The sequence below is a fragment of the Sulfuritalea sp. genome (assembly GCF_031426875.1).
GTDB lineage: Bacteria > Pseudomonadota > Gammaproteobacteria > Burkholderiales > Rhodocyclaceae > Sulfuritalea.
In genome coordinates, this window is the sequence record NZ_JASJPC010000033.1 from 65,269 (window position 1) to 180,611 (window position 115,343).

At 65.5% G+C, this 115,343-nt stretch carries 96 protein-coding genes (1 of these 96 running past the window's edge); 68 read left to right on the forward strand and 28 right to left on the reverse strand.

Annotated elements, in window-relative coordinates; translation table 11 throughout:
* The 3 genes from RMO95_RS14935 to RMO95_RS14945 form a co-directional block, all read right to left on the reverse strand.
* Nucleotides 1-2,272, reverse strand: a 2,272-nt coding sequence (locus RMO95_RS14935) for an Ig-like domain-containing protein (RefSeq protein ID WP_310451437.1), incomplete at its 3' end; no start/stop codon positions are given.
* Between the two features lie 123 nt (nucleotides 2,273-2,395).
* On the reverse strand, nucleotides 2,396-8,449 hold the full coding sequence (locus tag RMO95_RS14940) for a putative Ig domain-containing protein (protein WP_310451438.1): 6,054 nt from the start codon (nucleotides 8,447-8,449) through the stop codon (nucleotides 2,396-2,398).
* A 94-nt stretch (nucleotides 8,450-8,543) separates the two neighbouring features.
* Nucleotides 8,544-8,795, reverse strand: a complete 252-nt coding sequence (locus RMO95_RS14945; protein WP_310451439.1) for a hypothetical protein — start codon at nucleotides 8,793-8,795, stop codon at nucleotides 8,544-8,546.
* Between the two features lie 113 nt (nucleotides 8,796-8,908).
* On the opposite strand from RMO95_RS14945, the gene RMO95_RS14950 reads away from it, so the two are divergent.
* From RMO95_RS14950 to RMO95_RS14990, 9 genes are read left to right on the forward strand one after another with little or no spacing between them, the layout of a single operon-like run.
* Complete coding sequence (locus tag RMO95_RS14950) at nucleotides 8,909-9,733, forward strand: undecaprenyl-diphosphate phosphatase (protein ID WP_310451440.1); 825 nt, start codon at nucleotides 8,909-8,911, stop codon at nucleotides 9,731-9,733.
* Nucleotides 9,730-10,299 carry a YqiA/YcfP family alpha/beta fold hydrolase gene (locus RMO95_RS14955; RefSeq protein ID WP_310451441.1) on the forward strand — a complete coding sequence of 190 codons (570 nt, stop codon included), beginning with the start codon at nucleotides 9,730-9,732 and terminating at the stop codon, nucleotides 10,297-10,299. The genes RMO95_RS14950 and RMO95_RS14955 overlap by 4 nt, the downstream gene beginning before the upstream one ends.
* Before the next feature lie 8 nt (nucleotides 10,300-10,307).
* The gene (rarD, locus tag RMO95_RS14960; protein ID WP_310451442.1) at nucleotides 10,308-11,228 is read left to right on the forward strand and encodes an EamA family transporter RarD; all 921 of its coding nucleotides are present in this window, start codon (nucleotides 10,308-10,310) and stop codon (nucleotides 11,226-11,228) included.
* Nucleotides 11,225-12,031: a class I SAM-dependent methyltransferase gene (locus tag RMO95_RS14965; RefSeq protein ID WP_310451443.1), complete on the forward strand. Its 807-nt coding sequence runs from the start codon at nucleotides 11,225-11,227 to the stop codon at nucleotides 12,029-12,031. Before rarD ends, RMO95_RS14965 begins: the two co-directional genes overlap by 4 nt.
* 44 nt (nucleotides 12,032-12,075) lie before the next feature.
* A complete protein-coding gene (locus tag RMO95_RS14970; RefSeq protein ID WP_310451444.1) occupies nucleotides 12,076-14,106 on the forward strand; it encodes an RNB domain-containing ribonuclease in 2,031 nt (676 codons plus the stop codon).
* A gap of 13 nt (nucleotides 14,107-14,119) precedes the next feature.
* Nucleotides 14,120-15,049 carry a TonB family protein gene (locus RMO95_RS14975; RefSeq protein ID WP_310451445.1) on the forward strand — a complete coding sequence of 310 codons (930 nt, stop codon included), beginning with the start codon at nucleotides 14,120-14,122 and terminating at the stop codon, nucleotides 15,047-15,049.
* Between the two features lie 2 nt (nucleotides 15,050-15,051).
* Nucleotides 15,052-15,888 carry a shikimate dehydrogenase gene (gene aroE, locus RMO95_RS14980; protein ID WP_310451446.1) on the forward strand — a complete coding sequence of 279 codons (837 nt, stop codon included), beginning with the start codon at nucleotides 15,052-15,054 and terminating at the stop codon, nucleotides 15,886-15,888.
* Between the two features lie 4 nt (nucleotides 15,889-15,892).
* Nucleotides 15,893-16,588 (forward strand): monofunctional biosynthetic peptidoglycan transglycosylase, encoded by a 696-nt coding sequence (mtgA, locus tag RMO95_RS14985; protein ID WP_310451447.1) that lies wholly within the window; start codon nucleotides 15,893-15,895, stop codon nucleotides 16,586-16,588.
* Between the two features lie 32 nt (nucleotides 16,589-16,620).
* Nucleotides 16,621-17,991, forward strand: a complete 1,371-nt coding sequence (locus tag RMO95_RS14990; protein ID WP_310451448.1) for a magnesium and cobalt transport protein CorA — start codon at nucleotides 16,621-16,623, stop codon at nucleotides 17,989-17,991.
* A 19-nt stretch (nucleotides 17,992-18,010) separates the two neighbouring features.
* Here RMO95_RS14990 and sugE read toward each other — a convergent pair whose 3' ends face one another.
* From sugE to RMO95_RS15010, 4 genes are all read right to left on the reverse strand, one after another.
* Nucleotides 18,011-18,349 carry a quaternary ammonium compound efflux SMR transporter SugE gene (gene sugE, locus RMO95_RS14995; protein WP_310451449.1) on the reverse strand — a complete coding sequence of 113 codons (339 nt, stop codon included), beginning with the start codon at nucleotides 18,347-18,349 and terminating at the stop codon, nucleotides 18,011-18,013.
* A 45-nt stretch (nucleotides 18,350-18,394) separates the two neighbouring features.
* Nucleotides 18,395-19,672 carry a glutamate-1-semialdehyde 2,1-aminomutase gene (hemL, locus tag RMO95_RS15000; protein ID WP_310451450.1) on the reverse strand — a complete coding sequence of 426 codons (1,278 nt, stop codon included), beginning with the start codon at nucleotides 19,670-19,672 and terminating at the stop codon, nucleotides 18,395-18,397.
* Nucleotides 19,673-19,756: 84 nt separating this feature from the next.
* Nucleotides 19,757-20,380: a thiamine phosphate synthase gene (thiE, locus tag RMO95_RS15005; RefSeq protein WP_310451451.1), complete on the reverse strand. Its 624-nt coding sequence runs from the start codon at nucleotides 20,378-20,380 to the stop codon at nucleotides 19,757-19,759.
* Nucleotides 20,381-20,410: 30 nt separating this feature from the next.
* Entirely contained in the window at nucleotides 20,411-21,262 is an 852-nt protein-coding gene (locus RMO95_RS15010; RefSeq protein ID WP_310451452.1) for a hydroxymethylpyrimidine/phosphomethylpyrimidine kinase, read from the reverse strand.
* Nucleotides 21,263-21,399: 137 nt separating this feature from the next.
* Between RMO95_RS15010 and RMO95_RS15015 the strand changes: the two genes are divergently transcribed.
* The 7 genes from RMO95_RS15015 (at nucleotide 21,400) to RMO95_RS15045 (ending at nucleotide 31,376) form a co-directional block, all read left to right on the forward strand.
* Complete coding sequence (locus tag RMO95_RS15015) at nucleotides 21,400-21,582, forward strand: rubredoxin (protein WP_310451453.1); 183 nt, start codon at nucleotides 21,400-21,402, stop codon at nucleotides 21,580-21,582.
* A gap of 195 nt (nucleotides 21,583-21,777) precedes the next feature.
* Entirely contained in the window at nucleotides 21,778-22,134 is a 357-nt protein-coding gene (locus RMO95_RS15020; RefSeq protein WP_310451545.1) for a response regulator, read from the forward strand.
* Between the two features lie 34 nt (nucleotides 22,135-22,168).
* Nucleotides 22,169-22,534: a PleD family two-component system response regulator gene (locus tag RMO95_RS15025; RefSeq protein WP_310451454.1), complete on the forward strand. Its 366-nt coding sequence runs from the start codon at nucleotides 22,169-22,171 to the stop codon at nucleotides 22,532-22,534.
* A gap of 173 nt (nucleotides 22,535-22,707) precedes the next feature.
* Nucleotides 22,708-23,250, forward strand: coding sequence for a chemotaxis protein CheW (locus RMO95_RS15030; protein ID WP_310451455.1), 543 nt, complete (start codon nucleotides 22,708-22,710; stop codon nucleotides 23,248-23,250).
* Nucleotides 23,251-23,271: 21 nt separating this feature from the next.
* Nucleotides 23,272-25,314: a methyl-accepting chemotaxis protein gene (locus RMO95_RS15035; RefSeq protein ID WP_310451456.1), complete on the forward strand. Its 2,043-nt coding sequence runs from the start codon at nucleotides 23,272-23,274 to the stop codon at nucleotides 25,312-25,314.
* 41 nt (nucleotides 25,315-25,355) lie between these two features.
* Entirely contained in the window at nucleotides 25,356-30,860 is a 5,505-nt protein-coding gene (locus tag RMO95_RS15040; protein ID WP_310451457.1) for an Hpt domain-containing protein, read from the forward strand.
* Nucleotides 30,861-30,896: 36 nt separating this feature from the next.
* On the forward strand, nucleotides 30,897-31,376 hold the full coding sequence (locus tag RMO95_RS15045) for a VOC family protein (protein ID WP_310451458.1): 480 nt from the start codon (nucleotides 30,897-30,899) through the stop codon (nucleotides 31,374-31,376).
* Between the two features lie 64 nt (nucleotides 31,377-31,440).
* Here the strand turns inward: RMO95_RS15045 and RMO95_RS15050 are convergent, their stop codons facing one another.
* A complete protein-coding gene (locus RMO95_RS15050) occupies nucleotides 31,441-33,276 on the reverse strand; it encodes a diguanylate cyclase (protein WP_310451459.1) in 1,836 nt (611 codons plus the stop codon).
* Nucleotides 33,277-33,402: 126 nt separating this feature from the next.
* Here RMO95_RS15050 and RMO95_RS15055 point away from each other — a divergent pair, with 126 nt between their 5' ends.
* The 10 genes from RMO95_RS15055 (at nucleotide 33,403) to RMO95_RS15100 (ending at nucleotide 44,412) form a co-directional block, all read left to right on the forward strand.
* The gene (locus RMO95_RS15055) at nucleotides 33,403-34,521 is read left to right on the forward strand and encodes an alkene reductase (RefSeq protein WP_310451460.1); all 1,119 of its coding nucleotides are present in this window, start codon (nucleotides 33,403-33,405) and stop codon (nucleotides 34,519-34,521) included.
* A gap of 38 nt (nucleotides 34,522-34,559) precedes the next feature.
* Entirely contained in the window at nucleotides 34,560-35,855 is a 1,296-nt protein-coding gene (locus RMO95_RS15060; protein ID WP_310451461.1) for a carbohydrate porin, read from the forward strand.
* A gap of 69 nt (nucleotides 35,856-35,924) precedes the next feature.
* Nucleotides 35,925-36,305 (forward strand): hypothetical protein, encoded by a 381-nt coding sequence (locus RMO95_RS15065; protein WP_310451462.1) that lies wholly within the window; start codon nucleotides 35,925-35,927, stop codon nucleotides 36,303-36,305.
* A 103-nt stretch (nucleotides 36,306-36,408) separates the two neighbouring features.
* A complete protein-coding gene (locus RMO95_RS15070; RefSeq protein WP_310451463.1) occupies nucleotides 36,409-37,542 on the forward strand; it encodes an efflux RND transporter periplasmic adaptor subunit in 1,134 nt (377 codons plus the stop codon).
* A complete protein-coding gene (locus tag RMO95_RS15075; RefSeq protein WP_310451464.1) occupies nucleotides 37,542-40,625 on the forward strand; it encodes a CusA/CzcA family heavy metal efflux RND transporter in 3,084 nt (1,027 codons plus the stop codon). Before RMO95_RS15070 ends, RMO95_RS15075 begins: the two co-directional genes overlap by 1 nt.
* Nucleotides 40,618-40,920, forward strand: a complete 303-nt coding sequence (locus RMO95_RS15080; RefSeq protein ID WP_310451465.1) for a DUF3240 family protein — start codon at nucleotides 40,618-40,620, stop codon at nucleotides 40,918-40,920. Before RMO95_RS15075 ends, RMO95_RS15080 begins: the two co-directional genes overlap by 8 nt.
* Nucleotides 40,917-42,155 carry a TolC family protein gene (locus RMO95_RS15085; RefSeq protein WP_310451466.1) on the forward strand — a complete coding sequence of 413 codons (1,239 nt, stop codon included), beginning with the start codon at nucleotides 40,917-40,919 and terminating at the stop codon, nucleotides 42,153-42,155. Before RMO95_RS15080 ends, RMO95_RS15085 begins: the two co-directional genes overlap by 4 nt.
* A 66-nt stretch (nucleotides 42,156-42,221) precedes the next feature.
* Nucleotides 42,222-42,644, forward strand: coding sequence for a hypothetical protein (locus RMO95_RS15090; RefSeq protein WP_310451467.1), 423 nt, complete (start codon nucleotides 42,222-42,224; stop codon nucleotides 42,642-42,644).
* Nucleotides 42,645-42,748: 104 nt separating this feature from the next.
* Nucleotides 42,749-43,309: an ankyrin repeat domain-containing protein gene (locus tag RMO95_RS15095; RefSeq protein WP_310451468.1), complete on the forward strand. Its 561-nt coding sequence runs from the start codon at nucleotides 42,749-42,751 to the stop codon at nucleotides 43,307-43,309.
* 56 nt (nucleotides 43,310-43,365) lie between these two features.
* Entirely contained in the window at nucleotides 43,366-44,412 is a 1,047-nt protein-coding gene (locus tag RMO95_RS15100; protein WP_310451469.1) for a DMT family transporter, read from the forward strand.
* A gap of 76 nt (nucleotides 44,413-44,488) precedes the next feature.
* Here the strand turns inward: RMO95_RS15100 and accC are convergent, their stop codons facing one another.
* The 4 genes from accC to scpA all read right to left on the reverse strand — a co-directional run bounded on the left by accC (nucleotide 44,489) and on the right by scpA (nucleotide 51,312).
* Nucleotides 44,489-46,474 carry an acetyl-CoA carboxylase biotin carboxylase subunit gene (gene accC, locus RMO95_RS15105; protein WP_310451470.1) on the reverse strand — a complete coding sequence of 662 codons (1,986 nt, stop codon included), beginning with the start codon at nucleotides 46,472-46,474 and terminating at the stop codon, nucleotides 44,489-44,491.
* 97 nt (nucleotides 46,475-46,571) lie between these two features.
* A complete protein-coding gene (locus RMO95_RS15110; RefSeq protein ID WP_310451471.1) occupies nucleotides 46,572-48,104 on the reverse strand; it encodes an acyl-CoA carboxylase subunit beta in 1,533 nt (510 codons plus the stop codon).
* A 23-nt stretch (nucleotides 48,105-48,127) separates the two neighbouring features.
* On the reverse strand, nucleotides 48,128-49,204 hold the full coding sequence (gene meaB / locus RMO95_RS15115; protein ID WP_310451472.1) for a methylmalonyl Co-A mutase-associated GTPase MeaB: 1,077 nt from the start codon (nucleotides 49,202-49,204) through the stop codon (nucleotides 48,128-48,130).
* Nucleotides 49,147-51,312, reverse strand: a complete 2,166-nt coding sequence (gene scpA / locus RMO95_RS15120; protein ID WP_310451473.1) for a methylmalonyl-CoA mutase — start codon at nucleotides 51,310-51,312, stop codon at nucleotides 49,147-49,149. The genes meaB and scpA overlap by 58 nt, the downstream gene beginning before the upstream one ends.
* 62 nt (nucleotides 51,313-51,374) lie before the next feature.
* Between scpA and RMO95_RS15125 the strand changes: the two genes are divergently transcribed.
* Together RMO95_RS15125 and RMO95_RS15130 are read left to right on the forward strand one after the other, a co-directional pair.
* The gene (locus tag RMO95_RS15125) at nucleotides 51,375-52,049 is read left to right on the forward strand and encodes a GntR family transcriptional regulator (RefSeq protein WP_310451474.1); all 675 of its coding nucleotides are present in this window, start codon (nucleotides 51,375-51,377) and stop codon (nucleotides 52,047-52,049) included.
* Nucleotides 52,050-52,169: 120 nt separating this feature from the next.
* On the forward strand, nucleotides 52,170-53,714 hold the full coding sequence (locus tag RMO95_RS15130) for a glycosyltransferase (RefSeq protein ID WP_310451475.1): 1,545 nt from the start codon (nucleotides 52,170-52,172) through the stop codon (nucleotides 53,712-53,714).
* Here the strand turns inward: RMO95_RS15130 and RMO95_RS15135 are convergent.
* On the reverse strand, nucleotides 53,698-54,387 hold the full coding sequence (locus RMO95_RS15135; protein WP_310451476.1) for a DapH/DapD/GlmU-related protein: 690 nt from the start codon (nucleotides 54,385-54,387) through the stop codon (nucleotides 53,698-53,700). The two genes, RMO95_RS15130 and RMO95_RS15135, sit on opposite strands and share 17 nt — an antisense overlap.
* A 40-nt stretch (nucleotides 54,388-54,427) precedes the next feature.
* Entirely contained in the window at nucleotides 54,428-55,327 is a 900-nt protein-coding gene (locus RMO95_RS15140; RefSeq protein WP_310451477.1) for a dienelactone hydrolase family protein, read from the reverse strand.
* Nucleotides 55,328-55,477: 150 nt separating this feature from the next.
* Between RMO95_RS15140 and RMO95_RS15145 the strand changes: the two genes are divergently transcribed.
* Nucleotides 55,478-56,062, forward strand: a complete 585-nt coding sequence (locus RMO95_RS15145) for a peroxidase-related enzyme (protein ID WP_310451478.1) — start codon at nucleotides 55,478-55,480, stop codon at nucleotides 56,060-56,062.
* A gap of 37 nt (nucleotides 56,063-56,099) precedes the next feature.
* Complete coding sequence (gene cysC / locus RMO95_RS15150; protein WP_310451479.1) at nucleotides 56,100-56,669, forward strand: adenylyl-sulfate kinase; 570 nt, start codon at nucleotides 56,100-56,102, stop codon at nucleotides 56,667-56,669.
* Here cysC and RMO95_RS15155 read toward each other — a convergent pair.
* The 5 genes from RMO95_RS15155 to RMO95_RS15175 all read right to left on the reverse strand — a co-directional run bounded on the left by RMO95_RS15155 (nucleotide 56,653) and on the right by RMO95_RS15175 (nucleotide 67,834).
* On the reverse strand, nucleotides 56,653-57,492 hold the full coding sequence (locus tag RMO95_RS15155; protein ID WP_310451480.1) for a sulfotransferase: 840 nt from the start codon (nucleotides 57,490-57,492) through the stop codon (nucleotides 56,653-56,655). The two genes, cysC and RMO95_RS15155, sit on opposite strands and share 17 nt — an antisense overlap.
* Before the next feature lie 53 nt (nucleotides 57,493-57,545).
* Nucleotides 57,546-58,259 carry a FecR domain-containing protein gene (locus RMO95_RS15160; protein WP_310451481.1) on the reverse strand — a complete coding sequence of 238 codons (714 nt, stop codon included), beginning with the start codon at nucleotides 58,257-58,259 and terminating at the stop codon, nucleotides 57,546-57,548.
* Nucleotides 58,260-58,272: 13 nt separating this feature from the next.
* The gene (locus tag RMO95_RS15165; protein ID WP_310451482.1) at nucleotides 58,273-64,890 is read right to left on the reverse strand and encodes a filamentous hemagglutinin N-terminal domain-containing protein; all 6,618 of its coding nucleotides are present in this window, start codon (nucleotides 64,888-64,890) and stop codon (nucleotides 58,273-58,275) included.
* A gap of 67 nt (nucleotides 64,891-64,957) precedes the next feature.
* Nucleotides 64,958-66,649, reverse strand: a complete 1,692-nt coding sequence (locus RMO95_RS15170) for a ShlB/FhaC/HecB family hemolysin secretion/activation protein (protein WP_310451483.1) — start codon at nucleotides 66,647-66,649, stop codon at nucleotides 64,958-64,960.
* 186 nt (nucleotides 66,650-66,835) lie between these two features.
* Entirely contained in the window at nucleotides 66,836-67,834 is a 999-nt protein-coding gene (locus RMO95_RS15175; protein WP_310451484.1) for a hypothetical protein, read from the reverse strand.
* A gap of 89 nt (nucleotides 67,835-67,923) precedes the next feature.
* Between RMO95_RS15175 and cutA the strand changes: the two genes are divergently transcribed.
* The 19 genes from cutA (at nucleotide 67,924) to RMO95_RS15270 (ending at nucleotide 84,020) form a co-directional block, all read left to right on the forward strand.
* On the forward strand, nucleotides 67,924-68,292 hold the full coding sequence (cutA, locus tag RMO95_RS15180; RefSeq protein ID WP_310451485.1) for a divalent-cation tolerance protein CutA: 369 nt from the start codon (nucleotides 67,924-67,926) through the stop codon (nucleotides 68,290-68,292).
* Nucleotides 68,286-70,046 (forward strand): protein-disulfide reductase DsbD, encoded by a 1,761-nt coding sequence (gene dsbD / locus RMO95_RS15185; protein WP_310451486.1) that lies wholly within the window; start codon nucleotides 68,286-68,288, stop codon nucleotides 70,044-70,046. Before cutA ends, dsbD begins: the two co-directional genes overlap by 7 nt.
* Nucleotides 70,047-70,061: 15 nt before the next feature.
* The gene (locus RMO95_RS15190; protein ID WP_310451487.1) at nucleotides 70,062-70,667 is read left to right on the forward strand and encodes a riboflavin synthase; all 606 of its coding nucleotides are present in this window, start codon (nucleotides 70,062-70,064) and stop codon (nucleotides 70,665-70,667) included.
* Between the two features lie 33 nt (nucleotides 70,668-70,700).
* Complete coding sequence (gene ribBA / locus RMO95_RS15195; RefSeq protein WP_310451488.1) at nucleotides 70,701-71,807, forward strand: bifunctional 3,4-dihydroxy-2-butanone-4-phosphate synthase/GTP cyclohydrolase II; 1,107 nt, start codon at nucleotides 70,701-70,703, stop codon at nucleotides 71,805-71,807.
* 2 nt (nucleotides 71,808-71,809) lie between these two features.
* Nucleotides 71,810-72,274: a 6,7-dimethyl-8-ribityllumazine synthase gene (gene ribH / locus RMO95_RS15200; protein WP_310451546.1), complete on the forward strand. Its 465-nt coding sequence runs from the start codon at nucleotides 71,810-71,812 to the stop codon at nucleotides 72,272-72,274.
* Nucleotides 72,274-72,708 (forward strand): transcription antitermination factor NusB, encoded by a 435-nt coding sequence (gene nusB, locus RMO95_RS15205; RefSeq protein WP_310451489.1) that lies wholly within the window; start codon nucleotides 72,274-72,276, stop codon nucleotides 72,706-72,708. Before ribH ends, nusB begins: the two co-directional genes overlap by 1 nt.
* 83 nt (nucleotides 72,709-72,791) lie before the next feature.
* Nucleotides 72,792-73,793, forward strand: coding sequence for a thiamine-phosphate kinase (gene thiL, locus RMO95_RS15210; RefSeq protein WP_310451490.1), 1,002 nt, complete (start codon nucleotides 72,792-72,794; stop codon nucleotides 73,791-73,793).
* Nucleotides 73,786-74,283: a phosphatidylglycerophosphatase A gene (locus RMO95_RS15215; protein ID WP_310451491.1), complete on the forward strand. Its 498-nt coding sequence runs from the start codon at nucleotides 73,786-73,788 to the stop codon at nucleotides 74,281-74,283. Before thiL ends, RMO95_RS15215 begins: the two co-directional genes overlap by 8 nt.
* Nucleotides 74,283-74,774 (forward strand): CinA family protein, encoded by a 492-nt coding sequence (locus tag RMO95_RS15220; RefSeq protein WP_310451492.1) that lies wholly within the window; start codon nucleotides 74,283-74,285, stop codon nucleotides 74,772-74,774. Before RMO95_RS15215 ends, RMO95_RS15220 begins: the two co-directional genes overlap by 1 nt.
* A gap of 69 nt (nucleotides 74,775-74,843) precedes the next feature.
* A complete protein-coding gene (gene recA / locus RMO95_RS15225; RefSeq protein ID WP_310451493.1) occupies nucleotides 74,844-75,869 on the forward strand; it encodes a recombinase RecA in 1,026 nt (341 codons plus the stop codon).
* Nucleotides 75,870-75,948: 79 nt separating this feature from the next.
* Nucleotides 75,949-76,398, forward strand: coding sequence for a regulatory protein RecX (locus RMO95_RS15230; RefSeq protein WP_310451494.1), 450 nt, complete (start codon nucleotides 75,949-75,951; stop codon nucleotides 76,396-76,398).
* Between the two features lie 65 nt (nucleotides 76,399-76,463).
* Nucleotides 76,464-77,207: an LPS export ABC transporter ATP-binding protein gene (gene lptB, locus RMO95_RS15235; protein WP_310451547.1), complete on the forward strand. Its 744-nt coding sequence runs from the start codon at nucleotides 76,464-76,466 to the stop codon at nucleotides 77,205-77,207.
* Nucleotides 77,207-78,658, forward strand: a complete 1,452-nt coding sequence (locus RMO95_RS15240; protein WP_310451495.1) for an RNA polymerase factor sigma-54 — start codon at nucleotides 77,207-77,209, stop codon at nucleotides 78,656-78,658. Before lptB ends, RMO95_RS15240 begins: the two co-directional genes overlap by 1 nt.
* A gap of 26 nt (nucleotides 78,659-78,684) precedes the next feature.
* Complete coding sequence (gene hpf / locus RMO95_RS15245) at nucleotides 78,685-78,999, forward strand: ribosome hibernation-promoting factor, HPF/YfiA family (RefSeq protein WP_310451496.1); 315 nt, start codon at nucleotides 78,685-78,687, stop codon at nucleotides 78,997-78,999.
* 138 nt (nucleotides 79,000-79,137) lie between these two features.
* A complete protein-coding gene (ptsN, locus tag RMO95_RS15250) occupies nucleotides 79,138-79,596 on the forward strand; it encodes a PTS IIA-like nitrogen regulatory protein PtsN (protein ID WP_310451497.1) in 459 nt (152 codons plus the stop codon).
* A complete protein-coding gene (gene hprK, locus RMO95_RS15255; RefSeq protein ID WP_310451498.1) occupies nucleotides 79,581-80,534 on the forward strand; it encodes an HPr(Ser) kinase/phosphatase in 954 nt (317 codons plus the stop codon). Before ptsN ends, hprK begins: the two co-directional genes overlap by 16 nt.
* Nucleotides 80,535-80,598: 64 nt before the next feature.
* Nucleotides 80,599-81,027, forward strand: coding sequence for a hypothetical protein (locus tag RMO95_RS15260; protein ID WP_310451499.1), 429 nt, complete (start codon nucleotides 80,599-80,601; stop codon nucleotides 81,025-81,027).
* Between the two features lie 271 nt (nucleotides 81,028-81,298).
* Entirely contained in the window at nucleotides 81,299-81,871 is a 573-nt protein-coding gene (locus tag RMO95_RS15265) for a PadR family transcriptional regulator (protein ID WP_310451548.1), read from the forward strand.
* Nucleotides 81,872-81,989: 118 nt separating this feature from the next.
* Nucleotides 81,990-84,020, forward strand: a complete 2,031-nt coding sequence (locus RMO95_RS15270) for an NADPH-dependent 2,4-dienoyl-CoA reductase (RefSeq protein WP_310451500.1) — start codon at nucleotides 81,990-81,992, stop codon at nucleotides 84,018-84,020.
* Nucleotides 84,021-84,034: 14 nt separating this feature from the next.
* Here RMO95_RS15270 and RMO95_RS15275 read toward each other — a convergent pair whose 3' ends face one another.
* Nucleotides 84,035-85,264 carry an acyl-CoA dehydrogenase family protein gene (locus RMO95_RS15275; protein ID WP_310451501.1) on the reverse strand — a complete coding sequence of 410 codons (1,230 nt, stop codon included), beginning with the start codon at nucleotides 85,262-85,264 and terminating at the stop codon, nucleotides 84,035-84,037.
* Between the two features lie 239 nt (nucleotides 85,265-85,503).
* Between RMO95_RS15275 and RMO95_RS15280 the strand changes: the two genes are divergently transcribed.
* The 3 genes from RMO95_RS15280 to RMO95_RS15290 are packed head-to-tail and all read left to right on the forward strand — an operon-like array spanning nucleotide 85,504 to nucleotide 88,119.
* Nucleotides 85,504-86,409: a LysR family transcriptional regulator gene (locus RMO95_RS15280; protein WP_310451502.1), complete on the forward strand. Its 906-nt coding sequence runs from the start codon at nucleotides 85,504-85,506 to the stop codon at nucleotides 86,407-86,409.
* Entirely contained in the window at nucleotides 86,406-87,488 is a 1,083-nt protein-coding gene (locus tag RMO95_RS15285) for a PAS domain-containing sensor histidine kinase (RefSeq protein WP_310451503.1), read from the forward strand. Before RMO95_RS15280 ends, RMO95_RS15285 begins: the two co-directional genes overlap by 4 nt.
* Nucleotides 87,481-88,119 (forward strand): response regulator transcription factor, encoded by a 639-nt coding sequence (locus RMO95_RS15290; protein WP_310451504.1) that lies wholly within the window; start codon nucleotides 87,481-87,483, stop codon nucleotides 88,117-88,119. The genes RMO95_RS15285 and RMO95_RS15290 overlap by 8 nt, the downstream gene beginning before the upstream one ends.
* Nucleotides 88,120-88,229: 110 nt before the next feature.
* Here RMO95_RS15290 and RMO95_RS15295 read toward each other — a convergent pair whose 3' ends face one another.
* Both RMO95_RS15295 and RMO95_RS15300 read right to left on the reverse strand, forming a co-directional pair.
* Nucleotides 88,230-89,285: a phosphotransferase family protein gene (locus RMO95_RS15295; RefSeq protein WP_310451505.1), complete on the reverse strand. Its 1,056-nt coding sequence runs from the start codon at nucleotides 89,283-89,285 to the stop codon at nucleotides 88,230-88,232.
* Nucleotides 89,282-90,427, reverse strand: a complete 1,146-nt coding sequence (locus tag RMO95_RS15300; RefSeq protein ID WP_310451506.1) for an ABC transporter substrate-binding protein — start codon at nucleotides 90,425-90,427, stop codon at nucleotides 89,282-89,284. Before RMO95_RS15300 ends, RMO95_RS15295 begins: the two co-directional genes overlap by 4 nt.
* A 183-nt stretch (nucleotides 90,428-90,610) precedes the next feature.
* Between RMO95_RS15300 and RMO95_RS15305 the strand changes: the two genes are divergently transcribed.
* Nucleotides 90,611-92,275 (forward strand): AMP-binding protein, encoded by a 1,665-nt coding sequence (locus tag RMO95_RS15305; protein WP_310451507.1) that lies wholly within the window; start codon nucleotides 90,611-90,613, stop codon nucleotides 92,273-92,275.
* Nucleotides 92,272-93,111, forward strand: a complete 840-nt coding sequence (locus RMO95_RS15310) for an SDR family NAD(P)-dependent oxidoreductase (protein ID WP_310451508.1) — start codon at nucleotides 92,272-92,274, stop codon at nucleotides 93,109-93,111. Before RMO95_RS15305 ends, RMO95_RS15310 begins: the two co-directional genes overlap by 4 nt.
* A gap of 16 nt (nucleotides 93,112-93,127) precedes the next feature.
* Here RMO95_RS15310 and RMO95_RS15315 read toward each other — a convergent pair whose 3' ends face one another.
* A complete protein-coding gene (locus RMO95_RS15315) occupies nucleotides 93,128-94,216 on the reverse strand; it encodes a substrate-binding domain-containing protein (protein ID WP_310451509.1) in 1,089 nt (362 codons plus the stop codon).
* A 74-nt stretch (nucleotides 94,217-94,290) separates the two neighbouring features.
* On the opposite strand from RMO95_RS15315, the gene RMO95_RS15320 reads away from it, so the two are divergent.
* From RMO95_RS15320 to RMO95_RS15330, 3 genes are all read left to right on the forward strand, one after another.
* A complete protein-coding gene (locus RMO95_RS15320; RefSeq protein WP_310451510.1) occupies nucleotides 94,291-94,995 on the forward strand; it encodes an ABC transporter permease in 705 nt (234 codons plus the stop codon).
* A gap of 151 nt (nucleotides 94,996-95,146) precedes the next feature.
* On the forward strand, nucleotides 95,147-95,833 hold the full coding sequence (locus RMO95_RS15325) for an energy-coupling factor ABC transporter ATP-binding protein (protein ID WP_310451511.1): 687 nt from the start codon (nucleotides 95,147-95,149) through the stop codon (nucleotides 95,831-95,833).
* Complete coding sequence (locus RMO95_RS15330) at nucleotides 95,830-96,651, forward strand: extracellular solute-binding protein (RefSeq protein WP_310451512.1); 822 nt, start codon at nucleotides 95,830-95,832, stop codon at nucleotides 96,649-96,651. Before RMO95_RS15325 ends, RMO95_RS15330 begins: the two co-directional genes overlap by 4 nt.
* A 73-nt stretch (nucleotides 96,652-96,724) precedes the next feature.
* Here RMO95_RS15330 and RMO95_RS15335 read toward each other — a convergent pair whose 3' ends face one another.
* Nucleotides 96,725-98,647 carry a sigma-54-dependent Fis family transcriptional regulator gene (locus RMO95_RS15335; protein ID WP_310451513.1) on the reverse strand — a complete coding sequence of 641 codons (1,923 nt, stop codon included), beginning with the start codon at nucleotides 98,645-98,647 and terminating at the stop codon, nucleotides 96,725-96,727.
* A 280-nt stretch (nucleotides 98,648-98,927) separates the two neighbouring features.
* Here RMO95_RS15335 and RMO95_RS15340 point away from each other — a divergent pair, with 280 nt between their 5' ends.
* On the forward strand, nucleotides 98,928-100,445 hold the full coding sequence (locus RMO95_RS15340; RefSeq protein WP_310451514.1) for an aldehyde dehydrogenase family protein: 1,518 nt from the start codon (nucleotides 98,928-98,930) through the stop codon (nucleotides 100,443-100,445).
* 198 nt (nucleotides 100,446-100,643) lie between these two features.
* A complete protein-coding gene (locus RMO95_RS15345; RefSeq protein WP_310451515.1) occupies nucleotides 100,644-100,958 on the forward strand; it encodes a DUF779 domain-containing protein in 315 nt (104 codons plus the stop codon).
* A 174-nt stretch (nucleotides 100,959-101,132) separates the two neighbouring features.
* Here RMO95_RS15345 and hcrB read toward each other — a convergent pair whose 3' ends face one another.
* Genes hcrB through hcrC form a run of 3 tightly spaced genes read right to left on the reverse strand, consistent with a single transcriptional unit; the run spans nucleotide 101,133 to nucleotide 104,946 of the window.
* Nucleotides 101,133-102,113, reverse strand: coding sequence for a 4-hydroxybenzoyl-CoA reductase subunit beta (hcrB, locus tag RMO95_RS15350; protein WP_310451516.1), 981 nt, complete (start codon nucleotides 102,111-102,113; stop codon nucleotides 101,133-101,135).
* Nucleotides 102,110-104,476, reverse strand: coding sequence for a 4-hydroxybenzoyl-CoA reductase subunit alpha (gene hcrA, locus RMO95_RS15355; RefSeq protein ID WP_310451517.1), 2,367 nt, complete (start codon nucleotides 104,474-104,476; stop codon nucleotides 102,110-102,112). Before hcrA ends, hcrB begins: the two co-directional genes overlap by 4 nt.
* Nucleotides 104,473-104,946, reverse strand: coding sequence for a 4-hydroxybenzoyl-CoA reductase subunit gamma (gene hcrC, locus RMO95_RS15360; protein ID WP_310451518.1), 474 nt, complete (start codon nucleotides 104,944-104,946; stop codon nucleotides 104,473-104,475). Before hcrC ends, hcrA begins: the two co-directional genes overlap by 4 nt.
* A gap of 196 nt (nucleotides 104,947-105,142) precedes the next feature.
* Between hcrC and RMO95_RS15365 the strand changes: the two genes are divergently transcribed.
* The 8 genes from RMO95_RS15365 (at nucleotide 105,143) to RMO95_RS15400 (ending at nucleotide 113,146) form a co-directional block, all read left to right on the forward strand.
* The gene (locus tag RMO95_RS15365) at nucleotides 105,143-106,774 is read left to right on the forward strand and encodes an ABC-F family ATPase (RefSeq protein ID WP_310451519.1); all 1,632 of its coding nucleotides are present in this window, start codon (nucleotides 105,143-105,145) and stop codon (nucleotides 106,772-106,774) included.
* 167 nt (nucleotides 106,775-106,941) lie between these two features.
* Entirely contained in the window at nucleotides 106,942-107,199 is a 258-nt protein-coding gene (locus RMO95_RS15370; protein WP_310451520.1) for a hypothetical protein, read from the forward strand.
* Nucleotides 107,196-107,612: a type II toxin-antitoxin system VapC family toxin gene (locus RMO95_RS15375; RefSeq protein ID WP_310451521.1), complete on the forward strand. Its 417-nt coding sequence runs from the start codon at nucleotides 107,196-107,198 to the stop codon at nucleotides 107,610-107,612. Before RMO95_RS15370 ends, RMO95_RS15375 begins: the two co-directional genes overlap by 4 nt.
* Complete coding sequence (locus RMO95_RS15380; protein ID WP_310451522.1) at nucleotides 107,609-108,169, forward strand: lysophospholipid acyltransferase family protein; 561 nt, start codon at nucleotides 107,609-107,611, stop codon at nucleotides 108,167-108,169. Before RMO95_RS15375 ends, RMO95_RS15380 begins: the two co-directional genes overlap by 4 nt.
* The gene (locus RMO95_RS15385) at nucleotides 108,166-110,103 is read left to right on the forward strand and encodes an ATP-binding cassette domain-containing protein (protein WP_310451523.1); all 1,938 of its coding nucleotides are present in this window, start codon (nucleotides 108,166-108,168) and stop codon (nucleotides 110,101-110,103) included. The genes RMO95_RS15380 and RMO95_RS15385 overlap by 4 nt, the downstream gene beginning before the upstream one ends.
* Nucleotides 110,104-111,294: a polyphosphate kinase 2 gene (gene ppk2 / locus RMO95_RS15390; RefSeq protein ID WP_310451524.1), complete on the forward strand. Its 1,191-nt coding sequence runs from the start codon at nucleotides 110,104-110,106 to the stop codon at nucleotides 111,292-111,294.
* 14 nt (nucleotides 111,295-111,308) lie between these two features.
* Nucleotides 111,309-111,944: an FMN-binding negative transcriptional regulator gene (locus RMO95_RS15395; RefSeq protein ID WP_310451525.1), complete on the forward strand. Its 636-nt coding sequence runs from the start codon at nucleotides 111,309-111,311 to the stop codon at nucleotides 111,942-111,944.
* Nucleotides 111,941-113,146 carry an SAM-dependent methyltransferase gene (locus RMO95_RS15400; protein ID WP_310451526.1) on the forward strand — a complete coding sequence of 402 codons (1,206 nt, stop codon included), beginning with the start codon at nucleotides 111,941-111,943 and terminating at the stop codon, nucleotides 113,144-113,146. Before RMO95_RS15395 ends, RMO95_RS15400 begins: the two co-directional genes overlap by 4 nt.
* Before the next feature lie 260 nt (nucleotides 113,147-113,406).
* Here RMO95_RS15400 and RMO95_RS15405 read toward each other — a convergent pair whose 3' ends face one another.
* Complete coding sequence (locus tag RMO95_RS15405) at nucleotides 113,407-114,129, reverse strand: LuxR family transcriptional regulator (protein ID WP_310451527.1); 723 nt, start codon at nucleotides 114,127-114,129, stop codon at nucleotides 113,407-113,409.
* 212 nt (nucleotides 114,130-114,341) lie between these two features.
* Here RMO95_RS15405 and RMO95_RS15410 point away from each other — a divergent pair, with 212 nt between their 5' ends.
* Nucleotides 114,342-115,343, forward strand: the 5' portion of a protein-coding gene (locus RMO95_RS15410; protein WP_310451528.1) for a HAMP domain-containing sensor histidine kinase. The gene runs 312 nt beyond the window's last position; 1,002 of the gene's 1,314 nt are visible here — the first part of the coding sequence; its start codon is at nucleotides 114,342-114,344; the stop codon falls past the right edge of the window.

Here is a 115,343-nt window from a genome sequence, read left to right on the forward strand (position 1 = left end):
TCACCGCATTGGTCGCGCTGTTCGTCAGCACCGCAAAGTCGCTCGCCGCCGGCGTGCCCGCCACCGTTTCGCTCATGGTCAGCGTCACGGTCTTGGTTCCCGCCGTCGCCGCCTGCGCCGTTATGGTCGGGGCTACCCCGTCGATCACCAGGGCTGCATTGGCCGCCAGCGACCCCGTCGCTCCCGGCGTCGGCAAGGTCAGCGTGGCATTGTTGCCCGCTTCGTCCTTGATCGTGCCCCCGCTGAGCGCCAGCGCCGTGGTGCCGGTATAGTCCAGGTCGGACGAACTGTCCCCAGCCTGCACCGTATAGTTGAAGGTCAGCGTGTTCGTTCCCGATCCACTCGCGTAGCTCGCCGTCCGGTCCACCGCGCCCGTCTCCAGCGTCAATTGCGGGGTGCCCGTCACCGTCACCGCTTCGCTGAACTGGATCGTCACGGGGATTACGTCTGCCACGTTGTAGGTCCCAGCTCCTGCCGTCGAGGAGAGACCCGCCACCGTCGGCGCAACCGTGTCGTTCGCCACGGTCACCGTCAAGGCGTCGCCCACGCTCGCTACGGCATTGCCCGCCGCGTCCGTCAGCTTGTTGGTGCCTTGCGTGTAGTCCACCGTCAGCGTGGCATTGTTCGGGATGGTGTTCGTCAGGGTCAGGGTCACCGTGGTACCGCTAGCGCTCACCGCCGTCACCGTGTTGGTCGCGCTGTTCATCAGCACCGCAAAGTCGCCCGCCGCTGGCGTGCCCGCCACCGCTTCGCTCAGGGTCAGCGTCACGGTCTTGGTCCCGACTGACGCCGCCTGCGCGGTGATAGTGGGAACGACGGTGTCGACACTAACGGGACGCGTAGCCGCCGCGCTGGCATTGCCGGCGGCATCGGTCTGGGTGGCGGAGAGCGTTTCCGCTCCTTCGCCCATCGCGGTGATATCGCCGGCCACCAAGGTGTAGGTCCAGTTGCCGGAACCGTCGGCGGTGACGCTGCGGGTGTTGCCCGTGCCCAGGGTCAGGGCAATCGTTGCGCCGGCTTCGGCGGTGCCGGTAATGGCGCCGCCAGCTTCTCCGGCGTTGACGACGTCGTCAGTCGCGACGGCGTTGATAGTTGGCGCTGACGGCACGGCGGTATCTACCGCCAGAACGAGCGAGCCGGCGGAATTGTTCTGCGCCTCCGCGTTGGTGAATGTCCCCGCCGCAACACCGATCGTGGCCGTCGTTGCCTCCGTATTGAGCGGAGGCGTATAGGGTGCGGTATAGGTTGTTCCGCTACCGCTTAATGGACCGAGACTGCCCACGCTTGCCGTGATGTCGGCGGCGGTGAAGTCGGTCGCCGCTGCGCTGAGAGTGAAGGTGATCGTGGCAGTTTCGCCGACCGTGAGGCTGCTGTCGTTGCTGGTGATGGTGACGGTGGGACCGGGCAGCGGGGTGGTTTCGGTGTTGCTGTAGCCGGTGATAGCGGCAATCGCGACGCTGGCGTTTGCTGTCAATGCGGCCTTGGCGTCGTTTGACATGACATAGCCATCGGCAAAGATCAGACGGTCGTTACTGGCCCCGGTTGACGCGGCCACCTTGACGAATTCGGTGTCTGTACCGACAGTTCGCTGGAATATCAGCGTCGTCCCTGCAACAGTCTTGCTGTAGTCGGCCCAGTTACCGGTGAGGTAAATCTTGTCGCCGCCAGTAGCGGCCCCTAAAGAGGAGGCGTCGACATTCGATCCGGCACGGATATAAACGGCATCCACCCCGCTGCTGCCGATGGCTACTAAGCTCGTCCCTGGCCCGACCGGAGCGAAGGTCTCGCCGGAAGAGTCGACCGCGTAGGCCTTCACGGTGGCTTGAAGCGTTGTCGGCAGTGACGGTGCCGCGGAAGTCTCGCCCGCCGGCACCGGCGCTGCCGCACCGGTGCTTAGATGGGCGAAGAGATCGAAGCTGCTCACAGTGCCATTGGCGAAGACCAGTTTGTCACTGTTGGCCAAGCTGGTGAGCTTGGAGACCTTTACCGTTTCAATCTGCTGGCCAACCGTGCGCGTCAGCGTCATGATGGTGCCGGCAATCGATCCGGTGTAGTCGGCATAGTTGCCAGTGAGGTAAATTCTGTCGGCACTGGCGCCGCTACCGGTGAAATCGAACACGATGCCGGGATGGACAAACACCAGATCAACCGCCGTCGTCCCCGAGTACTGGTACTCCTGACCAACCAGACTGAGTGTGCCGAAGGACAGATCAAAATCAAGGAGGTTCTGTCCTGGGGATGCCGTAACGTAATACTTCGATGTAACTGCCATGGCGTCGTACCCTCTATCTCAAGCTTGCGATGCAAAGTCTTGCAAAAAACGCGCCTCCTGCACTAGGCGGACGCGCGGTCTCAGTGTTTCTCTTTGTCTTTCAGTGAAAACGATAGGATTCGGTCAGGCGCTCGCGATCGGAACGTAGGTGGTTATTTGAAGCAACGTTGTTAATGCAGCGACGCTATCGAATGCCGAGGTTCCTTGCGTCGTGGTGATATCTACCCAGATTGGTTGGCCACCATTCGGCGTAAATCCGTCGAACTGCAGCTGAACCGGTGCTGTACCGCTGTGAAGAATAGCCGTCTGCGCAAGGTCGTTGGCAGCGGTGTTGGTCTGGTTGTCGATATACAACAAGTCTCCAGCACCGAAATTCAACAGGCTGATGTAGTCGTCGCCCGGGGAACCGATACCGGTGTAGCCTGCATTGGCATCGCCGGGCAGCGGATCGTAGTCCTTGAATACGGCCGCGATATTGCCCGAACCCAAATCGCCGCTGACCGACCCGGTAACCGTGGAACCAAGCGTTTCGATGTCCCACCAACTGTAGCTGCCAACCATTGCATCGCTTCCATCCATTTTTTGCGATGCAACCGCGCCGGCTACGCCGCCCGCTGCACTTCCTGGCGTCACTGTCGCGAAATTCATCGCGGCGGCATCAGCCGTGGCGACGCTGCCTTGTCCGCTGGAAACGCCAAGGAAAGCACCGGCATCGATCATGATGTGATAGTCGTTGTTGAAGTCCAGATCGAAACTGGGATTGATGGTGATGGTGTTATTGACTATGGTGACCTTGGTGGTGTCGGTGACCAGAATGTCCTGGGTGTTGACTATCGCCTCGCCATGGAATCCGGTGCCGCCGTCATTGATGATATGGATGTACTTCGCGGCAACGGCCGTCACGTTTTCCGTTGCCGTCAGCACGATGTTGCTGGTGACATCGAGGTTGGTGACATTGTCGATGCTGCTCGATATGGTTGGCGCGGTGACGACATTGACCGTAACCGTATGGCTGACCGCCAGACCGCCAGCGTCCGTCGCGGTGAAGACCACTTCGGCAGTGCCGGTCGCCGGGGGGGTGCCGCTCAGAGCCCCGGTGGACGAGGTCAGTGTCATCCAGGCGGGCAGGCCGGTTGCCGAGTAGGTCAATGTGTCGCCCGCATCGACGTCGCTGAATAGGCCAGAAACATTGCTGCTGTGTGCCTGATCGACAACCAGGACAGCCGAGGAAGTCGCGCCACTGGTCAAGGTTGGCACCTCATTGACGTTGGTGACGGTGATGGCCACCGCATGGGCGGCCGTGGTGATGCTGCCGTCCGAGGCGGTGACCGTGATGCCGTAGACGTTGTCGGCGCCGGCATCGGCCGGGGCTTCCCGGTTGGGGGCCGTGGCGAAGGTGACCACACCGCTGCCGGCGTTGATGCTGAACAGCGCCGCGTCGGTGCCGCCCAGCGCATAGCTCAGCGTCGTGGCCGCATCCGGATCGGTCGCCGTCACCGTATACGCGGTGCCCGTGCCGTTCTCGGCAAAGTTCGTGCTCGCGGCGCTGGTGATCACCGGCGTTTCGTTGACGTTGGTGACGGTGATGGCCACGGCCTGGGCCGCCGTAGTGTTGGTGCCGTCCGAGGCCGTGACAGTGATGTTGTACACGTTGTCGGCGCCACTGTCGGTGGCCGCCTCGAAGTTAGGCGTCGTGGCGAAGGTCACGGCACCGCTACTGCTGTTGATGGCAAAGCGCGCGGCATCGGTGCCGCCCAGGGCGTAGCTCAAGCTCGCGCCCGCGTCCGGATCGGTCGCCGTCACGGTATAGACCGTGCCCGCGGCGTTCTCGGCAAAACTCGCCGTCGCGCCGCTGGTCAGGGTCGGCGCTTCGTTGGCGTTGGTCACCGTGATCGCGACGTTGTGGTTGCTTGCATGACCCAGTGCGTCGGTCGCGGTGACGGTGATGTCGTAGACGTTGTCGGTACCGACATCGGCAGGTGCTTCGAAGTTCGGCGCCGTCGCAAAGCTCACGGCACCGGTACTGCTGTTGATGTTGAACAGCGCCGCATCCGCGCCGCCCTTGGTATAGACCAGAGTCGTCGCGTCGGTGGTCGCCGTCGCGTAGGCCGTGCCCGTGCCGTTCTCGGCAAAGTTCGCGGTAGTGGCGCTGGTGAAGACCGGATTGCTGTTGTCGATGATGAAGCTTGCCACCGCCGTGCCCACCGGCGTCACCATTGCCTGGTTGCTGACATTGCCCATGATCGCGCCGCCACCGAGGCTGAAGGCGGATACCGCGACGCTGGTGTCATCGCCGGCCGAGGTCGTGGCGGTGAAGGTCAGCGATGCGGTCCCGTCGCCGCCGGTATAGGTGGCGGTCATCGCTGTTCCGCCGACGTCAAAAGTCAGCGTTGGCGTGCCGGTGACGGTGACCGCCTCGCTGAGGGTCGCCGTCAGGGTCAGGGCATCGCCGCTCTTGGCTTGCGCGACGTTGGCGGCGAGGGCGGTAACCACCGGGGCGGTCACCACGGCAAGATTGAAGCTTTGACTGGTGGTCAGGCCGCCGCCGTCGGTCGCCGTGACGGTGACGGCATTGGTCAGGGCCTGGGTCGTCGCCGTGCCGCTGATGATGCCGGTGCCGCTGTTGATGGCTAGGCCGGAAGGCAGGCCGGTCGCCGCATAGCTCAGGCTGTCGCCGGCATCGACGTCGGCGAAGTTGCCGGAGGCATTGAAGCTGTAGGCCTGATTGACGACCGCGGGAACCGAGGTCACGGCCGTGGAGGTCGGCGCCTCATTGACGTTGGTGACGGTGATGGCCACCGCGTGGGCCGCCGTGGTGATGCTGCCATCCGAGGCGGTGACCGTGATGTCGTAGACGTTGTTGGCGCCGGCATCGGCCGGGGCTTCCCGGTTGGGGGCCGTGGCGAAGGTGACCACACCGCTGCCGGCGTTGATGCTGAACAGCGCCGCGTCGGTGCCGCCCAGCGCATAGCTCAGCGTCGTGGCCGCATCCGGATCGGTCGCCGTCACCGTATACGCGGTGCCCGTGCCGTTCTCGGCAAAGTTCGTGCTCGCGGCGCTGGTGATCACCGGCGTTTCGTTGACGTTGGTGACGGTGATGGCCACGGCCTGGGCCGCCGTAGTGTTGGTGCCGTCCGAGGCCGTGACAGTGATGTTGTACACGTTGTCGGCGCCACTGTCGGTGGCCGCCTCGAAGTTAGGCGTCGTGGCGAAGGTCACGGCACCGCTACTGCTGTTGATGGCAAAGCGCGCGGCATCGGTGCCGCCCAGGGCGTAGCTCAAGCTCGCGCCCGCGTCCGGATCGGTCGCCGTCACGGTATAGACCGTGCCCGCGGCGTTCTCGGCAAAGCTCGCCGTCGCGCCGCTGGTCAGGGTCGGCGCTTCATTGGCGTTGGTCACCGTGATCGCGACCGCATGCGCAGCGGTGGTGTTACCGGCGCCATCGGTTGCGGCAATAGTGAGGTTATAGACATTGTCGCCGCCGGCGTCGGCGGGCGCTTCAAAATTCGGCGCCGTGGCGAAGCTCACGACACCGGTCGTGGCATTGATGTTGAACAGCGCTGCGTCCGCTCCCCCGCTGATGGCATACGAGGTAATGAGGTTCGTGTCGCTTGCCGCCGCGGTGTAGGCGGTCCCAGTCCCGTTTTCGGCGAAATTCGCGGTGGTGGCGCTGGTGAAGACCGGGTTGGTGGTGTCGCGCGTGAAACTCAGCGTTGCATTTGCGGTATTGCCTGCCGTGTCGGTGTCGGTCACCACGACGGTGTAGGAACCGTCCGTCGTCGGCGCCGTGTAGGTGCCGCTGGCCGTGCCGCCGTTGATCGTAATGCTGCGCGTGACGTCGCCGGCAGTTGCGCTCAAGGTAAGTGCGGCGCTGTTGCTGATCGAGTCGGTGGTACTACCGCTGTTGGTCGTCAGGGAGACAGTCGGGGTGGCGATGGTCGTGTCATAGGTGAAGGTCAGGCTTGCCGTCGGGCTGCCGTTCCCCGCGGCGTCTATCTGGCGAACGTCGACATTATTGACGCCGGCGGCAGCGGTAAAGCTGGATGTCCACGTCGTACCGCCGTCGATGCTGTACTGCGCGGTGTTGCCGGCACCTATACCGCCGACCACGAGCGTGCCGACCTTGGTGATGCCATCGGAACTGCTGCTGCCCGTGTCCGAAGTCAGGGCGACAGTCGGCGCCGTGGTCGGAGCCACGGTGTCCAGGGCCAGGGTGTAGGCGGTGGACGCCGCGGAGGTATTGGGGACGATGTCATCGATCTTGGCAGTCAGGGAATGGCTGCCATCACCGGCCAGGACGGTGGTGAGCGTGACGTCGATGTAGCCGTTGGCAACGTCGGTCGCGGTGAGCGTGGCGGTGCCGACCTGGGTCGCAGCTTCATAAACCTTTACCGTGTTGCCAATGACGGCAGCAGTGCCGTCGGTGGCCGTGCTGTTGAAGTTGACGCGCACCACCGGCGTCGAATCATTGGTCATGTTGTCGCCGGTAGTGCCGGTATCGGACACGGTACCCGTCAAAGTAAGCGACGTCGGTGCCGCGGGAGGGGTGGTATCCAGCGCGGCGGCCTGCGCGTTCGTCACGGCACCGAGGTTTACGGCGGTGTCGATCGTCGTCAGTTGCGTGTCGATGGTTGCGGCGCTGGCGGTCGATACCGTTCCCAGCGCCGCGGTAATCACCGCGACGTCGGTCAGGCTGATGACGGTCGGCGCAGTGGGATCGCCGATCTGCGTGACGATATTGCTGATCACCGCTGCCGCCGTTTGCGTGCTGGTGCTGCCCACGGCTGGCGCGTCCGATGCCAGGTCAACCAGGGTGGCTATCTGGGCAGCCGCTTTCTGGATCGTCAGGGCCGCTGCGTCACCCGCGTTGGCTGCCAGGGCCGCAAGCGGATCATAGGTCGTCAGGTCAGTACCACCCGCCAGCCCAAGCGCCGTAACGACAGCGGCCGAGGCCGTTGCCACACTGGTGCCCGGGTTCTGGGCAATCATGGTCTGCACGAGGGTCGTCAGCGGCGAAATCACGGTCGACCCGGCCGGCGCCTTGAACACCATGGTATTGGGCACACCGGTATCGATGTTGACGCCGCCGGTAGCCAGGATGACACCGGCCGGCGTACCCGCCGGCAGAATGAAGTTGCCGTTGCCATTGGTCACGACACCGGCCAGCGCCTCGCCGGCTTCGGCCAAGCCGTTGTTGTTGGTATCGATGTAAATTTGCGCGCCGCGGATATAACCGTCGGCGACCACGCCCGTGGTGAAGCCGATTGCATCATTGCCGGCAGCATCCTGGATTGCGGCGACATCGTTGGCGCCGGTCGGGTCCGTGTAGGTCACGTTCACGGTATCCCCGGTAACGACGGGAACCGTCAGGGTCAGGATAAGCTTGGTGTTGCCCACCCCGCCCACCGCTACGCCGGTCACGGCATTAGGAACCCCATTGACGGTCACCGCGAAGTCGCCGGGAACGGGGACATTCACGGTATCCAGTGCCTCGTTGTAAGTCAGCACCACCGCGCCGGCCTGAGCGCTCATGGACTGTATGACCGGGGCGGTCGTATCGGGGCCGGGCGCGGGCGCAGGAGTTGACGAGGTGCTACCGCCACCACCGCCCGCGCCGGCTGCCACACCGACGGCGACGGCAGCTACCGCCAGCATCCCAGCCGTCGACATACCCGCTGCCGTGGTTGCAGTTGCCCCCGCTGCTTCGGTGCCCGCTGCAGCACCCGTGCCTGCTGCCGACCCAGTACCGCTCGCGGTGGCGCCACCACCGGTGGCGGCTGTTCCCGCACCCCCACCCGTGTCTGCCTGGGCGAGCAAAAGCACATCATCAGAAAGTGTTGCGGCGGGATCGACGCTGTCGCCGGATTCCGCGACGGCGCTGTCCGCCGACCGATCGGCCTGCTGCTCCTCTTCCTCCTTCTTTTTGCGCCTGGCAATTCGGGTCGGCGTCTCGCCGTTCTTTGGGAGAAGCAAGGCCGCCTCGCTGGGAGCGCCCAGTCCCGCCGCATCCCCCGGTCCGGCAACCACCTTCGCCGGCGGAGCGGATTGCGCAGCCTTGCCTGCCGCGTGTGGCGCCCTGCCGGAAATATTCACCGAGGGATCGCCCCCGCCCGCTCCGCCACTCTTGGTTACAACAACGTCATTGTTCGAGGAGTTGGGGTTGTTTGCGGTGCTCATATGCGGACTCCGACAGAATTAGGGAAGCAGGAAAGGGAAGAACAACAAGTTTAATGCAACAGCGTAATCCTCTACACAGCTACAGCGTAATCCTCTACATGCAAAAAGGGCAATACGGTGATCGCGGTATCGCGGTGATCGCGGTGATCGCAGTGATCGCAGTGATCGCAGTATAAGAATAATTTTTTATTTTATAAATCAACAAGTCGGAGAAGGTTTTCGGCGACCTTCGAAGAATAGCATCATCCAGACTAATGGCAACACCTCCTACCCAGTTTGGGTTTGAATGATTTCGGATGTCGTAGACCGGCTGACGCGGCCGGCAGTTACCGCGCATCGCGCTCATGATGTCCCTTTCCGTTGCGTGCGGACCCACGATTTGTCGGCAAGACCGCCATGCTAGACTTCGCCCCCTTAACTCCTGCCGCACCAAGTCATCACTGGCGCCCGGCCTAATCCATGGACTTCCACCCGCTGCTGCAGGCGCTGATTCTCGGCCTGGTCGAAGGTTTTACCGAATTCCTCCCGGTCTCCTCGACCGGCCACCTGATCCTCGCCGGCGATCTGCTCAAATTCAACGACGAGCGCGGCAAGCTGTTCCTTATCGTAATCCAGGCCGCGGCCATGCTGGCCATCTGCTGGGAATACCGCGCCCGCTTCGGCCGCGTGCTGGCCGGACTCGGCAGCGACCCGGTGGCGCAACGCTTCGTGCTCAACATCGCGGTCGCCTTCATGCCGCTGGCGGTACTTGGCCTGCTGTTCGGCAAGGCGATCAAGTCCACGCTGTTCAACCCGGTGGCAGTGGCGGCGGCCTTCATCGTCGGCGCCTTCATCATCCTCTGGGCCGAAAAGCGCCAGCACACGGTGCGCATCGATAGCGTCGATCAACTGACCGCGGTGGACGCGTTCAAGCTCGGCCTGGCCCAGGCCGCCGCGCTGATCCCGGGCACCTCGCGCTCGGGCGCGACCATTATCGGCGGCCTGCTGTTCGGCCTTTCGCGCAAGGCGGCGACCGAGTTCTCCTTCTTCCTCGCCGTGCCGACGCTGATGGCCGCCAGCGCCTACCAGCTCTACAAGGAACGCCACCTGCTGGCCATGGACGACCTCGGCCTGTGGCTGGTCGGCTGCGCCGCCTCCTTCGTCTCAGCCTTTCTCTGCGTGCGCTGGCTGCTGCGCTTCATCTCGACCCACGACTTCACGGTTTTCGCCTGGTACCGCATCGCCTTCGGCATCCTGGTACTGGCGACCTGGCAGATGGGCCTCGTGGATTGGTCCTCGCCGTGATCCTCTACCTGCATGGCTTCACCAGCGGCCCGCAGTCGCACAAGGCGCAGGCACTGGGCGCGCGCATGGGCGAACGCGGCCTAGGCAACAAGTTTCTTTCGCCCCAGTTGCCGGCCTCGCCGCGCGCGGCGATCGCGCTGGCGGAAAGTCTGATCGCCCGCCATGGCGTCACTACCGTGGTCGGTTCCTCGCTCGGCGGCTATTACTCGACATACCTGGCCGAGACCTTCGACCTCAAGGCGGTGCTGGTCAATCCGGCGGTGGTCGCCCACCTCTCCCTGCAAGCCTATATCGGCCCGCAGCAATGGCTGTACACCGGCGAAAGCTTCGAGTTCACGCGGCAGCACATCGAGGAACTGCGCGCCATCGAAGTCCCGGTGCTGAGCAAGCCCGGGCGCTTCTGGCTGCTGGTCGAGGAAGGCGACGAAACGCTCGATTACCGCCATGCCGTCGCCCGCTATGCCGGCGCGCGACAGACCGTGCTGCCTGGAGGCGACCACAGTTTCACGCGCTGGGGCGACTATCTCGATCCGATCATCGCCTACGCCGGACTGGCCCAGGGGTAGCAGGCAACATGCATCCGGCGCTCACGCGCGAAAACACCCGGCGCGGCGTCGTCGCCGGCATCGTCGCCTACATCACCTGGGGCCTGGTGCCGATCTTCTTCAAGCAGATCGCCGAGGTGCCGGCCGGCGAAATCATCGCCCACCGCGTGGTCTGGGCCATGCTGCTGATGACCCTGATCATCGGTTTCGGGCGCGGCTTCGGCGATGCCTTGCGCGTCGCCCGCCTACCGAAGCAGTTGGCGCGGATTGCGCTGGCCTCGGCGCTGGTGATCAGCAACTGGCTGACCTTCGTCTGGGGCGTGAACAACGGCCATATCCTCGAAACCAGCCTCGGCTATTTCATCCTGCCGCTGTTCAATGTCGCGCTGGGCGTGCTGGTGTTGAAGGAACGCCTGCGTCCGCTGCAATGGCTGGCCGTGCTGCTGGCGACGACCGGGGTCGCCGTCGAAGCCGTGCGCGCCGGCGGCCTGCCCTGGATCGCCCTGGTGCTGGCCGGCACCTTCGGCATCTACGGCCTGCTGAGGAAACAGTTGCCGCTCGATGCCGCCAGCGGCCTGTTTCTCGAAACCGTATGCATGACGCCACCGGCGCTGGTCTGGCTGGCCTGGCTGGCGTACTCCGGACAAAGCCATTTCGGCGCTGGGCCCGGGCTGTTGCCTGCGCGCGACCTGATGCTGATCGCCACCGGCGCCGTCACGGCGATCCCGCTGCTGCTGTTCGCCGTCGCGGCGCGGCGGCTGCCGCTCAACCTGCTGGGCTTCCTGCAATACCTGGCGCCCACGATCACTTTCCTGCTCGCCGTGCTGGTTTATCACGAGCCGCTGGACCTGACCCGTACGCTGGCCTTCGCCGTAATCTGGATCGGTCTGGCGGTGTATAGCTTCGATCTGTTCAGCACTGCCGCCGCCAGGGCGGCGGCAGTGCCATGAATTTCGATTCCGCCCAGTTCAAGCGCCTCGAACGTGCCGGTTACAACCGCATCGGATCACGTTATCTCGCCGCCGCCGGCGCCCGCGGCGAACTGGCCACGGCGCTGCTGGCCGCCGCCCGCATCGAGCCGGGGCAGCGCGTGCTCGACCTGGCCAGCGGCCCCGGCCTGCTGGCGCAAGGCGCGCAAGGTATCGTCGGCAGCCACGGACTGACGATCGCCAGCGACATCAGCGAGGGCCAGCTCGCCTGCTGTCCCGATCTGCTGCGCGTCGCCGCCGACGGCGAGGCGCTGCCCTTCGCCGCCGGCAGTTTCGACCGCGTGCTGTGCGGCCTGGGCCTGATGTTCTTCCCCGACGAACTGGCCGCCTTGCGCGAAATTCGCCGCGTGCTGCGTCCGGACGGACTGCTCGCGCTGTCGGTCTGGGGCGCTGCCTGCGAGGTGCCGCTGGTCGAGACCGCGCTGGCCTGCATGCGCCGCCTGCTGCCGCCGCCCAAGATCGCGCGGCCGTCGATATTCCGCTTCGGCGACCCGGACGAACTGAAGCGCCGTCTCGCCAGCGCCAACTATTGCGACATCGGGATCGAGCCCCATCGCTTGACGCTCGATTTTGCCGATGCCGCCGCCTACTGGCAGGGCTTTCTCGACCTCGCCGGCGGCGCCGCGGAAAGCCTCTCGCGCCTGCCCGCCGAAAAGCAGCAGGCGCTCGCCGCCGCGGTCGGCGCAGAACTGGCGCCGCATGCCGTGACGGACGGCTACCGGCTGAGCAGCACGGTCCTGATGGTCACCGCCAGACCGGTATAATCCGCCCCCTCGTTTCCCCTCCCCCGCCCGGGGTGTTCCCCTCCATGAATGTCCTGTTTGAAGAGGACGGCGCTTTCCGTGCCGGCAGCGTGCTGGCCGACAATGTGAGCTCGCTGCAGATCGAGCTTGCTTCCGGCAAGCGCTCCAAGGTCAAGGCGACCAATGTGCTGCTGCGCTTCGCCGCCCCGACGGCTGGCGAATTGCTGGAGCGCGCGGAACAGGACGCGGCAGGCATCGACGTCGATTTCCTCTGGGAAGCCTGCGGCGAGCAGGAATTCGGCTTCGAGGAACTTGCCGCCGAATACCACGGCGCCAAGCCCGATGCGGTGCAGTCGGCGGCGGTATTGCTGCGCCTGCATGCGGCACCGATCTATTTCCATCGCAAGGGCCGCGGCCGCTTCCGCAAGGCGCCGCCCGAGATCCTGCAGGCGGCATTGGCCGGCCTGGAGAAGAAGCGCCTGCAGGCCGCGGCCATCGAACGTATGGTCGAGGAACTCAAGAGCGGTCGCCTGCCCGCCGAATTCGCCCCGCTGCTGCCGCAACTGATCTACAAGCCTGACCGCAACCGCCCTGAGACCAAGGCGCTCGAAGCCGCCTGCAATGACACCGGCAAATCCGCGGCGCGCCTGCTGTTCGATTGCGGTGCACTGCCCTCGACCCACGACTACCACCTCGGCCGCTTCCTGTTCGAGTTCTTCCCCGAAAGCAAGGGCGGCACCGGCTTTCCGGAATACACTCCGCCCCGTCCAATTGGCGCGCAGCGCCTGACTAGTAGCCCCCTTCCCGGGGAAGGGGGACGGGGGGATGGCCCACCAGATGGCGATGCTGAAGGCATTGAACTTGCGCTCGCGCAAGTTCAAGCCTTCAGTATCGACGATGCGCATACGACCGAAATCGACGATGCGTTTTCGGTCACGCCCAAGCCGGATGGCGGCTGGCACATCGGCATCCACATCGCCGCGCCGGGGCTCGGCTTCAGTCCTGACTCCGACCTCGGCCGCATCGCCCGCGAACGCCTGTCCACGGTGTATATGCCGGGGCGCAAAATCACCATGCTGCCGCAGGACATCGTCGAGCATTTCACGCTGGCCGCGGGCCAGACCGTGCCGGCCATTTCGCTCTATCTCGACGTGGCGTCCGACTACCGCCTGCTCGGCCACGAGACGAAGATCGACCGCGTGCCCATCGTCGCCAACCTGCGCCACCACGACATCGAGCCGCTGTTCAACGCCGAGACCCTGGCCGCCGGCCTGCCCGAGTTTCCCTACCGCGACGAACTCAAGCTGCTCTGGGAATTCGCCCAGGTGCTCGAAGCCGGACGCGGCAAGCCTTCGGACAACGGCAACCGCAAGGACTACAACTTCGTCGTCGACTGGGAAGCCGACAGCGGGATTGCGACGGAACCCGGCAAGGGCGTGGTCTGCATCGAGCAGCGCGAACGCGGCAGCCCGCTCGACACCCTGGTCGCCGAACTCATGATCATGGCCAACGCCACATGGGGCGCGATGCTGCGCGATGCCGGCATCCCCGCCCTGTACCGCGTGCAGACGGCGGGCAAGGTGCGCATGAGCACGGTCGCCGCCGCGCACGAAGGCCTCGGCGTCGAGTGCTATGCCTGGTCCTCGTCGCCCTTGCGGCGCTATTGCGACCTGCTCAACCAGTGGCAGCTGATCGCGCTGCTGCAGGGCCAGCCGCCCGCATTCCCACCGAAGTCCGCCGAGCTGCTGGCCGCCATGCGCGACTTCGAACTGACCTACGCCGCCTATGCCGAATTCCAGCGCGGCATGGAACGCTACTGGTGCCTGCGCTGGCTGCTGCTGCAGGGCGAGCAGACCGTACTGGCGCAAGTGCTGCGCGAATCGCTGGCTCGCCTCGACGCGATTCCGCTGGTCGCGCGGGTGCCCTCGCTGCCGGAATTGCCGCGCGGCGCGCACGTGCTGCTCAGCGTGGAGGGCATCGACCTGCTCGAAGCGGAACTGCGCCTGCGCTATCTCGAACTGGCGCCCGAATTGGCGTCCAATAGCAGCCCTGATGCGGCCATTGCCGACGACGAGGGCGACGAGGTCGCGGGGTAAAATCAGCGAGGTCATGCCCATCTCGCCCAGCCCGTCGCGCTTTTCCTGGCCGGCCCTGCCACCGCTGCCGATGCCGGCGTTTCTCGCCGCCATGGATGCGCCGCAACGCAATCTGACGCTGGCGATCGGCGCTTCGCTGCTGATCCATGCCCTGGCGCTGGCGGTGCGCTTCACGCCGCCGGACTTCATCGACAAGGCGCGCGAGCGGGCGCTCGACGTGATCCTGGTCAACAGCAAGAGCAAGAGCCGGCCCGACAAGGCGCAGGCCAAGGCGCAGGCCAATCTCGACGGCGGCGGCAACGTCGATGAGGATCGCCGGGCCAAGACGCCCCTGCCGCCTTCGCCGCGGACCAAGGAAGGCGACCGCCTGATCGAGGCCAAGCGCCGCGTCGCCGAGCTCGAAGCCCAGACAAAGGCGCAGATGCTGCGCCTCAAGAGCGAAAGATCGGTCAGCGCCGAAAAGTCGAAAATCGATCCGCTGCCCGCGCCCGAACCGAATCTTTCCGGCGCTGATCTCGCCAGCAGCGCGCTGGCCATCGCCCGCCTGGAAGGTCAGATCGCCCGGCAGATGGAGGAATACAACAAGCGCCCGCGCAAGAAGAACATCGGCGCACGGGTCGAGGAATACCGCTTCGCCCAGTACGTCGAAGACTGGCGGCAGAAAATAGAGCGCATCGGCAACCTGAACTACCCGGCCGCCGCCAAGGGCCGGCTCTACGGCAGCCTGCTGCTGACCGTGACCATCAAGGCCAACGGCGACCTCAAGGAAGTCGAGATCGACCGCTCCTCGGGCCAGACCCTGCTCGACGAAGCGGCGCGGCGCATCGTCAGGATGGCGGCGCCCTACTCGGTCTTCCCCGACTCGATCCGGCGCGACACCGACGAAATCGTGATCACCCGCACATGGACCTTCACCAATGCCGATCGACTGCGTGCGGATTGAGCATGACTGACCGCTACGCCGTGTTCGGCAACCCCATCGGCCACAGCAAGTCGCCTCGCATCCATGCCCTGTTCGCCGCGCAAACCGGGCAGGACCTCAGCTACCAGGCGATTCTGGCGGCAAAGGACGGCTTTGCCGCCGCGGTCGGCGCCTTCATCGCCGCCGGCGAGGGCCCGGCCAAGGGCGCCAATGTCACGGTGCCGTTCAAGGAGGAAGCCTTTCGCCTCGCCACGCGGCGCACGGCCCGCGCCGCGGCGGCCGGGGCGGTGAACACGCTGAGCTTCGAACAGGACGCCCTGATCGGCGACAACACCGACGGCGCGGGGCTGGTGCGCGACCTCAAGCACAATCTCGGCTGCGACCCGGGCGGGCGCCGCATCCTGCTGCTGGGCGCCGGCGGTGCGGCACGCGGCGTGATCCTGCCGCTGCTGCTGGAGCGCCCCGCCGAACTGCTGATCGCCAATCGCACCGAGGAAACCGCGGCGCGCCTGGCCCTGGAATTTGCCCGCCTGCCGGACTGCGCCGGCGGGCCCAAACCCGACAGCGCAGGCTTTGCAGGCCTTGCCGGACGGCAATTCGACCTGGTGATCAATGCCACCTCGGCCGGGCTCAGCGGCGCCAGCCTGCCGCTGCCGCCTGGTGTATTCGGACCGCGCTGCGTCGCCTACGAGATGGTCTATGGCCGCGAAACGCCTTTCATGGCCCAGGCGCGGGCCGCCGGCGCCCGGGTTGCCGACGGCCTGGGCATGCTGGTGGAGCAGGCCGCCGAAGCCTTCTTCATCTGGCGCGGGGTGCGCCCGCGCACCGCGCCGGTGCTGGCCGCACTGAAGGGCAACTGAAGCAATGCGTCCCGCACCTCGCTGGCTGAAATTCGGGCTGGCCGGTTTGTTCGGCCTGCTGCTGCTCTGGCAGGCCTGGTACCTGGGCTGGGTGGTCTGGTGGAAATGGGTGAATCCCGGCACCACGAGCTTCCAGAGCCAGCGCCTCAACGAGGCCCGGCAAAAGAACCCCAAGGCTGAACTCAAACGCCAGTGGGTGCCTTACGAGAAAATCTCGGTGCACCTGAAACGGGCTGTGATCGCCGCCGAGGACGACAAGTTCATCGACCACGAGGGCTTCGACTGGGAAGGCATCCAGAAGGCCATAGAGAAGAACCAGAAAAAGGGCAAGGTGGTGGCCGGCGGCTCGACCATCTCCCAGCAGCTGGCCAAGAATCTGCTGCTGTCGCCGACCAAGTCGGTGCTGCGCAAGGGCGAGGAAGCCATCATCACGGTCTGGATCGAGTTGCTGTGGGACAAGCGGCGCATCCTCGAGGTCTATCTCAATGTCGTCGAATGGGGCGATGGCGTGTTCGGCGCCGAGGCCGCGGCGCGCCGCTACTACAGCGTCTCCGCGGCCCAACTTGGGGCGGAGCAGGCGGCGCGACTGGCCGTGATGCTGCCGGCGCCGCGCCGCTACGAACGCAACCCCTACTCGGCCTACATGAACGGCCGCACGGGACTGATTCTCAGCCGCATGGCCGACGCGGAAGTGCCATGAACCATGACAAACGCGACTAGAATACGCCGGCCATGTCCGAGATCCTGAACCCGCCTGCAGAAGATGATGCCGAGGCGCGAAGCCGCGCCGAGGAACAGGAGACCCTGCGCGAGGTCGAGGATCTGGTGCGCCGCCAGGAATGGGCAGCGCTGCGCACCCGGCTGGAACCCCTGGCACCGGAATCCGTGGCGCGCATCCTCGATGCGCTGCCGCCGGACGAGAGCGTCCAGGTCTGGGAACTGCTGGACAAGGAGCAGGGCGAAGACGTACTCGACGAACTTTCCGACGCCCTGCAGGATTCACTGGGCGAGGAACAGGACGAGCCGCCCGCGGCAGCGCCCGGCGATGCGCCTCGCGCACAAACGGCGATCGAAGCCCCGCGCAAGACGGCGACGGTCAACGCCTTCGAACTGCAGAACGGCCGCCTGCGCCAGATCCAGATCGACAGCAAGGCGGACCTTGCCGCCACGGCACCGATCTGGGTCGACCTGCTGGCGCCGTCGAAGGAGGAAAGGCAGTGGGTCAAGGACATCTTCGCCCTTGAACTGCCGGATGCAGACGACCTCACCGACATCGAGGAATCGGCGCGCTTCTATATCGACGAGGATGCCGCGGTACATCTGCACTCGGACTTCCTGCTCGACAAGGAGGACAAATCGCGCAACGTCGCGGTGGCCTTCGTCCTGCACAACAACATCCTGTTCTCGATGCGCGACGAGGAACTGCCGGTGTTCCGCCTGCAGCGGCTGCGGGCGCGGATCCAGCCCGGCTACGTCACCGACGGCAAGGACGTGCTGCTCGATCTCTACGACGCCGACGTCGAATACTCGGCCGATGCGCTGGAGGACGTCTACGCCGAACTGGAAAAGGTCAGCCGCACCGTGCTGACGCCGCAGGTCACCGACGACGAGGCGGCCGAGATTCTTTCCGACATCGCCAACGAGGAAGACCTCAACGGCCGCATCCGGCGCAACGTGCTCGACACGCGGCGCGCGCTGTCCTTCCTGATGCGCAGCCGGCTGCTGTCGACCGACCAGCACGACGACGTGCGCCAGATCCTGCGCGACATCGATTCGCTCGACGGCCACACATCCTTCCTGTTCGGCAAGATCAACTTCCTGATGGATGCCACGGTCGGCTTCATCAACATCAACCAGAACAAACGCATTTCCAAGCTGACCACCATCAGCGTGGTGTTCGTCCCGCTCAACATCATCGCCGGCGTCGGCGGCATGTCGGAGTTCTCGATGATGACCGAGGGAATTTCCTGGCCGGTGGCCTACGGCGCCTTCATCGTCGCCATGGGCCTGGTCGGCTGGGGCACCTATGCCACACTGCGCTGGCTGGAAACCCGCAAGGCGCGGAAACTGATCGCCGCCCGCCGCGCCGGACGCGAGGCCTGAGCGCCGCCGGCGTTCGTCGCTACTTCGTCACCAGCTTGAGGCCGAGGATGCCGGCCACGATCAGGCCGATGCAGACCAGGCGGGCGACCTCGCGCGACTCGTCGAACAAGACCATGCCCAGCAGCGCCGTGCCGACCGCGCCGATGCCGGTCCATACCGCATAGGCGGTTCCCACCGGCAGGGTTTTCAGCGACCAGGCGAGCAGCACGACGGAGGCCGCCATGGCGGCCAGCGTCCACGCGCTGGGCACCAGGCGCGTGAAGCCTTCGGTGTATTTGAGACCGATCGCCCAGACCACTTCGCACAGGCCGGCGACCAGCAACACGATCCAGGCCGCCGTGGATGTCAGTACCGGCATGGTGCCGCCGTCTCGCCAGCACCAACTCTTGCCCGGACCACCCTCTCAGCCCCGGGCGAAGATCGCCTCGGCCGCCGCCACGGTCGCCGCGATATCGGCATCGCTATGCGCGGCCGAGACGAAGCCGGCCTCGAAGGCCGAAGGTGCGAGGTAGAAACCGGCATCCAGCATGGCGTGGAAGAAACGGTTGAAGGCGTCCTTGTCGCTGGCCATCACCTCGGCATAAGACGTCGGCGGCGTCGCGGCGAAATACAGGCCGAACATGCCGCCCACCGACTGGGCCGAGAACTTCACGCCGTGGCGTTTCGCCGCCGCGGCAAGCCCATCCACCAGTGCTTTGGTCTTCGCCGTCAGCGCTTCGTAGAAGCCCGGCGCGGCGATCTTCTTCAGCGTCACCAGGCCTGCCGCCACCGACAACGGGTTGCCCGACAGCGTGCCGGCCTGATACACGGGGCCCAATGGAGCGATTTTTTCCATGATGTCGCGGCGACCGCCGAAGGCGCCCAGCGGCATGCCGCCACCGACCACCTTGCCGAAGGTCGACAAGTCCGGCGTGATGCCGTACAGGCCCTGGGCCGAGCCGGGGCCGACGCGAAAGCCGGTCATCACTTCGTCGAAAATCAGCAGTGCGCCATGCAGCGTGCACATCTCGCGCAGCGCGGCGAGGAATTCTGGTTTCGGCGCGATCAGGTTCATGTTGCCGGCCACCGGCTCGACGATGACGCAGGCAATCTGCTTGACGTGCTTGAGGAAAGCATCCTTCAGGCCCTGCGCATCGTTGTAGTCGAGCACCAGGGTGTGCCGTGCCAGATCGGCCGGCACGCCGGCGGACGAGGGATTGCCGAAGGTCAACAAGCCCGAGCCGGCCTTGACCAGCAGGCTGTCGCCGTGGCCGTGGTAGCAACCCTCGAACTTGACAATCATGTCGCGCCCGGTAAAGCCGCGCGCCAGGCGGATCGCGCTCATGGTCGCCTCGGTGCCGGAGGACACCAGGCGCACCATGTCCATGCTCGGCACGCGCTGCACCAGCAGTTCGGCCAGTTCGACCTCGCCCTCGGTCGGCGCGCCGAAGGACAAGCCCTTGGCCGCGGCTTCCTGCACCGCGCGCACGGTATCGGCGTCGGCGTGGCCGAGGATCAGCGGGCCCCAGGAACCCACATAGTCGATGTAGGACTTGCCATCGGCATCCCAGACCCGGGAACCTTCGCCACGCGCGAAAAAGCGCGGCGCACCGCCCACCGAACGGAAGGCCCGCACCGGCGAATTGACGCCGCCGGGAATGGTTTTCTGGGCACGGGAGAAGAGTTCTTCGTTGCGCGTCATGAAAGAATCCTGAAATGGTTCGGGGGACGATATCTTACCGGCGTCTTACCGGCGCTGGGTCGCGCATGGATTGCCTGCGGCGGCTCAACTGAAAAGCTGCTGGTAGGCCTGCGCCCGGGTCTTGATATCCATCGCGTCGAACAGGTCGCTGACCACCGCAATCATGTCGGCGCCGGCGGCGATCACCTGCGGCGCATTGTCGAGCGTGATGCCGCCGATCGCGGCCACCGGCAGGCCGAAACGCCTTCTTGCCTCGCCCAGCAGTTCGAGCGGCGCATGCACCGCGGCGGGTTTGGTGCGCGAAGGAAAAACGCTGCCGAAGGCCAGGTAGTCGGCGCCGGCGCGGGCGGCTTCCTCGCCGCGGGCAAGTTCGTTGTAGCAGGAAACGCCGAGGATGCGCTTCGGCCCCAGGGCGTCGCGCGCCGCAGCCAGCGAGCCGCCCGGCGCGTCGTCGCGTCCGAGGTGGGCGCCGTCGGCACCGATCTCGACGGCCAGCCAGACGTCGTCATTGATGATCAACCGGGCTCCCGCGGCACGGCAGATGCGCAGCATCTCGGCCGCCTGGGCGCGGCGCAGCGGCCGCGGCGCCGCCTTGTTGCGGTATTGCACGAAGGGCGCGCCGCCATCGAGCGCGGCCTTGACCAGCGCCGACAGGCGCGGCAGCAGGGGATCGTCGAGCGTGACGGCGCAGAGCCCGCCGAGCTTCATGGGAAAATTTCCGCCGGAAGACGCCGAGACTCAGGATTCATCATCTTCATCCCCCTCTTCCCGCGACCAGAACAGGCGATCGGGAATGAATTGCCCCATGCCCGGGCGAAACCCGGCAGCCAGCGTGCGCCAGGTGAATTCCTGGGCGCCCATGACGGCATCGGCGATGTTCACGCCGCTGGCCAGGTGCGCCGCGATCGCCGAGGCGAGCGTGCAGCCCGAGCCATGATAGCTGCCGGGCAGGCGGTCCCAGCGGTCGGTGCGCACCGCGCCATGACTGCCGTAAAGCGTGTTGATCACCTGCGGCGTGCCCTCGTGGGTTCCCGTGACCAGCACATACTCGCAGCCGGCGCCGATCAGGCGGCGCGCACATTCGGCCAGGTCGCGGACGTCCTCGCCGGCCTCGCCCATCTCCTGCGCCAGACGCCGGGCTTCGAGACTGTTGGGCGTCAGCAGCGTGGTCTGCGGCAGCAACAGGCCGATCATGGCCTCGACCATCTCCTCGTCGGCAAACTGGTCGCCGCGCCCCGACGCCAGCACCGGATCGAGCACCACGGGGATGTCCGGGTAGTCGGCAATCACCTCGGCCAGCGCGGCGATGACCTCGACGCTGCCCAGCATGCCCAGCTTGAAGGCCGCCACCGGCATGTCCTCCAGCAGCGCGCGCGCCTGGTCGGCGACCCACTCCGCATCGATCGGCAGCACGCCTTCGACGCCCGCCGTATCCTGCACGGTGATCGCCGTCACCACGGAAAGCGGGTGGCAACCAAGACTGGCGAGCGTCAGGATATCGGCCTGCAAGCCTGCGCCGCCGGTGGGATCCGACGCGGCGAAGGTCAGCACGATGGGCGGCGACGGATTGGCGGGGAGGGCAACGCTCATAAACGTGCGCAACGGCTTGAGTTAATATTCTTCAATTCTATCCGAAGGGATACCGCCCCCGCCGCAAGCGCCCGCAGGCCTGCCGCCCGATAAGGTCGCCGGCGCAGGCGCGTGCGGACATCAAGCAGAATCGAGCCATGGCCACTGACCCGCCTTATGCAAAATGGATGTGTCTGATCTGCGGCTTCATTTATGACGAGGCCTTGGGACTGCCGGAAGAAGGCCTGCCGGCCGGCACACGCTGGGATCAAGTCCCGCCCCACTGGACCTGTCCGGAATGCAGCGCGCGCAAGGAAGACTTCGAAATGGTCAAAATCTAAGTATGATTGCGACTGACAAGGCTTGACCTCAAGAACGATGAATGCAAAAGGGGCGGCGGGGAGCAGATGGAGGGTGCTGGCGGCAGGCTGCGCCTCCGTGAGTGTTTCGGTTCCGCCCATGGTCGCCATGATTGAAGTCTTGAGCCAGCATGGAGTAACGTGAGCGAAATACCCCGCCTTTCCGGCATCAAGGTGATGGTGATCGATGATTCGAACACCATCCGCAAGACTGCGGAAATTTTCCTGCTGCAGGCCGGCGCCCAGGTAGTGCTGGCCGAGGACGGCTTCGATGCGCTGGCGAAGATCAACGATCACCTGCCGAATGTGGTCTTCTGCGACATCCTGATGCCGCGCCTCGACGGCTATCAGACCTGCGCATTGATCAAGAAAAACCCGAAATTCGCGTCCACCCCCGTGATCATGCTGTCATCGAAGGACGGCCTGTTCGACCGTGCGCGCGGGCGCATGGTCGGTTCCGATGAATACCTGACCAAACCCTTCACCAAGGACAGTCTGCTCAAGACTGTTGCCGCGCACGCAGCGCGCACCTGAACAGCTTTTCCATCTTGTTCGCGAGGTAGCTATCATGCCCATCAAAAATATTCTGATCATCGACGACTCCCCCACCGAACGCCACATACTCAGCGAGTTGCTGGTCAGCGGCGGTTATGACGTAAGCACGGCCGAAAGCGGCGAGGAAGGCATCGCGCGGGCCAAGCAGATCAAGCCCGACCTGATCCTCATGGACGTGGTGATGCCGGGCACCAACGGCTTCCAGGCCACCCGCGCGCTGTCGCGCGACGAGGTGACCAAGGACATTCCCGTCATCATCTGCACCACCAAGAACCAGGAGACCGACAAGCTCTGGGGCATGCGCCAGGGCGCCCATGACTACGTCACCAAGCCGGTGGACGGTCCGGCCCTGCTGGCCAAGATCGCCGCCCTCGGCTAACGCTCATGGCTCCGATGGACCACCCCGCATCATGAATCACACAATCTCCGCGGCGCCTCAAGCTGGTATTTGGGCCCGCCCCTCCCATCCTCCCCTCACGGGGAGGCTATTGATTGGCTCGCTGCGCTCGATATCACCTGCGGCCAATCCTGCTGTTTCACGTTAAACCTGCCATGGCCAAACGCATCAGCCTGCGCGAGTTCCAGCAGAGCCTCTCCGAGCGGCTGGTATCGGCGAGGCGCGGCGAAGGCGGGCAGGCCCTGCTCGGCATCGAGTCGGGCGCCGACGACCTGCCCGGCGGCAGCCACTGGCTGATCGACCTGGCCGACTCGGGGGAAGTGGCGCCCCTGCCGGCCCTCACGCCGGCCCCGCTGACCCAGCCATGGTTCGCCGGCATCGCCAACATCCGCGGCGTGCTCTACAGCGTCGTGGATTTCTCCGCCTGGCGCGGCGGCGCGCCGACGCCGATCAACGCGCAGTCGCGCCTGCTGCTGGTCGGCGCCCGGCACGGCATCAACAGCGCATTGCTGGTGCGCCGCGCATTGGGCTTGCGCCCGCAGCTGCAAATGCACGCGGCGGGAGAAGCAAGAGTTGGCGCTGACGATACGGCGCCCTGGCTCGGCGGCCGCTTCAAGGACGCACAAGACGTCATCTGGACCCAGTTGCGCATTCCGGCGCTGCTGGCCGACCCCCACTACCTCGACATCGCTCTTTGAGCGTTCCGCAAAGGACAAACCATGGCCCTCAAGCTTCCTTTCAAGTTGCCGACCTTCGACCGCCGCAAAGACAGGTCGCCCGGGGCGACCACGACGGGAGCCGCACCGGCGACGGACAGGCGCGGCCGCGGTCAGCAGTTGCCCTTGATCGGCCATCTCGACATCCAGACCCAGTTCCGCATCCTGGGTACCGTGTTCCTGCTCAGCCTGCTGATTTCGATCGCCGCTATCTTCATGCAAGTCCAGGCCACGGCCCGCGGCACCACCTATTTGTCCGTCGCCAGCCACATCGCACCGCTGACCCAGCAGATTCCCAAAGCCACCCTGACGGCCATGCAGGGACAGAAAGAGGGCTTCACCGAATTGCGCGACGCCCGCGACAGCTTCGGCAAACTCATGGAAACCCTGCTCGAGGGCGGCGAAGTCAAGGGCATCAAGGTCGCGGCCACCAGCCTCCAGGCGCGGCCGGCGCTCGATGCCTTGCGCGAAGCCTGGTTCAAGCACAACGAAGTCGTCAGCCTGGTGCTGGCGCAGGAAAATCGCCTCGTTGCAATCAGCCGTCTGGCCACCGAAGCGGTGCAGCGCGGTCCGGCGATTACGCAAGCGGCGGACGCAGCCGGCGGCAAGCTGCCTTTCCTGGTCGAGCGCATGCGGCGTGCAGCGGCCCAACTGGCCTGGGGGCCCGGCCTCGACGAAGCGGTGGCCGCGCAACTGGCCGGCGACATTGCCGCCATCCAGGAACTGGCCGCGGCAGACAGCCCGCTGGTGCAGGCGCTGAAAGCCATGCCGCCGGCACTGACCGCCCTGTCCGGAGACCTCAAGCCGCTGGCGCGCGCACGCGCGGCGGGCGCCGGTCTCGTCACCGGATTTCGCGGCATGGCCAGCAGCGCCGAGGAACTGATCCGTGCCTACGAGACAGAAGCCGCCGAGCAGGATGTCTCCTCCACCGCGGCGGCCGTATTCGGCTCGCTGGCGCTGCTGATGCTGGTACTCATGGTCAAGGCCTTCAACGACGAAGGCGTACGCCGCAGCAACGACGCCGATCACCAGCGGCGCATGGCTGAAGCCGAGAAGGATGCAACGCAGGGCGCCATTCTGCGGCTGATGAACGAAATGGGCGACCTCGCCGACGGCGACCTGACGGTGCGCGCCACGGTGTCGGAGGACATCACCGGGGCCATTGCCGACTCGGTGAACTACACCGTGGAAGAGCTCGCCGTGCTGGTGCGCCGCATCAACGATGCCGCCGAGCGCGTGACCAGCGCCTCGAATTCCGCGCAAAGCACCTCCAACGAGCTGCTCGCCGCGACCAAGATCCAGTCGGCCGAAATCCAGGACGCCAACGCCGCGGTTCTGGAAATGGCCAAGTCGATGAAGACGGTGTCCTCCTCGGCTCTCGAATCGGCCCGTGTCGCGAACGCCTCGCTCGAAGCGGCGCAGAAAGGTGCGGCCGCGGTGTCGAACTCGATCTCGGGCATGAACGAAATTCGCACGCAGATCCAGGAAACCTCGAAGCGCATCAAGCGCCTCGGCGAATCCTCGCAGGAGATCGGCGAAATCGTCGAACTGATTTCCGACATTACCGAACAGACCAACGTGCTGGCCCTCAACGCCGCCATTCAGGCCGCCTCGGCCGGCGAGGCGGGACGCGGCTTCTCGGTGGTTGCCGAGGAGGTGCAGCGACTGGCCGAACGCTCCGGCGAGGCGACCAAGCAGATTGCCGCGATCGTCAAGACGATTCAGACCGACACCAACGACGCGGTGGCCGCCATGGAGCACTCGACCCAGGGCGTGGTCGAAGGGGCCAAGCTATCGGATGCGGCGGGCCAGGCGCTGAACGAAATCTCCAGCGTGTCGCAGGATCTGGCGCGCCTGATTCAAGTGATTTCGAGCGACACCCAGACGCAGGCCGACATCGCCACCAAGGTGGCGGACTCGATGCAGGACATTCTGCGCATCACCGGCCAGACCACCACCAGCACGCAACAAACCGCGGTATCGATCGGCGAACTTACCGAACTCGCCACCGAACTCAAGGGCTCGGTCTCGGGCTTCAAGGTGTAACGCACAAAACCCATGAAGCATGGCCTGGTGATTAGCCTCTAATGAGCATGGATCTCGACATCGGACCGCTGTCCTGGGTCAAGGGAGAAATCGACCTCGAACTGGAGCGCGCCGGGCAGAGCCTTGCCGCCCACGCCGCCGCTCCGGCCGGCGACGGCCTGGCCAAGGCGCGCGCCAGCATGCACCAGGCGCATGGTGCGCTGGCCATCGTCGGCCTCGACGGCATCACCGAGTTCGCCGAGGCGATAGAACAGTTACTGGCGGCGCTGATCGCCGGCGAAGTACCGGATATCGACGCCGCGCGGGCTGCCGCGCAAGGCGGCTTTGCCGCCTTGCGCGGCTATCTCGACGACCTGATGGCGGGCCATCCCAACCAGCCGTTGAAACTGTTTACGCCCTATCGCGCCATGGCCGTTGCGCGCGGCCAGACCGCGCCCGGTCCGGCCGCCCTGTTCTTCCCCGATCTGACCCAGCGTCCGCCGAAGCGCGAGAAGGATATGCCGGCGCTGGCGCCCGAGGCCCTCACGGCGCGGCTCAAGGCCGCGCGCCTGGGCTTTGAACGCGGCCTGCTGAAATGGCTCAAGGGCGATGCCAAAGGCATCGCCGAGATGCGCGTCTCGGTGGCGATGATCGAAATGACGCGCGCCACACCGGCGGCTCGCGCCTACTGGTGGATCGCGTTCGGCGTGCTCGACGCGCTGGCGGCCAACGGCCTGCCCGACCCGACCGAAGCCAAGCGTTTTGCCATGCGCCTCGGCGCCCAGATCAAGAAACTCGTCGAAGGCCACACCGAAGTCGGCGATCTGCTCTTGCGCGAAGCCTTGTACCTGGCCGCCTGCGCCACGGCGGGCGGCGAAGCGCTGGCCATCGTGCGCGCCGCCTACCGCCTGGAAGGCATGGTGCCGACCGCCACGCCCTCGGAGACCGAAAGGCTGTTGCCGCACATCCGTCGCCTGCGCGAACTGCTGGCGGCGGCCAAGGACGACTGGAACCGCCTCTGCGTCGGTACCGCCGCCGCACTGCCGCCCTTTCACGAGCGCACGGCGAAAATCGCCGAAGAGGGCGCCGCCACCGGCCAGCCCGACTACGCGCGGCTGACCGCGGCCATACTCGAACAGACCGACCAGCTGCGGCGCGACCCGACGCGGCACAACGAGACCATGGCGCTGGAAATCGCCACGGCGCTGCTGCTCGCCGAATCCGCCCTGGAAAACTTCCAGTCGCTCGACGCCGACTTCGCCCACTCGACCCATGCCGTCGTCGAGCGCCTGGCCGCGCTCGGCCGCGGCGAAGAGCTGGCCATGATGGACCTGCCGCATCTCGACGCAATGTCGCGCCGGGCGCAGGAACGGCTGCTGCTCGAATCGGTCGCGCGCGAAATCCGCACCAACCTGGGCACCATCGAACAGACGCTGGATGCCTTTTTCCGCGATACCTCGCGCCAGGCCACGCTGCAAGCATTGCAGCAGCCGATCCGCCAGATTCAGGGCGCGCTCCTGGTGCTCGGCCAGGATCGTGCCAATGACATATTGACGGAATGTGCACGCGCCATCGAAGGTTTCGCCGCCGCCGGCTTCACGCCGCAGCCGGGCGATTTCGAGGACGTGGCGAAGAAACTCTCGGCACTGGGCTTTTTCGTCACCCAGCTGCAAGGCGGCGCCGCCGATATCGACGCCATCCTCGAACCGCCCGCCCCGGCCGTGCGCCCGGAAGTCGCAGCGCCCGAGCCGACACCTGCGCCGACACCTGCGCCGACACCTGCGCCGACACCTGCGCCGACGCCGGAGCTGGCTGCGCCCGTGGCGATTGCGGAGCAAGCCGCAGCGCCGGCGCCGGAGTTGTTCGCGGAAACTGCGCCGGCAGCGGAATTGCCTGCCGCAGCCGAGGCTGCTGCCGAGGAAGCCCTGCCGGACTTCGAAGTGGAGGGTTTCGAGGCACCCGTCGAGCCCCCGCCGACCCCGCCACCGGCACCGGTCGAAACCCCGGCACCATCGGCCGAGGCCACGCGACTGGTGGATGCCAGCGAGGAAGATCTCGACGCGGAACTGCTCGGCATTTTCCTCGAGGAAGCCAACGAAGTCCTCGGCACCATCAACCAGCATCTGCCCCTGGTGCATGCCGCACCCGGCGATCACGAAGCGCTGGTCACGCTGCGTCGCAGCTTCCACACCCTCAAGGGCAGCGGCCGCATGGTTGGCTTGAGCGACCTCGGCGAAGCCGCCTGGGCCGTGGAACAGGTGCTTAACGGCTGGCTGCACGAAACGCGCCCCGCCACGCCCGCGCTGCTCGCCATGCTCGACCTCGCGGCCGACATATTCAAGGTCTGGATCCTGCAACTCGAAGCCGGTGGCGGCCGGCATTTCGACTATGCCGAACTGGTGCGCCGCGGCCAGGTTCTGGGCGGTGCCGAAGACGCCGAGGCCGCCGTACCGCCAGCGCCAACTATCGAGCCGGCCGCGCCGGAAGAAGTCCCGCACGAAGAAGTCCCGCACGAAGAAATTGCGGCCGAAGAAGTTACGACTGAAGACTTCATGGTCGAAGAAGCGCCGGCACAGGAGGCAGCACCCGAAGCAGTCGGATTCGCAGAGGCCCCCGTGGAAGAGCCGCCGGCCGCGCCGCAGCCGACGGCGGACGTGGTTTCCTTCCCTGCGCCGCCTCCGGTCCGTGTCGGCGACATCGAAGTGGCGCCCACGCTCTACAAGCTCTACCTCGAGGAAACCCGCGAACACGTCGCCACGCTGCAAGCCAGGCTCGGCCTCGAAGAGGTGCCCGGCAACGCGGTGATCCGCGCGGCGCACACCACGGCCAGCATTTCCGCCGCCACCGGCTTCATGGCGATTTCCACCCTGGCGCGCGCGCTGGAGGATGCGCTGGGACGCCTGTCGCTGCTGGAAGCCGCGCCGAGCGAAGGCCAGCGCTTTGTTTTTGCCCGCTGCGCCGGCGCGCTCGAAGGCATGCTGGGCGCGGTGGCGGAACGCCGCATGCCCGGCGAGGAAGCCGCCCTCACCGCCGAGTTGAATGCGATGATGCCGGCAGTCGCGGCGCCTGCCGCGGCGCCTGTCGAAGCCGCCGTCGAGCCTGAGATCGAATTTGCGGTCGAACCCGTTATCGAAGCTGCCTTTGAACCTGAGGCCATAGCGCCCGAAGCCGCAGCACCGGAAGCTGCCGTCGAGCCCGGGGCCGAGCCGGAAGTTCCGGAAGTCACCATCACCGCCGCCGATCGCCGCGCCGCGCGGATCGAAGACGAGATCGATGCGCAGATATTGCCGCTGTTCCTCGAGGAAAGCACGGACCTGATGCGCGAGATCGGCGCCACGCTGCGCGAGTGGCGGGCCGCGCCGGGCAGCCCCGACATCGCCCGCGCGCTGCAGCGCGCGCTGCACACGCTCAAGGGCAGCGCACGGATGGCCGGCGCCATGGGCTGCGGCGAACTGCTGCATGCAATGGAAGACCGGGTCGACCAGGCGGTGCGCATGAAATCGGTGCAGCCCGCCATCATCGACGGTCTGGAAAACTCGTATGACCGCGCGGCGATGCTGATCGAGCATCTGCGCAATCCCCTCGCCGCGCGCCCCGAAGCCGAAGAGCCACCGCAAGCTGCCGAGGCTGCGGTTTCCGTCGAGCCACAGGCGGAACAACCGCTGCCCGAGCTGGAGGCAACGGCAGCGCTGCATGCGCCCGCCAAGCTGGAAGCGGCGCCCGCCGTCTACATCCCCGCGCCGCAGGTGCAGTTGCGGGTACGCGCCGACCTGGTCGACCAGCTGGTCAATGAGGCCGGCGAAGTCGCGATCGCCCGCGGCCGCATCGAGGGCGAACTGCTGGCCCTCAAGACCTCCCTGCTCGACTTGACGGAAAACGTGATTCGCCTGCGCAAACAGCTGCGCGAAGTCGAAATCCAGGCCGAGTCGCAGATGATGTCGCAGCAGGCGCTGGCCAGCGAGCGCGCGCAGGAATTCGATCCGCTCGAGTTCGACCGCTTCACGCGCTTCCAGGAAGTGACGCGGATGATGGCGGAGAGCGTGAACGACGTCGCCACCGTGCAGCAGAACCTGATGCGCAATCTCGACCAGGCCAATGCCGCCATCGTTGCCCAGGCACGCCTCTCGCGCGAACTGTCGCAACGCCTGATGGGCGTGCGCATGGTGCCCTTCGAAAGCCTGGCCGAGCGCCTGCATCGCGTGGTGCGACAGGCGGCCAAGGATACCGGCAAGCGCGCCAACCTCGACATCCGCCACGGCCAGACCGAGCTCGACCGCTCGGTGCTGGACAAGATGGCCGGGCCGCTGGAGCACATGCTGCGCAACAGCGTCGCCCACGGCCTGGAAGACACCCCCGCGCGCCTGGCTGCCGGCAAGGATGCAATCGGCCAGATCACGCTGTCGCTGGCGCAGGAAGGCAATGAAATCGTGGTGTCGATCGCCGATGACGGCACCGGGCTCGACTTCGAGCGCATTCGCCGGCGCGGCATCGAACGCGGCCTGATTGCGCCCGATGCCGAACCCGACGCGGCGATCCTGACGCAACTGATACTGCAATCCGGATTTTCCACCGCCGATGAAATCACCACGCTCGCCGGCCGCGGCGTCGGCATGGACGTGGTGAGGAGCGAAACCGCCAGCCTCGGCGGCCGCATCGAGGTCGCCTCGGAAACCGGGCGCGGCGCCACCTTCCGCATCTACCTGCCGCTGACCCTGGCGGTCACCCAGGCCGTGCTGGTCACCGCCGGCAGCCGGCGCTACGCGATTCCTTCCTCGATGATCGAGCAGGCCGGGGAACACAAGCCCGAGGCGGCGGCGCAGATCCGCAGTTCAGGCGGCACCGAGTGGCTGGGCAACCGCTATCCCTACCATTACCTTGCCGGCCTGCTGGGCGAAACCGAAGCCGTTCCGCCGACGGCGCGGCGCTACTGGATACTCCTGATCAAGGGCGGAACCGAACGTGTCGCGCTGGAAGTCGACAGCCTCAGCCGCAATCAGGAAATCGTGGTGAAGTCGGTCGGGCCGCAACTCGCCCGCGTACCGGGTCTGGCCGGCGCCACAGTGCTGGGCAACGGCGAAGTGGCGCTGATCATCAACCCGGTGGCGCTGGCGGCCCGTGCCGTCGAGCGTGCCGCCATCCCGCTGCCCGCGGCAGGCGGCGCCGAGCAGCCGACGCCGCTTGCCTCCACTGCCGCGGCCGCCGCGGTGATGGTGGTCGACGATTCGCTCACCGTGCGCAAGATCAGCGGCCGGCTGCTGGCGCGTCATGGCTATCACGTGCTCACCGCCAAGGATGGCGTCGATGCGCTGGAGCAACTGGCCGAGGTGGTCCCCGACGTGATGCTGCTGGACATCGAAATGCCGCGCATGGACGGCTTCGACCTGGCGCGCAACATCCGCGCCGATGCCCGCCTCAAGCATATTCCGCTGATCATGATCACCTCGCGCACGGCCGACAAGCACCGCCAGATGGCGGCGGAAATCGGCGTCAACCACTATCTCGGCAAACCCTACGACGAAGAGGACCTGCTGGCCTGCATCCGCCAGTCCCTCGACAAGGGCGCCTGATTCCGCGCGCCACCGGCACGACACAAGGACAGTTTCATGACGCAGCAGGCACGGCCTTTCAAGGTTCTCGGCATCCAGCAGATTGCCATCGGCGGCGCCTCGAAGCAGCGCCTGAAAAAACTCTGGGTCGAGATGCTCGGTCTCGCGGTCACCGGCAATTTCGTCAGCGAACGTGAAAACGTCGATGAAGACATCACGGCCATGGGCAGCGGCCCCTTCAAGGTGGAAGTCGACCTGATGCAGCCGCTCGATGCGGCGAAAAAACCTGCGGTCAACGAGCCGCCGCTGAATCACGTCGGACTCTGGATCGACGACCTGCCGGCCGCCGTGGCCTGGCTCACCGCGCAAGGAGTGCGCTTCGCGCCGGGCGGCATCCGCAAGGGCGCCTCCGGCTACGACATAACCTTCCTCCATCCGAAGGCCAACGAGCAGTTTCCGATCGCCGGCGAAGGCGTGCTGATCGAACTGGTGCAGGCGCCTGCCGAAGTGATCGAGGCTTTCGCGCGCCTCGCCTGACGAGCGACTTCCTGTAGGAGCCAGCTTGCTGGCGACAGGCCGTGTTTCGCCAGCAAGCTGGCTCCTACGCCGAGAACATCCGATAGCAGTCGCGGCCGGCTTGCTTGGCCGTATACATCGCCAGGTCCGCGCGCCGCAGCAGTTCGGGCCCCGACAGATCGCTGCCGACAAACATCGCGATGCCGACACTGACCGTGATTTCCATCGGCAGGCCGAGCACGCGCATCGGCTCGCGAATCGCGCCGAGAATTTTCTCCGCCATGCGTTCGGCATCGGCGCTGCCGCTGAGACCGGTCAGCACGATGACGAACTCGTCGCCACCGAGCCGCGCCACCGTGTCGACTTCACGCAGCGCCACCCGGAAGCGCTGCGCGGTGCAGCGCAGCACCTCGTCGCCGATGGCGTGGCCGTAACCATCGTTGATCGTCTTGAAATTATCCAGGTCGATCAGCAGCAGGGCGATCTGTCCGCGGCTGCGCCTTGCCAGCTGCAGCGACTGTTCCAGGCGCGCATCGAACAACAGTCGATTGGCCAGGCCGGTCAGGGTGTCGGTATGGGCCAGCGCCTGCAACTGGCGTTCGTTTTCGCGCAGGCGGGCGTTCAGCGCTTCGAGCTCTCCGGTGCGCTCGACGACGCGGCGCTCGAGACTCGCCTCGGAGCGTTGCAGTACGCCGACCAGTTGCTGCTTGGTGGCCAGGGCCTCGCTCTGCGCCGCATCCTTGTCACGCCGCAGGCCGTTGATGCGGTCGGCCAGGGCGAAGGAAAGCAGCAGCATTTCGAGCGCCGAACCCATCTGCATGGCGTAGTAGCTGAGGAAGGTCGTCGGCAGCAGGTTCAGGTTGCGCAGGCCGACCACGGCGACGCCGACCAGCAGCACCGTCCACGCCAGCAGGAAGGTGCTCGCGCCGGCTCGCCCGGCGCGCCAGCAACGCAGCCCAGCCAGTACCGCGACGGCGGAAAACGTGACGCCGGTGATTGAGGTGAGAATCGCCGCCAGACGGTAGGGCGCGACCAGCGGCACCAGCATGCACACCGCAAACAACGCGGCGAGGCCGATCACGGCGCCGTCCAGACGCGGCAAGTTGCGCCGCGTATCGAGGAAGCCGCGGGTGAACAGGGCGCCGAACAGGCCGGCCGCGGCAAAGCCGACCGTGAACGCCAGGTTGCCCCAGGCCGGCCAGTCCGGCCAGAGAAACTGGTTGCCCAGCCCGTTGAGCGACAGCTGTCCCACCGCCATGCTGGCGGCGAACAGGACATAGGTCAGGTAGTTGTGATCGCGCAGCGAAAACCACAGCAGCAGGTTGTAGAGGGCGAGCGCCAGCAACATGCCGAAATAGACCGAAAGCACCGCATAGGCGCCGAGCGAATCCTGCCAGAAGGCCTCGGCTTGCCACAGGCGCAGGGGGATGGTCAGCGTGCCTTCGGAGGCGATGCGCAGCCAGAGCGTAGCGGTCGCCGCATCGCTTTTCAGATGCACTGGAAACACGAAGTTACGGTGCGTCAGCGGTCGCGCGGCGAAGGGCAGGCGGTCGCCGGTGCTCAGGTGTTCGCCATCGGGACCGAAATAGTCGATGCTGTCCAGGGTGGGGAAGGCGACTTCCAGCAGCCAGTCGCGCGCTGCACCGGGATCGGCCTCGATGTCGAGACGCAGCCACCAGGCAGAGGATGAATAGCCGAAGTTGATTGCCGCATCGGCCCTGACCTGTGCCGGCCGGAACTCGGCGCTGCGCGCCTGGACATCGGCCAGCGACAGGCGTCCGCCGGCGTCTTCGAGTATCGACACCTGGGTCGCCAGCTCCAGCACAGTGGCGCCCGGCGCCAGCCGTATGGCGGCGGCAGCCGTGCCGATCTGGCAGGCCCAACAGCACAACAGGAACAGCAAGGCGAAAATGCGCGGCACGTCACGACCCGTTTGGAATGCGCTCCGAATTCTATCCGAATGAATACCGCCTCCGCCGCATGCGCAGGCGGACACCAGACGGCGATTGGGTAGAATCGCCGGACTTCTCAAATCCCAAATACTCCGATGCTGTTCGAATCCTACGCCAACTCCAGCCTGCAACTCGCCAACCGCATCGCCATGGCGCCGATGACCCGCTGCCGCGCCGACCACAGGGACGCCGTGCCCAATGCCATGATGGTCGAGTATTACCGCCAGCGTGCGGCGGCCGGCCTGATCGTTTCGGAAGGCGCGCCGGTCTCCGACCGCGCGCGCGGCTACATCAACACCCCGGCGCTGTGGAACGAGGCACAGGCTGCCGGCTGGCAGCGGGTGACCGATGCCGTGCATGCCGCCGGCGGCAGGATCTTCGCCCAGCTCTGGCATTGCGGCCGCGTCGCGCATGCCGCGCTGCATGCCGACGGCAGCGCCCCGGCCGGCGTGTCGCTCAAGCCGGCGGCGACGCAGACCATGATTCCCGGGCCCAACGGCAAAACGATGCCCGCGCCCTGCGGCCAACCGGAGATTTTGAGCCTGCAGGAGATCCGCGGAGTCGTCGCCGAATTCGCCCACGCCGCAAGGCTTGCGATGCAGGCCGGGTTCGACGGCGTGGAGATTCACGGCGCCAACGGCTACCTGCTCGACCAGTTCCGCTGTCCGGCGCTGAACCGGCGCAACGATGCCTACGGCGGCGCGCTGGCCAATCGCTACCGTCTGCTGCTGGAGGTGGTCGATGCGGTGGCGGCCGAGACCGGACCGGAGCGCGTCGCGGTGCGCCAGTCGCCCTACGGCCTGGGCAACGACATGGTCGCCGACCCCGAACCGCTGGTGACTTACCCCTGGCTGGCGCGCGAACTGAACCGGCGCGGCATCGGCTTCCTGCACATCTACTGCCAGACCGCGGACTGGATCCACGACGCCGGCCATTCGATGATGCCGGCATTGCGCGACGCCTTCCACGGCGCGCTGATCGCCTGCGGCGGCTTCAAGACCGCCGCCTCATGCAATGCAATCCTGCAGCGCGGACATGCCGACCTGATCGCCATCGGCAAGCCCTTCATCTCCAACCCGGACCTGGTCGAGCGCCTGCGCCACGGTGCGCCGCTCGCCAAATGGGATACCGCGAGCTTCTACAGCCGCGGGGAACACGGCTATACCGACTACCCGGCACTGGAAGAAGAGTTGGCGTTGGCGACACGCCAGTAAGAGACGTGCTGAACGAGCGACTTCAAGCCACCGCGGGCATGCTCCTCGCCAGCCTGTCGCTGGCGACCGCTGCGGCCGAGACCGCTCCTGACTATGCCGCGACGACCCTCAGCGGCGACTGGGGCGGCGCCCGCAGTGCGCTCTGGCAGCGCGGTATCGCGCTGGAAGGCGGACTCAAGCTCGATCATCTGCACAACCGCGGCGGGGCCAGCGACGGCGGCCGCACGCTCAGCCACCTGGAATTGAAGCTGCGGGCCGACCTGGAAAAGCTGCTGGGCTGGAGCAATGCCGTCGCCTATGTGAATACCGACACCGACGCCGGTGCCGGCATCAACGCGCGGCACACCGGCAGCCTGATGGGCGTCAGCAACATCGAGGTGCCGGTGCCGACCACGCGCCTGCTTCATGCCTGGCTGCAGAAGGGATTTTTCGACGATCGCTTCTCCCTGCTGGCAGGCATCTACCCGATCGACGCCGAGTTCTTCACCCTGGATGCGGCGGCCACGCTGCTGCATCCGGCCTATGGTCCGCCGGCCGACCTGTCGCTGACCAACGCCCCCTCGCTTTTCAACAGCGCCGCCTTCGGACTCCGCGCCAAGGCATTCTTCGCGGATCGCGAGGTCTATGCGATGGCGGCACTGATGGACGGCATTCCCAACGATCCGGCGCGGCCCAGGGCCACGGCGATACGCTTCGCCAAGGGCGACGGCGCCTTCGTCATCGGCGAGATCGGCTGGATGCCGCTGGAAACCGGTCACACCTTCGAACCCGTCGATCCGGCGCTGGTGCGGCAAACCCCGGCACTCGCCGCCCACGAAAAATACGGCGGCCTCAGCAAGTACGCGCTCGGCTTCTGGCGCTATGGCAACCGGGTGGCGGATCAGATCGACGTCGATGCCGACGGCAAGCCGCTGCAGCGCCGCGCGCAGGGCGGCTATGTGCTGGCCGAGCGCAGCCTGTTCAGCCTCGGCGGCGAGGCCGGACGGGACGTCACGGCCTTCGGCCGCTACGCCTTCAGCGACGGCCATGCGATCGCCATCGACCGTATGTGGAACCTCGGCCTGCGCCTGCGCGGTCCGCTTGCCAGCCGGCCGGACGACAGCCTCACGCTGGGCTGGACCCGCAGCCGTCTCGCAGCGAAATGGCGCGCCGTACAGGCCGCCGCGGGCATCGACACGGCGCCGGCGGAAGAGGCGTTCGAGATCACTTGGCGCGCAGCGCTCACGCCCTGGCTCGCGCTGCAGCCCGATCTTCAGTACATTCGCCACCCCGGCGGTGCGGCGGCGGCACGCCATGCGACGCTGGTCGGCGCGCGCGTCGAGATCATCTTCTGAATCACGAAAAGTCGGCGCTGGCGACACGGCGTTTGTTGCCGCTAAGCACTGTCTGATATAGTCCGGCCCGTGCGCTTCCTGCTGCCCCTCCTGCTCGCCGTCCTGCTTTCCCTGAACGCTGCCTCTGCTGCAGTTGTGGGCGTTTGTGACGCGCTGGAACATAGGCAGAGTGATATTGATGCCAGCCATTTCGGTCACCACAGCCACCAGCACGGTGACGACCACGCCCACGACACCCCGCCTGCCGACGCCGACGGGACTGGCAAGGTGCCTGCGGCCAATGACCACCACCATGCCCATGTGCATCCGGGCTTCTCTATGCTTCTGCCCATCGCTGTTGGTGTAATGCCGCTTGAGGGACGCAGCCCTCTCGTTGCCGCCGCGGCCAATAGCTTCTCCTCGGCGCCGCACGTCCGCCTCGACCGTCCGCCCAGAGCCGCGCTCGCCTGAGCCGGCGGGACGCCCTTATTCCTCTGTAGCACCCTGCGCCTGAACCCGTGAACGGGTTCGGCTGCGTCCCGTCGAAATCCAACTTTTTTGTTTGAGGATTTCGATGAATATTCATCTCCAAAGCGTTTCGATTGCCGCCGTCGTAGCCGTGTTCTGCGGCCTCGCGCCCACCGTTCGGGCAGCCGACCGAGCGGCTAAATTTGCCGTTCCCGCCAGCCAGATTCAGGCACTGGGCATTCAAACCGCAGCTTTGCAGAGTCAAACCGACTCGGTAACGACGAGCTTTCCTGCGCAGGTGGTTATTCCGCCAAAAGCGGAACAGGTGATCAGCTCGCCCGTGTCCGGCCTGGTCGTTCAGTTGCTGGTTCAGCAGAACCAGGTCGTGCGTTCAGGAGCGTCCCTGGTGCGCATCGCCAGCCCGGAACTCGGCCAGTTGCAATTGCAGTTGCTGCAAGCCACTGCCCGCGCCACTCTTGCACGGCAAGCGGCGCAACGCGAACAAGCTTTGTTCGATGAAGGCATCATCCCCCAGCGCCGGATGCAGGAAGCCCAAGCCGCATTGATTGAAGGCGAAGCCATGCTCAATCAGGCCAGGGCGGCGCTGCGTCTAAGCGGTATGCCGCCTGCGACGATCGAGCGCATAGCGGCTTCCGGCAAGCCGCAAGACAGCATCACGCTGGTCGCGACGCAGGCCGGAATCGTGACCGGAATAGCGGTCAAGCCCGGCCAGCGGGTCGAAGCCGCGACCGCGTTGTTGCATGTGGCCCAAATCGATTCCCTGTGGCTGGATATTCAGCTTCCGGTCTCTGAAAGCGCGAATTGGCCAGCCGGAACGAAGGTCAAGATACAAGACCGGAACGTCACGGCGCGCATCTTGAGCGCCAGTCAGACCGTCTCGTCCAGTAGCCAGACGGTGGTGCTGCGGGCGGCGATCGAGGGCAAGGCCGGACAGGTTCGCCCTGGAGAGTTCGTGACGGTCGAGCTGCCCGTTTTGGCCAACCCGGCGGCCGCTCAAGGCAGCTGGGATGTGCCGCTGTCCGCCGTAATCCATGACGGGAAGCAAGCGTACGTCTTCGTTCGCACCGCCGACGGCTTTGAAGCCAGGCCGGTGAAGGTCGTGGTCAGCGTCGGGCAGCGCGTGCGCGTGCAAGGCCCCGTCAAGGCCGGTGAGCAAATCGCCGTCAGCGGCGTGGTCGCGCTCAAGGGCGCATGGCTCGATCCGAAGGAGAGCAAGTAATGCTAGCCCGCCTGGTCCAGTTTTCTTTATCGCAGCGCCTGTTCATCCTGCTGGCGACGCTGCTTGTCGCCGGTGCCGGATGGGTTGCGTACATGCAACTGCCTATCGACGCCTTCCCCGATGTGGCGAGTACCCAGGTCAAGATCATCATGAAAGCCCCCGGCATGACGCCGGAGGAAATCGAAAGCCGGATTGCGGTGTCGATAGAAGTGGAAATGCTCGGCATTCCGAGGACCAAGATTCTGCGCTCGGTCACCAAGTACGGACTGGTCGATGTGACCATCGATTTCGAAGACGGCGTCGACATCTATTGGGCACGCCAGCAAGTCAGCGAACGTCTGGGCGGGCTGACGGAAAGCCTGCCGGCCGGCATCACGGGCGGGATGGCGCCGATCACGACGCCCTTGGGCGAAATGTTCATGTTCACCGTCGAAAGCGAGGGAATGTCGCTGGCCGAACGGCGCAGCCTGCTCGACTGGGTCATCCGCCCGGTGCTGCGCACCGTGCCCGGCGTCGCCGACGTGAATGCGCTGGGTGGCGTCGTGCGCGCCTTCGAGGTGGTGCCCGATCAGCTCAAACTGGGCGCCAGCGGCGTGACCATCACGCAACTCAGGGAAGCGATCAGCGCCAACAACCGCAACGACGGCGCGGGCCGGCTCGGCGAAGGCGACGAAGTGCTGCTGGTGCGTAGCGAAGGAAGCATCACCAGTCTGGACGACCTGCGTGCGGTGGTGGTGACGATGAAGGATGGCGCACCGGTCCGCGTCGGCAATCTGGCCGAGGTCAAGATCGGCACCGTGACACGCTATGGCGTGGTGACGCAAAGCGGCAAGGGTGAAGCCGTGCAGGGGCTGGTGCTGGGATTGGCCGGCGCCAACGCGCAAAAGGTTGTCGAAGGCGTGCGCAAGAAACTGGCTGAACTGCAACCGACGCTGCCACAAGGCGTGCGACTCGACGTTTTCTACGATCGCGCTTCCCTCGTTACCAAGGCGGTCGGTGCGGTCTCAGCCGCGCTGCTCGAAGGAACGGCTCTGGTCATCGTGCTTCTGGTGCTGTTCCTCGGCAATATCCGGGCGGCATTGACCGTCGCCCTGGTGCTGCCCCTGGCCGCGCTGATCACCTTCATCCTGATGCGTGCCTTCGGCATGTCGGCGAACCTGATGAGCCTGGGCGGCCTGGCGATCGCGATCGGCATGCTGGTCGATGCCGCCGTGGTGGTGGTCGAGAACATTGTGCAGCGCCTGGCGACCGATCCCACGGCCGGCAAGCTGCCGCGGCTGCATACGATCTATCGCGCCGTGCGCGAGGTGGCGGTCCCGGTCACATCGGGGATCTTGATCATCATTACCGTGTTTCTGCCGCTGCTGACGCTACAGGACCTCGAAGGCAAATTCTTCGTGCCGGTGGCGCTCACCATTGTGTTCGCCCTGGCTGGGTCTCTAGTGTTGTCGCTGACCGTGATTCCAGTGTTGGCATCGTATCTGCTGCGCGAGGTCAAGCACGAAGACCCGTGGCTGCCGCGCAAGCTGCTGGCACTTTACGAGCCGGCGCTTGCCTGGGGCCTGCGCCGGCAGCGCGTCGTCGCCGCGGTGGCGGTGGCGATGCTGCTGGTCGCCGGTGTGATCTACACCCAGGTCGGCAAGACCTTCATGCCGACGATGGACGAGGGCGACCTGATCGTCGGCATCGAGAAACTGCCTTCCATCAGTCTGGAACAAAGCGCCGCGCTCGATCTGAAGATTCACCAAGCCATCATGAAAGCCATCCCGGAAGTGCATGGCATCGTTGCGCGTGCCGGTTCAGATGAAATCGGCCTCGACCCGATGGGGCTCAATCTGTCCGACACATATTTGCTGTTGAAGCCGCAAGGCGAATGGCGCATGAAGACCAAGGAGGCGCTGATGGACGAAGTGCGCAAGGTGCTCGATCCGATGCCCGGCATCAAATACAGCTTCACCCAGCCGATCGAAATGCGCGTGTCCGAAATGATCATCGGCGTGCGCGGCGACCTGGCGGTGAAGATTTTCGGTCCCGAACTTGACAAGCTGAATGAGTACGCCAGCCAGGTCGAAGCCCTGCTCAAGACGGTTCCCGGAAATCAGGACGTCTATACCGTCCAGAACGACGGCGTCCAGTACCTGCGGGTGGCGGTAGACCGCTTGCAGGCTGGACGGCTCGGCCTGAACGTCGAGGAAATCCAGGATGCGCTGCGCACGCAGATCGAGGGCCAGCGCGCCGGCATCGTGATCGAAGGCAACCGGCGCACGCCGATCGTGCTGCGCGGCTCTGAAGCGGTTCGCACGTCGCCGGCCGAGTTTGCAGCGACGCGGATTACGACCCGGGACGGCAACACGGTTCCATTGACCAGCGTGGCAAGGCTGGAACGTGCCGAAGGTCCGGTCAAGATCGATCGCGAGATGGGGAGCCGTTACAGCGTCGTCATCGCCAACGTCGGCGGTCGCGACCTGGTGGGCTTTGTTGAGGAGGCGAAGGCTCTTGTCACGCAGAAGTTGCCCCTGCCCACCGGGTACCGTATCAGCTGGGGCGGTCAGTTCGAGAACCAGCAGCGCGCGGCGGCTCGACTAACTGTCGTTGTTCCGGTCGCGCTCGGCCTCATCTTTGTGCTGCTGTTCTCGACCTTCCGCTCGGTGCGCCAGGCTTTGCTGATCCTGAGCAATGTTCCGTTCGCGCTGGTCGGCGGCGTCGTCGCCTTGTGGGTCACGGGGGAATACCTGTCGGTCCCTGCGTCCGTAGGCTTTATTGCACTGCTCGGCATCGCTGTTTTGAACGGTGTGGTGCTGGTCAGCTATTTCAATCAATTGCAAAGCGAAGGAATGAGACTAAGCGAAGTCGTCGTGCAAGGGGCGAAGCGACGTTTGCGCCCGGTGCTGATGACTGCATCGATTACGGCGCTCGGACTGATACCGCTGCTGTTCGCGACGGGGCCGGGGTCGGAGATTCAGCGACCGCTCGCCATCGTCGTGATCGGCGGTTTGATCACCGCCACGGCCCTGACGCTGATGCTGCTTCCCATCCTGTATTTGCGCTTCGCATTCCCGAAACGAGAGGTGTCCCATGTCTGAACTGTGCTTGACGCTGCTGTGTCCGCCGGCGGTCGAGGAAAAATTGCTCGATCTGCTGCTCATGTTACCCAACACGACGGTCTTCACCAGCACGGCGACGGCCGCGCACGGCCTGGCCCACGAGAATCTGGATCAAATGGAGCAGGTACTGGGCCGGGCGCGTGCCACGGAGGTGCAGGTAATTCTTGCGGCGGCCGACAAAGCCGCGCTGCTCGAAGCGATGCGCCAGCAATTCGCCGGCGCGGGGCTGCGCTATTGGGTGACGCCGGTCGTCGAAGCGGGAGAGATCGCATGATGATTCGATTGCTCCTGATCGGCCTGTTGACTATCTGTGGCAACGCCCAGGCAGTGCAGCCCGCAAATCCGCCGGGGCTACTGCCAACCAAAATCGCGCGCCCACTGCTCGAACAGGACCCTGGCGTTGCCGCCGCGCGCGCTGGTCTGGACGTGGCTTTGCACGATGCAGGCATCCTCGATAAATCGCCCTACGAATGGACTACTCGCGCCACGGGACAGCAGCGAAGACTGGAAAGCGGTCCGCGCTACAACGAATGGAACGTGGGTGTTGAGCGGACCATCCGGCTTCCCGGCAAGGCCGCAGCCGATCGCGACCTCGGCAAGGCAACGATCGAAGAGTCCCAAGCCCGCCATGGCGAGGCGCTGCACGAAGCGGCGCGTGAACTGATGGCATTGTGGGTGGACTGGCTAGCGGCGGAACGTGCCCGCGAGCTGGCTGAGAACAGTCTTCAGTCGGCACAGGCTAGCCTCGCCGCCGTGGAAAAGCGTGTTCGTGCAGGCGATGCCTCGAAACTGGACTTGAGCATCGCCCGCGCCGAACTGGCCGACCAGCGACGCATGGACAACGACGCGAAAACGCAGGCCTTTGCAGCCTGGTCGCGTCTATCCACTCGCTTCCCTGGTGTGAAACATCCGGTCTTGGCCCTGCCCGCGCCTTTGCCCATTGGGGAGGACGCGGCTTTTTGGCGGGCGCGCATCCTGGCGCAAAGCGATGAATTGAAAGTCGTACAAACGCAAATGCGTATGGCTCAAGCTCATGCAGAACGAGCGCGGGCGGACAAGACCCCCGATCCAACGCTAGGGGTATATACGGCTTCGGAGGCCGGTGGGACTGAACGCATTGGCGGAATCATGATCAGCATTCCCATCCCGGGTGGCGCGCGTGATTCGCGCAGCGCCAAGGCGATTGCCGCGGTGGAGGTGTCGCGCCAGGAAGTCGAACTCAAGCGGCGCCAGCTTGAGACGACGATTGCGAGCGCTGTCGCGACAGCGCGGGGTGCCTATGACAGCTTGCAAATCGCCAACGAAGGCGCGGCGGCCATGCGGGAGAACGCCGGACTTATGCAGCGCGCCTATGCGCTCGGCGAAGCCGAACTGCAAGCCTTGCTGCTGGCACGTCGCCAGGCGAGCACTGCGATGAATAACGCGCTGCAAGCGCAAGTTACGGCTCTGAAGGCCTATTACGGGCTGCTCGTCGACGCTCACTTGATTTGGGATTTGGACCATGACTAGGAGTTGGCGCGCGCTCGGAACCTGGAACACGCTGCGTCGCCGAATCTCCGACCAGGAGCGCGGAACATGAAAGCATTGTGCTTGGGCGGGCTGACAGTGGCGCTGTTGGCTGGCTGTGCCGGGCATACCCACAGCCTTGTTGCGGAGGAAAGCGATCGGGCCTTCAAGGGCGGCCTGTTCCGGCACGAGGGCCGGGACGGGCCGACGATGATCCTTGAGCTTGCGGGTACTCGGTTTGAAGCCCACGGCTTCGCCATAAGCCGCATCCAGAATTTGGCTGAACTGCGACGACAATACTTTCCCGGCAAGCATTACGAGCGGATATTTTCCGGCATGGATACCGACCACTACGTGTACACGGCCGAACCGGAGTTGCGCGCCGGGAATGGCACGGCCTTGCGATGCTCAGCCATATGGCGGGCAAACGGTTCCCCGGCGGGGCATTGCGTGACCGCCGAGGGGACGCACATCAATTTCCGTTTCGAGTAAGCCGACGACAAGCCACGAATCGACCCAAGGAGAATCCGCATGAAAGAGATCGAGGCATTCAGCCGCCAGCACCGCATTGCCGACGTGCTTCGCTGAGGCCGGCGATGAAAGGAAAGCACAAGCTCCGGCGGCACGGAGTCAAGGACGCAATACATCCTTCCGCGCCGGCGACTTGTCTGGCAGCGGTCCAAGAGGGAAAACTGGAGCGCGTGCGCGAACTTCTGCAAGAGGGCGTGGCGGCCAATTGGCAGGACAAGAACGGCTTCAGCCTGCTGTTCCACGCGATCTTCAGAAGGCATTTCGCGATTGCCGAGGAGTTGCTCGCGCGAGGTGCGGATATCGATCTCAGGGACCGGCATGGCTGGACACCGTTATTCTGGGCAGCATTCAACGATCATACGGACATCGTCGGCTTTCTCGTCGCGCGCCTCGCTGACGCCAATGCGGCTACTCATGAAGGTGACCGCCCCTTGTTCATGGCCGCTTACAAGGGGCATGCACAAGTGGTCCGCTTGCTGCTGGCGGGCGGGGCGCGGTGGGACGCGATCGACCCTGGCGGCCGCGATGCACTATGGGTCGCGAGCATGAATGGCCACCACGAGATCGTGAAACTACTCGAGGCCAGAGCGGCTGCACCCAGTGGGCCGCTTCCAGACACGCATTGACGCACGGCGGAAAGAATCGATGAAGTCAGTAATTTTCATTTAAGGAGCAAGCGCAAATGGTCCAGCCCACGGCCGTGTGGCTCGCCCTCGCTGCCGCCGCCCTGTTCGGCGGCAGCACGCCGCTGATCAAGTTGCTGCTCGGCGATGCCACGCCCCTGACCCTGGCCGGCCTGCTCTATCTGGGCAGCGGCCTGGGGCTCGCGGCGACGCGACTGCTGCGCGACCACGATTGGCGGCCGAGCGGTCTGTCACGCGCGGACTGGCGGTGGTTCACCGGGGCGATCGGGTTCGGCGGCGTCCTCGGTCCGTTCTTGCTGGTTTGGGGTCTGACGAAAACCGGCGCCGGCGCGGCTTCGCTCTTGCTCAACCTGGAGGCGGTGCTGACCGCGGCGCTGGCCTGGATCGTCTTCCGCGAACACGCCGACCGCCGCATCGTGTTCGGTATGGGGCTGATCGTGACGGGCGGCATTGCGCTCTCCTGGCCCGAAGCGGGAGCCAGTGCCGGCAACTGGAGCGGACCTCTGGCAATCCTCGGCGCCTGCCTGTGCTGGGCCATCGACAACAACCTGACGCGCAAAGTGTCGGCCTCGGATGCGCTGTTCATCGCCGGCATCAAAGGGCTGACGGCTGGTACGGTGAATCTCGGCCTTGCTTTCGTCCTGGGCCATTCGCTGCTCCCATGGTCGCTCGCGGCAGCGACCATGCTGGTCGGCTGGCTGGGCTACGGCGTCAGCCTGGTGTTCTTCGTGCGCGCCCTTCGCGAACTGGGCACCTCGCGAACCGGCGCCTACTTTTCCACCGCACCTTTCGTCGGCGCCGCCTTGAGCATCGCTCTGCTCGGCGAAGCGACTCCGCCCTCGTTCTGGCTGGCGGCGGCCCTGATGGGTTTTGGTGTCTGGCTGCATCTCACCGAGCATCATGCACATGCACATGAGCACGAGGCGCTACACCATGCTCACACGCACGTACATGACGAGCATCACCAGCATGAGCACGACTTCCCCTGGGATGAATCGAAACCTCATGACCATCCCCACGCGCATCGGCCGATGCGCCATTTCCATCCGCATTTCCCCGACATTCATCATCGGCATCGGCACTGAGCGTCGCATCGGCAAGCAATAGTTGGCGCTGGCGATACGGCGCCGACTCCGGTCGACGCCGCACGCAGCGAAGTTCCTACTTGAAGGCGATGATGGCCTGATCCACCGCCAGGCTTTCGCCCGGCTTGGCCAGCAGTTTTTCCACCACGCAGTCGCGCTCGGCCTTGAGCACGTTTTCCATTTTCATGGCCTCGATCTTGGCCAGGATTTCGCCGGCCTTGACCTCCTGCCCCACGCTGACTGCGATCTGCGTCAGCAGCCCGGGCATCGGCGAGAGCAGGAACTTCGACATGTCGGGCGCGGCCTTGACCGGCATCAGCGCGCGCAGCTCGGCGGTGCGCGCCGACATCACCTGCATGTCGGCCTGCACGCCCCAGTGGAACAGTCGATAGACCAGGCCACGCCGCTCGATCTGCATGCAGATCGCCTGACCGTTGAGGGTGCCGACGTAGAGCGGCTCGCCGAACTGCCAGTTCGAGCGCAGTTCGAAGCGCTCGCCGCCGAAGCTGACGTCCCAGCCGCCTGTCGCCGCGAGCACCTTCGCCTGGTACTGGCTGCTGCCCATCATCACGACGAAGTCCTCGCCAGGAACGAAATCATGTCCCGGCATCTGGCCGCTGATGCTCGCGTTGCGCGCCAGGTACTGGCGATGGATCGCCGCGGCGACCGCCACCAGCATCGCCGGATCGTCGTGCGGCACGTCGGCGGCATTGAAGCCCTTGGGATACTGCTCGGCGATCAGGCCGGTGTTGAAGTCGCCGGAAAGGAAGCGCGGGTTCTGCATCAGCGCGGCCTGGAAGGCGATGTTGGAAGCCACGCCGCGTATGACGAACTGGTTCAATGCATCGCGCATGCGGGCGATGGCCTGGTCGCGCGTCGTCGCATGGACGATCAGCTTGGCGATCATCGAATCGTAGAACATCGAGATTTCGCCGCCTTCATAGACGCCGGTATCGACGCGAACACCATGCACTTCGGGCGGCGGCACGTACTTCACCAGGCGGCCGGTGGAAGGCAGGAAGCCGCGGAAGGGATCTTCGGCATTGATCCGGCATTCCATGGCCCAGCCGTCGAGCTTGACCTGGTCCTGGGTGAAGGGCAGCTTTTCGCCGGCGGCGACGCGGATCATCAGTTCGACGAGGTCGAGGCCGGTGATCAGTTCCGTCACCGGATGCTCGACCTGCAGGCGCGTGTTCATTTCGAGGAAATAGAAGCTCTTGTCCTTGCCGACGACGAACTCGACGGTGCCGGCGCTCTGATAGTTGACCGCCTTGGCCAGCGCCACGGCCTGCTCGCCCATGGCCTTGCGGGTGGCCGGATCGATGAAGGACGAGGGCGCCTCCTCGATCACTTTCTGGTGCCGGCGCTGCAGCGAGCACTCGCGCTCATGCAGATAGATCGTGTTGCCGTGGGCGTCGCCGATCAACTGGATCTCGATGTGGCGCGGCTCCTCGACAAACTTCTCGACGAAGATGCGATCGTCGCCGAAGGCATTCTTGGCTTCGGTCTTGCAGGCGGCAAAGCCCTCGGCGGCTTCCTTGTCGTCGTAGGCCACGCGCAGTCCCTTGCCGCCGCCACCGGCCGAAGCCTTGATCATCACCGGGTAGCCGATGCCCCTGGCGATCTCCACCGCCTGCTCGGGCGTGTCGATGGCAGCGTTGTGGCCGGGGATCGTATTCACCTTGGCTTCCAGCGCCAGCTTCTTCGAGGCGATCTTGTCGCCCATCGCGGCCATCGAATAGTGCTTGGGACCGATGAAAATAATGCCTTGCTCTTCCAGCCGGCGCGAGAACTCCGGGTTCTCCGAGAGGAAGCCGTAGCCCGGATGCACGGCTTCGGCCCCAGTCTGCTTGCAGGCGGCAATGATCTTGTCGATCACCAGGTAGGATTCCTTCGAGGGCGGCGCACCGATGCAGACCGCCTCGTCGGCCAGCTCGACATGGCGCGCGTCCTTGTCGGCCTCGGAATACACGGCGACCGTGGCAATGCCCATCCTGCGCGCGGTCTTGATGACGCGGCAGGCAATCTCGCCGCGATTTGCAATCAAAATCTTTTTAAACATAAAACCTCCTGAAGCCACAGAGGACACAGAGATCACAGAGAAAGAGCTGGAGGTTTTCCTCTGTGCCCTCTGTGATCTCTGTGGCTAATTGTTTTCCTTACAGCGGAATGTTGCCGTGCTTGCGCCACGGGTTTTCAATCTTCTTGCCGCGCAGCATGGCCAGCGAGCGGCAGATGCGCTTGCGGGTTTCGTTGGGCATGATCACGTCGTCGATGAAGCCGCGTGCGCCGGCGACGAAGGGGTTGGCGAACTTGGCCTTGTACTCGGCCTCGCGTGCCGCGACCTTGACCGGGTCGCCCTTCTCCTCGCGGAAGATGATCTCGACCGCACCCTTCGGCCCCATCACGGCGATCTCGGCCGAGGGCCAGGCGAAATTCACGTCGCCGCGCAGGTGTTTCGAGGCCATCACGTCGTAGGCGCCGCCGTAAGCCTTGCGCGTGATCAGGGTGACTTTCGGCACCGTGCATTCGGCATAGGCGTAGAGCAGCTTGGCGCCGTGCTTGATGATGCCGCCATACTCCTGGGCGGTGCCGGGCATGAAGCCGGGCACGTCGACCAGGGTGATGATCGGGATGTTGAAGGCATCGCAGAAGCGCACGAAGCGCCCGGCCTTGATCGACGACTTGATGTCGAGACAGCCGGCCAGCACCATCGGCTGGTTGGCGACGATGCCCACGGTCTGGCCTTCCATGCGGGCGAAGCCGATCACGATGTTCTTCGCATGGTCGGGCTGGATCTCGAAGAAGTCGGTGTCGTCGACCATCTTCAGGATCAGCTCCTTCATGTCGTAGGCCTTGTTGGCGCTGTCCGGCACCAGGGTGTCGAGCGAGTAGTCGAGTCGGTCGGCCGGATCGTTGGTTTCGCGAACCGGCGGCTTTTCCTTGTTGTTGAGCGGCAGGTAGTTGAAGAAGCGGCGCAGCATCAAGAGCGCGTCGACATCGTTCTCGAGCGCCAGGTCGGCGACGCCGGAGCGGCTGGAATGCGTCACCGCGCCGCCGAGTTCCTCGGCCGTGACTTCCTCGTGGGTCACCGTTTTCACCACTTCCGGGCCGGTGACGAACATGTAGGAGGAATCCTTGACCATGAAGATGAAGTCGGTCATCGCCGGGCTATACACCGCGCCGCCGGCGCAGGGGCCCATGATCATCGAGATCTGCGGGATCACGCCCGAGGCCATGACGTTGCGCTGAAATACGTCGGCATAACCGCCGAGCGCGGCGACGCCTTCCTGGATGCGCGCGCCGCCCGAGTCGTTGAGTCCGATCACCGGCGCGCCGACCTTCAGCGCGTGATCCATGATCTTGCAAATTTTCTCGGCGTGGGCTTCCGACAGCGCGCCGCCGAACACCGTGAAGTCCTGCGAGAAGACGAACACCATGCGGCCGTTGATGGTGCCGTAGCCGGTCACCACGCCGTCGCCCGGGATGTGGCTTTCGCCCATGCCGAAATCGACGCAGCGGTGTTCCTTGAACATGTCCCATTCTTCGAAGGTGCCGTCGTCGAGCAGCATCTCGATGCGCTCGCGTGCGGTCAGCTTGCCCTTGGCATGCTGGGCGTCGATGCGCTTCTGGCCGCCGCCCAGGGCCGCCCTGCCGCGCTTTTCGTCCAGTTGGTGAATGATGTCGTGCATGTGATTACCTCCGATAGAACCAACTAGAAATGGCGGCCGACCAGCGCCAGCAGGCGCTGTGCCGCCGCAGCCGGCGTAGTGCTGCCGGCTTCAACGGAAACTGAAAGCTCCGCCAGCGCGGACTTCACCGCCGGGTGCTCGCGAAAACGGTTGCGCAAGCCCGAATCGATCTGCTGCCACATCCAGGCCAGGGCCTGGTGGCGACGCCGCGCCGCGAATTCGCCGCTGGCGGTCAGCGTGCTCTTGAACTTCTCGATGACCTCCCAGAATTCGGCGAGGCCATCCTTGCGCGTGGCCGACAGCGTCATCACCGGCGGTTGCCAGTTGGGCGAGGCCGGGTGCAGCATCGCCAGCGCCGAACGCATCTGTGCCGCGGCGAGTTGCGCCGCCGCCGGATCGAGGTCGGCCTTGTTGAACACCACCAGGTCGGCCAGTTCCATGATGCCTTTCTTGATCGCCTGAAGATCGTCGCCGGCATTGGGCAGTTGGAGCAGGACGAAGCAGTCGGTCATGCCGGCGACCGCGGTTTCCGACTGGCCGACGCCGACCGTCTCGACAATGATGATGTCGTAGCCTGCCGCTTCGCAGAGCAGCAGCGCTTCGCGCGTGTGCTCGGCGACGCCGCCCAGGCTGCCCGAAGAGGGCGAGGGCCGGATGAAGGCTTCGCTGCGTTGCGAGAGCAACTCCATGCGCGTCTTGTCGCCGAGTATCGAACCGCCATGCACGGTCGAGGACGGATCGACGGCGAGCACCGCGACGCGGTGGCCGCGTTCTATCAGGTACATGCCCAGGGCTTCGATGAAGGTCGACTTGCCGACGCCGGGCACGCCCGAGATGCCGACCCGCAGCGAGCGCCCGGTGTGGGGCAGCAGCGCATCGAGCAGCTGCTGCGCCCGTACCCGATGGTCGGAACGCGTCGACTCGACCAGGGTGATGGCCTTGGCCAGCGCGCGACGCTCGCCCGCCATCAGTCCCGCGACCAGTACGGAGTCTTGATTATCCACGCCGTTCTGGCCCGGTTCGGGCACGAGCTGCATCGTGCTCAGGCGCTGGCCGGCAGGTGTGCGGCGCGGATCGCGCGCAGCACTTCGTGCGCGCATTGCGGAATCGGCGTGCCGGGGCCGAAGATGCCGGCCGCGCCGTCCTTGTATAGCTGCTCATAATCCTGCGCCGGAATCACGCCGCCGACGAAGATCACGATGTCGTGGGCGCCTTGGCTGCGCAGCGCCTTGACCAGCGCCGGCACCAGCGTCTTGTGGCCGGCCGCCAGGGTTGACACGCCGATGGCATGAACGTCGTTCTCGATGGCCTGGCGCGCCGCCTCTTCCGGGGTCTGGAACAGCGGGCCGACATCGACGTCGAAGCCGAGGTCGGCAAAGGCCGTGGCCACCACCTTGGCGCCGCGGTCGTGGCCGTCCTGGCCCAGCTTGGCGATCATGATGCGCGGCCGGCGGCCTTCGGCGGCGGCAAAATTGTCGATCAGGTCGCGGATTTCCTTCATCGTTCCATCCTCGCCGAATGCCGCGCTATAGACGCCCGACACGGTCTGCGTCGTGGCGCGGTGGCGGCCATAGACCGCCTCCAGTGCATCGGAAATTTCGCCGACTGTAGCACGCAGCCGGCTGGCCTTGATTGCCAGGTCGAGCAGGTTGCCGCTGCCTGTTTTTGCCGCGTCGGTCAGCGCCGCCAGAGCGGCTTGCACCGCCGCGCCGTCGCGGGTTTCACGTATCTTTTTCAGGCGCACGATCTGGCCGTCGCGCACGGCATGGTTGTCTACGTCGAGGGTGTCGATCGCCGCCTCTTCCTTGAGCTTGTACTTATTGACGCCGACGATGACGTCCTTGCCCGAGTCGATGCGCGCCTGTTTCTGCGCGGCGCAGGTCTCGATCTGCAGCTTGGCCCAGCCGCTTTGCACGGCCTGGGTCATGCCGCCCATCTTGTCCACGTCCTCGATGATGCGCCAGGCCTCGTCGGCGATGTCCTGGGTCAGCTTCTCCATCATGTAGCTGCCGGCCCAGGGATCGATCACGCTGGTGATGTGGGTCTCTTCCTGGATGATGAGCTGGGTGTTGCGCGCGATGCGCGAAGAGAACTCGGTCGGCAGCGCGATGGCTTCATCCAACGAATTAGTGTGCAGAGACTGCGTGCCGCCGAACACCGCCGCCATGGCTTCGACCGTGGTGCGCACCACGTTGTTGTAGGGATCCTGCTCGGTCAGCGACCAGCCCGAGGTCTGGCAGTGGGTGCGCAACATCAGCGACTTCGGGTTCTTCGGTTCGAACTCTTTCATGATGCGCCACCACAAGAGGCGCGCCGCGCGCATCTTGGCGATCTCGAGGTAGAAGTTCATGCCGATCGCCCAGAAGAAGGACAGGCGTCCGGCGAAGGCATCGACGTCCATGCCCGAGGCCAGCGAGGTCTTCACGTACTCGCGGCCGTCGGCCAGGGTGAAGGCGAGCTCCAGCGCCTGGGTCGCACCGGCTTCCTGCATGTGGTAACCCGAGATCGAAATCGAATTGAACTTCGGCATGTTCTTCGCGGTGAACCCGATGATGTCGGCGATGATGCGCATCGAGGGTTCGGGCGGGTAGATGTAGGTGTTGCGGACCATGAACTCCTTGAGGATGTCGTTCTGGATCGTGCCGCTCAGCTGTTCCTGGGAAACGCCCTGCTCCTCGGCGGCCACCACGTAGCCGGCGAGGATGGGCAGCACGGCGCCGTTCATGGTCATCGACACCGAAACCTTGTCGAGCGGAATGCCGTCGAACAGGATCTTCATGTCCTCGACGGAATCGATCGCCACGCCGGCCTTGCCGACGTCGCCGGTGACGCGCGGATGGTCCGAGTCGTAGCCGCGGTGGGTGGCCAGGTCGAAGGCCACCGAGACGCCCTGTCCACCCGCGGCGAGCGCCTGGCGGTAGAAGGCATTGGAAGCCTCGGCCGTCGAGAAGCCGGCGTACTGGCGGATGGTCCACGGCCGCACGGCGTACATGGTGGCCTGCGGCCCGCGCAGGAAGGGCGCGAAACCGGGCAGCGTGTCGGCGTAGGGCAGGCCCTCGACATCGGCCTTGGTATAGAGCGGCTTGACCGTGAGGCCTTCGGGCGTGACCCAGTTCAGTTTCGATACGTCGCCGCCCGGCGCCGACTTGGCAGCCGCCTTGGCCCAGGCCTCGATCGAAGGGATGCTGATTTCCGGTGCCTTGCTCATGTCTTTTCCTTTTTAAGGCGCTTGACTTCCTAGTAAGGACGCATGATACTGCATCCATAATTATGAATGCAAGACCATCTTCGCATATTGTTGTCGCCCCCGCCCTCTACGAACAGGTCGCGGAGCGTTTGCGTACGCGGATTTTCGCCCATGAGCTGCCGCCCGGCAGCTGGATCGACGAGCAGGCGCTGGTCCTCGAGTACGGCATCAGCCGCACGCCGTTGCGCGAGGCGCTCAAGGTGCTCGCCGCCGAAGGGCTGGTGGTGCTCAAGCCGCGCCGCGGCTGCTACGTGACCGAACTGTCGGAACAGGATATCGACGAGGTTTTTCCGGTCATGGCGCTGCTCGAAGGCCGCGTCGCCGAAGAGGCGGCGCGCCGTATCACCAGCGCCGACTTTCTCCGCCTCGCCGCAATCCACGAGGAACTCGAACAGCATGCGGCGGCCAACAACACCGACCGTTTTTTCGAGACCAACCAGCGCTTCCACACCGCCTTGCAGGAAATCGCCGGCAACCGCTATCTGGCCCAGTTGATCGACGATGCGCGCAAGGTGATCAAGCTGACCCGCCGCGACTCGCTGCGCCTCGAAGGCCGCCTCAAGCAATCGCTGGCCGAGCACCGCGAGATACTCGAAGCCCTGCGCCTGAAAGATCCTGCCCGCGCCCGGCAGCGCATGCACGACCACTTGCTGTCCGGCCGCGCCGCGCTGGCGAAGCTGGCGACCTCCGCGGGCTGAGCCGGCGGCGGCAATCGAGGTTCAAGCCGCCTGAACAAAGGCGCGGCGGCGACGGCCGCGATCCGGCGCCCGCGGTAACATCCGTCACCTGGGCACATTCCCGATCAAATTGCTTTCGTCATGACACTGCTGCAGGACGCACTCCATCGAACCCTGAGGGAACCCCAGTGTGCGCGGCGCTGGCACACGCTGCTGGCGATCTGGCTGGAAACCCGCGAGCCGGCGGCACGACGCCCGGTGCTCGACATACTCGCCAGGCATGCCGACGACGACCCGCGCAGCGCGATCCTGCGCCTGACATTCCTGGCCCGGGCCAGCGGCGATTCGCGCTTTGAAAATGCCGCCGCAGCCCAGGTTCTGGTCATGGAACCGGGCGACCCGGATCGGCTGGCGGCCTTCATGGCCTACCGCTGGCTCAGCGCGCTGCAGACGATCGGGGAACGTGCGGATTTCGTCGCCGACCTGACTGCCGGGCATCTGCCCGCAATGGCCAGACGCCTGATGCTGAACGCTGCCGAATCGCTGCCGCCCGGCTTCGTGCCGCGCGTGGCGAAAACGATTCAGCGCGTGGCCGTGGTGCTTCCCTATATCGGCCACCAGTTTCACACCCCCAGCATGATGGGGGTCGAGCAGGCCATCGTCCTCGCCCGCGAAGGCTGCCAGGTAAGAATATTCTCCGCGCAGGAACTGATGCCGCCGGACGCCGCGCTGTTCCGCGGCGACGACCGCGAATTGCTGCTGCCCGCGCTCGACGCGCAGGCATGGGCAGGCATCCTGCCGGCCGGCCTCGGCATGACGATCGCCGACATCCGCTACAGTTTGCCGGGGCGCTGGGCCAGCCAGATGACGACGCTGGCCGCATTCGATCCCGATGTCGTGCTGCCGGTCGGGCTGTATTCGCCGCTCGCGGCAGCCTTGTATGCGCTGCGCCCGGTGGTCGGCATCAGCGTCAATACCGTGGCGCCGATCGCGCCCCTCGATGTCTGGCTGACGGCCGAGCCCGATGCCGAGCGGCGTCCGGCATGGGGCGGGACCTTCGCGCCGCCGCAGCCGGTGCATCACCCCTATCGGATAAAGCGTTCACGCAAGCACGGGCAGCTCACCCGCGCCGCGCTCGGTCTGGACGAAACGGCGGTGGTCTGGATCACGGCGGGTTTTCGCCTCAAGCAAGAAATCACGGGCGCATGGGCAAGCCGGATGCTGCAGCTGATGGCGCGCCATCCCAGGGTGGTCTGGCTCCTGGTGGGCGGCGCCGGCGAGCTGCCGCAGGCCTTGCAGCAGGCAGCGCCGGGCCGCGTGCGCGCCCTGGCGACGCGCGACGACCTGCCCGGCGTCTTTCGCTGCTGCGATATCTACGTCAATCCGCCGCGCATGGGCGGCGGCTTCAGCGTCGCCGAAGCCATGGCGGAGGCCTTGCCGGTGACCGCTTTCGCCAATTCCGACGGCGGCGACAAGCTGGGCCCACTGGCCCTGCCCGACCTCGATGCCTACCTGGCGCGCCTGGCTGCGCTGAGCGAAGATCCCGAGCTGCGCCGCAGCACAGGCCAGGCCCTGCGCCAGCGCTTCGATGAACGCCTCGACATCGAGGCCTCCGGTCCTGCGCTGCTGGCCGCCTGCCGGCAGGCGGCCGACCTGGCCCGGAACAGACTTACAAAGTCTTCTTGAATTTTGCCGGTATTCCGAGCACCAGCACGCCCGCGGGAACATCCGCGGTAGCCACGGCGCCGGCACCGACGAAGGCGCCGTTGCCGATTTCCAGGCGCTCCAGCAGGGTGGCGCCGATCGCAATCGTGACGCCGCGGCCGATGCGCGATAGGCCGCCCAGATTGGCGCCGGGCTGGATGCGCGAGAACGATCCGATATGCGTATCGTGGCCGATGGTGACGCCGCGATTGACGAAAACGTGGTCGTCGAGACGGACTCCCGGCCCGATCACGCTGTTGGCGCCGACGAAAACGCCCTGGCCGAGCCGGGCCAGGGGCGACACATAGGCGGTCGGATGCACCAGGGTATGGTAGCGAAGGGCGAAACGCCGCTCGATCTCCGCCGCCAGATTGGCGCGCGTCGGCGTGGTCGGACGGAGCAGGTAGACTTCGTCGGCGCCGGGCTGAAAGTCATCCAGCATTGCCACCTGCGGCGCATCGCAGAGGCCGCGCAGGGCCTCGATGCGCGCGGCCAGGGGAATGTCGCGCGGCCCGTCCGACTCGGGCAGATGCAGCACCACCTTGGCCGGCAGCAGACCGTTGGCCAGCGCGCAGTCGAACAGGTCGGAGACGATGTTGCTGGCGCCGAAAATGACCAGCCGGCGTGGCGCGGGATCGAGGATCAGTGCTGCCATCGGGACGTATATGGCCGAGCGGTCGGAGGCAGGCTTGGGTTCACACGCCGTTCTTGCGCAGCCAGTCCAGCATGCGCTGCCAGCCGTCTTCCGCCACATCCTTGCGGTAGCTCGGCCGGTAGTCGGCATGGAAGGCATGCGGCGCATCGGGGTAGATATGAATCTGCGACTTGCTGCCGCCTTTCTTCAGCGCATCCCGCATCGATTCCACGTCGTCCAGCGGTATGCCCTGATCCTTGCCGCCATACAGGCCAAGCACCGGAGCCTTGATCTGCGCCGCCAGGTCCAGCGGATATTTCGGCGTGCGCTCGTTGATTTCGCCATCGAGGCGGCCATACCAGGCAACCGCCGCCGTGAGTCCGGGATTGTGCGCAGCGTAGAGCCAGGTGATGCGGCCACCCCAGCAGAAACCCGTGATCGCAAGGCGTGCCGTATTGCCGCCATTTTTTGACGCCCATGCCACGCAGGCGTCGAGGTCGGCCATCACGCCGGCATCGGGCGTCCTGGCGACGATGTTGGTAAGTATGTCGGGAATATTGGCGATCTTGCGCGGGTCGCCGTAGCGGGCGAAAAGCTCGGGGGCGATGGCCAGGTAGCCCCGTTTCGCCAGGCGCCGGCAAACATCGGCAATGTGCTCGTGTACGCCGAAGATTTCCGAAACGACCAAGATCACCGGAGCGTTTTTCGCCTCTGCCGGAGCGGCCCGGTAGGCGACCATCACGCCATCGCTGACCGGCACCTTGACCTCGCCTGCGGTGATTCCTTCGGTGCCTGTCTTGATCGGACTTTGCGCCGCAGTCGGCTGTACCGCCAGCGCAAAGCCGGCGCCGAGCGCGGTGACTATGAAGCCGCGGCGATTCAGGGGCTCAGCAGGCAACAGGCTGTCGAACTGCGATTGCTTGTCGGTATTCATGACCGTCTTCTGGCTGGACGTGTTCATGCAAGTCTCCTTGGCTTGTGTTGGGGAATCCATATCCTAGGATACCGTCCCCATCCTGGGGGATGGGGACATATCCCGGGATACCGTCCCCGTCCGAGGGGACGGGGACATAAAATACGCCGACATCAGAGTCATTTCAACGAGGACATCATGACCACGCCGCCGATCAGTCGCTACCCCATCCCGAAACTGGAAGACCTCCCGGACGACATCCGCGCCCGCATCCTCGAAGTGCAGGAGAAATCCGGCTTCATCCCCAACGTTTTTCTCGCCCTGGCGCATCGTCCCGCCGAGTGGCGCGCCTTTTTTGCCTACCACGACGCGCTGATGGAAAAGGACAGCGGCCTGTCCAAGGCCGAGCGCGAAATGATTGTGGTCGCCACCTCGAACGCCAACGGCTGCCAGTACTGCGTAGTCGCCCACGGCGCCATCGTGCGCATCCGCGCCAAGAACCCCCTGCTCGCCGATCAGGTCGCCGTGAATTATCGCAAGGCCGATCTCAGCCCGCGCCAGAAGGCCATGCTGGATTTCGCGATGAAGGTGGCGCTCGACTCGGCCGCCATCGGCGACGCCGATTACGACACGCTGCACCAGCACGGCTTCAATGACGAGGACATCTGGGACATCGGCGCCGTGGCGGCCTTCTTCGGTCTCAGCAACCGCATGGCCAACATGACCGGAATGCGGCCGAACGACGAGTTCTACCTGATGGGGCGGGTGCCGAAGCAGAAGTAAGCGCGACCACGACGCCGCGACTCGCGCCTGCCGGACCATGCCTTCCGTTCCGCCCACCGTACCGACGCCCTGCGTGGTCTGGCTGACCGGCCTCAGCGCCGCCGGCAAGACCTCGATCGCCGAAAGCCTGCGCGACACGCTGCAGGCGCGCGGCCTGCATTGCTACCTGCTTGACGGCGACTTGGTGCGGCGCGGCCTGAGCCGCGATCTCGGCTATACGGACGGAGACCGCCAGGAGCATATCCGTCGCGTCGGCGAAATCGCCCGGCTGTTTCTCGATGCCGGGCTGGTCGTGTTGGTCGCCCTGATCTCGCCCTTTCGTGCGGAACGCAAGGCGGTGCGCAGCCTGTTCGACGACGGGCAGTTCATCGAGGTCTTCGTCAGCACGCCGCTGGCGATCTGCGAACAGCGCGACCCCAAGGGCCTCTATCGGCGCGCCCGGGCGGGTCAGGTGCCGCTGTTTACCGGCATCGACTCACCCTATGAAGTACCGGAACAGCCGGAAGTGGTGCTGCCGGCGCACAAGATCGGTATCGACGACTGCGTCGCAAAGCTGGTCGACTTCCTGCAGCGCCGGGGCAACATTCCGCTCAGGGACGCACCATAAGCACGTTGCAGCGGCTGCTGGCGGTGTTGTACCAGAATGACAGCTTGGCATATTGCTCGAACAGGTCGGGCGGCAGGATGGTTTCGCGCGGCTCAAGGCTGACCTTCCGCCGCACCTTGTGCAGTCCGGCCAACCCCAGTCCTTCGTCATAGTCGGGCGTGTCGAACTGCAGGTTTTCGTAATCGTGGGGAAAGGCTTCCTCGCCGAGAAACTGGTAGATCAGCGGAATCACATGGGCGGGCCGCTGCACCAGCAGATCGTAGTCGACCACCAGCATGGCCCGGCCCTGCTCGCTGTAGTAGGCTTCCTTGAGACCCGAATAGGCCAGACCCACCAGGCGGTTGCGCTGGGCCAGGGTCTCGGTGCGGGTAAATACCGTGCTGCGCTCGGCATCGTTGCCGAACAACGCGGTATTCTCGTACGGGTTCTTGCGATACAGGCGCTCGATGCTGTCCATCACCCAGGCGACGTTGCGCACGCAGGCGATCACCCTGGCCTGCGGGAACAGGTCGAGCAAGGCCGGCAGACGCGCCGTCCATGACCGATTGGTGTCGAACACCACCTGTTTTTCGGCCGGCAGGTCGGCATAGTAGGACTCGAACAGCCCATGCAGCAGGCGGCGGCGCTGGGCGATGCTGACCTGAGCCGCCCATTCGCTACCGACGCTTACCTGGGCCACCAGTGATGAAAAGAATGCGGCCAAGGGGCTGCTGACCCCGGCATGAAAGCGCGGGTTCTGGCTCAGGATCGCCGACAGCAGCGTCGACCCGGAGCGGGGCAGGCCGGAGATGAAATGAAAACGCTGCACGCCGCTGAGCGTCAAGAGTTGGCGCTGGCGCTACGGTGCCGATTGCCGACCTGGGACGGCGCTTCGCGTCACATCTTGCATTCTTCGGTGCCGCCCTTGCCAATGCCCTTGCCGCTGCCCTTGTTCTGGGCGATCGAACTCGGCATGGTGACCTGTATGCCCTGCTGCGGCGGCACGATGGTCGGCGGAGTATTGGGATTGGGCACGAAGCCGAACTGGCCGGCGTTGATCTGTACCGTCCCGGCGGGATTGCTCAGCGTAATGGCGCCATTCGTCACGTCGACATGCAATCCGTTCGGGGGCGGAGTGCCCCCGGTGGTGGGTACTCCGCCGCAATCGTTCTGGCACAACAGGGCGCCGAAGTGGGTGCCGCGGATGCCGATGGTCGCCGTCTCGGTGGCGAACTTGACCTTTTCCCGGCTGCGCTTGCCGATCAAACCGGTCACGGCGCGCAAGCCGCCCTTGAACATGCTCATCACTATGTTGTCGGTTTCCGGTTTGGCGGCGTTATAGGCATAGTTCTCGATTTTCAACTGGGTGCCGGGACGCAGCACCACTTCTCCGCCGTCGACAAACTTCAGCCGGGCGTAGGTCTCGGCCTCGGTGCTCAGCGTGTCGCCTTCCGCCACATCGGACTTGACCGCGAGCAACTTGCTCGTGCCATCCGCGCGCTTGGCCGAAAGCGTACCCGATAGGTGCGTGATCTGGCCCACCATGGCCGCCTCGGCGGCAGGGATCCAGACCAGACCGAGGGCCAGCACGACTACTGCCGTGTGGATCATCGCGCGTTCTGGCCTAGGTGCATTGAGCGACTTTTTTCTGGGCTGGCTTTTCATCTTTCTTCTCTTCCTTGGCTTCGTCCGACTTCTTGTCCTTCTTGTCCTTCTCGTCTTTCTCGTCCTTCTTCTCGTCCTTGCTGCCCTCGTCCTTCGCCGACGAAGTGGTGGTCCCTTCGTCCTTCTTCGTCTCGGCCGGCGGCTGATCGCCGGTCGTGCCCGTGCCGCCGGAATCGCCGCCGAAACTGCCTTCCGTGCCACCCGTGGTCGCGTTAGGATCGAGCAGCGGTTGGGTTGGGTCGGTCTTGGGAAGTTCGGGCGAAGCCAACGCGGTCTCGATCGGTGTCTCCTTGGGCTCGGGCTTGCAAAGATCGGGGTTGGCGACGCAGGGGTCGGTCGGCGTCAGCACCGGCCTCAGTGTCAGCTCCAGCCCGTTGCCCGGCGTTGCCGGCGTGACGACGCCATTGACGACCACGAACAGCCCACTGCCCGGCGAGCCGTCGGTCACCACGCCGCTGCTATCGCGGTTCGGGAAGTCGAGATGTATGGTGGTCGGCATGCCCGCCAGCACATGTCCGCCGCTGCTCATCGACAGCAGCGAGGTTGTGCCGCGCTGTGTCAGCCGAACGTCATTGCCGGCGTGGATATAGGCGCCGCCGCCGAGCAGGATGTCGCCGGTGACGAAGCCGATGATGTCGACGGGGGCGAACAGGGCGCCGCCATAGGCATTGATGCCGCCGAGATTGAATTCCAGATTGCCGCCGGTAGCGGCGACGCCGCCGTACAGGCTCAGCGTGCCCGTGCCTTCCGTCGCGCCGCGCAGCAGCACGTTGGCGCCGGTCAGCCGGGTCGTGCCGGCGCCGATGTTGATCACCGAACCGATCGCTATCGCGTCATTCACCGCATGGGCGGCACCGCTCAGGAGATTGACGGTCGGCGCTCCCAGGACGATGCTGTCGGCGTTGACCATGTTATTGACGTTGACTACACCGCCCGCGACAAGGCCGAGCGCCCCGCTGGCGGACAGCGAGCCGTCGATGTTCAGCTCGTTGCCGGCCGAGAGCGTCACGCTGCTGCCCGACAGGGCACCGCCGCCCAGGTAGTTGAGGTTGCCCGACAGTGCAGAGACATTGATCGCACCGGCCCCGCCGTAGGTGGAAAACGAGCGGGAGGAATCCAGCGTGAGGTCGCTGCCGCTGTGGGTGAACGTGACCGCGCTGTTGGCAGTCGCACCGTCGTTGATATTGATGAAGGCGGGCTCGACGCTGCCTGTATTGGCAATCTCGATGCCGCCGCTGCTGCTGTTGAAAATATTCGCGTAAATGGAAGCAGCGCCCTGCGTATTGGCGCGAATCGCCCCGGTCGCCTGGATATCCACGCTGCTGCCTTCAGTGGCGAGCCCCGCTATGCTGACGTGCTTGTCGGCGAATGCCTGACTGCTATCGCCGGGGTAGTCGTAACCGGCGTTGATAGTGACCGGTGCGCCGGCATCGACAATGGTCGCGCCCAACAGGTCGACATTGCCGGCGGCGTAGGCGTAGAGGCTGGTGACGCCGGTGACGTGCAACAGGCCGCCAGCCTCCTGGCGGATGTTGCCCAGGCTGTCGCCGGTCGTTCCGCGGTTGGCGACGATTTCGACGTGACTGCCATAGACCACACTGCCGGCGCCGAAGCCAACGTCGCCGCCGTAGGCGCTTTGATAGTTGGGATAGCCAGGGCTAAAGCCATTGTCATTGTCCAAGCCGGCGTAGATGTACAGGGAACCCGGCGTCTCGACGCGGCCTTGCAGACCGATGTTGCCGTCGGCGTAGAGGCCGATCGTGCCGTTACTGGCCAAAGACCCGCCATTCTGGACGATGTGGCCATTGCCGGCCGTGCCGGAACCACCGGAGTATGCAAAGAGGTCGACGAAGCTGCCAAAATAAAGATTGCCGCCCAGATTGATGTTGCCACCATAGGGCGTGCCCGTGACGTCGGCGAAACCGGAGCGGATCGAACCGCTGCCGCCGTAGGCGGTGGTGCTGCCATTGAGGGTGACGTTGCCGCCGCCTTCGATGGCGATGTTGCCAGAGGCACTGGAGATGCTGCCTGCCGACTGCAGGATGTTGCCGTTCGCGCCGCTGCTGTCTCCGGCTTCGGCCGCCAGCCAAACGCCATACTGTGCCGCGAGCGTACCGCTGATCGTCAGGTTGCCGCCGTTGGCGGACGGGCCGCTGTAGCCGTAATACCCGCCCAACTGGTAACCGGCGCGTACCGTCAGTTGCCCGGAACTGGCGCTGACCACGCCGGCGAGATCGATCGATCCGCCACCAATGATTTCGGTATTGCCGCCGAGGATGGCGCTGCCGGCGTACTGGGTGATATTGCCGTTGGTACCGCTCATGTAACCGACATTGGCGACGATATTGACACTGCCCGAACCGGCATCGATGTTGCCGCCCAGGATCACGTTGCCGCCGTTGGACGTCGCTTCGCCGTCGCCATAGGCCGAGGCGCCGGCGCTGATGCCAATGCTGTTCGGCGACGCCAGGACCACGCTGCCATTGAGCGTGACGTTGCCGCCGCCCATGATATAGATGCCGCCGTTGCCGGAGGAAATACTGCTGCCGGCGCTCTGCGTGATGTTGCCATTGGCTCCGCTGCCGTAGCCGGACTCGGCCGCCAGCTTCACGTCGCCATACCCGGAAAGCGTGCCGCCAATCGCAAGGTTGCCGCCATAGGGCGTCGGGCTGCCGGAGCCATAGCCGAACGGCCCCATTGCCCCGACACTGGCGGTCTGGTAACCGGCATGCACCATCAATTCGCCTACTGTCGCCGCCACACTCCCGTCGAGACTCACCGTGCCGCCGCCGGCGATGCTGACGCTGCCGGCGAGGATGCTGCTGCCCACAGCCTGGGTGACCTGACCATTACCGAGGGACTGGTAGCCGACCGCAGCCGCGATTTCGACGCTGCCGCCAAGCGCCTCCAGCATGCCGCCGATGACCACATTGCCGCCTGTAAGCGTGGAAATGCCGCTGCCTGAATCCTGGTAGCTGCCGGCGGAAAGCTGGATGCCGCCCGTGCTTGCTTGCATCTGGCCGTTCATGGTCAGATCGCCGGCCGAGGCGAAGGCGATGCTCGGCGCCGTCAGGATGCTGGTGCTGCCGAAGACGAGGTTGCCGCCATACGTCGAAGGCGAGGTCGAGTAACCGATCTGGCCGCCATAGGCAAAACCGGCGAGACCTGAAATTGTGCCCGTGGTGGCCGTCACGCTGCCATTGAAGCTGGCTGTGCCTTCGGCAGTGAAACCGACGTCGCCGCCGTAGATGATGCCGCCGAGGTTCTGCGTGATGTTGCCGTTGGTTGCCGCCGACTGACGCGCGCTGAGCGCCACCTGGCCACCGGCCTTGATGCGGCTGCTGGCGGCCAGCAGGAGATTGCCGCCGCCGTATTCGCCGGCGCGGATCGTGACATTCGAAACACCGCTCGGGGTTTTCACGCCAACCAGGGCGCCGTAACCCGTCGCGCTGCCGATGGCGATGTCGCCGTCCGCCAGCAGCGTGACATTGGTCGCGCTGGCGCTGTCGGCCAGGCTGCCTATCCTGACGCCGCGCGTTGCGCTGTCGGTGGCGGTCAGATTGCCCCCGGCCGCGATCGAAACCGACGCGCCATAACTCGCGGAGTCGCTGCCGATGCCGACATGGCTGCCGTCGGCGATGATGCTGACATTGCCGGCGGTGGCGATGGTCACGGAGGCCGGGCCGTCGATCGAGCCGATCAGGATGGGTGCGGCACTGCCGCTGCCGGCCTTGACGTAGAGGTTGCCTCCGATATTCAGGTTGATTGCACCGCCGGCCTTGTTGCCGATATAGGTGGCCGCGGCGAAGGGATCGCCGGCGCTGCTGCTGCCGCCGTACATGCTCAGGTCGCCGGTGGTGGTAATGAACAGGCCGTTGCCGCTGTCGCTGCCGAAGCCGGCGCCGCCATATTGGGCGTTGCCGCCATTGATGGTGATCGTTCCGGCATGGACGGTTTGCGTGCCACTTCCGTCGTTGTTGATGCCTGCGTCATTGGAGAGCTGGAAAGTGTCGCCGCCATAGCTGACGGCGCTGCCGCCACCACTGCCGCCCGTCAGGGTGATGTTCGGATTGCCGAAGATCAACTGCGTCGTCGCCGAGCCTCGATTGCTGATGTCGGCCGAGTTCTGCCTGCCGGCGCTGCCGCCGGTGATGCTGATCGCACCGCCAGAGATGAAGCCCAGCGTCTGGGCGCCGATGCCGTTCTGGATATGGGCGTCGTTGCTGCTGCCGCGGCAAAGGTCGCCGGCGCCGCTCGCATCGCAGTCCGAACCATAGTAGCCGAGCACGCCGGTGCCGCTGCCGGCTTGCAGGATTACCGAGGCGCCGCCGTAGAGCGTCAGGGTCTGGTCGCCGGAACCGGTATACACATCGCCGCCGTAAGTGGACTGTCCATGCTGAATCCGCGCCGCATTGCTGTAGCTGCCCTGTCCACCATAGACGGTCGCACTGGCGTCGCCGCCGCCCCTGACGTCGAGCCCGCCGCCGTAGATGGTAATCGACTGGTTGCCGGTTGCCTGGATCTCCGCGGAATTGTCGTGTCCGGACGCGCCGGCGTAGACCTTGACGGCGCCGGCCGAAATGTCCTGGATGCCGCCGGACTGGATCGCCACCGAGGCGCCGTACATCGTGCTGCCGGACTGGGTCGTGTTGTTGGCGCTGCCCGCCTGCAGCAGGATCTGGTTGCCGACCTTGATTGTCTGGCTGGTATCGCCGCGCAGCATGACGCCGGGACCCTCGGTACCGGAAATGTTGCCGCTGCCGCCGAGCAGGTTCAGATCATGCCCCGCACTGACGAACATGTTACCGAACGACTGCACCCAGGTACCAAAAGTACCGCTGCTGCCCAACGAGATGTCGTTGCCGGCATGAAGATCGACGTAGGACGACGCATGAATCATCGAGCCGTTGATGGCGATATTGCCGGTGCCGGCGATCACGTCGGAACCGTAATAAGTGGTGGCGCCATTCCAGCCGGCCAGGGCCCTGAAGCCGCCGCCGAGATTGACGTTGCTGCCGGTAATCGTGATGTTGCCCGTCGCGCCCGCGCCGCCATAGGCGGCCAGGGTCAGGCTGCTGGCGCCATACACCGAGGCGCCGGTCATGGTGATATCGCCGAGACCGCCGGAGCCGCCGTCGGTCCGTATCGTGACGTCGGTGGTGCCGAGCGCGGCGCTGATATCCTCGGCCCAGATCACGCTGTTGCTCGTCGGCCCAAAGGGCGCCGATCCGCTGGTGGGCGTGCCGCCATATTGCAGGATGCTCACGTCGACCGGATCGAGCAACCAGTTGCCGGTCTGGCCATTCGGCGCGCGGGTATCCACCCGGGCGCCGGCGATATCCAGATATTGATGGCCCGAAGTCTCGACCAAGCCGCCGTCGCCGCCCAGCGCACCGCCCCTCGCGGAAATATTGCCGTAGGCGCGTGTCGTGTCGTCGGCCCAGACGATCACCGTGCCGCCAGCGCCAACTTCCGTGGCATCGGCCGTGAGCCTCGCAGCGGGACCGAAGTAACTGGTGCTGGCGTTCTGTATCTCGGGGTTCTTGCCCTGATAGTCGCCGCCGATCAGGATCCTGCCGCCGCCCGTGGCGCCGCTGGCATCGATTTCGGCGTTATCCGTCACGGTAACGTTATTGCCGAGGACTTCCACGCTGCCGCCCTTGGTTCCCGTGGTGACGATGCGGCCGTTGCCATCGACGTAGGCATCCTGGCTAGCCTTGAGGAAAATGCGTCCGCCTTCGCTGACCACGCTGGAGGCATTGAGCGTGCCGCTGTTCCTCACGATGACGCCGGCGATGCCGATGCGTCCTGCCTCGGCGGTGATCGCGCCGAGATTGGTGGCGTTACCTGCGGCGCCGGTGATGTCGACCTTGACTCCCGGCGTGGCGCTGTCGATCAGGCTGACGGTGGCGCCGGCGGCAAGGATGGTTTCGCCACCCGGCGTGGTGATGATGCCTTCGTTGCTGACGTTGCTGCCGATCAGGTAGACGCTGCCGCCGGCCGGCGTCCTGATTTCGCCCTGGTTGATGACGTTCTGCGCGCTGCCGTCATTGACGAACAGATGGCGGCCTGCAAGGAAGTCTTCCATGCGGACGGTTAAGGTCGTTGCGACAAATCGCGCGACGTCGATCTGGCCGCTGGGGCCAACAAAGATTCCGCTGTGATTCACCAGGTAAACACCGCCGTTGGACGAGAGTGATCCGTAAATAACGGAAGGACTATTTTCCAAAACGCGGAACAACACGTCTGCAGATACTGTGGGCTGAGTGATGTTGACTCTATAGCCTGCAGCGATGTTGAAATAGGCGACATCGGCGGCAGATCTGTTGGCCGAGGTAAGGATGTCGAGGCTTTTGGCACCAGCGACAATATTTTTGGGGTCGATGCCGACAAGATTGGTGAACCCGGTCGGCAAGTTGGTTGCTGGTACCGGCGGCGCCGCCAACAAAGGTGCCGAAATGAAGCATGCGGCCACGACCGCAACGCCAAGGCGAACTGTCGTGGACAATCGGGGGCGCTTGGGGGACGGACTCCTGTAGCTCATGTTGCAAACTCCAAGGGCGGAACAGCCGCCCATTCACTTTTCGCTTATAGCCCTAAAGCCATGTACAAGCCAGGGCGTAATTCACACTTGGAGGCCCTGTTCAGAACCCGTAGGCAATACCGAAATGGCCGCGGATGTCGCCCTCCAGCGCGATACTGGGTGCGCCGTTCGGCCAGACCCCGTCCATGACCCGCGCAATGTCCAAGCGGGCGCTTACGTCCTTGTTGATGTTGTAGCGCAGTCCGACCCCCAGCGAGGCGATATTGACCTGCTGGTTGACCGATGGGTTGAGGTTGGAACCTTGGGCAAAATCATAAAAGACCAGCCACTTGAGGTTTCCCGGCACGCCCAGTCTTGCCGCGATATCCGGCGAGTAGGCCTCGATGTTGGCGAAATAGCCCCGATCGACGGCAACGGCGCGCTCGAGGAAGCCGCGCACCGCAGTCGAGCCCGCCACGCCCAGCCGCTCGCCGGCGGGCAGCGCATTGTTCGCGTGCTGGCCGCTTGCCGCGATGCGCAGCAGCCAGTCGCCGGTCAGTGCCGTGGTATAGCTGCCGCCAAAGCGCAAGGCGGTGAATTCATCCTTGGTCTGGTAGCCCGACGCCGCAGAGTAACGGTCATTGCCGCCCGGTGCGGCGGCATAGTCAAACCGGCTGCCCATCGGGAACAGGTGATGCACCAGGCCGACGTTGAAGTCGATGGCCTCGCCCGGCTTTTGCCACTGGCCGCTGTAGGTGGCGGAGACCGGACGGAAGGTATGCGGCGTGCAGCCGGCGAGGCCAAACGGCGTCGGATTGCCGTTGATGGCGCAGCGGCTGTTCAGGTACTTGTAGTCGAGTCCCAGCACCAGTTTCGAAGTGAATTCGCCGGCGCGCGGGAAAATATGGTTGTAGCGGAAACCGAACACCTCGCCCTTGCCGTTGATCCCCAGGCCGGTGCCGAGAGTCGGTGAAGTGGACGGTGTATCGGTGCTGGAATTGCCGTAGATGAAGTCGATGCTGTCGCCCAGCGCATACAGGGGCAGACGGTAGCCGATACTGAAGATATCGACCTTGACGCCGTTGCCGTCTTGCCAGGGCAGGACCCGGTTGCCGAGTATCTTCATGCCGCCAGGAGGATCGAGCGCCGTGGTGTAGGCCAGCGTCAATACCTGGTCGCTGTTGCCGAGATTCGCATTCTGGTAGGCGACGCCGAGCCTGTGCTTGCCGCTGGCCTTGGTGCCGGTGTTGTCCAGCGTCAGATAGAGCCGGTCCGGGTCTTCCTCCTTGACCTCGACCCTTGCATTGACCTTGCCTTCTTCCTCGCTGACGCCCAGCGTCACTTCAACCTGTTTGGCCGGATTCTCGTTGCTGAGCTGGACGTTTTCGGAAAGCTTGCGCATGTTGGGCGCGACGCCTTCCTTCAGGTCGGGCACGCCGGCGCGGACATTGGCGTCGTTGAAATACTTGTTGCCGGTGATGGTGACCTTGCCGATCACGCCTTCGCTGACCTGCAGGCGAACTACGCCGGTGGTGAGTTCCTGCTCGGGCACATAGACCTGCACGGTGCCGTAGCCAAGGCGGCGAAATTCGTCTTCGAGTGCCTCCAGCGCTTTTTGCACATCGCCATAGTTTCGGCGCTGACCGACAAAGGGTGCGACCAGTTCCTGCGCCCGTTGCGCCGGCAGGATCGAATTTCCTTCGATCTGGAAGCGCACGATATCGAAACTGGCATCCTGCCCAATCGCGTGATTCAGCGCACCGGCCGCCAGGATAAGGACGGCAGCCAAAACCCTGGCTATCGCTTTCTTCATTGGGTAATCCTCAGGAAAATCATTGCCATTTATTCTGACTGCGCAAGCTGCTCCCGACTACCGTGGAACGCTAACAGAAGGCCAGTCTATCAGCAACTAAAACACCGCGCCCTGCCTTGGATACGGCAGGGCGTTGCTTGCGCGCCACGTCGGTCGGTGCGCGGCGCGTGTTGTCTGCGGCCGCAGTCAGCGCTGTCGATCACGCGGGATGACTCGAGGCTCATGCAGCGGCGGGTTGCCGAGCCGGGTGTCGAGACGCAGGTGCAAAGCATCCGGCTCTTGCGCGAGTGGTCGCTGGGCGACGCCGGGAGCCTTGCCCAGCCACAGCCCGCAGGCGAAGCCAATCGCCAGGGCCAGCGCTGTGCCGGCAAGCAGGCGCTGCGCAAATCGCGGGGCCCGGTGGGGTGAGTCCGCGCCGCCCTGTGCCGCGACAAGCGGTGGCGGCTTCGATGTTGTCGCAGGGTCCGCGGCGACCTGTCGATGGCTGGCTGCAGCGGCGAGCGCCTCGGCTTCCGCCCGTGCGCGTTCCGCAAGCGCCGCCTGGGCCTTGCACTCGGCGTCGAGACGCGCGGCGGCGGCACGCTCTGCCGCGGCTTCCTGCTCGGCGCGGCGACGAGCTTCCTGAATCGCCCGCTCTTCCGCGGCCATGCGCGACAAGGCGGCGGCTTCGGCCGCCTGCTCGGCGCGCAATTGCTCCGCCGCGCGTTCGGCGGCGAGTCGATCGGCGGCCGCGCGATTAGCGGCCGCCCGCGCGAGATTTTCTTCCGCTGCGGCGCGCGCGGCGGCGGCGGCGGCCAGCTGCGCGGTGGCGCCTTGCTTCGATTGCGCCGCGGCGAGTGCCTGCTGTTCCGCCTCGATACGCTGCTGCAGCGCGGCTGCGGCGCGGCGTTCGGCCTGCGCTTGCTCGGCGGCTGCGGCTTCGGCGGCAGCTTCGGCGACGGCGCGATCGCGTGCGGACTGTGCCGCACGTTCTTCCGCCTGCTGGCGTTGCTGGGCGGCGGCAATGGTTGCGGCAGATTGCAGGCGGCGCGATTCGGCGGCAACACGAGCGCGCTCGTCGTCGCCCTGGACCGGCGCCGCAGCCGGTTCGACCGATGTCGCAGCGGTGTGCGGGGCCGCGCTCTTGGCAGCGAGTTGCCGGCGCTTGCGCTCGGCTTCCATCAATCCAGTCAGCAGCTTGCTCAAATTTGGCTCCGGGTTCCGGACAGTCTGAGAGTCGCCCGGGTGAGGCAGCCTACCCCAGAGCCGGCACCGGCCGAAGGTAGAATAGGCCAATGGAAACAGCGCAAACTCGCGGCCAAGCCCTGCTCATCCTGACCAACCTGCCCGACCAGGCCAGCGCCCAGGCGATGGCGGAGTCGCTGGTGGCTGATCGTCTGGCGGCCTGCGTGAACATACTCGCGCCCTGCCGTTCGGTGTATCGCTGGCAGGGCCGGATCGAAGACGCGCCTGAAATCCCGCTGCTGATCAAGACCACGGCGGCGCGCTATGCGGCGCTGGAGGCTGCGATCCGCGCCGGCCACCCTTATGAACTTCCCGAGATCATCGCGGTCCCAATCGCGCACGGCCTGCCCGAGTATCTGAACTGGGTCGCCAGCGAAACCCTTGATGAACACCCGGACGGAAAACTCTCCACATGCTGATGCGCCTGTTGTTCCTGCTGTTGCTCGCCTTCACCGGCCTGACCCACGCCGAAGAACCCCTGCCGCCCGAGCAGGCCTACCGTTTCTCGGCGCGCATGGTCGACGCCAAGACCATCGAAGCCCGCTGGCAGATCACCGACCAGTATTACATGTACCGCGACAAGTTCAAGTTCGCGCTGGACGGCGGCAAGCTCGGGCCCCCCGTCTTTCCGCCCGGCAAGATGAAGGACGACGAGATCTTCGGCAAGGTCGAGGTCTACCGCAAGGAAGTGAAGATCCTGCTGCCGGTCGAGGCCAGCGGGCCGGTGACCCTGAAGGCCGTCTCGCAGGGCTGCTGGGACGGCGGCATCTGCTATCCGCCGATCACCCAGGAGGCCAAGCTGGACCTGGCCGCCGCCGGCAGCGCCGTGGCGCCAGCGCCAACTTCCGGTGCGGCCGACGCCGCCGTGGCGGGCGACGAAACTTCGAAAATCGCCGGCCTGTTCAAGGGCGACAATCTGGCCCTGATCCTCCTCAGCTTCTTCGGCTTCGGCCTGCTGCTGTCGCTGACGCCCTGCGTGTTCCCGATGATTCCGATCCTGTCCGGCATCATTGTCAATCACGGCCATGCGGTGACGCATCTGCGCGCCTTCGTGCTTTCGCTGGCCTATGTGCTGGGCATGGCCGTGACCTATGCGGCGATCGGCGTTGCCGCCGGTTTGTCCGGCACCCTGCTCTCGGCCGCGCTGCAGAACGCCTGGGTGCTCGGCGGCTTCGCACTGGTGTTCGTGGTGCTCTCGCTTTCCATGTTCGGCTTCTACGAGCTGCAGTTGCCCGCCGCGCTGCAAAGCCGGGTCTCGAACACGGCCAATCGCCAGGGCGGCTCGCTGCCCGCCATCGCGCTGATGGGCGCCTTGTCGGCCTTGATCGTCGGCCCCTGCGTCGCCGCGCCGCTGGCCGGCGCCTTGCTGTACATCGCGCAAACAGGCGATGCCGCGCTGGGCGGCACGGCACTGTTCGTCATGTCGCTCGGCATGGGAGCGCCGCTGCTGCTGGTGGGCGCCTTCTCGCGTTCGCTGCTGCCGAAATCCGGACCCTGGATGGATGGCGTCACGAAGTTTTTCGGCGTCGTCATGCTGGCAACCGCGCTGTGGCTGGTTTCGCCGGTCATTCCGCTGTGGCTGCAAATGCTCGGCTGGGCGCTGCTGCTGATGATTCCTGCGATCTACCTGCATGCGCTGGATCCCTTGCCGCCGCAGGCCCACGGCTGGCAACGCCTGGGCAAGGGCCTCGGCGTGGTGCTGTTGTTAAGTGGCGCGGCGATGCTGATGGGGGTGCTGGGCGGCGCCCGGGACCCGTTGCAGCCGCTGGGTTTCCTGCGCGGCGGCGGCGTCGCCGCCGAGGCGCCAGCGCCAACTTTCGAGCGCGTCGCCTCGGTGGAACGGCTCGACGCCCGGCTCGCCGAGGCGAAGGCCGCCGGCAGGCCGGTGATGCTGGACTTCTACGCCGACTGGTGCGTCAGCTGCAAGGAAATGGAACGCTTCACCTTCGCCGAGCCCAAGGTCGCCGCGCGCCTGAAACAGTTCCTGCTGCTGCAGGCCGACGTCACCGCCAACAGTCCGGACGATGCGGCGCTGCTCAAACGCTTCGGCCTGTTCGGCCCGCCCGGCATCATTTTCTTCGACGCCGGCGGCCGCGAACTGGTCGATCTGCGCATCATCGGTTTCCAGTCCGCGGAGAAATTTCTGCCCACCCTCGAGCGCGTCCTGCGCTAACTTTCAGGAGCTTCCATGTTTACCGGCATCATCGCCGCCGTAGGAAAAATCAGCCACGCCCAGCCGCTGGAACAAGGCCTGCGGCTTACCATCGAAGCGCCCGGCCTCAAGCTCGCCGATGTCGCCATCGGCGACTCCATCGCCCACGGCGGCGTCTGCCTGACCGTGATCGCGAAGAAGAAGACCAGCTACCAGATCGACGTCTCGCGCGAGACGCTCGATTGCACCGTCGGTCTCGACACCGTGGGCGGCGAGGTCAATCTGGAAAAGGCCATGCGCCTGTCCGACTTCATCGGCGGTCACCTGGTCTCGGGCCATGTCGACGGCGTCGGCGACGTGGAGAAGTTCGAGCCCGTCGGCGAATCGCACGAACTGGTGATCAAGGCACCGAAGGCTCTGGCGAAATATATCGCGCGCAAGGGTTCGATCACCGTCGACGGCGTCTCGCTCACCACCAACCGCGTGGGTGGCAAAGGCGGCCGCCGCTTCTCGATCAACCTGATTCCGCACACCATCGCGGTGACGACCCTCAAGCGCTTGCACGCGGGCGCCAAGGTCAATCTCGAAATAGACCTGATCGCGCGCTACGTCGAGCGCATGCTGACGGCCGGCGCAGCGTAAAATACGCGCCTTCTCAAGTTTGGTACTTCAGTCATGAGCATCAGCCCTGTTCTCGATATCGTCGCCGAGATGCGCGCCGGCCGCATGGTCATCCTGGTCGATGAAGAAGACCGCGAAAACGAAGGCGACCTGGTGCTCGCCGCCGAGCATGTGACGCCCGAGGCGATCAATTTCATGGCCAAGCATGGCCGCGGCCTGATCTGCCTGACGCTGACCGAAGCCCGCTGCCACCAGCTCGACCTGCCGCTGATGGTGCGCGACAACAAGGCCCAGCACGGCACCGCCTTCACCATGTCGATCGAGGCCGCCGAAGGCGTCACCACCGGCATCTCCGCCCATGACCGCTCGCGCACGGTGCAGGTTGCCGTGGCGAAGAACGCGACGCCGGCCGACATCGTCCAGCCCGGCCACATCTTCCCGCTGATGGCGCAAAACGGCGGCGTGCTGGTGCGCGCCGGCCACACCGAAGCCGGCTGCGACCTGGCCCAGCTGGCCGGCCTGCAGCCGGCCGCGGTGATCTGCGAAATCCTCAAGGACGACGGCACCATGGCGCGGCTGCCCGACCTGCTCGAATTCGCGCGCGAGCACGGCCTCAAGATCGGCACCATCCGCGACCTGATCCACTACCGCTCGGAAACCGAAAAGCTCATCGAATGCGTCGCCGACAAGCAGGTCGAATGCGCGCAAGGCAGCTTCCGTCTGCGCGCCTTCGCCGACCGCAGTTGCGGCGACGTGCATCTGGCCATGTCCTGCGGCGAGATCAAGGCGGAAGACGAGACCCTGGTGCGCGTGCATGAAGCCGTCTGCGTGCTGGACTTCCTCGACAACGGCAGCCGCGGCCACACCTACAGCGTCGACTTCGCCCTGCGCAAGATCGCCGCCGAAGGGCAAGGCGTGCTGGTGCTGCTGCATCGGGCGGAAACCGGCAATGCCTTGCTGGCGGCGCTCAAGAGCGAGCGCACGGAAAAGCCGGCCTATACCTGGGACCCGCGCATCTATGGCATCGGCGCGCAGATCCTGCGCGAAGTCGGCGTCGGCAAAATGCGCCTGATGGCCAGCCCGCGCAAGATGCCGAGCATGGCCGGCTTCGGCCTCGAAATCACCGGCTACTTCGATCCGGCAGGGGAAAAAACGGCATGACTATTCGCGAATTCGAACCCAATCTGGCAGGCCGCGGTCTGCGCGTCGGCGTGGTGCAAAGCCGCTTCAACGAGGACGTCGGCGCCGGCCTGCGCTCGGGCTGCCTGGCTGAATTGACGCGCCTCGGCGTGGCCGACAGCGACATCACCTTCACCACGGTGCCCGGTGCGCTGGAACTGCCGCTGACGCTGCAGACCATGGCGCAAAGCGGCTGCTTCGATGCGCTGGTGGCGCTGGGCGCCGTGATTCGCGGCGAGACCTATCATTTCGAGATCGTCTCCAACGAGTCGGCGCGCGGCATCACCGACGTGCAATTGAATACCGGCATCCCGATCGCCAACGCGGTGCTGACCACCGAGAACGACGACCAGGCCCTGGTGCGCATGGTGCAAAAGGGCACCGAAGCGGCACAGGCCGCCATCGAGATGGCCAATCTGACAAAAGCGCTGCTGAAGGCGAATAAATAGTGAGCAGCGGTAAGTCGCCGCGGCGTCGCGCCCGGGAATTCGCCATCCAGGGCCTCTACCAGTGGCAGGTGGGTGGCCAGGATGAGGCGGCAATCCAGGTCCAGGCCGAAGGCGTGGCCGGTTTCGACAAGGCCGACAACGCGCTCTACGCGAGGCTGCTGACCGAAGCGCGGCAGCATGCCGAGGCTCTCAAGCTGGACCTCGCACCGCATATCGACCGGCTCTGGGAGGAAGTTTCGCCCATCGAGCGCTGCATCCTGCTGCTGGGCGCCTGCGAACTCAAGCTCCACCCCGAAACGCCCTACCGCGTGATCATCAACGAAGCCATCGAACTGGCCAAGACCTTCGGCGGCACCGACGGCCACAAGTTCGTGAACGGCGTGCTGGACAAACTGGCCGCGGTGCTGCGACCGGACGAACCAAGAACCCGTTAGCCACAGAGAACACAGAGGGCACAGAGAAAACCCCCTTGCTTCTTCTCCGTGATCTCTGTGTCCTCTGTGGCAAAAAGGTTTTCATGCCTTCCGAATTCGCTCTGATCGACCAATACTTCAAGCGGCCCACCAGCCACACTCTGCTCGGCGTGGGCGACGACGGTGCGCTGATCGCGCCGACCCCGGGCCAGGAACTGGTCGTCTCCACCGACCTGCTGGTCGAAGGCACGCATTTCCTGGCCGACACCGATGCCGAAGCGCTCGGCTGGAAATGCCTTGCCGTGAATGTCTCGGACCTTGCCGCAATGGGCGCGCAACCACGCTGGGCGCTGCTCGCCGCCGTGTTGCCGGCCCGCGAAGCGGAATCCCCGGCATGCAAAGCTCCGGCGCCAACTCACGAATGGATCGAGGCCTTCGCGCGCGGCTTCTTCGCCTGCGCCCAGGACTACGGCATCGACCTGATCGGCGGCGACACCACGCGCGGGCCGCGTGCCTTCTGCGTCACGATACTTGGCGAAGCCCCCGCGGGGCAGGCCTTGCGCCGCAGCGGCGCCAAGGCCGGCGATTCGATCTGGGTTTCCGGCCGGCCCGGACGCGCCGCGCTGGGTCTGGCCCACCTGCAGGGACGTACCACGCTGACCGAACCGCAGCTCACGGATTGCCTCGCCGCATTGCACCGCCCGCAGCCGCGGGTCGCGCTCGGGCTGGCGCTGCGCGGTTTGGCGACAGCGGCGATCGACGTGTCGGACGGCCTGCTGGCCGATCTCGGGCATATCCTCGAGCAGTCGGCCCTCGCCGCGCGGCTGCAGATTCCGAACCTGCCTGCGGCCGGCCTGGAACGCGACTGCCTGCTGTCCGGCGGCGACGACTACGAATTGCTGTTCACCGCGCCGGCAGCGTCCGACGAGCGCGTCGCAGAACTGGCGGGCAAGCTCGAACTGCCGTTGACCCGCATCGGCGAGATCGTCGCCGGTGCGCCCGGCGAACTCGTGCTGAATGACGACGACGGCAGCGACATCACCCCCGCCAGGCGCGGCTACGATCACTTTGCCCCCCAGCCGGTACCCCGGGACAGCAATGGCTAAACTGCCTCCGCCCCCGCTCAAGTTCCTCTTCCACCATCCGGCGCATTTCATCGCCTGCGGCATGGGCAGCGGGCTGTCGCGTTTCGCGCCGGGGACGGCCGGCACGGCCTTCGCATGGCTGACCTATCCCTTCCTGCGCGGCTATCTGGAAAGCGACCTGGGGCTGGCGATCTTCCTGCTGCTGGCCTTTGCCGTCGGCGTCGCGGCCTGCCAGATCACCGGCCGCGCACTCGGCGTGGTCGATCACGGCGCCATCGTCTGGGACGAGATCGTGCCCTTCTGGGCGGTGCTGATGCTGACGCCGCCCGAACTGCTCTGGCAGCTCGCGGCCTTCCTGTGGTTCCGTTTCTACGACATCGTCAAGCCGGAACCGGCCCGGTTCTTCGACACGCGGGTGAAGAACGGCTTCGGCGTGATGATGGACGACGTCATCGCCGCCGGCTACACGGTGCTGACCATCGCGGTATTCAAGGCCTTCTTGCCCTTCTGATGGATTCCGAGCTCCTTGCCCTGTCTGCATCGGTGGGTGCGGCGTGTCGCCAGCACCAACTCTTGCTGGCGACCGCCGAATCCTGCACCGGAGGCTGGGCCGCCCAAGTGATCACTCACACAGCCGGCAGTTCGGAATGGTTCGAGCGCGGTTTCGTGACCTATTCCAACCCGGCCAAGGTCGACATGCTCGGTGTGCGCCAGGAAACCCTGGACCGCCATGGCGCGGTGAGTCCGGAAACCGCGGCGGAAATGGCCGCCGGTGCACTGAAAAACTCCAAGGCTATGATTTCATTGGCAATCACAGGAATCGCCGGGCCCACGGGTGGCTCACCTGGTAAGCCAGTGGGCACCGTATGCTTTGCCTGGTGTCGGGTCGGCGAAACGGCTGTTGCGGAGACCGCGGTTTTTGGCGGCGACCGCGAAGCGGTGCGCCGTCAGGCGGTGCTTCACGCCCTGCGCGGCCTGCTGGTCCGACTCGATGCCGCATAAGAAACCGGGAGAGCGCAAAAACTGTGCCATCCATGCCATAATCGAATCAACTTTTGAAGGACGCATTTAATGGACGAGAACAAGAACAAGGCCCTGCAGGCCGCCCTGGCCCAGATCGAAAAGCAGTTCGGCAAGGGCTCCATCATGAAAATGGGCGAAGGCCTGGCCATCGACGACATCCAGACGGTTTCCACCGGCTCGCTCGGGCTGGATATCGCCTTGGGCATAGGCGGCCTGCCGCGCGGACGGGTGGTCGAGATTTACGGTCCGGAGTCTTCCGGCAAAACCACGCTGTGCCTGCACATCGTGGCCGAGATTCAAAAAGCCGGCGGCGTGGCCGCCTACATCGACGCCGAAAACGCGCTCGACCCCGGCTATGCGGCCAAACTCGGGGTGAATGTGCCCGACCTGCTGATCTCGCAGCCCGACACCGGCGAACAAGGCCTCGAAATCACCGACATGCTGGTGCGCTCGGGCGGCGTCGATTGCATCGTGATCGACTCCGTGGCGGCGCTGACGCCGCGCGCCGAAATCGAAGGCGAAATGGGCGACCAGTTGCCCGGCCTGCAGGCGCGACTGATGAGCCAGGCCCTGCGCAAGCTGACTGCCAACATCAAGCGCACCAACACGCTGGTCATCTTCATCAACCAGATCCGCATGAAGATCGGCGTCATGTTCGGCAACCCCGAAACCACCACTGGCGGCAACGCGCTGAAGTTCTACGCTTCGGTGCGCATGGACATCCGCCGCACCGGTGCGATCAAGAAGGGCGACGAGGTGATCGGCAACGAAACCAAGGTCAAAGTGGTCAAGAACAAGGTCGCCCCGCCTTTCCGCGAGGCGCATTTCGACATCCTCTACGGGGAAGGCATTTCGCGCCAGGGCGAGATCGTCGAACTTGGCGTCGAGCACAAGATCGTCGAGAAATCCGGCGCCTGGTACGCCTACAAGGGCGAGAAGATCGGCCAGGGCAAGGACAACGCGCGCGAGTTCCTGCGCGAGCATGCCGAAATCGCCGTGGAAATCGAAAACCGGGTGCGCGAGGCCGTCGGCGTCGCGGCGCTGGGCACCCCCGAAGCAGTGAAAGGCAGCTAGGCGCGGTACTTGACCGAGTATCCGCCGAGGGCAAGCATCTTGTCGAACCGCTCTTGCCGCGCCTGTCGCGGTCGCCACCATGTCGAATGAATTGCGCCAGCAGGCGATCAGGCTGCTGGCCCGGCGCGAGCATACCCGCGCCGAACTGGCGCGCAAGCTGGCAGGGCTGGGCACGCCGGAGGAGATCGCCGCGGTACTGGCTGACATGGAGTCCTCGCAACTGCAGTCCGACAGCCGTACGGCCGAAAGCTATTTGCGCAGCAATGCCGCGCGGCTTGGCACCTCGCGCCTGCGCCATCAGCTCAAGACCCGCGGCGTGGCGCCCGAGATGATCGACGAACAACTGGCGCAGGCCGACCTGCCCGACGAGATCGAACGCGCGCGTGCCGCCTGGAGCCGCAAGTTTTCCGCCGCGCCGACCAACCCCAAGGAATGGGCGCGCCAGGCGCGCTTCCTGCAAAGCCGGGGCTTTGCCGGCGACGTCGTCCGTCGTTTGCTCAAGCAGCCGCTGGAGGCCGAAGGCGAATGAAGTTCGACGCCGCCGACCAGATCCCTCTCGGCTATGACAGCGAAGCTGTGCCGCCGCCTGTCGTAATGACTCCGGTCGCCACGCTCTCGGCCCACAATCTGCGCAAGAAGTACAAGTCGCAGACCGTGGTGACCGACGTCTCCTTCGAAGTCGCCGCCGGCGAAGTGGTGGGCCTGCTCGGGCCCAACGGCGCCGGCAAGACCACCTGCTTCTACATGATCGTCGGCCTGGTCGCCGCCGATGGCGGCGAGATTCGCATCGAAAGCGGGGAAGAGAAACTGCGCCTGACCCACATGCCGATCCACCAGCGCGCCAGACTGGGCCTGTCCTACCTGCCGCAGGAAAATTCGGTGTTTCGCAAACTCACGGTGTCGGAAAACGTGCGCGCCGTGCTGGAACTGCAGGATCTCGACGATGCCGCAATCGACGAGCGCGAAGAAACCCTGCTGCAGGAACTGCACATCACCCACATCCGCAAGAATCTGGCGGCCTCGCTCTCTGGCGGCGAGCGCCGCCGCGTCGAGATTGCCCGCGCGCTGGCGACCAGCCCGCGTTTCATCCTGCTCGACGAACCCTTTGCCGGCGTCGACCCGATCGCCGTGATCGACATCCAGAAGATCATCCGCTATCTCAAGGAAAGCGGCATCGGCGTATTGATCACCGACCATAACGTGCGCGAAACCCTGGGCATTTGCGATCGCGCCACCATCATCAACGCCGGCGAAGTGCTTGCCGCTGGACAGCCGGCCGAGATAGTCGATAATGAAAGTGTGCGTCGGGTTTATCTCGGCGAGCACTTCAGAATGTGATGAAACAAGGACTCCAGCTCAGGCTATCGCAGCACTTGGCACTGACGCCGCAGTTGCAGCAGTCGATCCGGCTGTTGCAGTTGTCGACTCTGGAGTTGAATGCCGAGATCGACCAGGCCTTGCAGGAAAATCCCCTGCTGGAACGCGACGATCCCGGCGAGCCGGCTGCATTCAGCCTCGGTGCCACAGGCGATGGGCTGGCGACGCCGCAAACCGTGACGCCGACCGAAAGCGACGAACGCCAGGAACCGCGGGGCGGCGACGATGAAGGCTGGGGCATGGACTTTTCCGGCAGCCATGGCCAGCGCGATCCCAACGACGACGATCTCGACAGCGGCGAATCCCAGGCCAGTTCAAGCTCCTTGCGCGAGCATCTGGCGACCCAGGTGGCGATGACCCAGTTGCCCGACCGCGAGCGGGCACTGGTCGGCTTCCTGATCGAAGCCCTGAACGACGACGGCTACCTGACCCAGCCGCTGGACGAGTTGATCGATCTGCTGGTCGCCGACGACGACGAAGTGCGCGAAGCCCTGCTGGAGGAACTCGGCATCGCCCTGCGCCATCTGCAGAACCTCGATCCGCCGGGCATCGGCGCGCGCAGCGCGCAGGAATGCCTGTCGCTGCAACTGAAATTCCTGCCGGAATCGGCCTCGCGCCAATTGGCGCTGGCCATAGTCGACAAGCACCTCGAGCATCTGGCCGCGCGCGATTTCGCACGCATCAAGAAATCCCTGGGCTGCGACGACGACGAGCTGCGCGCGGCGCAAACCCTGATCCGCTCCCTCAATCCACGTCCCGGCGCGCAATACGCGCCGATCGATACGCGCTACGTGGTGCCGGACGTGGCGGTGAAAAAACTGCACGACCGCTGGGTCGTCAGCCTCAACCGCGAGGCCATGCCGCGCCTGCGCATCAACCGGCTCTACGCCGACATCCTGCAGCGCCACCGCGGCGGCAACGCGTCCTCGACCGGACTGGCCAGCCAGTTGCAGGAAGCCAAGTGGCTGATCAAGAACGTGCAGCAGCGCTTCGACACCATCCTGCGGGTGTCGCAAGCCATCGTCGACCGCCAGCGGGCCTTCTTCGACCACGGCGAAGTCGCGATGCGGCCGCTGACCCTGCGCGAGATCGCGGAAACCGTCAGCCTTCACGAATCGACCATTTCGCGCGTGACGACCCAGAAATACCTGGCGAGTCCGCGCGGCATCTACGAACTCAAATACTTTTTTGGCAGCCACGTCGCCACCGATACCGGCGGCGCGGCCTCCTCAACCGCAATTCGGGCGCTGATCAAGCAATTGGTCGGCGCCGAGGACGGCAAGAAGCCGCTCTCGGACGCCCGTCTTGCGGAAATCCTCGGCGAGCAGGGCATCGTCGTGGCGCGTCGCACCGTAGCGAAGTACCGCGAACTGCTCAATATCCCGCCGGTCAACCTCAGAAAAGTTCTCTGAGAAAATACGTCTGACAAGGAGACATCATGAATCTCAACATTACCGGCCACCACATCGAAGTCACTCCGGCCATTCGCGAATACGTCACGGGCAAACTCGATCGAGTACTGCGGCATTTTGATCAGGTGACCAGTTCGCACGTCATCCTGTCGGTTGAAAAGCTGCAGCAAAAAGCGGAAGTCACCCTGCACGTCAAAGGCAAGGACATCTTCGCCGATGCCATCGACGCCGATCTTTACGCTGCCATCGACCTGGTGGCCGACAAGCTCGACCGCCAGGTGGTCAAGCACAAGGAAAAGGTCTCCGACCACACCCACGACAAGCGCCCGCAGGTCGAATAGGCCCGTAGCGGCAAGTTGGGCGAACCGGCCGCGGCAGCGTGTTATGTCCCGGTGCGCTTGCGCCGGGAACGGTATCCGCCGGATAGCGTTATACTGCGCGCCGCCGCAACCTCCGCCCATCGCCGAATTGCTTCCACCATGAATCAGATCGCCAGCCTGCTGCCACTCGACAACGTGGTGGCAAACCTCGACGCCAGCAGCAAGAAGCGCGTATTCGAGCAGGTCGGTATTCTTTTTGAAAATCATCACGGCGTCGCCCGCAGCACGGTCTACGACGCCCTGTTCGCGCGCGAAAAGCTGGGCTCGACCGGCCTTGGTCAGGGTATCGCGATTCCCCACGGGCGCATCAAGGGTCTCAAGGCCCCGCTCGGCGCCTTTGTCCGCCTCGACTCGCCGGTGCAGTTCGACGCGCCGGACGGCAAGCCGGTCGGCCTGATATTCGTGCTGCTGGTGCCCGAAGCGGCCAACGAGCACCATCTGCAACTGCTCTCCGAACTGGCGCAGATGTTCTCCGACCGGGCTTTTCGCGAACAACTCGCCACAGCCGCCGATAGCGCGGCGCTGCACGGCCTTTTTGCCAATTGGCACGCCAATTAGTCGTTTCCCAGCTGTTCGAACGTAACCGCGAGCGGCTCCAGCTCTCGTGGGTCAGCGGCCCCATGACGCGCGCGATATGCACCACCGAACATGTGGTGTCACCGGCCGACTTGATCGGCCACCTCAATCTGATGCACCCGGAACGCCTGCAGGTGATCGGCACGCCCGAAGTGGCCTGGTCGGCCCGCCACGCGCCGGAAAAAGTCGCCCATCACATGCAGGAAATCTACAACGCCAAGCCGCCCGCCATCATCGTCGCCGACGGCTGCGCGATCGACGACGGCGTGCGCAGCGGTTGCGAGGCCTCGGGCACGCCGCTGCTGCAGACGCCGCTGTCCTCGGCCTTCGTCATCGATACCCTGCGCGCCTTCGTGTCGCGCCAACTGGCCGAAACCGGCACCCTGCACGGCGTCTTCCTCGACGTGCTGGGCATGGGCGTGCTGATCACCGGCGACTCCGGCGTCGGCAAGAGCGAACTCGGCCTGGAACTGATTTCGCGCGGCCACGGCCTGGTCGCCGACGACGTGGTCGATGTCTCGCGCATCGGCTCCGACACCCTCGAAGGCCGCTGCCCGGAACTGCTCAAGGACTTCCTCGAAGTGCGCGGACTCGGCCTGCTCAACATCCGCACCGTGTTCGGCGAAACCGCCTGCCGCCGCAAAATGCGACTCAAGCTGATCGTCCATCTGCAGAAGCCGACGCCCGGCGTGCCGGAAGCCGCCCGCCTGCCGCTCGATGCGCAGACCGAGACCATCCTCGGCGTACCGATCCGCCGCGTCACGCTGCCGGTGGCCGCCGGCCGCAACCTGGCGGTGCTGCTGGAAGCTGCCGTGCGCGCCACGGTGCTGAAACTGCGCGGCATCGACAGCATGCAGGAATTCGTCGAGCGCCAGGAAGCCGCGCTGCGGGCCGACGGCGGCCAGGACCCGGTCAACTAAGGCCGCCTGCCTGCGTTAGATGGGCACGGCATTTTCGCCGCCCACATGAATAGGGAGACTCACCATGCATAAACTGATCGCCGTCGCCATTGCCGCACTGTTCGCCGCCAATGTCGCACTGGCCCAGACCCCTGCCGCTCCAGCCAAGGCTCCCGCTCCTGCCGCTGCCCCGGCCAAGGCCGCCGAGCCGGCGAAGGCTGTCGAAGCTGCCGCAGTTGCCAAACCGGCGGCGGCGGCCGCTGCCAGCGATTGCGAAGCCAAGGCGATGAGCAAGGACGGCAAGCCCCTGCACGGCGCCGCCAAGACTGCCTCGATCAAAAAGTGCCTGGGCGCCGGCAAGCCGGCCGACGCTGCCAAACCCGCTGGCAAGCCCGCCGCCAAGGCCTCGGGCTGTGCGGAAAAGGCCGTCAGCAAGGAAGGCAAGCCGCTCGCTGGCGCCGCCAAGGCCACGTTCATGAAGAAGTGCGAAGCCGACGCCAAGGCCGCCAAGTAAGTCGCCGCATCCGGAACCGAAAGCCGGCCCCAAGCGGGGCCGGCTTTTTTATGTCCCCGTCCGGAGGGACGGGGACGGTATCCCGGCGATATGTCCCCGTCCGGAAGGATGGGGACGGTATCCCAGCAATATGTCTCCGCCCGGAGGGCGGGACGGTATTCCCCGCTACACCGCCGTCGCGCCAGCACCAACTCTTGTCGCAAGGCCCGAATTCGCCGCACCCCTATGCAATGGATTGCATTGCAACTCGTTGCATAGTATCGTGCGCAACATGTCGCTCGATCACGCATTGCTGGTTTCCCTGCTCGAAAAGCCCAGTTCCGGCTATGAACTGGCACGCCGCTTCGACCGTTCGATCGGCTATTTCTGGCATGCCACGCACCAGCAGATCTACCGCGTGCTGTCGCGCATGGAGGAGGCCGGCTGGCTCGATGCCGAGGTCCAGCACGGCGAGACGGCCCCTGACCGCAAGGAGTATTCGGTCACTCCGACGGGACGCGACGAACTCTCGCGCTGGCTGGCCGAGCCGACCGATCCGGAAGGCGTACGCGATATCCTGATGGTCAAGCTGCGCGGCGCCGCCTTCGGCGACGTCGCAAGCCTGATCCCGGAACTCGAACATCATCGTGCGGCCCATGCCAACCGCCTGACCTGCTATCGCGTGATCGAGACCCGCGATTTCGCCGGCGCGCGAAGCACTAGTCCCGGCGGGCAAAGCCCCGGCGGGCTGGATCGCCAGCGCGCCCTGCAGTACATGGTCCTCAAGAGCGGCATCCGCTTCGAACAGGGCTGGCTGGAATGGTGCGAGGAGGCGCTGGGCCTGCTCCACAGTTTCAAACAATGAACGACTTATCCCCCAGCCCCTTCTCCGGGAGAAGGGGTGACCACGGCTCGCTGCGCTCGCGGGCTTTTGACGGGTCTGCCTTGGGGCGGCCCGGCGGCAGACCGACCAAGGAGTACTCATGACGAATCCCTACCCGCACCTGCTGGCCCCGCTCGACCTCGGCTTCACCACGCTGAAGAACCGCGTCCTGATGGGCTCGATGCACACCGGCCTGGAAGACATCGGCAACAGCCACGATCGCATGGCGGCCTTCTATGCCGCGCGGGCAAAAGGCGGCGTCGGCCTCATCGTCACCGGCGGCTTCGCCCCCAACCAGGACAGCATCGTGATGCAGGGCGCCTCCATCCTCGACAACGAAACCGAAGCCCTCAAGCACCGCGTCATCACCGATGCCGTGCATGCCAACGGCAGCAAGATCTGCGTGCAGATCCTGCACACCGGCCGCTATGCCTACACCAAGCGTCCTGTCGCCCCTTCCGCGTTGAAAGCGCCGATCAATCCATCGACGCCGCACGCCCTGAGCGAGGAAGAAATCGAGAAGACCATCGCCGACTACGCCCAGTGCGCGGCGATGTGCCAGTTCGCCAATTATGACGGCGTCGAGATCATGGGCTCGGAGGGCTACCTGATCAACGAATTCCTCGCGCCGCAGACCAACCATCGCGACGACCGCTGGGGCGGCAGCCTGGAAAACCGCATGCGCTTCGGCCTCGAAGTGATCCGCGCCGTGCGTGCCCGCGTCGGCGCCAATTTCATCATCATTTTTCGCCTCTCGATGCTCGACCTGGTCGAGGGCGGCAGCACCTGGGACGAGGTCGTGACCATGGCCAGGGAAGTCGAAAAGGCCGGCGCCACGATCATCAACACCGGCGTCGGCTGGCACGAGGCGCGCATCCCTACCATCGCCACCATGGTGCCGCGCGCGGCCTACAGCTGGGTCACGCGGCGCATGATGGGGCAGGTGAAAATTCCGCTGATCACCACCAATCGCATCAACGACCCGCAAGTCGGCGAAGAAATCATCGCCCGCGGCGATGCCGACATGGTCTCGATGGCGCGGCCCTTTTTGGCCGATGCCGAGTTCGTCAACAAGGCCGCGGCCGGCCGCGCCGATGCGATCAACACCTGCATCGCCTGCAACCAGGCCTGCCTCGACCACATCTTCTCGCGCCAGCTGTGCTCCTGCCTGGTCAATCCGTTTGCCTGCCACGAACTCGATGTCACCGTCGAAACCGCCAAGCAACCGAAGCGCGTAGCCGTGGTCGGCGCCGGTCCGGCCGGGCTGGCCGCCGCGACGCAGCTTGCCGAGCGCGGCCACACGGTCAGCCTGTTCGACTCCGCCGCCGAAATCGGCGGCCAGTTCAACCTGGCGCGGCGCATTCCGGGCAAGGAGGAATTCGCCGAAACCCTGCGCTACTTCGGCACGCGGCTGAAGGAATTGAAGGTCGATGTGCAGTTGAATCGCCGCATTGATGTAAAAAGCGCCAGCACCGACTTTCAGGGCTACAACCACGTCGTCGTTGCCACTGGCATCGTGGCGCGCACACCGGCGATTCCCGGCATCGACCACCCGAAAGTCACCAGCTACATCGACCTCATCGAGGGTCGCAAGCCGGCCGGCAAGAAGGTCGCCGTGATCGGCGCCGGCGGCATCGGCTTCGACGTCGCCGAACTGCTGACCAACGCCGAGGCGCACGGCGACTCGATCGATGCCTACCGCAAGGAATGGGGCATCGACCCGGAGTACCAGGACATCCGCGGCGGCCTGACTGCGCCGCAGATGCCGGCCACCCCGCGCGAAGTCTGGCTCTTGCAGCGCAAGACCAGCAAGGTCGGCGACGGTCTGGCCAAGACCACCGGCTGGGCGCGACGCCTGCTCCTGCAGAAGCGCGGTGTGCATTTCCAGGGCGGCGTCGAGTACCTGAAGATCGACGACGCCGGCCTGCACATTTCCATCGACGGCAAGCCGCGCCTGCTCGACGTCGATACCATCGTCATCTGCGCCGGCCAGGAACCACGCCGCGAGCTGGTGGCCGGACTGACTGCCGCCGGCATCGAGCACACCCTGGTCGGTGGCGCCGATGTCGCAACGGAACTCGACGCCAAGCGCGCGATCTGGCAGGCCACCGAGTTCGCCGTCGAGTTCTGAGCCGACGCGCCTGATCAGGCCGCGGCCGCCTGGGCGCGCGCGATCTCCAGCTTGGCGATGGCGTTGCGGTGCACTTCGTCGGGCCCGTCGGCGAAGCGCAGCGTGCGCTGGCTGGCGTACATAGCCGCGAGCGGGAAGTCGTCCGAAACGCCGCCGCCGCCATGCATCTGGATCGCCATGTCGATCACCTTGCAGGCGACGTTGGGCGCCACCACCTTGATCATCGCGATCTCGCCCTGGGCCACCTTGTTGCCCACGGTGTCCATCATGTAGGCGGCCTTCAGCGTCAACAGGCGCGCCTGCTCGATCATGATCCGCGCCTCGGCGATGCGTTCGCACGAGACGCCCTGCTCGGCCAGCGTGCGACCGAAGGCAACGCGGGAGAGCGAGCGCTTGACCATCAACTCCAGCGCATATTCGGCGGCGCCGATACTGCGCATGCAATGGTGGATGCGGCCTGGCCCCAGCCGCCCCTGGGCGATCTCGAAGCCGCGGCCCTCGCCCAGCAGGATGCCGGACTGCGGCACGCGCACGTCCTTCAGCTCGATCTCCATATGGCCATGCGGCGCGTGGTCGTAGCCGAACACGTTGAGCGCGCGCTTGACCGTGATGCCTGGAGCATTGGAAGGCACCAGGATCATCGATTGCTGGCGATGCCGGGCGGCGGACGGATCGGTTTTGCCCATCAGGATGTACACGGCGCAGCGCGGATCGCCGGCGCCGGATGACCACCACTTGCTGCCGTTGATCACGTAATCGTCGCCGTCGGCCTCGATCCGGCACTGGATGTTGGTGGCATCCGACGACGCCACCGCCGGTTCGGTCATCAGGAAGGCGGAGCGGATTTCGCCGCGCAGCAGCGGCTCCAGCCAGCGGTCCTTCTGCGCCTCGCTGCCGTAGCGTTCCAGGGTCTCCATGTTGCCGGTGTCCGGCGCCGAGCAGTTGAACACCTCGGGACCCCAATGCGAGCGGCCCATGATTTCGCACAGCGGCGCGTATTCGAGATTGGTCAGGCCTTCCGGCGCGCGCGTCGAGCGCGGCAGGAACAGATTCCACAAGCCCTCGGCACGGGCCAGGGGCTTGAGTTCCTCGATCAACCGGGTCGGCACCCAGGCATTGCCGGCGGCGCGATTGGCCTCGACTTCGGTGTGGAAGCGCGCCTCGTTGGGGTAGATGTGGGCGTCCATGAAAGCCAGCAGGCGTGCCTGCTGTTCCTTGACCTTGGGTGTGTAATCGAAATTCATGGCGTGGTTTCCTTGACGTGAAATACTTGATACGGAGTCCCCTGTCATAGACGCGCGTAGCGCGCCAAACAGCAACCCCCCCGCGAGGGGGGAAGGGGGGCGGGTGACTAATTGCTTTTCGCGTGTTACATCCTCGACAGTTGGCGCTTGGTGCCATGAGCGTTCGGGATGTGGCGCCAGCTTAGAGCCTGACCTATAATTTACCCAGTGCAATGTTTTGATGATTGCGCATTCATCTCATGCATATATCCCGGGTCGATCTCAATCTCTTCGTGATCTTCGACACCGTCCTCGCCGAGGGCGGCATCACGGCCGCGAGCCGCAAGCTGAACCTCTCGCAGCCGGCGGTCAGTCACGCCCTGACGCGCTTGCGCGGCCTGCTCGGCGATCCGCTGTTCCAGCGCCAGGGCCGCGCCATGGTGGCGACGCCGCTGGCCCGTGCCATCGCCGCCCCGGTGCGCGCCGCGCTGCGCAACATCGAGGGCACGCTGCACCAGGCGATGCGCTTCGATCCGGCCAGCAGCGAGCGCCGCTTCACCCTGGCCTTCCGCGACGTGCTGGAGCTGATCCTGGTGCCGCCGCTGATGCAGGCGCTGAGTGAGGAAGCGCCGCAACTGGACATCATCGCCGCGCGCATGAACCGGCGCAGCCTGGAGTCCGACCTGTTCGCCGGCCGGGTGGACATCGGCATCGACGTGCTGCTGCCGGTCTCGTCGGAAATCCGTTGCGAGCAGGCGCTGGCCGAGCCCATGGTGGTGGTCGCACGCAAGGGTCACCCGGCGCTGGCGAAGAAGCTCGACCTCAAGAGCTATCTCGCGCAGCAGCACATTCAGGTATCCTCGCGCCGCCGCGGGCCGGGCCTGGAAGACCTCGAACTGGCGCGAGTCGGCGTTTCGCGCCGGATCCGCCTACGCTGCCAGCATTACGGCACCGCCTGCCGCACGGTGAGCATGACCGACCTCTTGGCGACCATGCCGGCACGCTACGCGACGGTAATGAATCAGCCCTATGGCAACGAGATCCGGCCGCTGCCGCTCAAGGACACGCAACTGGAACTTTATCTTTACTGGCACCGCAACACCGACGCCGACCCGGCCGGCATCTGGCTGCGCGAGCGGCTGCGCACGGCCATCGCAAACACATGAGCAGCGGACGCGACGAACAGGCGGGCGAGGACGCGCAGACGGCGGAAATTCCCTTTCGCGCCATCGTCGAGCAATCGCTGGTCGGCATCTACGTGATCCAGGACGAGCTCGTCCAGTATGCCAATGCGGTGTTCGCCGGCCTCACCGGCCATCTGCCGGAAGAGATCGTCGGCATGCACATCCGCGATCTGACGCCGCCCTGGCGCTCGGAGGAGAACCTGCAGCGCATCCGCCAGCGCGTCTCGGGCGAAATTCCCAGCATGCGCTTTCGCACCCAGGGCTGGCACAAGGACGGCTACCCGGTGGATGTCGAGGTGCATGGCAGCCGGGTGATCTTCCGCGGCCGCCCGGCGGTGGCCGGGGTGGCCATCAGCATCGCCGAAAACGTGCGCTTCGAGCACGAACTGCTGCACTCGCAGGAGCAACTGCGCGCGCTGGCGGCGCACATCAACGAAGACCGCGAGAAGCAGCGCCAGCACACCGCGCGCGAGCTGCACGACGTGCTGGGCGGCATCCTGACCTCGCTCAAGATGGATGCCGCGCGCGTGCGCCGCCGCCTGGAACGCGACGACAATCGCGAAATCGTCGATGGCATCGTCGATCTGGCGCAGGAAGCGATCGATGCGGTGCGGCAACTGTCCGAGGCCCTGCACCCGAGCCTGCTCGACCACCTCGGCCTGGTGCAGGCGGTGAACCGCCAGCTGGACAGCTTCGCTGCCCGCCACGGCATCGCCTGCAGCATCGACGCCACCGCCTCGCCCTTGCCGATCAGCCATGCCCAGGGCATCGCCGCCTATCGCATCGTGCAGGAGGCGCTGACCAACATCGCGCGCCATGCCGGCGCGACGCGGGTGCAGGTAGCGCTCCGGCTCGACGGCGACACCCTGCACCTCGCCGTCGCCGACAACGGTCGCGGCGTCGCGCCGGCGGAACTCGAACGCCCCTCGATCGGCATCGTCGGCATGCACGAACGGGCGCGCGAGGCGGGCGGCCACCTGGAGATCTGCCCGGGCCTGGAGGGCGGCACGGTGCTGCGCCTGACGCTGCTGCCGCAAGCGGAAAGGACGCCGCATGATTGAAGTGCTGGTGGTCGACGACCACACCATTTTCCGCTCCGGCCTGCGCCGCCTGCTCGGCGACGAGGCCGACATGCGCGTGCGCGAAGAGGCCGGCAGCGCCGCCGACGCCATGCAGCTGCTGCGCCAGGCGAGTTTCGACGCCGTCATCCTCGACATCAACCTGAAAGGGCGCAGCGGCCTCGACCTCTTGAAGTCGCTGCGCCGCGAATGGCCGGCGCTGCCGGTGCTGATGGTCTCGATGTACCCCGAGGAACAGTTCGCCCGCGCCGCGCTGGACGCCGGCGCCAACGGCTATGTGGCCAAGGACGCCGAGCCGGGCGACCTGCTGGCGGCCATCCGTCGCGTCGCCCAGGGCGGCACCTGGCTCAGCACCGGCTTTGCCGCCCGCGCCCGGGAGATGCCGGGCCGGCCGCCGGCGAGCGACCAGCCGCTGCACTTCCGGCTCACGGTGCGCGAGATGCAGATCATGATGGCTATCGTCGCCGGCAAGTCGCTGACGGAAATCGGCGCCGACCTCTTCCTCAGCGTCAAGACGGTCTCGACCTATCGCAGCCGCATCCTCGAAAAACTCCAGCTCGGCGGCAATTCGGAGCTGGTGCGTTACGCGATGCAGCATTCGCTGCTGGACTAGTAGTCAGTCAGCAAGGAAAAGGCGCATTCCCTGCAGGAGCGAGCTTGCTCGCGATAGGCCGTTGTCGCGAGCAAGCTCGCTCCTACATCCATCGGTTTCAACATGTCTGCTTACTGGCCTCGGGCCAGGCCCCAGCCCAGTTGGGCCATGACCGGCGCCATGCGGCCGTAATCGAGCGCGGCGGCATGCGAGGCGGTGCCGTCCAGGGCGCGGCGCATGATGCCCTGGAAAATTCCGGCCAGGCGGAAGAAGTTGAAAGCCAGGTAGAAGCGCCATTCGGCGCCGATCTCGATGCCGCGCCGCGCCGCGTAGGCGCGCAGATGCTGCTGTTGGGACGGAATGCCGAGCGCCGCCAAGTCGAGTCCGGCCAGCCCATGCAGCAGGCCCGGCGCGATCTGCCACATCAGGCAGTGGTAGGCGAAATCCGCCAGCGGATCGCCGAGCGTGGACAGCTCCCAGTCAAGCACCGCCAGCACGCGCGGCTGGCTCGGATGGAAGATCAGGTTGTCGAGCTTGAAGTCGCCATGCAGCAGGCGCGCCGGGCCGGTGCCAGCGGAAAAATTTTGTGGCAGCCAGGCCAACAGGCTTTCCATGGCGGGGATCGGAGCCGTTTCGGCCTGCCGGTAAAGCCGCGTCCAGCGCGCAATCTGGCGCGGCAGGAAGTCCTCGCTCTTGCCGAAATCGGCGAGAGCGAGGGCACCCGGGTCCATCGCGTGCAGCGCGGCGATGACCCGGTTGGCCTCGTCGAAAATCGCGCCGCGCTCGGCTGCGTCCAGACCCGGCAGGGCGTTGTCGGTGAAACAGCGGCCGGCCACATGACCCATCACGTAGAAGGCGCGGCCGATCACGCGCTCGTCCATGCATAGTGCAAAAGTTGGCGCTGGCGGCACGGCGCTACCGGCGAGCGCGCGCATCACGCGGTACTCGCGTTCGATGGCATGGGCGCCCGGCGGCAGCTCGGCCGCCGGTGCCGGCTTGCAGCGGATGACATAGCTGGCGTCGGCGGTCTGCGCCAGATAGGTCGGATTCGACTGCCCACCGGCGAACTTGGACAGCCGGGGCGTGCCGCTAAAATCCGCCACATGCGCTTCCATCCAGTCGCCCAGCGCCGCCGCGTCGGGCGCTGCGGCGGCACCGGACACACCGGGTACAGCGGGGGCGTTCACCTGCCGGCGAGCAGCTTGAAGGCGCCGTTCTCGACCCGCATCAGGACCCGGGCGCGGGCATCATGACCAAAATGGTCGGTCGGCGAATAGTTGATGGTGCCATGCGCGACCAGCACGTTCTTTTCCGATTCGATGGCATCGCGCAGCGCCTGGCGGAACTCGACGGTGCCCGGTTTGGCCTTCTTCAGCGCCACCGGCACGGCCTGCTTCAAAACCTGTATGGCATCCCACATGTGTGCCCCCTGCGGCGCCATGCTGTTGGCGCCGTACAGCTCCTCATAGCGTTTGACATATTCGGTCGCCGCCGGCTTCGAGGCATAGCTGTCGGGCAGCTGGTTCCATGCCAGCACCGGACCGGCAACGAAAATCGCCCCTTCCATGGCCTTGCCGCCGATGCGCAGCACATCCCGGTTGGCGGCGCCGTGGGTGTGGTAGATCTGCCCCCTGTAGCCGCGTTCGGCGAGGCCGAGATGGGCCATCGAGGCAGCCCCGGCGCCGCCGACGATGAGCACGGCGTCGGGCTTGACCATGTTCAGCTTGAGCGCCTGGGGCGTGGCCGAGGTGTCGCTGCGGCTGAAGCGCTCGACGCCGACGATCTTGATCCCCAGCGGCTCGGCGTAGCGGGTGATCTCGCGCAGATAGACCTCGCCGTAGGGATCGGACTGGGCGAATACGCCGAGGGTCTTGTAACCCTGCGCCACGGCGTGTTCGGCAATGGCCCTGGACATCAGCGCAATGTGTTGCGGGAAGCAGAAGGTCCACGCCATGCGCTCGCCTTCGAGGTCGTGCGGAGTCAGTGCCAAGAGCGGCGTCTTCGTCTCCAGCGCGATGCCCATGACGGGCACCGTATTGGGCGTGATCGAGGAGCCGATCAGCACATCCACCTTGTCTTCCGCGGTCAGCTTGCGTGCGTTCTTGCTGGCCTGGGTCGGGTCCGAGGCATCGTCGAGGACGATGTATTTCACCTTCTCGCCGGCGATGATGGCCGGCAGCAGAGGCACGGTGTTCTTCTGCGGCTGGCCGAGAGGCGAGCCGTTGCCGGTCGCCGACACGGTGATGCCGACGGTGATATCGGCAGCCGCCGGCAAACTGCAACCGATGGACAGTGCCGCCAGCATGGCGGCGATCAGCTTGGATTTCATGGGCTCCTCCTGTATTGGAATGGGTGACGCGGATTGGATTCTAGGCAGGGCGGCGCGCCCATGATCACGCCGGCGGCGACTTCGGAAATGTCCTACACGGCTTTCGGAAATGTCCTACAGGACGCGACGGGATGCTTCTCTACAGTCGCCCTCTCGAACCCAACGCTCCGGAGAGCCGATTCCATGTCGCCCCTGCAACCCTGGCTGGTCCATTACCCGGCGGACGTGCCGGCCGTCGTCCATCCGCTCCAGGCCGACGGCCTGAGCCTGTTCCGCGCCGCCGTCGCCACCGCGCCCGGGCGTGACGCCGTGTGCTACTTCGACCGGCACCTGAGCTACGGCGAACTCGAGCGCCTGAGCGACGCCCTGGCGGTGGCACTGGCACGCCGCGGTTTCGCCGCCGGCGACCGGCTCGCCGTCTACCTGCAGAACCAGCCCGCTTTCCTCGTCGCCACGCTGGCGGCATGGAAGCTGGGCGGCATCGTCGCCACCATCAACCCGATGAACCGCGAATTCGAGCTGGCCAAGTTGCTCGACGACGCTACGCCAAAGGCGCTGATCTGCCTCGACAGCCTGCATGACGAGGTGCTGGCGCGCTTGCCGCAGGGCAGCTGGCGGCCGACTATCGTGCTCACCACGTCCGCACGCGATTTGCAGTCGCGCGACGATCCGCGCATTTTCGGGCAGCTTGCGGCGCGGCCGGCGGATGCGAGTCGCGACCTGATGGCCGTACTCCAATCCTGCCTCGGCCAAACGCCGACCATGCGCACGCCGTCGCCAGGCGATGTGGCCTTCATCGTCTACACCTCGGGCACCACCGGCCAGCCCAAGGGGGCCTGCATCAGCCACGACAACATTGCCCGCATCACCGCCGCCCACCGCGCCTGGTATGCGCTGGAGCAAGGTGATTCCATCCTTGCCGCGGCGCCGCTGTTCCACATCACCGGCCTCGTCGGTCACATGACCTTGGCCTGGGCGCTGGCGGCGCCGCTGGTGCTTTGCTACCGCTTCGAACCGGGGGTAGTGCTGGACGCCATCGCCGAGCACCGGCCGCGCTGCACCGCCAACGCCATCACCGCCTACATCGCGCTGATGAACCAGCCCGGGATCGACGCCGCGCGCCTGTCCAGCCTGCGCACGGTGACCTCCGGCGGCGCGCCGGTGCCGCCCAGCGTCGCCGTGCAGGTGGAACAAAAACTCGGCTGGCGCATCCTCAACGGCTACGGCCTGACCGAGTCGTCCTCCGGCGTCATCATCATGCCGCGCGACTCGGGTGGCCGCGTGGACCCGGTATCCGGCGCCATGTCGGTAGGCATCCCGATCAGCGGGGTGGACGTCTGGATCGAGGGCGAGGGCGGCGCCCGCCTCGGCCACGACGAGATCGGCGAAATCGTCATCGACGCACCGATGGTGGCCGCCGGCTACTGGGGCCAGCCGGCCGAGACGGCGCAATGCATGCGGCATGACGGCCTGCGCACCGGCGACATCGGCTTCATGGACGTCAACGGCTGGTTCTACATCGTTGACCGCAAGAAAGACCTGATCAACGCCGCCGGCTACAAGGTCTGGCCGCGCGAAGTGGAAGACGTGCTGTATGCCCATCCGGCGGTACGCGAGGCGGCCGTGGTCGGCATCGGCGACGCCTACCGCGGAGAGACCGTGAAGGCCGTGCTCAGCTTGCGCCCGGGCCTGCGCGCCGGACGCGAGGACATCGTCGCCTGGTGCCGCGAACGCCTGGCGGCCTACAAGGTGCCGCGCGTGGTCGAGTTCGTCGAGGAGCTGCCGAAGAATGCCAACGGCAAGATATTGCGCCGCCTGCTGCGCGAGCAAACGGGAGCATCGGCATGAAGCACTTCAAGGGCCGCACGGTCGTGATCACCGGCGCCGCCAGCGGCATCGGCCTGGCGCTGGCCCGGCGTGCCGCCGGCCTGGGCATGAAACTGATGCTGGCCGACATCGAGGCGCCGCGCCTGGACGCGGCCGTCGCGACCCTCGGCCTGCCGCCGGAGCGCGTCCTGACCCAGGTCGGCGACCTGAGCCTGGAAGCCACCGTCGCCGCGCTGGCCGATGCCGCTTTCGAGCGCTTCGGCGCCGTGCATCTGTTGTGCAACAACGCCGGTGTGGCATTGACGCGGCTGGTGCGGGAGACCAGCCGCGCCGACTGGGAATGGGTGCTGGGCGCCAACCTGTGGAGCACGATCCACGGCATCAACCACTTCCTGCCGCGCATGGCGGCGCAGGCCGACGCGAGCCACATCGTCAACACGGCGTCCGCCGCGGGCCTGCTGTCGACGCCGGCCTCGGCCGCCTACAACGTCAGCAAGCACGGCATCGTCACCCTGTCGGAAACCCTGTACCACGAGCTGCGTGCCGAAGGCAGCCGGGTCGGTGTATCGGTGCTCTGCCCGGCCTGGGTCAAGACCGGCATCAACGCCGCCCTGCGCAACCGTCCCGCCCGCTACGGCGCCACTTCGGCCGCCGGCGAGTTGTCGCGCGCCCATGAAGCGCGCATCGCCAGTGCGCTGGAAGCCGGCCGCCTGAGCGCGGACGACATGGCCGACGCGGTGTTCGCCGCCGTCGCCGAGGAACGCTTCTATGTGATTCCGCACCGCCGCATCAACGAAGCCCTGCGGGTGCGCTTCGACGACATCCTCGCGGCGCGCAATCCGTCGCCGCTCTGGTAGCGGGCGGGGAACTGATTCACGCGACGAGGAATTCCGCCCAGGCGCCCGGCGCGCGTAGCGGCAGCGGCTCGTAGCCGGGCATCGCTATCAGGCGCTGGCGGAAGGTGTTGCCCGAGAGGCGCGCGATGAACGCCTTGCCCTCGACGCTGGCGGCTGTTGTCTTGCGCATGACAAAGCCGTAGCGCTCCCATACCAGCGGCACGAAACCGAGGTCGTAACGCATCGCCGCCGCCTCGATGCCGAAGCCGACATCGGCCTGACCCGCAGCCACCGTCGCGGCGATCGCCTCGTGGGTGAATTCCTCGTGGGCATAGCCGTCCATGCTTTCCGGCTGCAGGCCATTGGCCGCCAGCAGCTGGTCGATCAGGCTGCGCGTGCCCGAGCCGCGCTGGCGATTCACCATGCGCAGCCCGCGTCGCGATACGTCGGCCAGGCTGGCCAGCCGGTGCGGATTGCCGCGCGCCACGATCAGGCCCTGGCAGCGGCGCATCAGGGGCAGGCAGACATGGACGGAGGGCTTGAGCCAGCGGCCGAGCGAGCCGACCAACTGATCCACCGCCCACGCCTCCGGCACATGGAAGCCGACGATGTCGCACTCGTCGCGCCCCAGCCCCGCCAGCGCCTCGTCGCTGCCGCGCCAGAACAAGTCGAAGCTGATGCCGCGTCCATGTTCGATCCAGTCGGCCAGGGCCAGGTCATGGCTCGCGGCCACCCGCAAGCGCTCGGGAACGGCACGCACCACGGGCGCCAGCAAGTCCCTCAGGCGGCGCTCCCAGGGGGCGTGCGCCACACCCAGGGTCAGGCGCGCGGCGGCGTCGAGCTGCACGATGGATTCGCCCAGCTCGGACAGCCGCGTTCCGCGCCCGCGTTCCATGATCACCAGAGCCACCCCCAACGCCTCCTCGCAGCGCCGCAACAAGCCCCAGGCCGAACGATAGGACATGCCGGCGCTCGCCGCCGCCGCGCCCAATGCGCCGCCTTCGCCCAGTGCCGTCAGCAGCGAGAGCAGACGCGACGTGTCGATGTCGCCGAGCAGCGGCCCGAAATCCCAGGACCAGCGCAAACGGGGAGCGACGCCATGATTTCTTGTTGCAGATGAAGACATATTTGATCCTTTGCAGACGTACTTTAACCTCCCGGCTCCTTATGCAGCTTCGTGCATATGGAGCCCAGACATCCATGACCGAATTCAACGACGCCTTTCTCACCGCCTGGCAACTGCTCGCCGTCAGCGACGCACGCCTGTCCGCCATCGTCTGGCTCAGCCTGCGCGTCAGCCTGGTCGCCACGCTGGTCGCCTGCGTCGTCGGCATGCCGATCGGCGCTTTGCTGGCGGTAGGCCGCTTTCCGGGGCGGCGCGTGCTGATCGTGCTGTTCAACGGCCTCATGGGCCTGCCGCCGGTAGTGGTCGGCCTGCTGGTCTATCTGCTGCTGTCGCGCGCCGGGCCGTTGGGTCAATTCGGCCTGCTGTTCTCGCCGGAGGCGATGATCATTGCCCAGGCGGTGCTGGTGACGCCCATCGTCGCGGCCCTGACGCGGCAGGTGATCGCCGACGAGTGGAGCGAGTACCGCGAGCAACTGCGTTCGCTCGGCGCCAGCCGCAGCCGCGCCGCCGCCACCCTGCTCTGGGACGGCCGCTTTTCGCTGTCGACCGCGGCGCTGGCCGGCTTCGGCCGCGCCATTGCCGAGGTCGGCGCGGTGATGATCGTCGGTGGCAACATCGACGGCGTGACGCGGGTGATGACCACCACGATTGCGCTCGAAACCAGCAAGGGCGACCTGCCGCTGGCGCTGGCCCTGGGCTTCATCCTGATTGCCGTGGTGCTGGCGATCAACGCCGTGGCCTATGCGCTACGCGGCTGGGCGGAAAGGCACTGGGGGTGAGGCCGGGGTTTCGCGAAGCACTGCTTCGTGCCGGCCGAACCGGCAGGCTGTGCAAAGCCTGCCGTGGAAAAAGGCCGGGATTTCGCGGAGCACTGCTCCGTGCCGGCCGAACCGGCAGGCTGTGCAAAGCCTGCCGTGGGACGGAGCTCGCATGAGCACCTGGCTGACGATAGATATGCTCGGCCTCACCGAAGGCGGCACGCGGATCATCGACGACGTTTCGCTGGCGCTGGGCGCGCAGCGCACCGTCGTGCTCGGCCCCAACGGCGCCGGCAAGAGCACGCTGCTGCGCCTGATCCATGGCCTGCTGCATCCGAGCGGCGGCGCACTGCACTGGGCGCGGCCGCTGTCGCAGGCCATGGTCTTCCAGCGCCCGGTGATGCTGCGCACCACGGCGCTGGCCAATGTGGTCTACGGCCTCAAACTCAAGGGTCACGCGGCGAACGAATGCGAACGGCGCGCGCGGCAGGCGCTGGCCCACGTCGGACTGGAACATCTGGCAAAACGTCCGGCGCGCCTGCTCTCCGGCGGCGAGCAGCAGCGCGTCGCGCTGGCGCGCGTCTGGGCGCTGGAGCCCGAACTGCTGATTCTCGACGAACCCACCGCCAGCCTCGATCCGGCCAGCAGCCGCGAGGTGGAACGCATCATCAATGAAATCGCCGGGAGCGGCGCGCGCATCCTGATGACCACCCACAACCTCGGGCAGGCGCGGCGTATCGCCGAGGAAATCGTTTTCATCGACCGCGGCCGCATCGCCGAACAGACCCCGGTCACCGAATTTTTCAAACTGCCGCGCACCGCTGCGGCGCAAGACTTTCTCCAGGAGGAAATGCCATGATCACCCGTCGTTTGTTCTGTTCCACCCTCGCCGCCTGCGGCCTGCTGGCTGCCACCGCGAGCCATGCCCAGGAACGCTTCATCACCGTCTCATCGACCACCTCGACCGAGCAGTCGGGCCTGTTCGGCCACCTGCTGCCGATCTTCGAGAAAGCCCATGGCATCAAGGTGCGCGTCGTCGCACTGGGCACCGGCCAGGCACTCGACATGGCGCGGCGCGGCGATGCCGACGTGGTTTTCGTCCATGACAAGGCCGCCGAGGAGAAATTCATTACCGAAGGCTATGGCGTCAAACGCCAGGAAGTCATGTACAACGACTTCGTCGTGATTGGGCCGAAAGCCGACCCGGCCAAGGCCGCGGGCAAGGATATTCTCGAAGGCCTGCGCCGCATCGAGATCGCCAAGGCGCCCTTTGTCTCGCGCGGCGACAAGAGCGGCACCCACGCCGCCGAACTGCGCTACTGGAAAGCGGCCGGCGTAGACCTCGCCGCGAAGAAAGGCGCCTGGTACCGCGACACCGGCTCCGGCATGGGCCCGGCGCTCAACACCGCGGCCTCGATGAACGCCTACATCCTCGCCGACCGCGGCACCTGGCTGTCGTTCAAGAATCGCGGCGACCTGGGCATCGTGGTCGAAGGCGACACCAAACTCTTCAACCAGTACGGCGTGATCCTGGTCAATCCCGCCAAACACCCGCACGTCAAGCAGGCCGACGGCCAGAAGTTCATCGACTGGGTAGTCTCGGCCGAGGGCCAGAAGGCCATCGCCGACTACAAGATCGGCGGCGAGCAACTGTTCTTCCCCAACGCCAGACACTGACGCAAGCGCGGCGCTGGCGTTATCGCCGTGCCGCCAGCGCCAACTTTCAGCCGCGCAGCTGTCAAATAGTGCTTCAGCCGTTCAGCTTGCGGTACAAGGTCTGGCGGCTGATGCCCAGACGCCGCGCCGCTTCGGAGATATTGCCGCGACTGCCCTCCAGCGCCTGCCGCACCGCAGAACGGGAAAGCTCCTTGAGGTTTTCCGTCATCCGCTGCGGGGCTGCCTGTACGGCGGCCTCGGTATTCTGCGGCGGGGCGACGAGCAGTGCCTCGGCCAGATCGTCGGGCAGATGTTGCCAGTCGATGCATTCTTCATGCGGATCGAGCATGGCGCTGGCAGTTCTCAAGACGTTGGCGTACTGACGCAGGTTGCCGGGCCAGCCGTGCTGGCAAAACCGCAACAGCAGTTCGGGAGCAAGCTCGATCCCGCGCTCGGGATTGAAGCTGCTCAGGAGGCGCCGCGTCAGCACCAAAAAATCGCTGCGCTCGCGCAAGGCCGGCAGGCTTAGCGTCAGGCCGTTGATACGGTAATAGAGATCGCTGCGGAAACTTCCCTGCTCAGCCGCCTGGCGCAGATTGCGATGGCTGGCGCAGATCAGCGCAAAATCGACATCCACCGCCCGTCCGCCACCTAGCGGCGTGACCTGCCGCTCCTGCAGCACGCGCAACAGGCGGGACTGCATGGCCAGAGGCATGTCGCCGATCTCATCCAGAAACAGCGTACCGCCATGAGCTTCGCGCATCCGGCCGGGGCTGCCTTCGCGGCGGGCGCCGGTGTAGGCCCCGGTCGCATAACCGAACAGCTCGGCTTCAATCAGGTTTTCCGGCACGGCGGCGCAATTGATGGCGACGAAAGCTCCGCCGCGACGCGGGCCGCTGTCGTGCGTGGCGCGGGCGAACAGCTCCTTGCCGACGCCCGATTCACCCTGGATCAGCAAGGGGATGGGCTTCCCGGATACGCGGCGGGCCTTGTCGGCCGCGCTGCGCCAGCGCAAATCACCGGTATCCAGCCTGGCCAGGGCGTCGTCCACGACGACATCGCGGCCGGCCGGAGGCGGCGCGCCCCTCGGTGCTGCAGGTTCGGCATGGACTTGCGCGAAAAGCTTCGTACCGTCGTGCAGGCATACCTGCATCGGCAGTCGGTGACAATCCCTGGCGCGCGCCATCAACTGGTCGAGGCTAAGGTCGAAGACACGGGCCAGCGGCGTGGTCCCCAGGTCGGACGACGCAAGGCGCAGCAGTTCGAGGCCGCTGCGGTTCGCGCCGACGATCCAGCCGTCGGGCGCCAGGACGATGATGCCTTCCGCGATGCTGCCGATGCCTTCGGCTTGCGGATGCAGGTGCAGGCGGATGTTTTGCTGGCAACTGGCGATGAGCAGGCGGTTCTCGATCATGCGCGCGGCCATGCCGACCAGGCCGCGGGTATGCGGATGGCGACCGCGCTGGTCGCCGGAAATGTCCAGAATGCCGGCCAGCTCACCGCGGGCCGACATGATCGGTGCCGCGGCGCAGGTGAGGAAACCGTTGCGTTCGAGGAAATGCTCGGCGCCGTGAATCTCGACGCCGCGGGCTTCCGCCAGCGCCGTGCCGATGGCATTGGTACCGCGGTGCTGCTCGTGCCAGGACGCGCCGCACTTCAATGCCACGCGCTCGGCCTTGCACAGAAAATCGGGATCGCCCAGCGTGTGCATCAGCGTGCCCAGCCTGTCGGCAAGAATGACCATGCTCTGGGTATGGCGGACTTGCTCGAAAAGATGTTCCATTACCGGGCGCGAGTGGGCGAGCAAATCATGGTTGCGGGCCAGAAGATGGCTCACGTCGCCGGCACAGGCATGGGCTGCGTCGGCCAGGCCGCCGGCAGGCGCGAGGCCCGCATCCAGACTGCGTCGCCACGAACGGGCGATCCTTTCGTCGATTGCGCCGGGAAGGCAGTCACCGTGTTCCAGCAGATGATCGCGCGCCTGGCGCAAGGCCGGCACGGGCAATGATGTTCGCATTGAATCTCCTCCTCGGGTCGTTGCCCGATCGTTTCAGCTTAGCGAATGGAAACGGCCCGGCGCAATAGGTCGCCGGCGACCACATGTCCACCTGTCATGTTTCTTGACAGCTGTCCCGACGTGGAACATGGCGCGGATTGCCGCGGGCGCGGAGGTCTTCTCCGAAAACTCATTGAATCAATGGGCTGTCATCGTCGATCGATGCTGGCATGGCGCTTGATAGCAACAGTGACCCGCAAGGGAAACGCATACATCAATCGTAAACATTGGAGGAAACAAAATGCTCTACGCAGCCCCCGGTACCGCCGGTGCCAAGATCGCCTATCAGTCCCGCTACGACAACTTCATCGGTGGCAAGTGGGTCGCCCCGGTCAAGGGTCAATACTTCGATGTCATTTCCCCGATCAACGGCAGGCCATATACCAAGGTCGCACGCTCCAGCGCCGAGGACATCGAACTGGCGCTCGACGCCGCGCACGCCGCCGACAAGTGGGGCAAGACCTCGCCCACCGAGCGCTCCAACGTCCTGCTCAAGATCGCCGACCGCATCGAGGCCAACCTGGAAATGCTGGCCTACGCCGAGACGGTGGATAACGGCAAGCCGATCCGCGAAACGCTGAATGCCGACATTCCGCTCGCCGTCGATCATTTCCGCTATTTCGCCGGCTGCGTGCGCGCCCAGGAAGGCGGCATCAGCGACCTCGACGAAAACACCGTCGCCTACCACTTCCAGGAGCCGCTCGGCGTTGTCGGCCAGATCATTCCGTGGAATTTCCCGATCCTGATGGCCGCCTGGAAGCTCGGCCCCGCGCTGGGCGCCGGCAACTGCGTGGTGCTCAAACCGGCCGAGTCGACCCCGATCGGCATCCTGCTGGTGGCCGAGTTGATCGCCGACCTGCTGCCGCCCGGCGTGCTCAACATCGTCAACGGCTATGGCCGCGAAGCCGGCCTGCCGCTGGCCACCAGCAAGCGCATCGCCAAGATCGCCTTCACCGGCTCCACCAGCACGGGTCGGGTCATCGCCCAGGCGGCCGCCAACAACCTGATCCCGGCGACGCTGGAACTTGGCGGCAAGTCGCCCAACGTCTTCTTTGCCGATGTCATGGACCAGGATGACGGCTTCCTCGACAAGGCCATCGAGGGCCTGGTGCTGTTCGCCTTCAACCAGGGCGAGGTCTGCACCTGCCCCTCGCGCGCGCTGATCCAGGAATCCATCTACGACAAGTTCATGGAACGCTGCCTGGCCCGCATCAAGGCCATCAAGCAGGGCAATCCGCTCGACACCGACACCATGCTCGGCGCCCAGGCCTCCAGGGAGCAACTGACCAAGATCCTCTCCTACCTCGACCTGGGCAAGCAGGAAGGCGCCCAAGTGCTGATCGGCGGCGGTCAGGCGCACGTCGCCGGCGAACTGGGCGACGGCTATTACGTGCAGCCGACGGTGTTCAAGGGCCACAACAAAATGCGCATCTTCCAGGAAGAAATCTTCGGCCCGGTGCTGGCCGTGACCACCTTCAAGGACGAAGCCGACGCCCTGGCCATCGCCAACGACACGCTCTACGGCCTCGGCGCCGGCGTCTGGAGCCGCAACGGCAACGTCGCCTACCGCATGGGCCGCGCCATCAAGGCCGGCCGCGTGTGGACCAACTGCTACCACGCCTACCCGGCCCACGCCAACTTCGGCGGCTACAAGGAATCCGGCATCGGCCGCGAAAACCACAAGGCGGCGCTCGACAACTACCAGCAGACCAAGAACCTGCTGGTCAGCTATAGCGAGCAGAAACTCGGCTTCTTCTGATCCTGAGCTCGCTGTTCGGCGAGTGCCACCCTGGGGGCAGCTAGTAGTCAATCAGCACGGAAAAGGCGCATCCCCCGTAGGAGCGAGCTTGCTCGCGATAAGCCGTTGTCGCGAGCAAGCTCGCTCCTACATCCATCGGTTTCAACATGTCTGCGTACAAGTTTTTCATTGGCGCCCCCTTTTACTTGCGGAGAAGACTTGGTTGAAAAAGTCATCGCCACCGCAGCGGCCATCGAACTCATCGAGTTCCTCAAGCAGAAACACGGGCCGCCGATGTTCCACCAGTCCGGCGGCTGCTGCGACAACAGCGCCGCCAACTGCTACCTGCCGGACGAGCTGACCATCGGCGCGGGGGACGAGTATCTCGGCGACTTCGGCGGTTGCCCCTTCTACATCGGCAAGTCGCAGTATGAATACTGGAGGCATACCCAGTTCATCATCGACGTGATCGGGGGCGCCGGCGGAACCTTCTCGCTCGAAGGCCCAGAGGGCAAGGCGTTTCACACCCGGTAGCGAGTGTTCGCGGACCAAGAATGGGCCGCGATATGTTCCGCAGCGAATTCCCTGCCCAAGCCGGAGACATAGTCGACTCGGGCCCGAGTACCGGAGAATGGTCGTCCGGGTTGTCATCGGCTGAATTCGCCGTAGCGCCAGCGCCAACTTCTGCCGGCGTGGCGCCTGGGGAAATCAGGCCGCCGCGTCCCAGAGCCGCTGTGTCAGGCGTTTGGCCAGCACCAAGCTGACGCCGCGGCGGTAGAGCACGTCGACCAGCGTGGTCTTCATCGACCGGTTGGCGAGATCGGCCTGCTCCGAAATGAGCGCCAGCGACGCGTCGTCGAGCGGCTTGCCGAGCACCGCATCGAGGCCGTCGATCGCCAGCGGCTGCGAGGCGACGCCAGTACAGGCGATGCGCAGCCCGGTCAACACGCCCTTCTCGCGCCGCAGCGCGACGGCAACGCCGGCCAGCGGGAAGTCGATGGCGCCGCGCATGCGCACCTTTTCGTAGGCGCTGACCCAGGCGTCGTCGAGCGGTACCCGTACTGCGAGCAGCAATTCGCCGGACGCCAGCGTCAGCCATTTCATGCCGTCGTCGCGGTAAAGCTCGGGCAGCGTCTGCCGCCGCACGCCTTCCGCACCTAGGATCTCGACCTCCGCCCCCAGCGCGATCAGCGCCGGCGCCACGTCGCCGCAGAAGGCGGCATAGCAACGCTTGGATTTCTTGGCGACGCGGCAGCCTTCGCCGTCCCGCTTCATGCAGTAGTTGTTGCCCGCGCGCCAGGCTTCGCTCTGGTTGTAGTAGTTGCAGCGGGTGTCGAGACAGAGGTTGCCGCCCAACGTGGCACCGGCGCGGTGGGTCGGTCCGGCGACACTCAGCGCGCCTTGCGCAATTGCCGGCAGACGCGCCTGCACCGCGGGATGCGCGGCGATACGCGCCAGCGTGACGCCGCTGCCGATGCGCAACGTATCCGCCTGCTCGACGATATCGGCCAGTTCCGTGATGGCGCCGAGGTCAATGGCGGCACCGATGGTGACCAGGCCGCGCCTGATGTTGGGCATCAGGTCGGTGCCGCCGGCGATGTAGTGGCTGGCCGGGTTGGCGGCATGCATACGCACCGCATCGGCGGCCGTGGCCGGACGCAGGTAGTTGAATTCGGGCAGGGAGTTCACTTGCTTACCTCATTGGCAACGGCGGCAGCGATCTGCTCCTGGCGCACGGCAAAGATTTTCTCGGGTGTGATCGGCAGCATCCTGAAACGGTGGCCGGTAGCCTCCTCGACCGCCGCCGCCAGCGCCGACATGAAGCCGGACAATGGGCCTTCGCTGGCCTCCTTGGCGCCGAAGGGACCGTTGGGGTCCATGCTTTCGACGATATGCACTTCGATTTCGGGCGAATCGATGATGGTCGGCACGCCGTAGTCCATGAAATTGGCGGCCTTGTGGCGGCCGTTCTCGTACACCGTTTCCTCGGACATGGCCTGTCCCATGCCCATCCAGATCGCGCCTTGCACCTGGCCCTCGACCGACATCGGGTTGATCGCGAAGCCGCAGTCGATCGCGCACCAGACCTTGTCGATGGTGATCTTGCCAAGATCGAGATCGACGCTGACCTCGACCGCCTGCGCGGCGTAAGAGAAGCCCATGGTCGAGCCCACCGCACCGCCGCGCTGCTTGCCGCCCTGGAACTCGACGGGGCAGGTGAAGGTGCCATTCACGGTCAGCATGCCGACGCCGACCAGGGCTTCTTCGGCGATGTCCTCGAAAGGAATATGGCGGTCGGGGTCTGCCGCCACGGCCGCGCCTTCGCCATGCCATTCGACTTCGGCTTCGGTAACTTTCAGGCGCCGCGCGGCGGCGGCCACCAGCAGCTTTTTCAGATTCTGCGCGGCGTCGGCGGCGGCATTGCCGACCATGAAGGTGACGCGCGACGAATACGAGCCGTTGTCCTTCGGCGTCAGCGCCGAATCGTTGGCGATCAGCCGCAGGCGGCGGTAATCGACGCCGAGCACTTCGGTGACGATCTGCGTAATGATGGTCGAGGAGCCCTGGCCGATGTCGGCGGCGCCGGTCAGGATCGTGACGCCGCCATCGAAATCCAGGCGCAGGGCAATCGTTGCGTGAGGCTGGCCGGTGAAATGCACGGGCTTTGCCGAGCCGCTGACGAAGTGCGAGCAGGCCATGCCCAGCCCCTTGCCGGTGCTGCCGGTCTGGCCAAACTTGCCCTTGCGCTCCTTCCAGCCGCTGGCGCGCTCGACCCAGTCGAGGCAGTCGCCCAGGCCGTAGGACATCACTTTGAGGCCGTTGATGGTTTCAGTCGGCGCCCGTAGCAAGTTGCGCCTGCGAATTTCAATCGAGTCGAGGCCGAGTTCGGCGGCCATGGTGTCGAGCAAGGACTCGAAGGCGAAGCGGATATTGACCGTGCCGTGGCCGCGCATCGCGCCGCAGGGCGGCGTATTCGAGTAGACGCGGTAACCGTCGTACTTCACCGCCGGCAGTTCGTAGAGGCCGTTGAGCAGGGCGCCGGAATACAGGATCGTTACCAGACCATAGCCGCCGTAGGCGCCGCCGCGCTGCACCACTTCCGCCTGGCAGGCGGTCATGCGGCCATCACGCTTCAGGCCGAGCTTGATCCGGATCTGCGTTTCGGGCCGGCCGCGATGGGTCAGGAAGGCCTCTTCGCGCGTCATCAGCAGGCGCACCGTGCCGCGCGCGGCGCGCGCCAGCAGGGCGACGATGACTTCGAAATTGAGCGGCTCGACACGGTGGCCGAAACCGCCGCCGACGAAGGGTTTGATGACGCGGATATGGGCCGCCTCCATCTTCAGGCATTGCGCCAGCGTCAGATGCACGTAGTAGGGCACCTGCGTCACCGACCACAGCGTTAGATGGCCGCGCTCGGGCTCGTAGGTGGCCAGCGCCGCATTGGGTTCCATCATGGCGTGATGGACCTCGGCGCAGTCGTAGTTTTCCTCGCGCACCAGGTCGGCGACGGCGAAGCCCGCGGCGGTGTCGCCGAATTCGTTATGTACCGCGCGCTCGATGTTGCCCGGCTTGTTCTCGTGCAGCAGCACCGCGTCGGCGGCACGCGCATCGACCGCGTTGAAGTAGGCCGGCAGCTCGCGCACGCGCAGGCGAATGCGCGACAACGCCAGGTTTGCGGTGACCTCATCGACCGCGGCCACCGCGGCGATCGGTTCGCCGACGTAGCGGATGCGTCCGCGCGCCAACGGAAACTCGTTTTGCGCGATCGGGATCACGCCGTAGGGAACGTCGCAGTCCGCCCCGGTGACGATGGCGCGGACGCCGGGCAGCTTCAGCGCTTCGCTGATATCGACTTCCAGCAGCTCGGCGTGGGCATAGGGGCTGCGCAGGATCTTGCCCACCAGCGCACCGTTGGCCGTCAGGTCGGCCGTGTAGCGCGCCGTGCCGGTGACCTTCTCGACGCCATCGACGAAGGGCAGGCGGGCGCCGACGCCGCGCCCGGATTTCTTCGCCGCCGGCGTCAGCTTCAGCTTGCGATCGGGCGCGTTCATAGCGCGTGCTCCCTGCCGCAGGCGGCCTCGACCGAATCGACGATCTTGACGTAGCCGGTACAGCGACAGAGATTGCCCGCCAGCGCCGCGCGAATCTGCTCCCGATCCGGCTGCGGATTGCTGCGCAGCAGGGCTTCGGCGGCCATGACCATGCCCGGCGTGCAAAAACCGCACTGGCTGCCCAGATGTTCGTGGAAAGCACGCTGCAGCCGCGACAGATTGCCCTCGTGGCTGAGGCCTTCGATGGTTTCGATGGCGCAGCCGGCGACGCTGCGCGCCAGCGTGCTGCAAGCCAGGCGCGGCTGGCCATCCACCAGCACCGTGCAGGCGCCGCATTCGCCGCCGTCGCAACCCTGCTTGGTGCCGGTCAGGCCCAGCGCATCGCGCAGGTAATCGATCAACAGGGTGTTGTCGGCGACCGCATCTTCGCGCGGCTTGCCGTTCACCGAAAGTCTGAGAATTGTCTTCACGTGGTCTTCCTCCCGCCGCCGGGTTCCGGCTGCAACTGATTGACATCCAACAATTTGTTGGGGAATAGTTTCATATCGGGACGCAGCAGCAAATATGTGCTGCGCTGCATAGACCCGAATGGGAGGCCGGGGGGCCGACCGCGATAGAATACGGCCCTCGCCGAATTTCCCCGGCGCATCAACCGGTTGCACTCTCATGCTCGTCGCATCAAACGTCACCATCCAGTTCGGCGCCAAGCCGCTTTTCGAGAACGTCTCGGTCAAGTTCGGCGAAGGCAATCGCTACGGCCTGATCGGCGCCAACGGCTCGGGCAAGACCACCTTCATGAAGATTCTGGCCGGCGCGCTGGAATCCTCGGCTGGCAACGTCTCGCTCGATCCGGGCGAGCGCATGGCCTACCTGAAGCAGGACCAGTTCGCCTACGAGGAAATGCGGGTGCTCGACGTGGTGATGATGGGCCACGCCGAGATGTGGGCCTGCATGTCCGAGCGCGACGCGATCTACGCCAACCCCGAGGCGTCCGAGGACGACTACATGCGCGCCGCGGAACTGGAATCGCACTTCGCCGAGTATGACGGCTACACCGCGGAGTCGCGCGCCGGCGAACTGCTGCTGGGCGCCGGCATCCCGATCGAAAAGCACACCGGCCCCATGAGCGAAGTGGCGCCGGGCTGGAAGCTGCGCGTGCTGCTGGTCCAGGCGCTGTTCGCCAACCCGGACATCCTGCTGCTCGACGAGCCGACCAACAACCTCGACATCAACACCATCCGCTGGCTGGAGGACATCCTCAACGAGCGCGAGAGCACCATGATCATCATCTCGCACGACCGGCACTTCCTGAACCAGGTGTGCACCCACATGGCCGACCTGGACTACGGCACGATCAAGGTCTACGGCGGCAATTACGACGACTTCATGGAAGCCAGCACCGTCGCCCGCGAGCGCCAGGTCTCGGCCAACGCCAAGGCCAAGGAGCGCGTCGCCGACCTGCAGGGCTTCGTGCGCCGCTTCTCGGCCAACAAGTCCAAGGCGCGCCAGGCCACCAGCCGCCTCAAGCTGATCGAGAAGATCCGCCCCGAAGACATCAAGCCCTCGTCGCGCCAGTACCCGTGGATCCGCTTCGATTTCGACGAGAAGGAAAAGCTGCACCGCCTGGCTTGCGAAATCGAGAACCTCGGTTTCGGCTACGAACCCAAGGTGCCGATCATCAAGTCGCTGTCGATGAGCATCGAGGCCGGCGACAAGGTCGCCATCATCGGCGAGAACGGTGTCGGCAAAACCACGCTGCTGCGCCTGCTGGCCGGCGAAAAGCTCGGCGGCCTGACGCCCCTGGGCGGCAAGATCAAGTGGGCGGAGAAGGCGCGTCCCGGCGTTTTCGCCCAGGACCACGCCGCCGAGTTCGCCGACAAGACGCCGCTCACCGAATGGATCGTGCAGTGGGTGCGCGCCGGCGGCTACGAGGGCGGCGACGTCGAGACCCTGGTGCGCGGCACCCTGGGCCGGCTGCTGTTCTCCGGCGACGAGGCGAAGAAACCGGTCAACGTGATTTCCGGCGGCGAGCAGGGCCGCATGCTGTTCGGCAAGCTGATGCTGTTGCGGAACAATGTGCTGCTGATGGACGAACCGACCAACCACCTCGACATGGAATCCATCGAGTCGCTCAACAGCGCGCTGGAAAAATACACGGGCACGCTGATCTTCGTCTCCCACGACCGCGAATTCGTCTCCTCGCTAGCGACCCGCATCATCGACATCAAGCCGGACCGGACCCTGATCGACTACCGTGGCAGCTACGAGGAATATCTGGCCTTCCAGGGGCTGGGCTGAAGGCAGAACGGCTTTGATCCGCAGATTTCGCAGATTACGCAGATGGATTCAATGGTGTTCATCTGTGAAAATCTGCGTCATCTGCGGAAGATGAATTGAATCGCCCGCTTGCGGCAAGGTGCGGCTTGTATTACAGTTAATACACCACGTTTCCAGGAACCATCATCATGACCACCACCGTTCGCCTTCCGCTGCGCGTTGAACAGGCGCTGGCGACGTATTGCGTCGAAACCCGGCGCACCAAGTCGGAGGTGATCGTCGAATTGCTGGAACAGCGCTTCATGGGCACCGACACCGAGCGCACGCCTTACGAGCTGGCGCAGGAAGCCGGCTTCATTGGTTGCGTGGACAGCCGCGGCAAATCATCGGCGGCGGGAACCAAGGGGCGGGTCGTCGCCGCTATCCGCAAGAAACACGGACGGTGAGCTCAATTCTGGTCGACACCGGTCCGCTGGTCGCGCTGGCGGACAGGCGCGACAACGCCCACGAACAATGCAAGGCCTTCCTCACCGCGTATCGCGGTCGGCTGCTAACCACCTGGGCCGTGCTCACCGAGTTCTCGCATCTCGCGCCCTCGGTCGCAGCTACGCTGCCGCTGTATCGCTGGATCGACAAGGGCGGCCTGGAACTGCTGCCGCTGGGTCGCGACGAACTGGTGCGCGCCATCGACTGGATCGAGAAATATGCCGACCGGCCGATGGATCTGGCCGACGCCTCGCTGGTGGTCGCCGCGATGCGCACCGGCATACACACCGTATGGACCCTCGACCGTAAGGATTTCGAAACCTACCGCTTGCCGGGGCGCAAGCGCTTCCGGCTGGCGATCGGCGCCCGATGAAGTTCCTGCGCGGCGCGGCCCGCCTGATGCTCACGCTGCTGGGCTGGAAGCTGATCGACCTGCCGCAACGCCCGGCCAGGGCCGTGGTGATCGGCTATCCGCACACCTCGAACTGGGATTTCCCGATCGGCCTCCTGGCCATCGCCGCGCTGGACCTCGACGCGCGCTGGGTCGGCAAGGACACGCTGTTTCGTCACGGCGGCGGCCCGCTGATGCGGGCGCTGGGCGGCATTCCGGTGAATCGGCGCGAGCGCACCGGCTTCGTCGAACGCATGGTCGGCGAGTTCCGCCGCCGCGAACGCTTCCTGCTGCTGATCGCCACGGAAGGCACGCGCCGCCTGCAGGCCGGATGGAAATCCGGCTTCTACCGCATTGCCATGGCGGCCGAGGTGCCGGTACTGGTCGGCATGGTCGACTATCCGCGGCGCGAAATCGGCCTGGTGTCCAGCCTGCGTCTCTCCGGCAACGAAGCCGCCGACATGGCCCGCATTGCCGCCTGCTACGATGGCCGCGCGGGCTACCACTCCGAAAACGCCTCACCGATACGACTACTATGATTCTTCTCCGCGATCTGGGTTTTTCACGCAACGGCGAGGCACTCGTCACCGGCGCTTCGCTGCAACTGCATCCGGGTTGGAAGATCGGCCTCACCGGCGCCAACGGCTGCGGCAAGTCGTCCTTCCTCGGCCTCTTGCGCGGCGAACTGCACGCCGACCGCGGCGACCTCGAACGACCGCCGGGCTGGGTGCTGGCCCACGTCGCCCAGGACACGCCGGCGCTGCCCGACGCGGCGCTGGATTTCGTGCTCGACGGCGACGTCGAACTGCGCCAGATCGAGCGCGATCTGGTCGCCGCCGAAGAGCACCCCGACGACCATCACGCCGGCGAGCAGATCGGCCTCTTGCATTCGCGCCTCGGCGAGATCGACGGCTATGCCGCACCGGCGCGCGCAGCGGCCCTGATGCACGGCCTGGGTTTCTCGGATGAGGATTTCCAGCGCCCGGTGGCCGAGTTTTCCGGCGGCTGGCGCGTGCGCCTGAACCTGGCGCGGGCCCTGATGTGCCGCTCGGATCTATTGCTGCTCGACGAGCCGACCAACCACCTCGATCTGGACGCCATCATCTGGCTCGAGGACTGGCTGAAGAGCTATCCCGGCACGCTGATATTGATCTCGCATGACCGCGATTTCCTCGATGTCATCACCAGCCACATCCTCGCCATCGAGGCCGGCAAGATGCAGTTGTTCACCGGCAACTACTCGGCCTGCGAACGCGCCCGCGCCGAGCGCCTGGCCAACGACATGGCGCTGGCGGCCAAGCAGAAGCGCGAGGCGGCGCACCTACAAAGCTACATCGACCGCTTCCGCGCCAAGGCCTCCAAGGCGCGCCAGGCGCAGAGCCGGATCAAGATGCTGGCGAAGATGGGCGACATCGTCGCCGCCCACATCGACACGCCGTTCTCCTTCAGCTTTCCCGAACCGAGCGGTTTCTCTGACCCGCTGCTGCTGGTCGATGACGCAAGAGTTGGTTATGGCGATACGGCGATCTTCGACAAGCTCCGCTTCACGCTGCGTCCCGACAGCCGCATCGGCCTGCTCGGGCGCAACGGCGCCGGCAAGTCCACGCTGATGAAACTGCTGGCCGGCGAACTGCAGCCGCTGGCCGGTGTCAGGGAAGAAGGCCGCAACCTCAAGCTCGGTTACTTCGCCCAGCACCAGCTCGAACAATTGCGCCCAGCCGAATCGCCGCTGTGGCACATGATCAAGCAGGAGCCGCGCACCCGCGAGCAGGACTTGCGCAGCTACCTCGGCGGCTTCGATTTCCGCGGCGACATGGTCGACGCCCCCTGCGGCCGCTTTTCCGGCGGCGAGAAGACGCGCCTGGCGCTGGCGCTGATGATCCGCACGGCGCCCAACCTGCTGCTGATGGACGAACCGACCAACCATCTCGACCTCGAAATGCGCGAGGCCTTGACCATCGCGCTGCAGGAAACCGAAGCCGGCATGGTGCTGGTCTCGCACGACCGCCATCTGCTGCGCGCGACCTGCGACGAACTGTGGCTGGTGGCCGACGGCAAGGTGACGCCGTTCGACGGCGACCTCGACGACTATGCCGACTGGCTCAACCAGTCGCGCGCCGCCGAGAAATCCGCCGAGCGAGAAAAGAGCCAACAGCGCCGGGAAAGCGCCGCCGCGGAGGAAAAGCGCAAGGCCGCGGCCGCCAAGGTGGGCATGAGCGCGTCGGCAAATCTCGCCGCAAGGCGACCGCTGCAGAAGGAAGCCGAAAAGCTGGAACAGCAGCTCGCCGGCTGGCAGAGCGAACTCAAGCTGCTGGAAACCCGGCTTGCCGAGCCCACGCTCTACGCCGGCGCCGACAGCCACCTGCTCGACGACCTGACCCTGCGGCAAAATCTATTGACACAGAATATCGAGACGGCAGAATCACGCTGGCTGGAAATACAGGAACAGCTCGACGGCAATCAGGAGAACTGAATGGCATCCACCCCACGCAAACCGATAGCGGCGGCAGCCAAGCCGAAGGCGGCAGCGCGCAAGGCGCCACCGAAACCGACCAAGCCGGCACGGAAGACGGCGCCCGCGCCGCGCCGCCCGTCGTCCGGTGACATCACGCCGTCGCGCACGGCCAAGGGTATCGCCTCCTTCGTCGTCAAGGATCGCAGCGACGCCGCGCGCGATTCGAAAATCGAAGCCATCCACGACATCGTCGCCCACGCCAGGCCCGGCGAAGGCGCAAAGCTGGCGAAGGCGCTCAAGGCGGTGGTCGCAGGCGCCGCGCCCGACGACGTCGAGGCGCTCAAGGACGCCCTGCTGCAGCGCGAAGTCGCGGCCACCGAACATCCGGACGACGAGCTGGCGCCGGACTGGCGCGAAGGCGGCTACCCCTACCGCCACCTGATGACGCGCAAGAACTACGAGAAGCAGAAATATCATCTGCAGGTCGAGCTGCTCAAGCTGCAGGCCTGGGTCAAGGAAACCGGGCAGAAGGTCGTGGTCCTCTTCGAGGGCCGCGACGCGGCGGGCAAGGGCGGCACCATCAAGCGCTTCATGGAACACCTGAATCCGCGCGGCGCGCATGTCGTGGCGCTGGAAAAGCCCTCCGAGACCGAGCGCGGCCAATGGTACTTTCAACGCTACGTGCAGCACCTGCCGACCGCCGGCGAGATCGCGATGTTCGACCGCTCCTGGTACAACCGCGCCGGCGTCGAACGCGTGATGGGCTTCTGCAGCGACACCGAATATGAAGAGTTCATGCGCCAGACGCCGGAGTTCGAGCGCACCCTGGTCAGGAGCGGCGTGCATCTGATCAAGTTCTGGTTCTCGGTGTCGCGGCCCGAGCAGCGCCGCCGTTTCCAGGAACGCGAAACCCATCCGCTCAAGCAGTGGAAGCTGTCGCCGATCGACCTCGCCTCGCTCGACAAATGGGACGACTACACCAAGGCCAAGGAAGCGATGTTCTTCCACACCGACACGGCCGACGCGCCATGGACCGTGATCAAGTCCGACTGCAAGAAGCGCGCGCGCCTGAATGCCCTGCGCTATGTGCTGCACAAGCTGCCCTATGCCAACAAGGAGGTGGACCAGATCGGCCCGCTCGACACGCTGCTGGTGGGCCGCGCCAACATCGTCTATGAACGCGGCGAGAACCGCGGCGCGCTGATCTGAAGCGATCCTGCCGCATGTACCTGCCCGCCCATTTCGAGGAAAGCCGCAGCGAAGTGCTGCACCAACTGCTGCGCGCGCAGCCCTTCGCCACGCTGGTGACGCAGGGCGCGGACGGCCTGGCGGCGGACCACCTGCCGCTGCACCTTGAGCCCGAAGTCGGTCCGTGCGGCGCACTGCACGGCCACGTCGCGCGCGCCAACCCCCTGTGGCAACAGGCGGCGGACAGCGAGGTGCTGGCGATCTTCCACGGTCCGCAGGCCTACGTGACGCCGTCGTGGTACCCGAGCAAGCGCGAGCATGGCAAGGCCGTGCCGACCTGGAATTACGTGGTGGTCCATGCCCGCGGCACGCTGCGCGCGATCGACGATGCGGCCTGGCTGCGCCGGCAATTGGAAGCCCTGGTCGCCGAGCACGAAGCAGGCTTCGCCGAACCCTGGCAGATCGCCGACGCGCCGCCCGACTACATCGACAAGATGCTGACGGCCATCGTCGGCATCGAGATCGTCATCACCAGCCTTGTCGGCAAGTGGAAGATCAGCCAGAACCAACCGGCCGCGAACCGCGCCGGCGTGGTCGCCGGCCTGCGCCGGCAGGGCACGGCGGACGCCCTGTCCATGGCGGAGCTGGTCGCCGCCATCTCCCCGCCATGAATTTGCAGCAGACCGAACTGCCCGCGCCCTCGGCCGATGCGCGCGCCGCCAGCGCAGCGCTGACGGACATCATCGCCGCCGAGATTGCCGTCCGCGGCGGCTGGATCTCCTTCGCCCGTTACATGGAGCTGGCGCTCTACGCGCCGGGACTCGGCTATTACGCCGGCGGCTCGCGCAAGTTCGGCGTGGAAGGCGACTTCCTCACCGCGCCGGAACTGACGCCGCTGTTCGGCCAGGCGCTGGCGCGCCAGGTGGCGCAGATCCTCGCCGCCTCCAGCCCGCGGCTGATCGAAGCCGGCGCCGGCAGCGGCCGGCTGGCGGCTGACCTCTTGCCGGCACTGGCCGCACTGGGTTGCCTGCCCGAGCGCTACCAGATACTGGAACTGTCGGGCGAACTGCGCGCACGCCAGCAGGCGACGCTGGCCGACCATGCGCCGGAATATGCCGATCGCGTCGAATGGCTGGACCAATTGCCGCAGCGTTTTTCCGGCTGCCTGATCGGCAACGAACTGCTCGACGCGATGCCGACCCATGCCTTGCGCTGGAGCGCTGAGGTGGGGAAGGAGAGTGAGCCGGCCGTACTGGAAGGCGGCATCGGCATCGCGGACGGCCGCCTGGTGGTGGCCGAGCGTCCCGCCAGCGGCGCGCTGCTGGAAGCGGCGCAGGCGCTGCAGGTGAGCCCGCCCTATCGCGGCGAGATCAGCCTCGCGGCGCGCTCCTGGGTTTCCGAGCTGGCGCGGCGCCTGGACCGGGGCGCCCTGCTGCTGATCGACTACGGCCTGCCGCGCCACGAGCTCTACCATCCGCAGCGCGACGGCGGCAGCCTGCGCTGCCATTACCGGCATCGGGTGCATGAAGACCCGTTCTGGTTTCCCGGCCTGTCCGACATCACCTCGCATGTCGATTTCACCGCAGTGGCCGAGGCCGGCTTCGATGCCGGGCTGGAGGTGCTGGGCTATGTCAGCCAGGCCAACTTCCTGCTCAACTGTGGCATCGGCGAATTGATGCTGGGCCAGAGAGTTGGCGCTGGCGACACGGCGTCCGCGGACACAAATGCCGCCGACCTGCGCGCGCGCGGCGCCGTGAATGTGCTGCTCTCGCCCAACGAGATGGGCGAGCTGTTCAAGGTCATCGCCCTCGGGCGCGGCATGCCGGCACCGCTGCTCGGCTTCGCCCGCGGCGACCGCGTTCATGCCTTGTAGACGAACAAGCTCCGCACGACGTCAGTTGCAGGGTGGGACCGGGCGGACGTAGGGCGGACGTAGGGCGGACTTCAGTCCGCCATCCACCCTTGGCCGGCTGAAGCCGGCCCTACAACGCCATCCACCCCTGGCCGACTGAAGTCGGCCCTACAAAGCCATCCACCGCTGGCCGGCTGAAGTCGGCCCCACAAGGCCATCCGCCCCGGCACGCGCAGCAGATTTACGCCGCGCAGCAAGTTCCTAGGCGAGATTCACAAGCGCTAGTCGAGCAGGCCCAGGCGCATCGCCAGGGTCACGGCATGCGTCTTGTTGGTCGCCCCGAGCTTGCTGATGATGTTGGCGATGTGAAAGTTGACGGTGCGTTCGCCAACACCCGTCAGCTCCGCGATATCGCCTGCGGTGCCGCCTTCGGAAGCCAAGCGCAGAACCTCGAGCTCGCGCTCGCTGAGCCGGGTGCTGCTTTCGTTCCGCTGACGGGCGAGGAACTCGCGAAACAACCTGGCATGAACCACCTGTGCCAGCCACTGCATCATCGGCAGCTTTGCCTCCAGTTCGTCGGCACTGATGGCTCCCTGGCTGCGGGCCAGCGTCAGCGCACCGAATTTTCCATTTGAAGCCCGCAGCGGCTGCGTCCAGCCGTGGTTGAAGCCGAGTTCCCTGGCATCCCTGGCAAGCGCCTGATCGAACAGCGCGCTGGACCAGATCAAGGGCAGAACGCTGGTCTTGGCATGTTCTATGGTCGGGTCGATCGCATGGTAGCCGTGCTTGAGGTAGCGCTCCTGCCAGGGTCGGGGAAAATTGCTGGTCATCACGAAGCGCCAGCCGACGCCCCGCCCCGGAACGCCGATCAGGTAGGCGCTGTGCTCGAAACCGAGGCTGCGGGCGCCGAGCACCGCTCCCCGGAAAAAATCCCGCTGCGCGCTGTTGGCAAACAGCAGGGTCGGCGATTCACTGTGCGAAGCAATGGAATTCTGATCGGTCATTGAGCAAAGCTCGTCCGGGTTCCCAGCTCATGACTGGTGCTTTCACTTGTAGCCGGATGCTATCTACCTGTCAACTCTGACAGTTATGGCCGAGAGCGATCTTCGCTATCATGGCCGCAAAGCGCCGCCCCCATGAAAACCCCTATCCCGCCGACAAGTACCGGACAATCGCCTCCTGGCCGCGAATGCGCACCGGTCGCGATGAACGTCCGATGAAGCTGACCAGTTCCAGCCTGAGGCAAGCGGCCGCGCGGCTGTTCGAGCCGGCCTTGCGCAATGTCGAGTATTTTCAGCGTCGGCTCCATGTATTTTCCATCATCGCCATCATCGCCTTTCCGTTCTACTACTGGGTCTGGCACAGCGCCTACCCGCAGCCCTACGAAAACCTGACCATGCGGTTGTTCGGCGCCGCCCTGTTCATCCCGATCCTGTACAGCAATCGCTGGCCCGACCGGCTGAAGCCCTACCTGCCGCACTATTGGTATTTCTCCCTGCTCTACTCCCTGCCATTCTTCTTCACCTTCATGCTGCTGAAGAATAACGGCACGGACGTCTGGATCGGATCGGCCCTGGTGGCAGTTTTCGTAATGATCCTGCTGCTCGACTGGGTCACCCTGATCGCGCACTTCGTGCTCGGCAGCGGGCTGGCCATAGTCGCCATCGCCCTGACCAGCGACGCCTCGCTGGTCACCTTCGAACGCTACGATTATGTGGCGATCGCCCTGTTCGCCGTGGCCCTGGGTGCCGTTTCGAACTACGACAGCGAACGCATCCGCATCGAACAGGAACGGGCAATGCTGGCGACGGCAGGAAGCATCGCCCACGAACTGCGTACCCCTCTGCTGGGCATCCGCGCCGGGGCCTCCGGCCTGGCCCGTTACCTGCCGACGCTGATCGAATCCCATCAACTGGCGCAGCAGCACGGACTGCCGGTCACTGCCATACGCGCTGCGCACCTTGATGCACTCAAGGGCGTACTTGAGCGCATCGACGCCGAGGCATATCACTCCAACGCCATCATCGACATGCTACTGGTCAATGCCAGGGCAACAGGCGCAGTGACACAGGAATCGGTGCTCTGCTCCATGTCCCGCTGCATCGAGATCGCCTTGGCGCGCTATCCGTTTTCCGAGGACGAACGCACACTGGTGTCATGGCAACCCGGCGCGGACTTCGAATTTCGCGGCGTCGAACTGCTGATGGTCCATGTGCTG

Coding starts and splice junctions, on each gene's coding strand:
- RMO95_RS14940 (WP_310451438.1), bottom strand. CDS start 8,449: ATGAGCACCGCAAACAACCCCAACTCCTCGAACAATGACGTTGTTGTA.
- RMO95_RS14945 (WP_310451439.1), bottom strand. CDS start 8,795: ATGAGCGCGATGCGCGGTAACTGCCGGCCGCGTCAGCCGGTCTACGAC.
- RMO95_RS14950 (WP_310451440.1), top strand. CDS start 8,909: ATGGACTTCCACCCGCTGCTGCAGGCGCTGATTCTCGGCCTGGTCGAA.
- rarD (WP_310451442.1), top strand. CDS start 10,308: ATGCATCCGGCGCTCACGCGCGAAAACACCCGGCGCGGCGTCGTCGCC.
- RMO95_RS14965 (WP_310451443.1), top strand. CDS start 11,225: ATGAATTTCGATTCCGCCCAGTTCAAGCGCCTCGAACGTGCCGGTTAC.
- RMO95_RS14970 (WP_310451444.1), top strand. CDS start 12,076: ATGAATGTCCTGTTTGAAGAGGACGGCGCTTTCCGTGCCGGCAGCGTG.
- RMO95_RS14975 (WP_310451445.1), top strand. CDS start 14,120: ATGCCCATCTCGCCCAGCCCGTCGCGCTTTTCCTGGCCGGCCCTGCCA.
- aroE (WP_310451446.1), top strand. CDS start 15,052: ATGACTGACCGCTACGCCGTGTTCGGCAACCCCATCGGCCACAGCAAG.
- mtgA (WP_310451447.1), top strand. CDS start 15,893: ATGCGTCCCGCACCTCGCTGGCTGAAATTCGGGCTGGCCGGTTTGTTC.
- RMO95_RS14990 (WP_310451448.1), top strand. CDS start 16,621: ATGTCCGAGATCCTGAACCCGCCTGCAGAAGATGATGCCGAGGCGCGA.
- sugE (WP_310451449.1), bottom strand. CDS start 18,349: ATGCCGGTACTGACATCCACGGCGGCCTGGATCGTGTTGCTGGTCGCC.
- hemL (WP_310451450.1), bottom strand. CDS start 19,672: ATGACGCGCAACGAAGAACTCTTCTCCCGTGCCCAGAAAACCATTCCC.
- thiE (WP_310451451.1), bottom strand. CDS start 20,380: ATGAAGCTCGGCGGGCTCTGCGCCGTCACGCTCGACGATCCCCTGCTG.
- RMO95_RS15010 (WP_310451452.1), bottom strand. CDS start 21,262: ATGAGCGTTGCCCTCCCCGCCAATCCGTCGCCGCCCATCGTGCTGACC.
- RMO95_RS15015 (WP_310451453.1), top strand. CDS start 21,400: ATGGCCACTGACCCGCCTTATGCAAAATGGATGTGTCTGATCTGCGGC.
- RMO95_RS15020 (WP_310451545.1), top strand. CDS start 21,778: ATGGTGATCGATGATTCGAACACCATCCGCAAGACTGCGGAAATTTTC.
- RMO95_RS15025 (WP_310451454.1), top strand. CDS start 22,169: ATGCCCATCAAAAATATTCTGATCATCGACGACTCCCCCACCGAACGC.
- RMO95_RS15030 (WP_310451455.1), top strand. CDS start 22,708: ATGGCCAAACGCATCAGCCTGCGCGAGTTCCAGCAGAGCCTCTCCGAG.
- RMO95_RS15035 (WP_310451456.1), top strand. CDS start 23,272: ATGGCCCTCAAGCTTCCTTTCAAGTTGCCGACCTTCGACCGCCGCAAA.
- RMO95_RS15040 (WP_310451457.1), top strand. CDS start 25,356: ATGAGCATGGATCTCGACATCGGACCGCTGTCCTGGGTCAAGGGAGAA.
- RMO95_RS15045 (WP_310451458.1), top strand. CDS start 30,897: ATGACGCAGCAGGCACGGCCTTTCAAGGTTCTCGGCATCCAGCAGATT.
- RMO95_RS15055 (WP_310451460.1), top strand. CDS start 33,403: ATGCTGTTCGAATCCTACGCCAACTCCAGCCTGCAACTCGCCAACCGC.
- RMO95_RS15060 (WP_310451461.1), top strand. CDS start 34,560: ATGCTCCTCGCCAGCCTGTCGCTGGCGACCGCTGCGGCCGAGACCGCT.
- RMO95_RS15070 (WP_310451463.1), top strand. CDS start 36,409: ATGAATATTCATCTCCAAAGCGTTTCGATTGCCGCCGTCGTAGCCGTG.
- RMO95_RS15075 (WP_310451464.1), top strand. CDS start 37,542: ATGCTAGCCCGCCTGGTCCAGTTTTCTTTATCGCAGCGCCTGTTCATC.
- RMO95_RS15080 (WP_310451465.1), top strand. CDS start 40,618: ATGTCTGAACTGTGCTTGACGCTGCTGTGTCCGCCGGCGGTCGAGGAA.
- RMO95_RS15085 (WP_310451466.1), top strand. CDS start 40,917: ATGATGATTCGATTGCTCCTGATCGGCCTGTTGACTATCTGTGGCAAC.
- RMO95_RS15090 (WP_310451467.1), top strand. CDS start 42,222: ATGAAAGCATTGTGCTTGGGCGGGCTGACAGTGGCGCTGTTGGCTGGC.
- RMO95_RS15095 (WP_310451468.1), top strand. CDS start 42,749: ATGAAAGGAAAGCACAAGCTCCGGCGGCACGGAGTCAAGGACGCAATA.
- RMO95_RS15100 (WP_310451469.1), top strand. CDS start 43,366: ATGGTCCAGCCCACGGCCGTGTGGCTCGCCCTCGCTGCCGCCGCCCTG.
- accC (WP_310451470.1), bottom strand. CDS start 46,474: ATGTTTAAAAAGATTTTGATTGCAAATCGCGGCGAGATTGCCTGCCGC.
- RMO95_RS15110 (WP_310451471.1), bottom strand. CDS start 48,104: ATGCACGACATCATTCACCAACTGGACGAAAAGCGCGGCAGGGCGGCC.
- meaB (WP_310451472.1), bottom strand. CDS start 49,204: ATGCGCGCACGAAGTGCTGCGCGCGATCCGCGCCGCACACCTGCCGGC.
- scpA (WP_310451473.1), bottom strand. CDS start 51,312: ATGAGCAAGGCACCGGAAATCAGCATCCCTTCGATCGAGGCCTGGGCC.
- RMO95_RS15125 (WP_310451474.1), top strand. CDS start 51,375: ATGAATGCAAGACCATCTTCGCATATTGTTGTCGCCCCCGCCCTCTAC.
- RMO95_RS15130 (WP_310451475.1), top strand. CDS start 52,170: ATGACACTGCTGCAGGACGCACTCCATCGAACCCTGAGGGAACCCCAG.
- RMO95_RS15135 (WP_310451476.1), bottom strand. CDS start 54,387: ATGGCAGCACTGATCCTCGATCCCGCGCCACGCCGGCTGGTCATTTTC.
- RMO95_RS15140 (WP_310451477.1), bottom strand. CDS start 55,327: ATGAACACGTCCAGCCAGAAGACGGTCATGAATACCGACAAGCAATCG.
- RMO95_RS15145 (WP_310451478.1), top strand. CDS start 55,478: ATGACCACGCCGCCGATCAGTCGCTACCCCATCCCGAAACTGGAAGAC.
- cysC (WP_310451479.1), top strand. CDS start 56,100: ATGCCTTCCGTTCCGCCCACCGTACCGACGCCCTGCGTGGTCTGGCTG.
- RMO95_RS15160 (WP_310451481.1), bottom strand. CDS start 58,259: ATGATCCACACGGCAGTAGTCGTGCTGGCCCTCGGTCTGGTCTGGATC.
- RMO95_RS15165 (WP_310451482.1), bottom strand. CDS start 64,890: ATGGGCGGCTGTTCCGCCCTTGGAGTTTGCAACATGAGCTACAGGAGT.
- RMO95_RS15170 (WP_310451483.1), bottom strand. CDS start 66,649: ATGAAGAAAGCGATAGCCAGGGTTTTGGCTGCCGTCCTTATCCTGGCG.
- cutA (WP_310451485.1), top strand. CDS start 67,924: ATGGAAACAGCGCAAACTCGCGGCCAAGCCCTGCTCATCCTGACCAAC.
- dsbD (WP_310451486.1), top strand. CDS start 68,286: ATGCTGATGCGCCTGTTGTTCCTGCTGTTGCTCGCCTTCACCGGCCTG.
- RMO95_RS15190 (WP_310451487.1), top strand. CDS start 70,062: ATGTTTACCGGCATCATCGCCGCCGTAGGAAAAATCAGCCACGCCCAG.
- ribBA (WP_310451488.1), top strand. CDS start 70,701: ATGAGCATCAGCCCTGTTCTCGATATCGTCGCCGAGATGCGCGCCGGC.
- thiL (WP_310451490.1), top strand. CDS start 72,792: ATGCCTTCCGAATTCGCTCTGATCGACCAATACTTCAAGCGGCCCACC.
- RMO95_RS15215 (WP_310451491.1), top strand. CDS start 73,786: ATGGCTAAACTGCCTCCGCCCCCGCTCAAGTTCCTCTTCCACCATCCG.
- RMO95_RS15220 (WP_310451492.1), top strand. CDS start 74,283: ATGGATTCCGAGCTCCTTGCCCTGTCTGCATCGGTGGGTGCGGCGTGT.
- recA (WP_310451493.1), top strand. CDS start 74,844: ATGGACGAGAACAAGAACAAGGCCCTGCAGGCCGCCCTGGCCCAGATC.
- RMO95_RS15230 (WP_310451494.1), top strand. CDS start 75,949: ATGTCGAATGAATTGCGCCAGCAGGCGATCAGGCTGCTGGCCCGGCGC.
- lptB (WP_310451547.1), top strand. CDS start 76,464: ATGACTCCGGTCGCCACGCTCTCGGCCCACAATCTGCGCAAGAAGTAC.
- RMO95_RS15240 (WP_310451495.1), top strand. CDS start 77,207: ATGAAACAAGGACTCCAGCTCAGGCTATCGCAGCACTTGGCACTGACG.
- hpf (WP_310451496.1), top strand. CDS start 78,685: ATGAATCTCAACATTACCGGCCACCACATCGAAGTCACTCCGGCCATT.
- ptsN (WP_310451497.1), top strand. CDS start 79,138: ATGAATCAGATCGCCAGCCTGCTGCCACTCGACAACGTGGTGGCAAAC.
- RMO95_RS15260 (WP_310451499.1), top strand. CDS start 80,599: ATGCATAAACTGATCGCCGTCGCCATTGCCGCACTGTTCGCCGCCAAT.
- RMO95_RS15265 (WP_310451548.1), top strand. CDS start 81,299: ATGTCGCTCGATCACGCATTGCTGGTTTCCCTGCTCGAAAAGCCCAGT.
- RMO95_RS15270 (WP_310451500.1), top strand. CDS start 81,990: ATGACGAATCCCTACCCGCACCTGCTGGCCCCGCTCGACCTCGGCTTC.
- RMO95_RS15275 (WP_310451501.1), bottom strand. CDS start 85,264: ATGAATTTCGATTACACACCCAAGGTCAAGGAACAGCAGGCACGCCTG.
- RMO95_RS15280 (WP_310451502.1), top strand. CDS start 85,504: ATGCATATATCCCGGGTCGATCTCAATCTCTTCGTGATCTTCGACACC.
- RMO95_RS15285 (WP_310451503.1), top strand. CDS start 86,406: ATGAGCAGCGGACGCGACGAACAGGCGGGCGAGGACGCGCAGACGGCG.
- RMO95_RS15290 (WP_310451504.1), top strand. CDS start 87,481: ATGATTGAAGTGCTGGTGGTCGACGACCACACCATTTTCCGCTCCGGC.
- RMO95_RS15300 (WP_310451506.1), bottom strand. CDS start 90,427: ATGAAATCCAAGCTGATCGCCGCCATGCTGGCGGCACTGTCCATCGGT.
- RMO95_RS15305 (WP_310451507.1), top strand. CDS start 90,611: ATGTCGCCCCTGCAACCCTGGCTGGTCCATTACCCGGCGGACGTGCCG.
- RMO95_RS15310 (WP_310451508.1), top strand. CDS start 92,272: ATGAAGCACTTCAAGGGCCGCACGGTCGTGATCACCGGCGCCGCCAGC.
- RMO95_RS15315 (WP_310451509.1), bottom strand. CDS start 94,216: ATGTCTTCATCTGCAACAAGAAATCATGGCGTCGCTCCCCGTTTGCGC.
- RMO95_RS15320 (WP_310451510.1), top strand. CDS start 94,291: ATGACCGAATTCAACGACGCCTTTCTCACCGCCTGGCAACTGCTCGCC.
- RMO95_RS15325 (WP_310451511.1), top strand. CDS start 95,147: ATGAGCACCTGGCTGACGATAGATATGCTCGGCCTCACCGAAGGCGGC.
- RMO95_RS15330 (WP_310451512.1), top strand. CDS start 95,830: ATGATCACCCGTCGTTTGTTCTGTTCCACCCTCGCCGCCTGCGGCCTG.
- RMO95_RS15335 (WP_310451513.1), bottom strand. CDS start 98,647: ATGCGAACATCATTGCCCGTGCCGGCCTTGCGCCAGGCGCGCGATCAT.
- RMO95_RS15340 (WP_310451514.1), top strand. CDS start 98,928: ATGCTCTACGCAGCCCCCGGTACCGCCGGTGCCAAGATCGCCTATCAG.
- hcrA (WP_310451517.1), bottom strand. CDS start 104,476: ATGAACGCGCCCGATCGCAAGCTGAAGCTGACGCCGGCGGCGAAGAAA.
- RMO95_RS15365 (WP_310451519.1), top strand. CDS start 105,143: ATGCTCGTCGCATCAAACGTCACCATCCAGTTCGGCGCCAAGCCGCTT.
- RMO95_RS15370 (WP_310451520.1), top strand. CDS start 106,942: ATGACCACCACCGTTCGCCTTCCGCTGCGCGTTGAACAGGCGCTGGCG.
- RMO95_RS15380 (WP_310451522.1), top strand. CDS start 107,609: ATGAAGTTCCTGCGCGGCGCGGCCCGCCTGATGCTCACGCTGCTGGGC.
- RMO95_RS15385 (WP_310451523.1), top strand. CDS start 108,166: ATGATTCTTCTCCGCGATCTGGGTTTTTCACGCAACGGCGAGGCACTC.
- ppk2 (WP_310451524.1), top strand. CDS start 110,104: ATGGCATCCACCCCACGCAAACCGATAGCGGCGGCAGCCAAGCCGAAG.
- RMO95_RS15395 (WP_310451525.1), top strand. CDS start 111,309: ATGTACCTGCCCGCCCATTTCGAGGAAAGCCGCAGCGAAGTGCTGCAC.
- RMO95_RS15400 (WP_310451526.1), top strand. CDS start 111,941: ATGAATTTGCAGCAGACCGAACTGCCCGCGCCCTCGGCCGATGCGCGC.
- RMO95_RS15405 (WP_310451527.1), bottom strand. CDS start 114,129: ATGACCGATCAGAATTCCATTGCTTCGCACAGTGAATCGCCGACCCTG.